The following is a 108963-nucleotide window of genomic DNA, read 5'->3' on the forward strand; positions in this document are numbered from 1 at the left end:
CGTCGGACTGTGCGCCTTGCTTCCGGCCCAAATCGGCTCAAACGCGATCCACTCACCAAACGTCAACAGCCCCTAGCATTGAAAAATATCAGCCAGCAGCGGAACATGCCGATCCGAGCCTGGAAAGCGGCCCTAACTCGCTTTGCCATCCAGTTCGAGTAACGCTTACCTTATCTAAACCCCGGTTACACAAGAATGCGGACAGTCTCGGGTGCCTTCATCAAGCCGATATTGTTGTCTTGCGGGTTCAAGATTCGCGCTAGCCCAATAAGATCGCTCTGAAATCATTGACATTGGTGTGCGTCGGTCCGGTGACTAGCAGATCGTTCAGCGCGGAGAAAAAACCATAGCTTTCATGATCGGCCAGGCAGCCTTCGGCCTTGAGGCCTAGCGCAAGGGCGCGGGCCAGCGTATCTGGCGTGATCAGCGCGCCGGCATTGTCCTCGCTGCCGTCTATGCCGTCGGTGTCCGCCGCCAGGGCATAGACGCCGGGCAGGCCGTTCAGCGCCACGGCGAGGGCGAGCAGGAACTCGCTGTTGCGGCCGCCGCGGCCTTGGCCTTTCAGCGTGACCGTGGTTTCTCCGCCGGACAGGATGAGGGCGGGCCGCGCCACCGGCAGGTCATGCGCCGCGATCTGACGGGCGACGCCGGCGTGGACTTTCGCCACCTCGCGCGCTTCGCCCTGTATGCTGTCGCCCAGCAACAGCACGTCGTAACCGAGCCGCCGCGCCTCGGCCTCCGCCGCCCGCAAGGCGATTTGCGGGGTGGCGATCAGCCGGTACTCGGCATGGGCCAGCCTCGTGTCGCCGGGCTTGGGCGTCTCGTCGGGTTCCGCGTCCAACAGGCCTTGCGCCGCCGGCGGCAAATTCAGGCCGTATTTGGCGACTACGGCGCGCGCATCGGCATAAGTGCTGGGATCGGCCACCGTCGGTCCCGACGCGATCACGGCCGGATCGTCGCCCACCACATCGGAAATCGCCAAGGTCACCAGCCGCGCCGGGGCGCAGGCCAGCGCCAGCCGTCCGCCCTTGATGGCCGACAGGTGCTTGCGCACGGCGTTCATTTCGTCGATGCCGGCGCCGCAGGCCAGCAACTGCCGGTTGACCTGCTGTTTGTCTTCCAGGCTGATGCCCTCGGCCGGCAGCGACAGCAACGCCGAACCGCCGCCGGACAGCAGACAGATCACCAGGTCGTCCGCCGTCAGCCCGCGCACCGCGTCCATAACCCGCTGCGCGGCAATGCAAGCGGCCGCGTCAGGCACCGGATGGGACGCCTCCAGCACCGTGATCCGCGAAGTGGGCAGCGCATGGCCATAACGCGTCACCACCACGCCGGACAATGGGCCTGGCCAGGCCTGCTCCAGCACGCGCGCCATCGCGGCGGCGGCCTTGCCGGCGCCGATCACCACCGTACGGCCCGCTGGCGGAGGCGGCAGATGATCCAGCAGCCGTTCCGGCTTGACGCTGGCGACGGCGACATCGAACAGGCGGCGCAAGACTTGCTGCGGCGACAGGCGGGACATGGCTTTTCTCCTTATGGTTGTCGGAACATTGTGCCGCAAGCCGCCCTGGCTGACACCCCCGCCGCCGCGCGCTAAAATGTCGCCAACTTCGACGCCCCGCCTTTCCGGGGCGTCGCGCATTTATCCAGACCGACCAAGAGCAGAGCCCGACACCCGATGAGCACGCCCCAGCACACCCCGATGATGCAGCAGTATCTAGCCCTGAAACGCGAGCACGCAGACAAGCTGCTGTTCTACCGCATGGGCGACTTCTACGAGCTGTTCTACGAGGATGCGGAAAAGGCGTCGCGGCTGTTGGACATCACGCTGACCGCGCGCGGCGCCAGCGCCGGCACGCCGATCAAGATGGCCGGCATTCCTTATCATGCCGCCGAGGGCTATCTGGCGCGGCTGGTGAAGATGGGAGAATCCGTGGCCATCGCCGAACAGATCGGCGATCCGGCCCTGGCCAAAGGGCCAGTGGAACGCAAGGTGGTGCGCATCGTCACGCCGGGCACGCTGACCGATGCCGCGCTCTTGGACGACAAGCGCGACAACCTGGTGCTGGCGGTCAATATGGTCAAGGGCGTGCTGGGCCTGGCCTGGCTGTCCCTCGCCAGCGGCGAGTTCAAGATCATGCAGGCTGGCGTCGAGGACCTGTCTAGCGAGCTGGAGCGCCTGAAGCCGGCCGAGCTGGTGATCCCGGACGACACCGGCCTGGCGGCGTTCGAGCAGATTGCCATCCCCAGGAAGAAGCTGCCGCCATGGCAGTTCGACATCGAATCGTCCAAGCTGGCGCTGACCCGCCATTTCGGCACCCGCGATCTGGCCGGCTTCGGCGCGGACACGCTGCCGGTGGCTGTCGGGGCAGCGGGGGCCTTGCTGGAATACGTGAAGTCCACCCAGGGCGTGAATCCGGCCCACATCTCCGCGCTGTCGGTGGAAGACGCCGGCGAGCTGATCCGCATGGACGCCGCCACCCGCCGCAACCTGGAGCTGACCGAAACCATACGCGGCGAGGCCTCGCCGACGCTGGCTTCCTTGCTCGACACCTGCGCCACCAGCATGGGCAGCCGCCTGCTCGGCCACTGGCTGCATCATCCGATGCGCAATCACCAGAAGCTGGCGCGCCGCCACGGCGCGGTGCGCGCGCTGCTGGCGCGGCATCAGGACGTTCATGCCGAGCTGGACCAGGTATCCGACATCGAGCGCATCACCGCCCGCGTGGCGCTGCGCTCAGCGCGGCCGCGCGACTTGTCGGCATTGCGCGACTCGCTGAGGGCGCTGGCAGGCATCAAGGCGCTGGCCGCCAGCCTGGATGCGCCCTTGCTGCGCGAACTGGCCGCCGTGTTGCCGGACCACTCGCCAGTGGAAACCATGCTCTCCGCCGCCATCCTGCCGGAGCCGGCCACCTTCCTGCGCGACGGCGGCGTCATCAACAACGGTTTCAGCCCGACGCTGGACGAGCTGCGCGCCATTCAAACCGACTGCGGTGACTTCCTGTTGCAACTGGAAGCGCGCGAAAAGGAACGCACCGGCATCACCACGCTGAAAGTCGAATTCAACCGCGTGCACGGCTTCTACATCGAAGTGTCCAAGGCCCAATCGGACAAGGTGCCGGACGACTACCGCCGCCGCCAGACGCTGAAGAACGCCGAGCGCTACATCACGCCGGAGTTGAAGGAATTCGAAGACAAGGCGCTGACCGCGCAAGACCGTTCGCTGGCGCTGGAAAAACAATTGTACGAGGCGCTGCTGGACGAGCTGGCGCCGCACATCGCCGAGTTGAAGCTGATCGCCCAGGCCGTGGCGGCGCTGGATGTGCTGGCTGCGTTCGCTCAGCGGGCCAGCATAGGCAATTACGCCGAGCCGCAGTTCGTGCCGGAACCTAGGCTCGACATCGTCGCCGGCCGCCATCCGGTGGTGGAGGCTGAGGTGGAGCGCTTCATCGCCAACGACACCAAGTTATCGGCTGAGCGCAAGCTGTTGCTGATCACCGGCCCGAATATGGGCGGTAAGTCCACTTATATGCGGCAAAACGCGCTGATCACGCTGCTGGCCCACGTCGGCAGCTTCGTGCCGGCCGACTCCGCCATCATCGGCCCGATCGACCGCATCTTCACCCGCATCGGCGCGTCCGACGACTTGGCCGGCGGCCGCTCCACCTTCATGGTGGAAATGACCGAAACCGCCAACATCCTCAACAACGCCAGCGAGCACTCTCTGGTGCTGATGGACGAGGTCGGCCGCGGGACGTCCACTTTCGACGGCTTGGCCCTGGCCTGGGCCATCGCCCGCGCGCTGATCGAGAAGAACCGCGCCTATACGCTGTTCGCCACCCATTATTTCGAGCTGACCACGCTGGCCGGGGAATACCCGGCCGTCGCCAATGTCCATCTGTCGGCGGTGGAGCATAAGGACCGCATCGTGTTCCTGCACCATGTGGAGGACGGCCCGGCCAGCCAGAGCTATGGCCTGGCTGTGGCGCAGCTGGCCGGCGTGCCGGGCAAGGTGATACGCGACGCGCGCCGCCACCTGGCGGAGCTGGAGAACCAGTCGGCGGCACGGGTGCAGCCGGACCTGTTCGCCGCCCCGGCGCCTGCGGCGGAACCCGAGCCGCATCCGGCGCTGGAGCGGCTGGCGGAGCTGGATCCGAATGAGTTCAGCCCCAGGCAAGCGCTGGAAATTTTGTTCGAACTGAAAAAACTGACCTATTGATCAGCTACTGTCGGAATCTTTACCTATTATTACTAAATGGTAACGTCCAACAGAGGAGTAACATGATGTCGCTTGAGACCGCCTCCGCCGCACCCAGCATCAGCCAACTGCTTGGCAAGCTGGCTGACGACGGGTCCATCGCTCTTTCCGAAATCCGGGAAAAGGCGAATCACGAACTGTCCAGCTTCGCCGAGCTGGCGCAAAAGGAGCTGAACCAGTTCGACATCAGCATGCCGCCCGCCATCAGCCTGATCAGCGGCGATGGATTCCAGTTGAAGCTGGAAAACGCGCATCCGCATGAAGCCGAAATCCAAAACTGGTTGCAGGGCAATCTGATTCTGGCCCGCAAGTTCAAGGAAGTCGAGGTGCTGTTCGAGTTCGTGCGCGCCGCGGAAAGCGCGGGCGAAGTCTTCCCGGAAAGCTCCCATTTCCATATCGGCCTGACCAGCGCTGGCCCGATCGCTTATTTCGAGGACAATCACAGCTATTAAGGCAGACCCTCCGTGACCCAAGATTGGCGCCATCAAGCGCCTCCACCCCGCGGGGAAGCCAAGGCTTCCCCGCTTTGCTTTTCAGCGCCGCGCATTCAAACCGAGCAGCGAATTTTCATCAGGATTAGGCGGTGAGCGAGCGGAGCCGTGGCCTGGAGCGAACAGCCCCTAGTCCTTCCGGTTGCGGGCAAAGCGGAACGTAGGGGCCTTGCCGCCCTTGGCCGCCGGTGCCTGCGAGCGGTCCGGCGCGCGCGCGCCAGGCTTGCGGCCGGCAGCGCCTGACCGCGGCAAATCTTGAAGACTCACCTCCAGCTGCCGCATCTCGCCGGGCTGCAGGCTATCCAGCCGCCACGGGCCGATCGCCACCCGCACCAAGCGCAGCGTGGGCAGGCCGGCCTTGGCTGTCATCCGCCGCACCTGGCGGTTCTTGCCTTCGCTGATGATGATTTCCAGCCAGCAGTCCGGCACCGTCTTGCGGAAACGCACCGGCGGATTGCGCGGCCACAGTTCCGGCGTTTCGATGCGGCGAACCTGGGCCGGCTGAGTAATGAAATCGCCCAGGTCTACGCCCGCGCGCAACATCTCCAGCTGCTCTTCCTTGGGTTCGCCCTCCACCTGTACCCAATAGGTCTTGGGCAGCTTCCAGCGCGGATCGGCGATGCGGTGTTGCAGCGTGCCATCTCCGGTCAACAGCAAGAGGCCCTCGCTGTCGGTGTCCAGCCGGCCTGCTGGGTAGACGCCGGGAAGGGGCACGCAGGACTTCAGCGTCGGATGCGTGGGATGGTCGGAAAACTGGCAAATCACGCCATACGGTTTGTTGAGCAGAATCAGCTGGGGCATGCGGAAAACACAGCGAAATAAAGTAGGCGAATGATAGCAAGGCCTGGCCCCCGCGTGAGCGATATCGTGTGTCGCGTTTGGGGACCGGCGGCTAAGCTGGTGTTCGAACAAGCGTTTTATTCGCATTCGAACGTCATCTGGCCAATTATCAGGCATAAAAGTTTCAGTTGCGTCGCCAACCAAGACGATGAGAAGGGGTATAATTCGCTTTTGAAAATTGCCAAAGAGCGGCGTGACGCCCGCGTCCGCCCAGCCAATATCTCCGGCCTTCCCCGGAATGCCGTCCGAGCCATGACCTCTTCGCGCAATCGTTCTGTCGTCACAAGATCAACATGGAGATAGAGTAATGCCAGCAGAACAATCGAAAATCATCTACACCCTGACTGACGAAGCGCCGGCGCTGGCCACCAGCGCCTTCCTGCCTGTGGTCCAGGCCTTTGCCGCTTCCGCCGGCATCCAGGTGGAAACCGCCGACATCTCCGTGGCCGCCCGCGTGCTGGCGGAGTTCCCCGACCATCTGACCGACGAACAGAAAGTGCCGAACACGCTGGCGGAACTGGGCAAGCTGACTCAGCACCCGGACACCAACATCATCAAGCTCCCCAATATCAGCGCCTCCGTGGCGCAGTTGATAGCCTGCGTCAAGGAATTGCAGGCCAAGGGCTATAACATTCCCGACTACCCGGAAAACCCGACGACAGACGCAGAAAAGGCGATCCGCGACCGCTACGCCAAGTGCCTAGGCTCGGCGGTGAACCCGGTGCTGCGCGAAGGCAATTCCGACCGCCGCGCGCCATTGGCGGTGAAAAACTACGCCAAGAAGCATCCGCATTCGATGGGCGAATGGAAGCAGTGGTCGCAGACTCACGTTTCCCACATGCACCACGGCGATTTCTACCACGGCGAAAAGTCGATGACGCTGGACAAGGCGCGCGACGTCAAGATGGAACTGGTGACCAAGAGCGGCCAGGCCATCGTGCTGAAACCCAAGGTGGCGCTGCAGGCCGGCGAGATCATCGACTCGATGTTCATGAGCAAGAAGGCGCTGTGCGACTTCTACGAGCGCGAGATGGAAGACTGCCGCGAAGCCGGCATCCTGTTCTCCCTGCACGTGAAGGCCACCATGATGAAGGTGTCCCACCCCATCGTGTTCGGCCACTGCGTCAAGATTTACTACAAGGACGCGTTCGAGAAGCACGGCAAGCTGTTCGAGGAACTGGGCGTCAACGTCAACAACGGCATGGCTACCCTGTACGAGAAGATCGAAACGCTGCCGGCCTCCAAGCGCGAAGAAATCATCCGCGACCTGCACGCCTGCCAGGAGCACCGTCCGCGCCTGGCCATGGTGGACTCGGCCAAGGGCATCACCAACTTCCACTCGCCGAACGACATCATCGTCGACGCCTCGATGCCGGCGATGATCCGCGCCGGCGGCAAGATGTGGGGCGCCGACGGCAAACCTTACGACTGCAAGGCCGTGATGCCGGAATCGACCTTCGCCCGCATCTACCAGGAGATGATCAACTTCTGCAAATGGCATGGCAACTTCGATCCGCGCACCATGGGCACCGTGCCCAATGTCGGCCTGATGGCGCAGAAGGCCGAAGAGTACGGCTCGCACGACAAGACTTTTGAAATCCAGGAAGACGGCGTCGCCAATATCGTCGATCTGGCCACCGGCGAAGTGCTGCTGTCGCAGAACGTCGAGCAGGGCGACATCTGGCGCATGTGCCAGGTCAAGGACGCGCCGATCCGCGACTGGGTCAAGCTGGCCGTGACCCGCGCGCGCAACTCCGGCATGCCGGCCGTGTTCTGGCTGGACCCGTACCGCCCGCATGAAAACGAGCTGATCAAGAAGGTGCAGACCTACCTGAAGGATTACGACACCACGGGCCTGGACATCCACATCATGTCGCAAGTGCGCGCGATGCGTTACACGCTGGAGCGCGTGGCGCGCGGCCTGGACACCATCTCGGTCACCGGCAACATCCTTCGCGACTACCTGACGGACCTGTTCCCCATCATGGAGCTGGGCACCTCGGCCAAGATGCTGTCCATCGTGCCGCTGATGGCCGGCGGCGGCATGTACGAAACCGGCGCTGGCGGCTCTGCGCCCAAGCATGTTCAGCAACTGCTGGAAGAGAACCACCTGCGTTGGGACAGCCTGGGCGAGTTCCTGGCGCTGGCGGTCAGCCTGGAAGAACTGGGCATCAAGACCGGCAATGAAAAGGCCAAGATCCTGGCCAAGACGCTGGATGCCGCCACCGGCAAGCTGCTGGACGAGAACAAGTCCCCGTCGCGCCGCACCGGCGAGCTGGACAACCGCGGCAGCCAGTTCTACCTGTCCATGTACTGGGCCCAGGCGCTGGCCGCGCAGTCCGACGACAAGGAACTGCAAGCCCGTTTCGCGCCCATCGCCAAGCAATTGGCCGACAACGAGCAGAAGATCCTGGCCGAGCTGAAGGCCGTGCAGGGCAAGCCGGCGGATATCGGCGGCTACTACCTGCCGGATGCCGCCAAGTGCAGCGCGGTGATGCGTCCGAGCGCCACCTTCAACGCCGCCATCGCCGCTGTGCTGGCCTAAGCGGGACGGACAAGCGGCTGATGCCGGGCGCGCCGCCTGGCATCAGCCGTTTTTTTGAACGCCAAACCATCGCGGCCATCCAGGCCAAGCTCAACAGCCTCCGGGGTTTCCCGGAGGCTTTTTTCATGCCATGGCCTGAGCGCGGAACTGCGGCAAGACGGTCTGTCGCGCCGAGCAAGGTCAGTCTGTGTCTTGACTCTATCCCGCTGGACAACCTATGATCCATATCAAACTTTCAGAAATTACTGAAAATTGGAAAAATCATGAACCTCCCCCCTCTGGTGCAGTCCTTTGTGTTGCACTTTGGCGAGATGGGCAGCCGCTGGGGCATCAATCGCACCGTCGGCCAGATCTATGCCTTGCTGTACGTATCGGAAAAACCGCTTAACGCCGATGAGATCGGCGAAGCGATAGGTTGTTCCCGCTCCAATGTCAGCATGGGGCTGAAAGAGCTGCAGTCGTGGCGTTTAGTCAAGCTGCAGCATTTTCCCAGCGACCGCCGCGAGTATTTCTCCACGCCGGAAGACGTGTGGCAGATATTCAAGACCCTGGCCGAGGAGCGCAAGAAGCGCGAGGTGGAGCCGACGCTGACCATGCTGCGCGGCGCCATCATGGACAGCCCGGCCAGCGAGGCGGAGCGGCACGCGCAGGAAAGAATGAAAGAGATGTACCAGCTGATCGAGCTGGTCACCACCTGGTTTTCCGATATCCAGCACATGGACGTGGAGACGCTGCAGCGATTGATGAAGCTGGGCTCTCAGGTGCAGAAAGTGCTGCAGTTCACGCAATCGCTGTCGCGGCTCGGCCACCGCGAAGAAGAAAAGGAGTAAGCCATGGAGCTCGATCCCGTCACGCTGGCGCGCATCCAGTTCGCCACCAATATCAGTTTTCACATCCTGTTTCCCACCATCAACATCGCGATGGCCTGGGTGCTGCTGTTCTTCAAGATGCGCTTCCGCCAGACCGGCGACCAGGGCTGGATGGACGCCTACGGCTTCTGGGTGAAGATCTTCGCGCTGTCCTTCGCGCTGGGCGTGGTGTCCGGCGTGACGATGAGTTTCCAGTTCGGCACCAACTGGCCGGGCTATATGCAGACGGTGGGCAATATCGCCGGCCCGCTGCTGGCCTATGAAATCCTGACGGCGTTTTTCCTGGAGGCGGGCTTCCTCGGCATCATGCTGTTCGGGCGCAGCAAGGTGTCCGAGGGCGTGCACACCTTGGCGACCTTCCTGGTGGCCTTCGGCAACACCGTGTCGGCGTTCTGGATTCTGGCGCTGAACTCCTGGATGCAGACGCCCACCGGCTTCGTGATGCGAGACGGCCGCGCCCATGTCGTCAGCTGGCTGGAGGTGATCTTCAACCCGACCTTGCCGTACCAGCTAACCCATATGCTGCTGGCTTCCGGCCTGACCGTGGCGTTCCTGATCGCCGGCCTGTCCGCCTACCGCTACCTGCGCGGCGAGCGCGGCCGCGGCGTCATGGTGGCCTTGAAGAGCGGCGTGTTCCTGGCGGCGCTGCTGATCCCTTTGCAAATGTTCGTGGGCGACATGTCCGGTTTGAACACGCTGAAGCATCAGCCGGCCAAGCTGGCAGCGATCGAAGGCATCTGGCACACCGAGAAGGATGTGCCGCTGCTCTTGTTCGCGCTGCCGAATGCCGAAACCCGCAGCAATGACTATGCGCTGGGCGTGCCGCAGCTGGGCAGCCTGATCCTGACCCACACCTGGGGCGGCGAGATCAAGGGCTTGAACGAGTTCGAGCATCATCCGCCGGTGGCCAAGGTGTTCTGGAGTTTCCGCGTGATGGTGGGCATGGGCATGCTGATGCTGCTGGTTTCCTGGCTGGCCGCCTGGCTGCTGAAGAAGCGGGGCGAGCTGCCGCAGGCATTGGCGCGGGTGCTGGTGGGCATGACGTTTGCCGGCTGGATCGCCACCCTGGCCGGATGGTTTGTCACCGAGATAGGGCGCCAGCCATGGCTGGTGACGGGCGTGCTGACCACCGCCCAGGCGGCCGGGCATGCGACGGCGCCGATGCTGTTCACTTCCTTGAGCACGTATCTGACGCTGTACGCGCTGCTGCTGACCGCTTATATCTCGGTGCTTTTTTACCTGGCGCGCAAGGCCGGCGCGCATGAGCTGGCGCACGAACCGCAACTGAAGGAGAAACTGGCATGAGCGAGGCATTCTACCTGCCGGCGATCTTCGCCGGACTGATGGCGTTGGCGATGCTGGTGTACGTGATTCTGGACGGCTTCGATCTGGGCGTCGGCATTCTGCTGCCGCTGGCGACCGATGACGAGAAGGATGTGATGGTGGGCTCGATCGGCCCGTTCTGGGACGCCAACGAGACCTGGCTGGTGCTGGGCGCGGGCCTGTTGCTGGTGGCGTTTCCGGTAGCGCACGGCGTGGTGTTCGGCGCCTTGTATCTGCCGGTGCTGGCCATGCTGGTGGGGCTGATCCTGCGCGGCGTGGCTTTCGACTTCCGCGTCAAGGCGCAGGACCCGCACAAGCCTTGGTGGAATGCGGCCTTTGCCGGCGGCTCTCTGCTGGCGGCGCTGGCGCAGGGCGTGATGCTGGGCCGTTTCCTGACCGGCTTTGCCGAGGGCGCTACCGCCTGGCTGTTCGCGCTGGTGGTCGGCGCGGGACTGGCGCTGGCCTACGCCTTGCTCGGCGCCTGCTGGCTGGTGATGAAGACGCAAGGCAAGCTGCAGGCCAAGGCGATTGTCTGGGCCGAGTACGCCCTGTACGGTGCCGGCTTGGCCGTGCTGGCGGTATCGGTGGTGACGCCGCTGGCCAATCCCGGCATCGCCGCCAAATGGTTCGCGCTTCCGCAGTTCCTGTTGCTGCTGCCTTTGCCGCTGGGCTCGCTGGCGCTGTTCATCCTGCTTTGGCTCAGCCTGCCCAGGCTGGCGCGGCGCCAGGCAGCCGGCAACGACGCCTTCTGCTGGCTGCCGTTTGCCGCCAGCGTCGGCATCGTGCTGTTGTCGTTCTGGGGGCTGGCTTATAGCGTGTTCCCGCAGATGGTGATCGGACGGATGACAATCTGGCAAGCGGCGGCCGATCCGGAGGCGCTGTGGGTGATTCTGTGGGGCGCTGTGGTGGTGCTGCCATGCATCATCGGCTACACCGCTTTTGCTTACCGGGTGTTCTGGGGCAAGGCCGATAAGCTGAGTTACCAGTAAAAGCGCGCGGATGCGTTTGTAAAAGGGCACGCCTTGCGTGCCCTTTTTGCATGGATGTCATGAGCAAATTTGTAAATGAGCGCTTGTTGAAATTCTGATGACATATTACTGTAACGATATTGTCATTTTGTCCGGCCACAATCCGCCGCTTGACGACTTGCCCGCCCACGACATCTGGAGATCACGATGAAGTTTGCTCTGTCCCGCCGCGCCGGCGCGCTGGCGCCCCTGCTGCTGACGCTGTCTGTTTCCGCCCAGGCCGCCACCGAAATCCAGTTCTGGCATTCCATGGATGGCGCGCTGGGCGACCGCGTCAACGCCATCGCTGCCCAGTTCAACGCCAGCCAAAAGGATTACAAGGTGGTGCCGGTGTACAAGGGGCAGTACGACGAATCTCTGGCCGCCGCCATCGCCGCCTACCGCAGCGGCAACGCGCCGGCCATCGTGCAGGTGTTCGAGGTGGGCACCGCCACCATGATCCAGGCCAAGAAAGCCATCAAGCCTGTTTACCAAGTGATGGCCGATGCCGGGGAAAAACTGGACGAGAAAGCCTTCATTCCGGCCGTGGCCAGCTACTACTCCGACGCCAAGACCGGCCACCTGCTGTCCTTGCCGTTCAATAGCTCCACCCCGGTGCTGTACTACAACAAGGATGCCTTCAAGAAGGCCGGCCTGCCGGACGCGCCGCCCAAAACCTGGCCGGAGCTGGCCGCCGCCGCCGCCAAGTTGAAAGCCTCCGGCATGCGCTGCGGTTACAGCACCGGCTGGCAAGGCTGGGTGCAGCTGGAGAACTACAGCGCCTGGCACAATCTGCCGGTCGCCAGCCAGGACAATGGCTTTGGCGGCACCAACGCCGTGCTGCAGTTCAACGGCCCGACCCAGGTCAAGCACATCGAGATGCTGGCCAAGATGGCCAAGGATGGCAGCTTCAGCTATGCCGGCCGCAAGGACGAGGCCACGCTGAAGTTCTATAGCGGCGAGTGCGGCATCATGACCGGCAGTTCCGGCTCCTTGGCCAATATCCGCAAGAACGCCAAGTTCGCTTTCGGCATGGGCATTATGCCGTACGACCCGGCGGTGAAGGGCGCGCCGCAAAACGCCTTGATCGGCGGCGCCAGCCTGTGGGTGATGGCCGGCAAATCCCCGGCCGAATACAAGGGCGTGGCCAAGTTCTTCAAGCTGCTGACTTCGCCGGCGGTCATGGCCAAATGGCATCAGGACACCGGCTACCTGCCGGTGGTGAGCGCCGCCTATGAGCTGAGCCGCAAGGATGGCTACTATCAACAGAACCCCGGCGCCGACATCCCAACCCTGCAGATGCAGAACAAGCCGCCCAAGTCCTATACCCGCGGCCTGCGCCTGGGTTATATGCCGCAGATCCGCAGCGTGGTGGACGAGGAGCTGGAGGAGGTGTGGACCGGCAAGAAGAGCGCCAAGGACGCGCTGGACAACGCGGTGCTGCGCGGCAATGAGCTATTGCGCCGCTTCGAGAAGACCGCCGGCTGATTTCTCGTCCCATGAGCGGGCAGCCGGATGGCTGTCCGCTGTGTCCTGGTGTCCTCATGCAAAACCGTACTTATTTTCCCAACCGCTGGCTCGGTTTGGCGCTCCTGGCGCCGCAGCTGGCGATCACGCTGGTGTTTTTCCTGTGGCCGGCGCTGGAGGCGCTGTGGCAATCGGCGCATATGCAGGACCCGTTCGGGCTGGACAGCCAGTTCGTCGGCCTGGCCAATTTCAGCCAGCTGTTCCATGACCCGCTGTACCTCGGCACCATCCAGACCACGCTGCTGTTCAGCGCGCTGGTGACGATTCTGGGCACCGGCAGCGCGCTGATCCTGGCGGTGATGGCCAATCAGATCGTCCGCGGCAAGCGCGTCTACCAGACGGTGCTGATCGCGCCATACGCCATCGCGCCTTCGGTGGTGGCCGTGCTGTGGCTGTTCCTGTTCAACCCCAGCCTGGGTTGGATCAGCTATCTGCTGCGCGGCATGGGGTATGAATGGAACCACGCGCTCAATGGCGGCCAGGCGCTGCTGCTGGTGGTGCTGGCCTCGGCCTGGAAGCAGATCAGCTACAACTTCCTGTTCTTCTACGCCGGCCTGCAGGCGATACCGGCGTCGCTGCTCGAGGCCGCCGCGATAGACGGCGCCGGCCCCCTGCGCCGTTTCCGCGACCTGGTGTTCCCGCTGCTGTCGCCGACCAGCTTCTTCCTGCTGGTGGTCAACCTGGTGTACGCCTTCTTCGATACCTTCGCGGTGATAGACGCGGCCACCGGCGGCGGGCCGGGCAAGTCCACCGAAACCATGATCCTCAAGGTGTACCTGGAGGGCTTCAAGGGCTTGGACCTGGGCAGCTCGGCCGCGCAATCGGTGGTGCTGATGATCGTGGTCGGCATCCTGACGCTGATCCAGTTCCGTTACGTGGAAAGAAAGGTGCAGTACTGATGGTGGAAAACCGCAAAGGGCTGGACCTGTTCTGCCACGCGATGTTGATCGCCGGCGCGCTGGTCGTGGCATTCCCCTTGTATCTGATGTTCGTCGCGGCGAGCCAGAGCGCCGATCAGGTGACGCGGGTGCCGCTGTCGCTGCTGCCGGGCGGCGAGCTGTGGACGAATCTTTCCACCGTGTTGTGGAACGGCAGCGGCGGCCTGGCGGTGCCGCTGGCGCGCACGCTGTGGAATAGCCTGGTGATGGCGCTCTTGATCGCCATCGGCAAGATTTTCATCTCCTTCCTGTCGGCCTATGCCATCGTCTATTTCCGCTTTCCGTTCAGAAAAACCGGCTTCGCGCTGATCTTCGCCACGCTGATGCTGCCGGTGGAAGTGCGGATTTTCCCGACCGTGGAGGTGGTGACCCAGATGGGGCTGATCAACAGCTATACCGGCCTGACCCTGCCCTTGATCGCGTCCGCCACCGCCACCTTCCTGCTGCGCCAGTTCTTCATGACCCTGCCCAAGGAGCTGATGGAGGCGTCGCGGGTGGATGGCGCGGGGCCGATCCGCTTCATGGTGGACGTGGTGCTGCCCTTGTCGCGCACCAATATCGCGGCCCTGTTCGTCATCACCTTCATCTATGGCTGGAACCAGTACCTGTGGCCGCTCCTGGTCACGCATGATCCGGCCATGTCCACGGCGGTGATCGCGATCAAGGGCATGCTGGGCGAGGGCGCGGTGCAATGGCATCTGGTGATGGCGTCGGCGCTGTTGACGCTGCTGCCGCCGCTGGCCGTGGTGATCTTCATGCAGCGCTGGTTCGTCAAGGGCCTGGTCGACAACGAAAAATGAGAAGGCGCGCCATATGGCAAAACTGAGTCTGAAGAATATCGCCAAGCGCTATCCCGGCGCCGAGCGCAAGGTGCTGGAAGACATCTCGGTCGAGATCGGCGACGGCGAGTTCGTGGTCATCGTCGGCCCGTCCGGCTGCGGCAAGTCCACGCTGCTGCGCATGGTGGCCGGCCTGGAAAGCACCGAGGACGGCGAGATCCGCATCGGCGAGCGCCTGGTCAACCAGCTGGAGCCCAAGGACCGCGACATCGCCATGGTGTTCCAGAATTACGCCCTGTATCCGCACATGACGGTGGCGCAGAACATGGGCTACGCGCTCAAGCTCAAGGGCATGGCCAAGACCGCCATCATGGAGCGGGTGCTGGCCGTGGCCAAGGTGCTGGAGCTGGAGCAGCTGCTGTCGCGCAGGCCGCGCGAGCTGTCCGGCGGCCAGCGCCAGCGCGTGGCCATGGGCCGCGCCATCGTGCGCGAGCCGGCGGTGTTTCTGTTCGACGAGCCGCTGTCCAATCTGGACGCCAAGCTGCGCGGCCAGATGCGGCTGGAGATCCAGCAACTGCACCGCCGTCTGTCCACCACCAGCCTGTATGTCACCCACGACCAGGTGGAAGCGATGACGCTGGCCGACCGCGTCATCGTGTTGAACAAGGGCCATATCGAGCAGATCGGCGCGCCGGACGAAATCTACGACCGGCCGGCCTCCACTTTTGTCGCCAGCTTTATCGGCTCGCCGGGCATGAACCTGCTGGACGCCGAGGCCGACCCGCGCGGCGAGCGCCTGCTGCTGGGCGATGGCTCGGCCTTGACCTTGCCGCAGCCCTGGAGCGAGCTGGCGGGGCGCAAGTTGAGCGTCGGCATCCGGCCCGAACACCTGCGCCTGGGCGGCGAGCCGGGCTTGAGTCTGAGCCTGCGGGTGGACAGCATCGAGATGCTGGGCGCCGATAATTACGTCTACGGCTTGATGGCCGGGCAAAACGCGGTGGCGCGGCTGGCCCACGGCCAGCGCCCTCAGCCGGGCAGCCGGCTGGAACTGACGGTGCGGCCGGAGGCGCTGCACCTGTTTGACGCCCAAACACAACGGAGAATCGAGCATGTCGCAGCAACTGAAGCAGTCCTGGCCGTATCCTGAGCTTGTCGCCCACCGCGGCGGCGGCACGCTGGCGCCGGAGAACACCCTGGCCGGCTTCCGCGAAGGCATTCGTTACGGCTACCGCGCGGCGGAGTGCGACGTGAAGCTGTCGGCCGACAAGGTCTGCTTCCTGCTGCATGACGACACCGTGGACCGCACCAGCAACGGCCAGGGCGAGGCCAAGCTCAAGACCATGGCCGAGCTGTCGATGCTGGACGCCGGCGGCTGGAAGGGCGCGGCCTTCGCCGGCGAGGCGCTGCCGACGCTGGCCAATGTGGCGGCTTACTGCCGCGCCCAGGGCATGCTGCTGAACATCGAGATCAAGCCGTGTCCGGGCCGCTTCGAAGAAACCGGCCGCTTGGTGGCGCAAGAAGCCGCGCGGCTGTGGGCCGGCGCGGCGGTGCCGCCCTTGTTGTCCTCGTTCGAGATCGACGCCTTGAGCGCGGCGCAGGCGGCCGAACCGGCGCTGCCGCGCGCGTTTCTGTGCGAGGACATCCCCGCCAACTGGCGCGAGATTTTGCGGGAGCTGGACTGCGTGGCGCTGCACTGCGACCACCATGCGCTGACCGCGGAACTGGCGCGCGACATCAAGCAGGCCGGCTACCAGCTGCTGTGCTACACGGTGAACGATACGGCGGACGCCGGGCGGCTGCTGGCCTGGGGCGTGGACAGCCTGTGTACCGACAGGCTGGACCTGCTGCCGGCGCGCCGCTAGGGGCTGTTGACGTTTGGTGAGTGGATCGCGTTTGAGCCGATTTGGGCCGGAAGCAAGGCGCACAGTCCGCCGCATAGTCATTCTATGCAAGGGCTGGGCAACGTGGCTTCCGGCCCAAAGCGGCCAAACCCGCAGGGCCGGGTGCCTTTCGCGCCGACTCTTCGTTGTTCCGCGCTGGCAGAGAATAACTATGCGGCGCGCGAAACGCCTCGATTCGGCGCAAAACGCATCCCGGCGCGACCGCCCACCAAACGTCAACAGCCCCTAGCGCCGTTCAGGGCGACCAGCGTTGCTGGATGGCTTGCAGCTGGCCGTTCTGCTGTAATTTTCTCAGCGCGGTCTCGAACTGCCGCGCGCGCGGGTCGCCTTTGGCGAAGGCCACGTAGCGGGGCATTTCCACCAAGGGTTTGGACAGCACCCGCACCTGGTTTTCCGCCTGCAGCTGCTGGATGAAGTACAGCAGCTGCGTCTTGTCGCCGACGATCACATCCACCCGTCCCGCCAACAGCATCGCCACCAGCTGGCGCGGCGTGGTGGCGTGCAGGTCGCGTTCGAGGTCCGCCTTGTCGAAGTCGGTTTCGTAGCTGTAACCGTGTACTTGGCCTATCAGATAAGGCTTGAGATCGTCCAGGCTGCGCCAGTAGCGCAGGCGGTTCTGCGTCAGCGTGATGAATACGGTTTGTCCGGTGCGCAGCGGTCCCACCAGCTCATATTGGGCGCGGCGCTCGGCCGTGCCGGTGAAGACGAATCCGGCGTCGGCTTCCTTCTGCGCCAGCTGCAGCTTCACTCTTTCCCAGGGCAACAGGCTGATGCGGAATGGCGTGCCGGCTTCCCGCATCACCGCGCTCACCAGCTCCACGTCCAGCCCCTGCGGGCTGCTGCCGTCCCGGCCCAGGTAGCTGTACGGTTCAAAGTTGGCGTCGGCGACCAATCGCCACGGCGGTTCGCCCGCCAGACAGGCGAGGCACCACAGCGCCATTACCCAATAGCCTATCGCTTTCATGCTGCTTGCCGCTCCGATTGCCCGCCACGCGCGCATTTTCAGATTAGCATCTATCTATTTCAGGCTGAATAATTGATCTGCTTGAAAATGATTGGCAAAAGCCCATGCAGATCAGGCGCGGCCCTATGGCTGTTGCAGGATGGCTTCACTTTGCCAATTGCATGCCGCGTCCGGCCGTCTCCTCGCAGCAATGGTCTTGCCGCTTCTTATATAGCGATTTGCCGTTGCAATGAATTCAACGCATGTCGGCTTGGAAAATTGTTTTATTGCCATTTGTCCGGGTCTTTTGCTAGATTCGCCCACTTTGCCGCCAGCGCTGCGGCAAGCCAATCGGCTGGGGCTGACGCCGAATCCGCTTTCTGTTCTCAAGGTGCTTATCCCGGCGCCAGATCGGGATTCATCCAACCTTCGATCCCCGCGGCGACGCATATTGCGGGGAGGTTTACGCTCAGAACGCCAAGGAGAACCATGGAGTTGTTTCATTCACTGATCAATGCCGTCAACGATGTGTTGTGGGGCAAGATTCTGATCGCGCTGTTGATCGCGGTCGGCCTGTATTTCACATTGCGTTCCGGCCTGCTGCAACTGCGCCTGTTCCGGCGCGGTTGGCAGGAGATGACGGGCGGCCGCGGCGGCCACCGCAGCAAGAACGATATTTCGCCGTTCCAGGCCTTCGCCACCGGGCTGGCCAGCCGCGTGGGCACCGGCAATATCGCCGGCGTAGCCATCGCCATCGCCGTCGGCGGGCCGGGCGCGGTGTTCTGGATGTGGCTGACCGCCTTGCTCGGCATGTCCAGCGCTTTCGTCGAATCGACGCTGGCGCAGCTGTTCAAGACCAATCACCATGACGAAACCTTCCGCGGCGGCCCGGCCTACTACATCCAGCGAGGCCTGGGTCAGCGCTGGCTGGGCGTGGTGTTCGCGCTGTGCCTGATCCTGGCTTTTGGCCTGGTGTTCAACGCGGTGCAGGCCAACTCCATCGTCGCCGCCACCGCCGGTGCCTGGGGCTGGCATCCGATGTTCGTCGGCGTGGCGCTGACGGCGATGACCGCTCCCATCATCTTCGGCGGCATCCGCTCCGTGGCGCGGGTGGCCGAGTGGCTGGTGCCGGTGATGGCGCTGATTTACCTGGCGATGGCCTTCTACGTGCTGGCCATCCATGCGGCGGAACTGCCCGGCCTGGTGGTGCTCATCGTCAAGAGCGCGCTGGGCCTGGAGCAGGCGGCCGGCGGCGCGGCAGGCTACGCGGTGAGCCAGGCGATGATGCTGGGCATCAAGCGCGGCTTGTTCTCCAATGAGGCGGGCATGGGCTCCGCGCCCAATGCCGCCGCTACGGCGGCGTCGCGCCACCCGGCCAGCCAGGGCGCGATCCAGATGTTCGGCGTGTTCATCGATACCATGGTGATCTGCACCGCCACCGCGGCCATCATTCTGCTGTCCGGCGTGCATGACCAGGGCCTGAGCGGCGTGGCGCTGACCCAGAAGGCCATCGAATCGCAATTCGGCCCGCTGGGCGTATCGTTCCTGGCGGTGGCGATGTTCTTGTTCGCCTTCACGTCCATCCTGGGCAATTACGCCTACGCCGAAGGCAATGTCGAGTTCATTCTCAACAGCAAGCGCGGCCTGCTGGCCTTCCGCTTGCTGGTGCTGGCGATGGTGCTGTTCGGCGCGCTGGCCAGCCTGCCGCTGGTGTGGGACATGGCCGACCTGGCGATGGGCTTGATGGCGCTGATCAATCTGGCCGCCATCTTGTTGTTGTCGCGCTATTTCTTCATCGTGCTCGGCGATTACCAACGCCAGCTGAAGGCCGGCGTGGCCGTGCCGGAGTTCAAGGCGGAGCGCTACCCCGAGTTGGCCGACAAGGTGGAGAAGGGCATCTGGTAAGCCAGAGCCCGCGGGCTTTTCGATTTGACGCGGCTACACGGTGAAGCGGCCGGCCACGCCGAGCAGCCGCGCCGAAACCGCCTGCAGCTCGCCGGCGGTTTCGGCGCTGGCCTTGACCGCCATTGCGTTCTGCTCCGACATCTTTGAGACCTGCTCCACATTCTGTGCCAGCGTCTGGCTGGCGTGGCTTTGTTCGCGCAGCGAGTCGGTGATCTGATGGATGCTGGCCAGCACGTCGGTGATGTGGAGACGTATTTCATTCATGCTGTTGCCGGCCGCGCGCGCGCGCTGCTGGCCGTCCATGATGGCGCGCATGCCCACCTGCATGTTCTGCGTGCCGCGTTGCGCCGTGCTCTGGATCTGGCTGACGATGTTGCTGATTTCGGTGGTGGACAGCGCGGTGCGTTCGGCCAGCTTGCGCACCTCGTCCGCCACCACGGCAAAGCCGCGTCCCATTTCGCCGGCTCGCGCCGCCTCGATCGCCGCATTCAGCGCCAATAGATTGGTCTGCTCCGCCACGTCGCGGATCACATCGACGATGCCGACGATGGATTCGGACTGTTTCCCCAGCTCGCCTATCGTGTCCGACACCGTGGACACGTCGCGCACAATGCCGTCCATGCTGCTGCTGGTGGCGGCGATCACCTTGTCTCCCTCGCCGGACTCGTGGACGGCGTCGGTGGAGAGCCGATCCGCTTGTTCCGATTGTTCCGCGCAAACCGACAAACTGGTGCTCAGCTGCTCTATCGCGGCAGCCATGCTGGCGGCGGCCTCGTTTTGCTGGCAGCTGCTGGAGGTGATGCTTTGCGCGCTCTGCGCCATCAGGGATGCCGCGCCGTTGACTTCATTGGCGGTGGAGATCAGTTGGGATACGGTTTCCCGCAACTGATTGCGCATGCTGCGGATGGTGGCGAGCAGGCTGGATTCGTCCTTGTCGCGCAACTGGATGCGGGTATCCAGCCGGCCGGAGGCGATCTGCTCGACGACTTCCTGCACGTAGAATGGCTCGCCGCCCAGTTGCAGCGTGATCGACAGATACAGTTGCTGGAACAGGAAGATGGCCAGCAGCATGGCGGCGAAGCTGATGCCGATATAGGTGTCGCGCTGCAGGGCGGTGCGGTCTATCCGGGCTTGCAATAGATCGTTCAGCCTAGCCAGCCCGCTGGAGATGTAGGCCGAGATGGCCTGGACGTTTTCGGCGGTATGGCCGGCAATCTTCAGCCCGCTGGCGCCGGTCTTGCCGGCGACGGCGTCGTCTATGCCCTGGCCCTGGTGTTTCAGGATGGCGGCCAGCTTGTCGCCCATGGGCGCAAGATCGGCTTTCAGTACCGCGTTGTAGGCGAAAGCCTTGCCGACGTCGCTGACCAGGCCGTCGCTGGCTTCTCCGATCAGCGGGCGCAGTTCGACCAGCCTGTCCCGTTGCCCGGATTCCAGCGGATGATTGGCCTCCGCCAGCGCGGCGACGGCATGCGCTTCGCCCAGGTGGATCAGCAAGGTGGGCAGCTTGGAGGTTGAGGCATCCATCAGATAGTAGGTATCGATGTCCGGGTCCAGCGTCAGGTTGGAATTGTCGCTGATGGCGCCGATCAGGTTGTTCAGCTTGTCGTTGAAGGCGGCGTAGGCGGCAATCTGCTGCGCAGGCGCGGCATTGCCGGCGGCCTGCAAAGCGTTCCAGCCGGCAAGCGTGTCTTTCCAGGCGCTGTCGCTGTTCAGTGTGCCGCCAATCTGATCGTTGACCGTTTTCAAGGCCTGCCATTTGGTCTGCAGTTGCTGAGTCGCATCGCTCAGGCCGCTGCGGGCCTGGCTGTCGCCCAGCGCGGCGCGCACCGCCAGTTCTTGCTGCAGCTGCGCGGCGGCAAGGCAGGCGGTCAGCGGCTGCATATAAACGACGCCGATTTTTTCCTTGTTGGTGGACTCGATGTTGTCCTGATTGGTTCGATACAGGGCGTAGACCAAGTAGAGCAGCGCTAAGGCGAACAGCAGTCCGATGACGGCAAAACGCTTGGGATAGCTGAGGCCTTGCATCAGCCGGACGATGGGGGTGGTCATGGCGATACTCCTTCCGTATTGCCCGCGCAGGAACGCTGGAGGGCAAAACGTGGCGGAATGAAGTTCCCTATCCTTCAACTGTATAAGTGGAATTGCTTAATGCAAGTCTAAATCATAGTGATTTACAGACGGGCCGCTATCGCGCGGGAGACAGTATCGGGCGGCGCTGGCCGTGGAAGAGGAGGCGACTGGATGGGGCCGGCTGCGCGCGCCTTGCCGCTTGTGTCCGGGCAAGGCGCGCAGGCATGAAATCTCGCGCCAGAGGCGCGAGGGGGGGTGGATCAGATGGTTTTGGAATAACGGGCGTGGGTTTGCCGTTCGCGCAGGTGCCGGTCAAAGATCATTGCGATATTGCGGATCAGGAAACGGCCCTTGGGCTCCACCATCAGGAAGTCGCCGTCGAAGGACAACAGGCCCTGCTGCTGGAAAACCCGGATCTGCGGCATTTCTTCGGTGAAGTATTGGGCGAAATTAATGCCGTAGATTTCCTCGATGGCCTCCACGGACAGCGAGAAGCGGCACATCAGGCCCTGGATGATGGTGCGGCGCAGCACATCGTCGTTGTCCAGCGTCAGGCCGCGCACCACCGGCAGCTTTTTCTGATCCAGCGCGGCGTAATACCCTTCCAGCGTCTTGTCGTTCTGCGTGTAACAGGCGCCGATCTTGCCGATGGATGACACGCCGAAGCCCAGCATGTCGCAGTCGGCGTGGGTGGAATAGCCCTGGAAGTTGCGTTGCAGCCGGCCCTGGCGCAAGGCGACGGCCAACTCGTCGTCCGGCTTGGCGAAATGATCCATGCCGATGAATACATAGCCGGCATCGGTCAGCATCTTCACCGCGTCCTGCAGGATGTCCAGCTTGACGCCGGCAGGCGGCAGGTCGGCCTCATGGATGCGGCGCTGCGGCATGAATACCGTCGGCAGGTGGGCGTAGTTGTACAGCGCCAGCCGGTCCGGGTCGAGCGCCAGCGCGGTTTCCAGCGTGCGCAGCATCGATTCGCGCGTCTGCAGCGGCAGGCCGTAGATCAGGTCCAGGCTGACCGACTGGATGCCGGCCGAGCGTCCGGCTTCGATCACGGCGCGGGTTTCCTCTTCGCTTTGAACGCGGTTGACCGCCTTCTGCACCGCCGGCTCGAAGTCCTGCACGCCGACGCTGATGCGATTGAAGCCATATTTCGCCAGTTTTTGCATCGTTTCGCGCGAAACCTTGCGCGGATCTATCTCTATGGAATATTCTCCATCTGGCATGAATTCAAAATGGGTGGAGAGCATGCCCATCAATCGTTCAAGCTGGGCATCGGACAGGAAAGTGGGCGTGCCGCCGCCAAAGTGCAGCTGGATGACTTTTTCGCGGCAGCCAAGCTGCTCGGCCACCAGGCGGATTTCCTTTTCCAGATAGTCCAGATAGATGTCGGCCTTGCTCTTGTCCTTGGTGATGATCTTGTTGCAAGCGCAGTAGAAACAGACCGTGTTGCAAAACGGTATGTGCACGTAAAGCGATAAAGGCTTGCGGTTGGCGCCGATGCGGCGCTGCTTCAAGCGGAGCAGATAGTCGCTTTCGGAAAAATTGGATGTAAAGCGATCCGCGGTCGGGTACGATGTGTACCGCGGCCCTGAGCCATCCAGTCGTTCGATCAGCTCGCGATCAAACTCAAAATGAGCGGGAGAATAAGGATGGGTGGTTTTCATGTCGTTTTCTGATGGAAAAACTTCTGGTGTACTGGTAAATTTGCGGAAAACCCGTGAACTCAGTATTGATAAGGGTCAACCTTTACCGGCTTGCAGCCCATACAGCATGTCAGAACACAACCACATACCCCTGCATAGTTTGAAAGTCTCTTGCTCCAGCTGTAGTTTGCGCGAGCTGTGTCTCCCGGTTGGCCTCAATCGCGAGGAGATGAGCCAGCTCGATACGGTGATTCGGCAGAGCCGCCGTCTGAAGCGAGGCGAGTACCTGTTCCATAGCGGCGAGTCTTTCAAGTCGCTGTTCGCCGTGCGCACCGGCTTCTTCAAAACCTGCGTCGCCAGCCAGGACGGCCGCGAACAAGTCACCGGTTTCCAGATGTCCGGCGAACTGATGGGCTTGGACGGCATTTCCACCGGCAACCACAGCTGCGACGCCATCGCGCTGGAGGACAGCGAGGTGTGCGAGCTGCCGTTTGGCCGCATGGAGACGCTGAGCCGCGACATCCCCAGCCTGCAGCATCATTTCTACCGGCTGATGAGCCGCGAAATCGTGCGCGACCAGAACGTCATGCTGCTGCTTGGCAACATGAAGGCGGAGGAGCGCATTGCCGCCTTCCTGCTGAATCTGTCGCAGCGCCTGTCTACCCGCGGCTTCGCCGCCAACGACTTCATCCTGCGCATGAGCCGCGAGGAGATCGGCAGCTTCCTCGGCCTGAAGCTGGAGACCGTCAGCCGCACGCTGTCCAAGTTCCAGCAGCAGGGCTGGATCGCCGTCGATCACAAGCATATCCAGCTGGTGAAAGTGGACGATCTGAAGAACCTGATCTCCGGCTGTTCTCACGCCAACGGGCACTGATTCCGGCTTGATGGAAAAGCGAAAGGCAGGTCATTGACCTGCCTTTTTCATGCCCGTGGATGATGGCCGCCGCCAGGGCTTACCGGATGATGCCGCCGCCCAGGCAGATGTCGCCGTGGTACAGCACAGCCGATTGGCCTGGGGTGACGGCCCATTGCTTCTCCTGGAAACGCAGGCTGGCCTGGCCGTCCACGATGGGCGACAGCGAGCAGGCGGCATCGGCCATGCGATAGCGGTTCTTGGCGCTGTAGTCGCCTGGCGCCGGCGCGTCCGGCAGCGTCCAGCTCAGATCGGCCATGGACAGCGTCGGCTTCAGCAGCAGCGGGTGGTCGTGGCCTTGCACCACGATCAGCTTGTTGTCCGGGATGTCCTTGCCGGCGACGAACCACGGCTCGCCGTTGCCGTCCTTGCTGCCGCCAATCGTCAAACCCTTGCGCTGGCCCAGCGTGTAGTACATCAGGCCGATGTGCTCGCCCACGACTTTGCCGTCCGGCGTCACCATCTGGCCGGGGGAGGTGGGCAGATAGCGCTGCAGGAACTCGCGGAACGGCCGCTCGCCTATGAAGCAGATGCCGGTGGAGTCCTTCTTGGCAGCGGTGGGCAGGCCGGCTTGCTCGGCCAGCTGGCGCACTTCGGTCTTCTTGATGTCGCCCAGCGGGAAGATGGCTTTTGCCAGCTGATGCTGCTGCAAGCGGTACAGGAAGTAGCTTTGGTCCTTGGTGTGGTCCACCGCCTTCATCAGGTAATGGACGCCGTCCTGTTCCATCTTGCGCGCGTAGTGGCCGGTGGCGATGCAGTCGGCGCCGAGTTCCATCGCGTAGTCGAGGAAGGCCTTGAACTTGATCTCGGCATTGCACAGCACGTCCGGATTCGGCGTGCGGCCGGCCGAGTATTCCTTGAGGAAGTACGAGAACACGCGGTCCTTGTATTCCTTGGCGAAGTTGACGATTTCCATGTCGATGCCGACGATGTCGGCCACGCTCATCGCGTCCAGCGCGTCCTGCTTGATGGAGCAGTATTCGTCGTCGTTGTCGTCTTCCCAGTTTTGCATGAACACGCCGATCACTTCATGGCCCTGCTGCTTCAAGAGCCAGGCCGTTACCGACGAATCCACGCCGCCGGACATGCCGACGACGATGCGTTTCTTACCCGTCACGGGGTGCTTCCTTCCTTGCTGTTGCTTGCCTGTTTGACAGGCTCGGGTACGGCCGGTGGCTCGTAACCCGTCATCCAAACTGAAAGGGGAACCACCACGGGCGGTTCCCCGAAATCCTTGAACCAAGTGTCCACCGCCCAGTCCTGATTGGCGGTGTTGTCGTGCAGCACGCCGGTGTAGTGCAAGTCCAGGATATGCGGCGCGCGCCATTCAGGTGGCGCCGCATGGTGGAATTTCAACCAGCCCTGGCTATCCAGGTAGCGCAGAAAGGTGGTGACGTTGCTGCTGTGGTCCACGCAATCCATCCGGCCTTCGGCCGGGCCGTCATGGAAATTGCCGCCCTTGTCCTGCCAGATCGGCATATCGCGCGCGGCGATGAAGTACAGGGTCTGAACCGCGTCTGCTGCCGCCTCGCGCTCGTTTTGCGCCGTATCGGCTTGGGATAGCCGCGCCGCCAGCCAATCACGCTCCTCTGCGGATAGTTCGAAGGAGGCATGCCTGGAACATCGGTAATGATAACAGATGTTTAGCGCATCGGCGAAGGCCTGGGGCAGGGCGAAAAAGAGCAATAAGGCCAGCAGGGCTTTGATCATAGGCGGTATCCGGTGGGGGCTCAGCGCAGGTCGCGTATCAATTCCAGCGGATGCAGTATGCCATTAAGATAGTCGTCGATGCATTGCATCACCACCGGGCTGCGCAGCCGCTGGGACTGGGCGGCGATCTCCTCGCGCGTCAGCCAGTGCACGGCGACGATGCCCTCATCCAGTGCCACGGCGCTTTCGGGTGCGGCGGCGTCGCCGGCGAAGGCGAAACGCAGATAGGTGATGTCGCTGCCGGCGCGGTCCGCCAGGTAAACGCCGACCAAGCCGCGCGGGGTGAAATGCCAGCCGCTTTCCTCGCGCGTTTCGCGGATGGCCGCCTGCAGAAGGGTTTCGCCGCGCTCCAGATGACCGGCCGGCTGATTGAGGCGCAGCCCGTCCGCTGTTTCCTCCTCGATCATCAAAAAACGCCCATCGCGCTCAATGACGGCGGCGACTGTTGTATTTGGTTTCCATTCTCTTTCGATGTTATTGACAATCATTCTTGTTTGTCTCTATGATGATAACTATTCTTGATTGTAAGCCAGAGGGGGCTTCCATGTACGTCTGCCTGTGCAACGCCGTGACCGATAGCCAGATCCGCCAAGCGGTGCATGGCGGCGCCACGCGCATGTGCGACCTGCGCCGCGAGCTCGGCATCGCTTCCGATTGCGGCAAGTGCGCCTGCATGGCCAATCAGATCCGCAAGGACGCCCAGATCGAACTGTCGTCTTGCTCGGTGGCGCGCAGCGCCGCCTGATTTCCTCCCGCCGCCGGCATTTCCGCTGGTCACCCCGCTATTGCGGCTTGAGATGAAGCCTTGCTGTGCCATAATGCCTGGATGATTTCCCAGGAGGATAGGACATGCAAGGCGACAAGAAGGTCATCAAATACCTGAACCAGATTCTCAAGAACGAACTCACCGCCATCAATCAATATTTTCTGCATGCCCGCATGTACAAGAACTGGGGCCTGAAGAAACTCAACGAACACGAATACGAAGAATCCATCGACGAGATGAAGCACGCCGACAAGCTGATTGAGCGCGTGCTGTTTCTGGAAGGGCTGCCGAATCTGCAGGACCTGGGCAAGCTGCACATCGGCGAAAACCCGAAGGAAATGCTGGAGTGCGACCTGAAGCTGGAAATGGATGCGCTGCCGCTGCTGCGCGAAGCCATCGCCTACTGTGAGACCTCCCAGGACTACGTCAGCCGCGATCTGCTGGAGGACATCCTGGAGAGCGAGGAAGAGCATGTGGACTGGCTGGAGACCCAGCTCGGCCTGATCGAGAAGGTGGGCTTGCAGAACTACCTGCAAAGCCAGATGGAAGACGCGTCCTGACCGATTGCGCGTAGAGATGAAAAAAGGGGCTGTCGCGAGACAGCCCCTTTTGCATGGATGGCGCCCTTAATTTTTGACCTGGGTCTCGGCCGCCGGCGCCGAAGCGTCGGCAGGCTCATCCTGCCAGGGCAGCGGCACTTTCTTCTGATGGATGGTCAGGCCCTGCGCGTTGTAGCTCAGATCGGTGGAGATCTGCCCCCTGTCCTCAACCAGGTAGCCGTCGTTCTTCCATTGCGACAACTGGCTGTCCAACAGGCTGCGCGCCAGGTCTTCCACTTCCTTCATATTCGGCTGCTCTTCCGCCGTGTGGTCAACCGTGAACAGATTGCGGGCCTGGGTCAGCACCAGGTCTTCCAGGGTCTGCCGCGGCAGGCTCAGCTTGGCTTCCGCCTCGATGCGCTTGGCCAGCAGCGTGATGTCGTTCAGGTCCGCCGGGGTCAGCCCGTTGATGCCCAGGCTGCCTTGCAGCTTGGCCTCGCCGGTCGGCATCTTCAGGTAGAACTCGTTGATCAGCAGCTTGGGATTGTTTTCCAGGAGCGGCACCGCGTTCTTCTTGATGGTGTCGACGTATTGCTTGCGCAGCACTGCCGGGTCCACGCCTTCAAACGGAATCGCGCTGATCGCCTTGTCCAGCTTGACCAGCGTCGGGCCATGCAGATGGTTGGCCGACACGTCGAGGCGCATCGGGCCATAGCGATGATCGCTGATGCTCAGCTCGGCAAAGTTGACCTTGCCGCGCGTATTGACGAAGTCGTCCTGCTCGCTGGTGACGATCTGGTAACTGAAATTCTTCAACACCACCGACGACGGCTTGAACTCGCCGGACGGGTTGACGAACTCGCCGACGCGGACGCGCGTCATCAGGTAGATCAGCTCGTTCAGCTTGATGCTGTAGGGCACGCTCTCGTGAGAGGTCAGCTGCACATTGCCTATGGTCAGCTCGCTGGTGCCCAGTTTGACGCCGGTGCCGCCCAGGCGCATGTCGGAGGCGTAATGCACGCCGTCGAACGACACGCCGCCCTTGCTGGACGCCTCCAGCAGGAAGCCCGGCGACAGCGCCTCAGTCTTGTAGTCCTGGTAGTTATGCGAATAGTCGACCTTGAGGTCGAAGCCTTTCCATTTCATCTTCACGCCGGACAGCGCTTCTTCGTAGTCGAAGGCCGGCACGCTGACGTCAAGCAGGCCGCCGCCGCCAAAACCGATGCGGTTGACGATGGTGATCGGCTCCTTGTCGCCGAAGAAGGTCTTCAGCGTCTTGCGGGTGGCGTCGCTCATCGCGAACTCGGTGCGCACCAGCGCCCGCCCCGGGCGGAAGTCGAACGAACCCAAGCCTGGCAGCGGACCATGCTGGATATGGTTGGTGAACTTGATCGTGGCGTTCAGCAACGGCTTCATATTGTCCGGCAGCATGTTTTCGTAAGGGCCGGACAGATGGCGGTTGAACACCAGTTCGGTGGTCTCGCTGGACGAGAACCAGCCGCGTTCGTAACTGTGCGATTTGACCTTGAACAGGGGCAGCCCGGCAAGCATCCGGTATTGCTCCTGCAAGGTGTCTTCGGCCTTGACGCCGGCCCAATAGCTGGAACCCGCGTACAGGACAAACAGGCCGCCGATGGCGGCGCCGGCAATGATCAGCTGACGTTTTGGCAACACTAGTATTTTTCTGAACTAGGGTGAAATGAGGCTCTATGGTACACCAACAGCGGTTTGGATGGTGTGTTCGGCGGCGCGTGCGGGAAAAACGCTCTGACAGCGGCGCCGGCTGTGCTATAGAATAGAGCTTTACCTCTAAGTAATTGGATTGATTCAAGACATGAACTGGCTCAACGGTCTGATGGACCTTCCGTGGTGGGGCTATATCGTTGCCGCCCTGATTCTGACCCACATCACGATTGCCTCCGTCACCATTTTCCTGCATCGCCACCAGGCGCACCGCGCATTGGATCTGCATCCCATCGCCAGCCATTTTTTCCGCTTCTGGCTGTGGCTGACCACCGGCATGGTCACCAAGCAATGGGCCGCGATCCATCGCAAGCATCACGCCCGCTGCGAAACGCTGGAAGACCCGCATAGTCCGCAGGTGCTGGGCATCAAGAAAGTGCTGTGGGAAGGCGCCGAGCTGTACCGCGCCGCCTGCAAGGATCAGTCCATCATGGACAAGTTCGGCCACGGCACGCCGGATGACTGGCTGGAGCGCAACGTCTACAGCCGCCACAACGCCAAGGGCATCGTGCTGATGCTGATCATCGACCTGATCCTGTTCGGGCCGCTGGGTCTGACCATCTGGGCGGTGCAGATGGTGTGGATCCCGTTCTGGGCCGCAGGCGTCATCAACGGCCTGGGCCACTTCTGGGGCTATCGCAATTTCGAGAATGAAGACGCGTCCACCAATCTGGTGCCCTGGGGCATCCTGGTCGGCGGCGAAGAGCTGCACAATAACCACCATACCTTCGGCACCTCGGCCAAGCTGTCGTACAAGTGGTACGAGTTCGACATCGGCTGGATGTATATCCGCATCCTGGCGAGTTTGAAGCTGGCCACGGTGCGCAAGGTGGCCCCGCAGCTGGCGCGAGACCCGTCGCGGCCGCAGCTGGATCTGGAGCATCTGCAGGCCATCATCGCCAACCGCTACGCCATCGCCTCCCGCTACGCGCGCGAGCTGAGGGCGGAATACCGCGCGGAGCTGGCCAAGCTGAGCCTGCCGGAGCTGCCGCAGGTCAACTTGAAGCGCAAGATGAAGGTATGGCTGAAACAGGACGAGAAGGACATTCCGGAAGCCGAGCGCGCGCAATTGGCCAAGGTTCTGGAGCAAAGCCAGGTATTGGCCACCATCTACACGATGCGGCAGGAGCTGACGCGTCTGTGGGAGCGCTCCAGCCTGAGCCGCGAACAATTGCTGCAGGAGTTGCAGGACTGGTGCAGCCGCGCCGAGGCCTCCGGCATCGCCGCGCTGCAGCGCTTCTCGCAGAACCTGAGGCAGACGGCGCTGGCCTGATCCAGACGGCCGCCACGATCAAACCCGCATCGAGCCGATGCGGGTTTTTTCTTGCCTGCGCGCGGTTAGAGTTTTTTTCTATATTCAAATTTCAAATAGAATTTGTTTTCTAAATAGCCTTTGGAAATATAATGTAGACCTGTTGCTTATCCGAGCGAGGTCATCGATGAGTGCATTGCAATTGGCGGAAGCGCCGCAGGATCAGCCGTATATCCATGGCTTTTCCGCTACTGAACAGGCGCGGCTGGTGCGCCAGGCCCGATTTTTCGAGTCCATGGTGTACCGCGACGTCGACTTTTCCAGCGGCGGCCGGCTGCTGGAGGTTGGCTGCGGCGTCGGTGCGCAAACTGAAATCCTGCTGCGTCGTTTCCCGGACCTGAATATCACCGGCATCGACTTCAGCCAACGCCAGCTGGCGGTGGCGCGGCAAAGGCTGCAGGGCAGTCCGTACCAGGAACGCGCCACGTTGCTGCATATGGACGCGGAAGACATGGATTTCGCCCCGGCCAGCTTCGACGGCGCTTTCCTGTGCTGGATTCTGGAGCACGTGCATGCGCCGGAGCGGGTATTGGCCGAAGCGCGGCGCGTGCTCAAGCCCGGCGCCCGCTTGTACGCCACCGAGGCGATGAACGCCACTTTCTTCATGGCGCCGTATTCGGCGCGCCTGCAGCAATACTGGCTGGCCTTCAACGACCATCAGCTGGTAGTCGGCGGCGATCCCTTCGTCGGCGCCAAGCTGGGCAATATGTTGTTGCGGTTGGGCTTCCGCGAGGTGGAAACGCGGGTCAAGACCTGGCATCTGGACAGCCGCGAGCCGCACCGCCGCCAGTTGGTGCTGGATTATTGGACCGAACTGCTGTTGTCGGCGGCGGATCAACTGATCGAATCGGGCCGAGTGGACGCGCAGCTGGTCGATGAAATGACGCGCGAACTGCGTCAACTGCGCAGCGATCCTGAGCTGGTGTTTTTCTACAGTTTCATGCAAGCCAGCGCGGTGGTGTAAAGCCTTGCTATACCTGGGTAGCAAGATGGCGAAGAAGTAGAAAATTTTTTGCTTTTTATATAACTAAAAATTACTGAAAGTAATTTTAAAATAGCCTGGAGTGTTGAGATGAAAGATATGTCGGTTTTGTCGCTGATCGGCAATACCCCATTGGTGAAGGTAAGCCATCTGGATACCGGCCCCTGCGAGTTGTACCTGAAGCTGGAAAGCCAGAATCCGGGCGGTTCCATCAAGGACCGCATCGCGCTGACGATGATAGAGGCCGCAGAGCGCGACGGTCTGCTTAAGCCGGGCGGCGCCATCATCGAGGCCACCGCAGGCAACACCGGGCTGGGTTTGGCCCTGGTGGCGGCGCAGAAGGGTTATCCCTTGACGCTGGTGGTGCCGGACAAGATGAGCCGCGAGAAAATTCTGCACCTGCAGGCGCTGGGCGCCCAGGTGGTGCTGACCCGCTCCGATGTGGGCAAGGGCCATCCTGAGTACTACCAGGACCTGGCGGCGCGCATCGCCAGCGAAACCCCCGGCGCCTACTACATCGATCAATTCAACAATCCGGCCAACCCGCTGGCGCACGAAACCACGACCGGCCCGGAGATCTGGCGCCAGATGGACGGCAAGGTGGATGCGGTGGTGGTGGGCGTAGGCTCCAGCGGCACGCTGACGGGCTTGAGCCGCTTCTTCCGCGCCCACTCGCCCGATACCGCATTCGTGTTGGCCGATCCGGTGGGCTCGGTGCTGGCGGACTATGTCGAAACCGGCAGCTACGGCCAGGCCGGCAGCTGGCTGATCGAAGGCATAGGCGAAGACTTCATCCCGCCGCAGACCGACCTCTCCCTGGTGCGGCGCGCTTTCCGCATCAGCGATCAGGAAAGCTTCGACACCGCTCAGCACCTGCTGCGGGCAGAGGGCATCCTGGCCGGCTCTTCCTCTGGCGCCTTGCTGGCGGCGGCGTTGCGCTACTGCCGCGAGCAAACCCGGCCCAAGCGGGTGGTGACGCTGGTGTGCGACAGCGGCAACAAGTACCTGTCCAAGATGTATAACCGCGATTGGCTGGTGGACCAGGGCATGCTGCGCTTGCCGCAGCTGGGCGGCCTGACCGATCTGATCGTCCGCCGCCATCAGGACGGCAGCACCGTGTCGTGCCATCCGGACGAGCCGCTGAATGTGGCCTACCAGCGCATGCGCCTGCACGATGTATCGCAGATGCCGGTGCTGGAGGACGACCGGGTGGTCGGCGTGCTGGACGAGTGGGACCTGCTGCTGTCGGTGAACGGCGAGCCGGAAAACTTCCGCCAGACCGTGCGCAGCGCGATGAGCGGCCATGTGCAGACCTTGTCGCCGCATGCCACGCTGCAGAATCTGCTGCAGGTGTTCAACGATGGCCATATCGCCTTGATCGTGGACAACGGCCGCTATCTGGGCCTGATCACCCAAGCCGACCTGCTGTCTTTCTGGCGGCGGCAGCCGCGCGCGGCCTGAGCCTCGTCCCAATCACACGGCCCGCAGCGGGGCCGCAACCCTTGCCGAAAATCGCATCGAGAGGATAGAACATGACCGATTTCCACACCCTGGCCGTGACCGCCGGCGCGCATGAAGACGCCTTCGGCGCCGTGATGCCGCCTATCTACGCCACCTCCACCTATCGCCAGAGCGCGCCGGGCGAGCACACCGGCTATGAATACTCGCGTTCGCAGAACCCGACGCGCGAGGCGCTGGAGCGCGCCGTGGCCGAGCTGGAAGGCGGCCTGCGCGGCTACGCCTTCGGCTCCGGCCTGGCGGCGATCTCCACCGTGCTGGAGCTGCTGCCGGCCGGCAGCCACCTGATCGCGGTCAACGACCTGTATGGCGGCACCTACCGCCTGTTCGAGCGGGTGCGCAAGCTCAGCGCCAATCTGGAAGTGACTTACGTCGCCTCGGCCGACAGCGCCGCGCTGCGGGCCGCCATTCGCCCGAATACCAAGATGATCTGGGTGGAAACGCCGTCCAATCCGCTGAACCAACTGGTGGATTTGCATGCGGTGGCCACCATCGCGCGCGATCGTGGGCTGATCGGGGTGGTCGACAATACCTTCGCCTCGCCGGTCAATCAGCGGCCGCTGGATTTCGGCTTCGACATCGTGGTCCATTCCGCCACCAAATACCTGAACGGCCATTCCGACGTGGTGGCCGGCGTGGCGGTGGTCAGCCGTCACCAGCCGGAGCTGGCCGAGCAGCTGGCCTTCCTGCACAACGCAGTCGGCGCCATCCTGGACGCCTTCCCCAGCTTCCTGGTGCTGCGCGGCCTGCGCACGCTGGCCCTGCGGGTGGAGCAGCACAACCGCAATGCGCTGGCCATCGCGCGCTGGCTGGAGGCGCAGCCGTGGGTGGACGGCGTGCTGTATCCGGGGCTGGAGAGCCATCCGCAGCATGAGCTGGCGCGCAGTCAGATGCAAGGTTACGGCGGCATCGTGTCGTTCTACCTGAAGGGCGACGTCAATGCCTTCCTGTCCAAACTCAAGTTGTTCACGCTGGCGGAAAGCCTGGGCGGGATAGAGAGCCTGGTGTGCTTGCCGGCCGCGATGACGCACGCGTCCATCCCGGCCGAGCGCCGCGCGGCGTTGGGCATCCACGACAACCTGATCCGGCTGTCGGTGGGCGTGGAGGGCGAGGCGGCGCTGATCGAGGATTTGGCGCAGGCCCAGCGGGACAGCTGAGCGCTTTGTCGCTAGAATCGACGGCGATAACCCACCGCATATGGAGAACGATATGAGCATCTACCGTCACAAGCAGGGCGCCCGTTTGGCCGAGGCCGTGGTCAGCAATGGCCTGATCTTCCTGGCTGGCCAAGTGCCGGAAAACACCGAGGCCGACGCCCGCGCCCAGACCGAAAACGTGCTGGCTCAGATCGACGCCCTGCTGGCGGAACTGGACTCCGACAAGACCAAGATCGTCGACGTCACCATTTTCCTGGCCAGCCTGGCCGACTACGAAGCGATGAACGCCGCCTGGGATGCCTGGGTGCCGGCTGGCCACGTGCCGGCCCGCGCCACGGTGGAGGCCAAGCTGGCCAATCCGGCATGGAAAGTTGAAATCAAGCTGGTCGCCGCGCGCTGATCGCGCCCGATTGGGACCAAGCCCGCCGCCGCAAGGCCGCGGGTTTTTTTGCGCGCTGGGCATGCCGATGCGGATGGGTGCCTTGCATCGCGTGGCGGCACGGCGGCCTGTCATTGGGCGGGCAGGGCGGCAATGCGGGCTTGCAAATCGGCCAGGCGGTCTGGATCGGGCCAGCCGGCCGGCGTGACGAAGCCGCGCGCCACTTCGCGCCAGCTGCCGTCCGCCGCCGCTTGCAGCTCCGCCACCAGCTGCGGCGCCGGATAGGGCTGCAGCCGCGCGCGCAGATCGCTTTCGTCATGCGTGTCATGCGCGCCCAGCCTGGCCGGCGCCAGCCACGACAAGCGCGGCAGCCAGGCCCAGCGCGAGTCGGCATGGCGGCGCGGCCAGGGCTGCGCCAAGGGCGCGTGCCAGCCGCGCAGCTGATCCGCGGCCAGCGGCGCCGATGGCGCCTGGTCCGCCGCATAGAAGAACCAGCCGCTCAGGCGCGCGCCGACGCGACAGCCGGCAAAGCCGTCCGGCAGGCGGGCGGCGGCGGCGGGATGGCGGCTCAGCGCCAGTTGGCTGGTGAGTTTGCTGGCTTTCAAACGCCAGGCGTCGCGCAGTCCGGGGCCAATCAGTCCGTCCGGGCCTGGGCCCAGTTGCAAGTAGAATTTGCTGGTAGTTTCTAGATGCCAGGGTTCGCCATCCAGCCAAAGCAGGAAGTCGAATTCGCCCAGCGTGCGCCGCTCATCGTTGCAGACGGTCAGGTTTTCGGCGGCAAGGCGGATGTGCGGCGCATGGCGGAACCAGAAGGAAAACAGCCTTTCGGCATAATGGCCCAGCCGCCTGCCGGTGAAGGCCGCCAGCCAGTTCTGCAGCGGCGCGGGGTCCCGCTCCAGCGCCGCCAGCTGCGCCGCGCCCTCGGCGCCCAGCAGGCGCGCTGGCGGTAGGTCCGCGCCGCAGCGCCAGGGAGAAGGCGAGGTCAGCAGGAAGGCCAGGTCGCGCACCGCCGGGTGCGCGTACGGCAGATCGTAGGCAGGCTCAGTCGCCATGGCCGGAAGCTTTGCCGGCGACGCGCTGCACTTGTTTGTAGAAGCCGCGCAAGATGTCGATTTCTTCGCGCAGCAGGCCGGCGCGGTGGAACATGGTGCGCATGCGGCGCATCAGCCGTTCGCTGTTGCGGCGCTGGAAGTAGCCGATTTCGTCCATCGCCTGCCCCAGATGGCCGCACATGCCGTCCACTTCGCCCTGGGTGGCGGTTTCGCCGTCGGCGCGCAGATATTCCACGTCGACGCCGGTGTGGCTGAACAGCTCGTAGGTCATCACTTGCACCGCCATCGCCAGATTCAGCGAGAAATAGTCAGGGTTGCCGGGGATGGTCACCAGCCGGTTGCACTGTTCCACTTCCTCGATGGAGAGGCCGAAGGTTTCGTTGCCGAATACCAGCGCCACCTGTTCGCCGTCCCGCGCGCGGGCGATCAGCTCCGGCGTGGTCTGGCGCGGCGTGGACAGCGGAGTGGTCAGCTCGCGGCGGCGGCTGGTCAGCGCGCAGGCGACGGTGGCATCGGCCAGGGCTTCGGCCAGCGACGATACCACGGTGGCGCGCTCCAGCAGATCGACCGCGCCGGAGGCCAGGGTATTGGCCTCGTCGCTGGGGAAAACTTTGGGTTCGACCAGGTAGAGCCGGCTCAAACCCATGGTTTTCATCGCGCGGGCGGCGGAGCCGATGTTGCCTGGATGGTTGGGCCTGGCCAGCACGACGCGGATGTTTTTCAGAAAATCAGGTACTTGGGGTTTATTCATTGGCGTTTTCACATTAAAATAGCGGGCAAATACCAAAAGCCCGCGCCCACGCGTCGGGTTTTTTTGTTCCTTAACCCAGATTGTTACCGGCGGGTGTCGCGTCATAGACGGGCATCCGCCCATTGTTCAAGTGTAGAGGCCGTCAATGCATCCGATGCTCAATGTCGCGGTTAAAGCCGCTCGCCGCGCTGGCAGTGTTATCCAGCGCGCGTCGCTTAATCTCGATACCATCCGCGTAGAGAAGAAAAAGCACAATGACTTTGTGACCGAGGTGGATCGCGCTGCCGAAGAAGCGATCATCCAAACCATTCTCGAAGCTTATCCGAAGCACGCGATTCTAGCAGAAGAGTCCGGCGCCAAAGGCGTGGGTTCTTCTGAATACGAATGGATCATCGACCCGATCGACGGCACCACCAATTTCCTGCACGGCCATCAGCAATACGGCATCTCGATCGCGCTGGCGCACAAGGGCCAGATTCAGCAGGCCGTGGTCTACGACCCGAGCCGCAATGATCTGTTCACCGCCTCGCGCGGCGTCGGCGCCTTCCTCAACGATCGCCGCATCCGCGTTTCCAAGCGTTTCATGATGAACGAGTGCGTGATTTCCACCGGCTTCCCGGTGGCCGATCAGAGCTATCTCGACCAGTACCTGGGCATGCTGAAGGACGTGATCGGCAAGACCGCCGGCGTGCGCCGCGAAGGCGCGGCCGCGCTGGACCTGTGCAATGTGGCCTGCGGCCGCGTCGAGGGCTTCTTCGAGCTGAACCTGAAGCCGTGGGACATCGCGGCCGGCAGCCTGATCGTGCAAGAGGCGGGCGGCATCGTCACCGACTTCACCGGCGAACAAGGTTGGCTGGAGTCCGGCGACATCGTGGCCGGCAGTCCGAAAGTCCTGGCCCAGTTGCTGCAACTGCTGACGCCGCACGTCGCCAAGTAAGCAAGCATCTCTCCCAAAAACGGCAAGCTCAGGCTTGCCGTTTTTTTTATGCTTGCGCGGCCATGGCGCGGAACCGCTGGCATCGTTGGCGCTCTATGTGCAATATACCTATGTGGGGTATCAAAGGGAGCGAATGATGCAACGTCGTCGGTTGATGCAATGGGGCGCCTCGCTGGCGCTGTCGCCATGGATGATCCGCTCCGCGCGGGCCGATACGGCTCAAGCGGCGCATGGCGGGGAGCAGGCAGAGGCTGTCATGCCTGGCGCCCAGGCTCTGGGCATGCCGAGCGGCGGCCCGCTGCCGGAGGGGCTGCGTTTGCCGTTGGAGCGCAAGGACGGCGTCTTGCACGGGTGTTTGACCGCGGCGCCGCTGAACCTGCCCTTGCTGCCGGGAGGAAAGCCAACGGCTTTCTGGGCCTATAACGACAGTGTGCCGGGGCCGGCCATCGAGTTGCTTGAAGGCGAGACGCTGGCGTTGCGCTTCGAAAACCGTCTGCCTCAGCCGACCACCGTGCATTGGCACGGCCTGCCGATTCCGGCCGACCAGGATGGCAATCCGCATGACGCGGTGCCGTCCGGGCAGGCGCGCGAATACCGTTTCACGCTGCCGCCAGGCAGCGCCGGCACGTATTGGTACCACCCTCATCCGCATGGCCATACCGCGGAACAGGTGTATCGCGGCCTGGCGGGGGTGTTCGTGGTGAGAAGCCGCAATGATCCCTTGGCTCACCTGCCGGAGCGCTGGCTGGTGTTGTCCGATCTGAAGCTGGATGGCGATGGGCAGATCGCCGCCAATAGCGAAGCGGACCGGATGGATGGCCGCGAAGGACAATTCGTGCTGGTCAACGGCGCTTGGCAGCCCAGGCTGACGCTGGGGATGGGCGAGCGCCAGCGCTGGCGAGTGTGGAACGCCACCAGCGCGCGGGTGCTGAAACTGGCGCTGCCGGCGCATGAAGTCTGGCTGGTCGGCACCGATGGCGGCCTGATCGAACGTCCGCGACGCATGGCATATGTATTGCTGCCGCCCGGCGCGCGGGTGGAGCTGGCGGTGACCGGCCGTTTCGCGTCGGGCAAACCATCCGGATTGCTGGCGTTGCCGTACGCCCGCGGCAAGATGATGGGGCCGGAGCAGGACAAGCCCCTGCCGCTGCTGGGCATCGAGGCGGGCGCGGCCGTGGCCACCGCCGCGTTGCCGCGCCGCCTCTGCACGGTGGCGGCTTTGCCCAAACCAACGGTCAGGCGGCGCGTGGTGTTCAGCGAGGATATGGCCAATCCGGCGGCCATGTTCCTGATCAATGGCCAGACCTTTGACATGGACCGCGTGGATTTCATCGGCAAGGTGGGCGAGGTGGAAGAATGGGAGATTGATAATCAGGCCGATATGGATCACCCCTTCCACCTGCATGGCACCCAGTTCCAGGTGACCGAGCGGCACGATGGCAAGGGGTGGAAAAAGGAGCCGTATCTGGCCTGGCGCGACGTCGTCAATGTGCCGCCGGAGCAGAAAGTGCGACTGCGCTTCCGCCAGGACTTGCCTGGCCCGAGGATGTTTCACTGCCATATCCTGGAACACGAGGACGCCGGCATGATGGGCGTGCTCGATGCGCGCGCCTGATGCCGGGCGGCATGAGAATCGGCGATAATGCCGCATTGACTGATCGGGACCGATGATGACCGACTCCACCCATACAAAAGATGATTGCTGCCACGAACACGCGCCGGCCGAACGCACGGTGGTTCAGCCGGGCAAGGCTGCCTTGTTGAAGCGGCTGGCGCGCATAGAGGGACAGGTGCGCGGCATCAGCGGCATGATCGAATCCGATCGCTACTGCGTGGACGTGCTGACCCAGGTGGCGGCGGTGAAGTCCGCGCTGGACGCGGTGGCGCTGCAGTTGCTGGAAAACCATATGAAGGGCTGCGTCTCCCGCGCCATGCAGCAGGGCGACGCCACCGGCATGGTGACCGAGCTGATAGACGTGGTGAAAAAAATCCGCTGAGGCGGGAGGGAAGAATGAAAAAACTGTTATGGCTGGCCGTTCTGCTGGCCGGCGCCGCCCAGGCCGCGCCGATTCCGTTTGCGACTTATATCCGGCTGCACAACGGCATGCAGGAAGCGGAGCTGATTTCCAAGGCCGGCGCGCCGGATTACGCCAGCGACGGTCCGCAGACTAAAAGCTTGAGCGGCAATGGCACGGTGACGGTGGACAGCACGCGCGTCCTCACCTGGCTGGCTAACGACCAGTTGCCTTACACCACCACGGTCACCGTGAAAAACGGCGTGGTGACCGAGATCAGCCGCAGCAAAAAGTTGTAAATCCGCATCGGCCTCGGCGCAGGCTGGGCACATATCCGCAAAATCCACCGACAGATGTTTGCCTAGCTGCGGCAAAGTGCGTAGAATGCTGCGGTTTACTACCTTGCCTTTTGCAACCGCATGGCAAAAGGCTACGAATAGCCAAAAGGAGTTCGCATGCGTCACTACGAAATCGTGTTCATCGTGCACCCGGACCAGTCCGAACAGGTTCCGGCCATGATCGAGCGCTACAAGGGCATGGTTCTGGCCGCTGAAGGCAAGATCCACCGTCTGGAAGACTGGGGCCGCCGTCAACTGGCTTACCCGATCCAAAAGCTGCACAAAGCTCACTACGTTCTGATGAACGTTGAGTGCCAGTCGGAAACCCTGGCCGAGATCGAGCACGCCTTCAAGTTCAACGACGCCGTTCTGCGTCACCTCAGCATCAAGCTGGACCGTGCGATCACCGACGCGTCCCCGATGATGAAGGACGAAAAGGCGAAGAACCTGCTGGACGCCCAGCCGGCCGCCGAGACTGAAGCTTCTGCCTGATAGGCAGAGGTAACGGTCTTGCAGAACCGTCTGCTACTGACCGTCACGGTTGAGCGCGAAGATGCGCTGAGATACACCCCCGCCGGCTTGCCGGTGTTGGAGATGTGGCTCAAGCATCAGTCCCGGCAAAGCGCCGGGGGCTTCGAGCGTGATGTGGCCTGCGATATACAGGCCGTATGGATAGGCGAAGACGCCCGGAAACATGCCGGGAAGCTGGCGGGACAGGTGATGAATGTCACCGGATTCCTGGGCCAGCGCAGTCTGCGCAATCCGCGGTTGGTACTCAATATCGAATATGTTGAATTTGTAAAAGGTTAGTCAAAATGGCTCGTCAACTCTTCAAGCGCAAGAAGTTCTGCCGCTTCACGGCAGAAGGCATCAAGGAAATCGACTACAAGTCCGTTGATCTCCTGAAGGATTTCATCGCCGAAAACGGCAAAATCATCCCGGCTCGCATCACCGGCACCAAGGCCCGCTACCAGCGTCAGCTGACCACCGCTATCAAGCGTGCTCGCTTCCTGGCCTTCCTGCCGTACACCGACCAGCACTAAGACCGGGAAAGGAACTTAAGAGATGCAAATCATTCTGCTCGAAAAAGTTGCCAACCTGGGTCAACTGGGTGATGTGGTGAATGTGAAGAACGGCTTCGCCCGTAACTTCCTGATCCCGCAAGGCAAAGCCAAGCGCGCTACCGAATCGAACCTGAAAGAGTTCGAAGCTCGTCGCGCCGATCTGGAAGCCAAGCAAGCCGCTATCCTGGCCGACGCCAAGGTACGCGCCGAGAAGCTGAACGAAGCCGTGATCACCATCGCCCAGAAGGCTGGTGTGGACGGTCGTCTGTTCGGCTCCGTGACCAACGTCGACGTTGCTGAAGCGGTTACCGCTTTCGGCGTCGAAATCAAGCGTCACGAAGTTCGCCTGCCGAACGGCCCGTTCAAGGCCATCGGCGAATACGACATCGAGATCGCCCTGCACCACGACGTGGTTGCTCCGATCAAGGTGGTTGTGGTCGGCGAAGCTTAATTCCTGTTTCAGGAAGCTTAGCGAAAAGCCCGCTTCGGCGGGCTTTTTCACGTTCATCGATAATTTGGTTGCGCAATGCAACTAAATGCCCTTATGGTTGCGATATGCAACTATTAGGGTGGAGTCATGGATGAGCGTGAATTGCGCGGTCTGTCGCGCGATATCGTCAGGGAGCTGGGCATGCTGGCCGGGCGTTGCGGCGACGTCGAGCTGAGTCCGGTGGAGGCGCATCTGTTGATAGAGCTGGAGGCCGGACCGGCCAGCAATCAGCAGCTGGCGGACCGGCTGCGCGTGGACAAGTCCAATAGCAGCCGGCCGCTGCAGCGCTTGGCGGAGCGCGGCCTGATCGCCTGGCGCGATTGCCCGGCTGATGGCCGCAGCAAGCTGGCCGACTTGACCGATGCCGGCCGCGACTGGCTGCGGCGGCTGCACGCGGCGATGGATGCCGACATGGCGCGGGTGCTGCAGCAACTGGACGAGGCGGAGCGGGCAAGGCTGGAAGAGGTGCTGCGGCTGTACCGGCGCGCCTTGCTGCATGCCGGCAGGCAGCAGGGCTATGCCATCCGGCCGCTGTCGGCGGCCGATAATGGCGCGCTGGCGGCGCTGATTCGGCAGGTGTCGGCCGAATACGGGCTGGGCCAAGGGTGCGGCTTCATGGATCCGCAGCTGGACGCGCTGTTTTCCGTGTATAACCGCGTCGATTCGCGCTATCTGGTGATTGTCGGGCCGGATGGCCGGCTGCTGGGCGGCGGCGGCATCGCGCCGCTGGCAGGCGGAGAGAAAGGCGTGTGCGAACTGCAGAAAATGTACTTCGACGCCGCGCTGCGCGGGCGCGGCTTGGGCCGGCGCCTGCTGCGGCAGCTGTTGGCCAAGGCCAGGGCGCTGGGTTATCGCCAGTGTTATCTGGAAACCACGGCGGCGCTGGCCGAGGCGGTTTGCCTGTATGAGGCCGAGGGCTTTGTCCGGCTGCCGGCGCATTGGGGCGCGACTGGCCATGATGCCGGTTGCGAGATCGCGATGGCGCGCGCCTTGTGAGCGGCATATAAGCCAGCCCTGATCCTGGACAAGCCGCCGTTCCGGTTATCTTGCGACAATCGGGTTCTGTGATAAGGGGAGCGGCATCATGGTTTACCTGCAACTGCTAGTCGTGCTCGGGGCGATTTTCCTTGGCGTGAGGATGGGCGGCATCGGCCTGGGGGTGACCGGCGGCGCCGGCCTGTTCATCCTGACTTTCGTCTTCGGTCTCAAGCCGGGGCACGCGCCGATAGACGTCATTCTGATCATCATCTCGGTCATTACCGCGTCGGCGGCGTTGCAGTCGGCCAAGGGGCTGGACTACATGGTGGAGGTGGCTGCGCGCTTCCTCAGGCGCAATCCGCGCCATATCGTGCTGCTGGCGCCGCTGGTGGGCTGGCTGTCCACTTTTCTAGCCGGCACCGGCTTCATCGCCTTGGCGCTGATGCCCATCGTGGTGGAAGTGGCGGAGAAGACCGGCATCCGGCCGGAGCGGCCGCTGGCCGGGCTGACCGTGGCCTCGCAGAACGCCATTGTCGCCTGCCCGGTGTCGGCCGCCACTGTGGCGCTGGCCACGGTGCTGGCGCCGCATGGCGTTGCCCTGACCGACATCATCATGATCAGCATTCCGGCGACGCTGCTGGGCGCCTTGGCCGGCGGCCTGGCGATGCTGCGCTATGGCTGCGAGCTGGCAGATGATCCGGTGTACCGGCAACGGCTGGCTGCCGGCATGATCGCGCGGCCGCAAAGCGCCGATGCGGCCGACCTGCCGCGCGGCGCGGCCTGGTCGGTGTACGGCTTCCTGCTTACCGTGGCGCTGATCGTGTTGCTGGCGGCCATGCCGCAGCTGCGGCCGGCCTGGCCCGGCGCCAAGGGCATGGAGCCGGTGGCGATGGTGGATGTGATCCAGATGTGCATGCTGACTTACTCCGCGCTGGCGGTGTTGCTGTGCAAGGCTGATTTGCAGGCCATGGTGTCCGGCAGCATGTTCCGTTCCGGCGCGGTGGCGGCGGTGACCATCCTGGGCGCGGCGTGGATGAGCGATACCTTCATCCAGGGCAATCTGCCGCTGTTCAAGCACAATATCGTCAGCATCATCGAAGCCGCGCCGTGGCTGTTCGCCTTCGCCGTGTTCACCATGGCGGTGATCCTGTTCAGCCAGGGCGCCACCACCAAGGTGATGATGCCGCTGGGCGTATCGCTGGGCATCGCCGCGCCGGTGCTGATCGCCATCTATCCGGCGGTGGTGGGCGTGTATGTGTTGCCCAGCTATCCCAGCCTGATCGCGGCGGTGGAAATGGATTACACCGGCACCGCGCGCATCGGCCGCTGGGTATTCAACCACAGCTTCATCGTGCCGGGGCTGGTCAGCACCACGGTTTCGATTGCGGCGGGTTTTGCGTTGATGGCGCTGCGTTGATTCAGTCTTCCGCTTTCAGCACCACGCGGGCGCGCACGCCCGGCGCGCCGTGTTCGGCAATGGCCAGCAGGCGGTCGATATTCGGATGGCTGCCGGGTTGGCTGCGCGCGGCGGCGGTATGCTCGGCGAACAATTCCAGCCCTTCGCGCGCCGCCTTGCGGTCGATATGGCCGTGGCGCTTCACCAGCGCATGGTAGACGCGCAGGGAGCCCGCGGTGCCGGGGCGGTTTTCCAGCCGGTGCAGCGCCTCGCCTTCCGGGCTGAGCAATACGATGGCGTCGATGCCGTCGGTGGCGGGCAGGGTTTGCAGCAGATCCTGGAACGAAGTCATGAGCATTCTCCTTGTTATGTGTGCTTTGCTTTTCCAGTTTAGGATAAGGGCGAAAGATGACAGTTCCAGTGCGGACGTGTCAGCTATCTGACAGGAACGATTAATTTCTGTTTCATTTTGGTGCCATGTCATGAATCTTTGCACCATTCAGGTGCTTGTTCGTCGTGAGATGGCGTAATGCGTCCGTCAAAACCGCGATTTTGAGCATGCAAAAGCTGGCACGCTGTTTGCTAAGTGTTGGGCAAGCTAGTGAGCAGGACCGCAAGGTCCGCGCGCCGGTCTGCAAAGGGGAGGATGAGAGCGGCAAAGCCGCCATTGGACGGGGTTGTCGAAGAGGTAAGCTTCGACAACCCCGATTCATTTTCAGGGCTGCTCGCCCACCAGATAGCGTTGGCTCATCTGCTTGAAATGCTCGCTGCCGGATTTCTCCAGCAGTTCGAACAGCACCATTTCGCGGCTGACGATCACCGCGCCGGCCGCGCGCATCCGGCCGACCGCCAGCTCGATGTCGGATGGTTTGCGGCTGGAGACGGCATCGGCCACCACGAACACTTGCTTGCCGATAGCCAGCAACTGCAACACCGTCTGCAGCACGCAAACATGCGCTTCCATGCCGCATACGATGATCTGCTGCTTTTCCATCAGCGCGGGCGGCAGACACTCTGCCGCCACGCAGGAGAAGTGCAGCTTATCCACTACCTGCGCTTGCGGCGCGGCTTCGCGCAGCGCCGCCAGCGTGCCGCCCAGGCCGCGCGGGTATTGCTCGGAAAACACGATGGGCAGGCCGTGGTCGCGCGCCACGGCGATCAGCCAGCGGCTGCGGGCCAGCAGTCCATCCGCATCGTGCACCGCCGGCAGCAGCTTGTCCTGGATATCCACCACCAGCAGGCCGGCGTTCTGTTTTTGCATCAGCATGATCCACTCCAGTCGATTTGAAGCGACAGCTTAACGCCAAAGCCGCCGGCTGTGGGCTGCGGCGGCTGGAGAATGCTTTTATGCGTTGACGGCCTGTTTGTTCAGCCAGTCGCGCGCCAACTCTCCTACCAGGCGGCGCCCGGGATTGTCGCCGCGCATCCATTCCTGCGGCGGGAACAGATCGAACAGGCCCACTTTGAACAAGGTCGGCACCGCCAGCGCCAATTGGTGTTCCACCTCGCCGCGCTGGCCCTGGTTGTAGGCGGCAAGATTGACCAGCATGGTTGCAACGGTGCCGGTTTGCACCAGGCTGCCGTCGCGCAGTTTCACCGCGGGCAGCGTTTCCCCATCGGCGACGACTTTGCGGTTGATCGAGGAAAGTTCTTCGGTGTGTGCGATACGGTTCATGTCTAGCTCCTTGGGTGGAATGAGCCCTCAGTATCGCGCTGGCGCGAATGGCCTGCTTTAAATATAGTGCCAATATCTATTCAAAAAGAGCCAATATGGAGCCAGCCATACTGTCCGGACTGAGCATGACTGAATTGCGGCATGGCGTCGGCGATCGCACCGAGCGCCATGCCCACGCCGCGGGGCAATTGACCTGGGTGCGCGAGGGCGCGCTGGAATTGGAGGCGGAAACGGAACGCATCCTGCTGGCCGCGGACTGCGTCGGCTGGCTTCCGCCGGGGATGCCGCATGGCGCGCATTACCATGGCGCCTTGCGCGGCTGGAGCCTGCAATTGGATGCGGCGTGGCTGCCATCCGCGCCATCCGGTTTGCGGGTATGGCAGGCGACGCCGTTGTTGCAAGGGCTCTTCCTGCGCTTGGGCGATTGGCCGCGGCAGGCCGACGATGAGGCGGCCCGCCGTTTGCTTGGCGTGCTGGCGGACGAGCTGGCCTGGGCTGAGCCATACCCGGCGGCGCTGGCCTGGCCGCGCCATCCGGCGCTGCGCAAATTGGCGCAGGCTTTGCAGAGCGACCCGGCGCTGGACTGGGATTTGCAGCGCTGGGCCGAGCATATCGGCATGTCGCGCCGCAGCCTGATCCGCCATTTTCGCGCCGAAACCGGCATGGGCGTGGCCGAGTGGCGCGAGCGGCTGCGCATGTTGCGGGCGCAGACGCTGCTGGCGGAGGGGCGATCGGTCAGTTACTGCGCGCTGGAACTGGGTTATGCCGGCAGCAGCGCCTTCATCGTCGCCTTTCGCCGCTGTTTCGGCCAGACGCCGGGGCGGTTCTTGTCCGCATAAAAATTATATTGCAATGCACAATAGTTATTTGGCATGATGGTCTGCCGGGCCTGGCGGCGATCCCGCCAATGCCCATCAACTCAGGAGACCACCATGTCCCAAGCCCATTCCTATTCCATCCGCGCCAGCGAGCCTTCCGACGCGGCCGCCATCCACCGCATCAAGACCCAGCCCGGCGTCTATCCCGGCACCTTGCAGCAGCCCTACCAGCCGCTATCCGCCACGGAAAAACAGCTACTGGAACAGCCTGCGCATATCCATGCGCTGGTCGCCTGCAACGAGGCGGGCGCAGTGGTGGGCTGGGGCGGCCTGGTCGGCAATGACAGGCCGCGCACCCGTCACGCCGCCAGCCTGTTCATGCTGGTGGACCAGGACTGGCAGGGCAGGGGCGTGGGCTCGGCCCTGATGCGGGCGGTGCTGGATCTGGCCGACAACTGGCTGGGCCTGATCCGCATTGAGCTGAAAGTCGTGCACGACAACGCGCCCGCCATCGCGCTGTACGAAAAATTCGGCTTCGAATATGAAGGGCGGCTCAAGCGCGAAACGCTGCGCGCCGGCAAGCTGGAGGACGTGCTGTTGATGTCGCGGCTGCACTGGCCGAGGAGGGCGGAGTCATGAATGGCATCACCTTGCGCCACTTGGAACCTTCGGATGCTGAGGCGATACACCGCATGGTGAGCGACGCGCGCACTTTCGGCACCATGCTGGGTTTGCCTTACCCCTCTTTGCATGCGCGGCGGCAACGCCTGGTCAGCAGCAGCGGTGGACCTGTCTGCGTGTCCGCCTTTTCGTCAGAGGGCGAACTGGTCGGCTGGGTGACATTGGCGCCACATGACAAACCCAGGCTGGCCGGCGCGGCGGAGTTGGGCATCGGCGTGGCTGCCGGCTGGCAGGGCCAGGGCATCGGCAAGCTGCTGATGCAAGAGGCGATGGCGCTGGCGGACAACTGGCTGGGTTTGCGCCGCATCGAACTGACGGTGTTCGCCGACAACGCGCGCGCGCAGGCATTGTACCGCCGCTTCGGTTTTGAGCGCGAAGCCAGGCTGCGCGCCTACGCGCTGCGCGACGGGGCATATCACGACGTGCTGGCGATGGCGCGGCTGAGGGAGGCTTGTATATGAGCGACTATCGAATTCGCCATGCCGAGCTGGACGACGCGCCCGCCTTGCGCGAGCTGATGACGGACGCCAGCGTGGTGCGCAACACGCTGCAGCTGCCGCATCCCTCGCTGAGCCATTGGCAGAAGAACATTCAGCGCCTGCTGGGCGAGGGCCGTTATCAGTTGGTGTGCGTGGATGCGGCCGGCAAGCTGTTGGGCCATGGCGGCTTGTGGCGCTTGGAGGGGGCGCGGCAAAGCCATGGCGCTGGCTTGGGCATCTCGGTGCGCCGGGAATGGCAAGGCAAGGGCGTAGGCAGCGCTTTGATGGCGGCGATGCTGGATTTGGCGGACAACTGGCTGGGCCTGCAACGCATCGAGCTGGGCGTATATCCGGACAATGCCGCCGCCATCGCGCTGTACCGCAAATTCGGCTTCGAGACCGAGGCCAGGCTGCGCGCCCATTCGCTGCGCGAAGGCGAGTATTGGGACACCCTGATCATGGCGCGGAGGGTGGGATTATGATGGCGGGCCGCATCCGCTATCTGTCGCCCGACGATGCGGCCGCGCTGCACGCCATCATCGTCGATGAGAGCGTGTATCGCGACACCCTGCTGCTGCCTTACCCCTCGCTGGCGAGGCTGCGGGACAATCTGCCCAAGCTGTTGCAAGCCAACGATTGCCACTTGGTTTTCGAATCAGGGAGCGGCCAAGTATTGGCGCGCGCCGGCTTGAGCGTTGGCGTCAAGCCGGCGCATGGGGACCGGGCCGAGTTGTCCATCATCGTGCACCCGGATTGGCAGGGCCGCGGCATCGGCGGCAGGCTGTTGGCTGAGCTGATGGACGTGGCGGACAACTGGATGGGGCTGCGCAGGATCGCCCTGATCGCGTACGCCGACAACCATCGTGCCATCGCGCTTTACCGCAAGTTCGGTTTTATCGAAGAGGCGCGTTTGCGGGCGGCATCGTTTCGCGGTGGCGCGTATTGCGATGAGTTGATCATGGCGAGGGTCAGAGCGGTTTAAGCTTGAATTGTTCTGCGCTGCCTTAGGCTGGCTAGGCCCCAGGCATTGGGCGCTGGTAGGTAATGAAAAAGCCGCGCGTTCCTCATGGAGCGCGCGGCTTTTCTTGTCTCAATCAGGCGCTTACTTTTGCGCCGGCGCCTGGACTTGGCTGGTCTGCGCAGTTTGGCTGTTCATGCGGTCGCGCATGGATTTCATATTGTCGTAGCCGTCGCTGCCGGCTACGGCGGCGCCGGACAGCAGGATCAGGGACAGGGCGGCGATGGCGGTTTGCTTCAGCATGGTGGTTTCCTTTTTGATGTGTGTCCAGCAAACGGTTATGCATCAAAATTACTGATGCTGATTCTGTGGTTTTGCTGGTGTGCTTTTGACGGAATTCATTCTATGGTCAAGATGACTGCGATAAAATCGGAAAGAATCGAAGCAGGTTGTCAAAATTATTGAATGAAGTGCACAGATGAAACTGACATTGGAAGCGTTGCAGGTGCTGGATGCGATCGAACAGCACGGCAGTTTCGCCGCTGCGGCGGAGGCCTTGTTCAAGGTGCCGTCAGCCTTGACTTATACCGTGCAGAAGCTGGAGCAGGGCCTGGGCGTAGCCATCTACGACCGCAGCGGGCATCGCGCCAAGCTGACGCCGGCCGGCGAGCGCTTGCTGAAAGACGGCCGCCACCTGCTGGACGCGGCGCGGCAGCTGGAGTTGCGCGTCAGCAAGCAGGCGCAGGGTTGGGAGGATACCTTGCGCATCGTGGTGGGCGATCTGGTCGATTTCTCGAACCTGCTGCCGGCCATCGCCGACTTCGACAAACTGGAGTCGGCTACCCGCTTGTATTTCATCCGCGAGAGCTTTGGCGGCATCTGGGACGCGCTGTATGACGACCGCGCCGATCTGGTGATAGGCGCGCCGAATCAGCCGCCTCCGGGCGACTACTTCACCCGCAATATTGGCGACTACGTCTTTGTCCTGGTGGTGGCGAAGGATCATCCCCTGGCCCGTGCGCCGGAGCCAGTGCCGCCGCATGTGCTGCGGCGCCACCGCGCGGTGGCCGTTGGCGATACTTCACGCCGCTTGCCGGCCCGCACCGGCGGTTTGCTGGAAGGGCTGCCGGTATTGACGGTGCATGGCAGCCAGGCCAAGCTGCAGGCCATTTTGGCCGGGCTGGGCAGCGGCCATCTGCCGCGCTCGCATGTGCAGGCTTATCTGGAAAGCGGCCAACTGGTGGAAAAGGCCGAAGAGGAGAGCGGCAGTTTCCCGCCGATGTGCTTCGCCTGGAAACAGGAACAGCCGGGGCGCGCCTTGCAGTGGTTTATCCAGCGGCTGGAGCGGGCGGTGGCGCAAGGTGAGCTGCGCGTCTAGGGCCAGCTGGCAAGGCGCGGATGCGGCGGCGTTGTTGGCTTTGCCGCGTTTCGAGGCGCGGGCGGCAGGGCGGAATTGACGCCTGCCAGAGCTGAGGCAGGCGTCCAGGCATGCTCAGCTATTGGATGACATGGAGTTGACTTGCGGGATCATTGGCGCCGCTTGGCCGTGCAACTTGGCGTTCATCCTGCCGCGCATCGCCCACATATTGGAGAACCCTTCGCTGCCGGCCATGGCTTGGCCGGATAGCATGAGCAGGGTGAGCGCGCTGATGAAGAGGGTTTTCAACATGGCTTTTTCCTTATTGCTTGAGTGGAATCCGGCCGTGTCAAGCCGCTGTGGGCAGGTGATGCTTGGTTGGGCAGCAGTTTGGCTCCGGTCAACTGCGCCGCGGCCACCGTGTAGCTGCGGCGCTGATTGACAGTGTAGATCGCGTCATGTCATTTGACATGGAATAGTTGTAAATGATTCTGAAAATCAGATACTTACTTGCTTATATGTCCTGCCCCTCGACGATGCCGTCATGCGCAGCGGCTTTGCGCGGCAGAACCAGGTTCAGAATGATGGCGAGCAAGGAGCACAGGCCCACGCCGGCCAGGGCGAAGTCGCCCAGCTTCAGCGTCAGGCCGCCGATGCCGGCGGTCAGCACCACCGAGATGATCACCAGATTGCGCGGCTCCATCAGGTCCACCTTGGCTTCGATCAGCGTCTTCAGGCCGATGGAGGCGATGGTGCCGAACAGCAGCACCATGATGCCGCCCATCACCGGCATCGGGATCGATTGCAGCAGCGCGTTGAACTTGCCGAAGAAGGCCATGCAGATGGCGAAGATGGCGGCCCAGGTCATGGTCACCGGGTTGAAGTTGCGGGTGATCATCACCGCGCCGGTCACTTCGGCATAGGTGGTCACCGGCGGGCCGCCGATCAGGCCGGCCACGCACACGCCCAGGCCGTCGCCGGCCAGCGTGCGGTGCAGGCCCGGCGTTTTGATGTAGTCCTTGCCGGTGACGCCGCCGATGGCCATCACGCCGCCGATGTGCTCGATGGCCGGGGCGATGGCCACCGGCAGCATGAAGGCGGCCGCGGCCCAGTTGACTTCCGGGCTGTGGAAGGTGGGCATGGCGAACCACGGCGCGGCGGCCAGCTTGGCGAAGTCCACCGCGCCCATGAAGCCGGCGGCGATGTAGCCGACGGTGACGCCGGCCAGAATCGGCACCAGCTTGAACATACCGCGCGCGTAGATGGAGACGACGATGGTGGTGGCCAGCGAAATCGCCGCCAGGATCAGCGAGGTCTCATACGGCAGCACCTGCTTGCCGCCGGCCTGGCCCATGGCCATGCCGGAAGCGGCGGTGGCGACCGACAGGCCGATGATCATGATCACCGGGCCGATCACCACCGGCGGCAGCAGCTTGTTGACCAGCGCCATGCCGCGCCAGCGCACGATGGCGGCGAACACGAAGTACATGAAGCCGGCGGCGAACAGGCCGAACATGGTCGCGCCCGGTCCCCAGGTGTGCATGGAGTAGATGATGGGGCCGATGAAGGCGAAAGAGGAGCCGAGGAAGATCGGCACCTGGCGCCCCGTGCAGGCCTGGAACAGCAGGGTGCCGAGGCCGGCGCCCAACAGCGCCATGGCCGGATTCAGGCCGGTGAGCAGCGGCACCAGCACCAGCGCGCCGAAGGCGACGAACAGGATCTGGGCGCCGGACACCGCCAGCTTGAGTTGTTGAAGCATCATTCTTCCTTATTGTCGTTTTGTGATTTTGAAACGCTCAGACGGTGCAATACATCACCGCCTGCGCCAGGGTGTTGTCCACGTCGGCGGCCACCGAGCTGTGGCGGCGGAAGTCCAGCACCATCTGCCGCACCGCCTCGTAGCATTCATGGTTCGGCCTGGACTGGTAATGGATGTCCGCGCCCAGCCGCGCCGCCACTTTCTTGATGGTGGTCGGCTTGACGCAGACGTGGCGTTGCGGATCGAAGCAGGCCAGGAAACAGCTGACGATGGGCCATTTGGCGGCGTTGGCTTTCGGGTCCATCCGCGCCATCGCCAGCGTGTCGACATAGGTTTCAAAGCTGGCCGGACCGAAGTCGTGCAGCACATCGCGCAGCGCCTGCACAAAGGGCAGGTTCAAGTCGCGCTGGTCCATGTAGTTGCGGAAGGCGATCTTCTCGAAAGTGCTGACGGTGGTGGCCAGCGAGATGATCTGGCGGCAGGCCTGGGTGGCGTCGGCCAGTTTGCCGCTGGCCAGCGCGGCGTCCAGCTTGTCGCGGGTCAGCTCGCGCTGGCATAGCGCTTCGGCCTTGGCGTAGCTTTTATGTTTGCGCGCCAGGGCGATCCAGTCCGGGTCCTGGAAACCGCCTGGAAAGCGGACGAGGAAGTCGGCGTCGATTGCGGCGTAGCGATCCATGGTCTTCATCCTTGCAGGCTTGCAAAAAAGCCGCCGGCTGCGGAGGCAACGGGCGGCTTGGGACATGGCATGGCGATCAGGCTTGCTTGGTGCCGAAGATCTTGTCGCCGGCGTCGCCCAGGCCCGGAATGATGTAGCCGTGCTCGTTCAGGTGGCTGTCGAGCGAAGCGGCGTAGATCTGCACGTCGGGATGCGCGTCGTTGACGGTCTTGACGCCTTCCGGCGCGGCCACCATCACCACGGCCTTGATGTGCTTGCAGCCATTGCGCTTCAAGAGGTCGATGGTGGCGACCAGCGAGCCGCCGGTGGCCAGCATCGGGTCGATGATCAGCGCGATGCGCTCGTCCAGATTGCCGACGAATTTCTCGAAGTAGGACACCGGCTCCAGCGTTTCTTCATTGCGGGCCAGACCCACCACGCTGATCTTGGCCGACGGCACCAGGTCCAACACGCCGTCCAGCATGCCGATGCCGGCGCGCAGAATCGGCACCACGGTGACTTTCTTGCCCTTGATCTGCTTGACGTCTATCTTGCCGCACCAGCCGTCTATGGTGACGCTTTCCAGTTCGAAATCGCGGGTGGCTTCATAGGCGAGCAGCCGCGCCAGTTCCTGGGTCAGCTGGCGGAACTTCATGGTGCTGGTGTCGGCTTCGCGCAGCAGGCCCAGCTTGTGCTGAACCAGCGGATGATCAACGATGGTGATATTCAATTTCGGCTCCCTACCTTGGCAAAAAGCTGCTTGCCGCTAACGGCAAACAGCTTTCGGAATATATGACAGCGGCAGCCGCAGGGCTGCCGTGGGGGTATGGGTGCGTATTGTAGCGCGCCTAGCCGCTCGAAATCCACTCGGAAAATTCGGAAGGCGACATCGGCGCAGCAAACAGATAGCCCTGCGCCGCGTCGCAACCGAGCGCAGCCAGCGCCGCGCACTCGCTCTCGTTCTCCACGCCTATGGCGACCACGGCGGCGTCGCGGCGGCGGGCCTGGCTCACGATGGCGGACAGCGCCGAGCGCGCTTGGCGATGGCTCGCCAGGTTTTGCGCGCAGCCGCGCGCCAGTTTCAGCACGCTGGCTGCGGGCGGCAGCCAGCCGTCGTCGGCGCTGAAATCATCGGCCGCCACGCCGAAGCCCGCCGCGCGCAGCGCCGGCAGCATGAGCTCCGCCGCGGCCTGGTGGCTGCGCAGCATGCGGCAGTTGAACTCCAGAATCAGGCAGGAGGCCGGCAAGTTCAGAATGCGCAATTGTTGCAGCAGGCGCGAGGGCAGATCCGGATCGAGCAGCGATTCCGCGCCCAGATTGACCGAGACGGGCAGGTCGAATCCCTGGCGGCGCCAGTCCAGACAGGAATACAGCGATTTTTCCAGCATCAGTTCAGTCAATTGGCGCAGCATGCCGCGCGCTTCCAGCGCCGGGACGAAGCTGGCCGGCGGCAGGATGCCGAGCGCCGGGTGGCGCCAGCGGGCCAGCGCCTCCGCCGCGACGACGCGGCGGCTGGGCAGTTCGACTATCGCTTGGAACCAGGGCAGTAGTTGATCGTTGGCCAGCGCGCGCCAGATGTCTTCTAGCGATGGGGTTTGCGCGGGCTGCCGCTCCAGGGCTGGCGTGCAATTCATGGTGGGGTGGTCGCGGCGGTCCGCGTTGTCATGTGTTGGTAAATATCGGGATATTCTAAGGTAGCCGTCTGCTGGCGGAAATGGCCATTCAGCCAGGGCAAAAAACTTGCCATAAATAACAAAACCCGGCAGGCGCCGGGTTGTCGTCTGGATCGAAAAGCGAATTACAGGTCTTTCAGCAATTCCTGCAGCTCGCCGTTCTGGTACATCTCGTACATGATGTCCGAACCGCCGATGAATTCGCCTTTGACGTACAGCTGCGGGATGGTCGGCCAGTTGGAGTAGTCCTTGATGCCCTGGCGGATGTCCGGGTCGCGCAGCACGTCCACGGTCAGGAAGTTGTCCACGCCACAGGCTTTCAGGATATGCACCGCGCGCGAGGAGAAGCCGCACTGCGGAAACTGGGCGGAGCCCTTCATGAACAGCACCACCGGGTTGTCGGTGACGGTCTGCTGGATATCTTGTTGAATCGACATGTTTTGCAATCCTTGCTTGGGGGCGGTCAGGGGCCGCCGGAAATACCCGATCTTTTCAATCAGTTATTCTACGTGCGGGCCGGGGGCTGGTCAATTTGCCCAGCCTTGGCATGCCACTGCGGCAGGAACAACCGCACCTGGCCTTCGTACAGCGCGCGCCGCGTCAGCAGCCGCGACACCGATGCCGCCAGCAGCGCGGTGGCCATCAACGGAATCAGCATGTCGGAGCTGTCGGTCATTTCCATCACGATGACGAAGCCGGTCATCGGCGCCCGCGTCATGCCGGCGAAGAAGCCCACCATGCCCAGCAGCACCACCATGGCCTGCGGCAAGAAGGGCAGCAGTTGGGACATATTCAGGCCGAAGCCGGCACCGACGGCCAGCGACGGCGCGAACATGCCGCCGGGCACCGCGCTGATATGGCTGATGAACATGGAGATCAGCTTCAGGATGCCATAGTCCTGCAGCCCGGCGCCGTGGCCTTCGATGATGTCGCGGGCGCGGAAGTAGCCGGTGCCGAAGGTGCTGCCGTGGCTGGCGATGCCGATGACGGCCAGCGCCAGGCCGCAGCCGGCGGCGAACAGGATCGGTTGCTTGGCGCGCCAGCCATGCAAGGGCCCGGGCAGACGCTGAGACAGCGCCAGCAGCACGCGACAGGCCAGGCCGCCGATGATGCCGCCCAGCACGCCGCATAAGGGCACCGCCAACCAGGCCTGCTTGCTCTCCATCGCCACGTGAACGATGCCGAAATAGCTGTAATTGCCGTTGATGGCGAAGGTGGTGAGACCGGCGACGATCACCGACAGCAGGATGGTGGAGCCGGCGCGCATGTCGAAAATGCGGCCCATCTCCTCGATGGCGAACATGATGCCGGCCAGCGGCGCGTTGAAGGCGGCCGCCACGCCGGCGGCGGCGCCAGCCAGGATGAAGCTGCGCGCGGCGCCTTCATGGCGCTGCGCCGCCTTGCGGTTCAAGGAATACTTGATCGCCGCGCCCACCTGGACGATGGGGCCTTCGTAGCCGAATGTCGCGCCGGAGCTGATGCCCAGCAAGGTCAGCACCACTTTGCCGAAGGCCGCGCGCAGCGTGAAGCAGTATTCGCGCAATTTTTCCATGCCCGGCTCCAGCGCCGCGATGGATTGCGGGATGCCGCCGCCGGCCGAACCGGGAAAGAAGCGATGCATGACCCAGATCGCCAGCGCCAGCCCGGCCGGGGTGATCAGCAGGCTCCAATACGGCGAGGCGTCGTAAGCTTTGAAGAACAGATCGTGGGACAGGTGGCTGCCGAGGGCGAACACATAGGCCACCAGGCCGATCAGGATGGCCGCGATCCACACCGGCACCTGGCGCCGCCACTGCGCGGCGGACAGGTAAAGATAACGCAGACGACGCTGCATCTGCTGTCGTTTGGTGCGGCGTGGAAGATAATCCTGCATCGGATGGCGGCTCCAGGCATAAAACAAACCCGGCGGCTGCCGGGTTTTAATCATAAACTGCTAATATACTCCTAAGCGGCCGCGCTTGCGAGCTTGTTTTCTCGCGCCAAAGCCGAGCCAACTACCCGCATGGCGGCGTCAAGCCTGGGTCGGCGCGCGCTGCAGTACGGCGGCGAAGAAGCCGTCGGTGTTATGCAAATGCGGTTTCAGCTCCAGATAGTCGCCGCATTGCAGCGGGATTTTCTGTTCCGCCAGCACATCATCCATCTTCACCAAGCTGAAATCCGGATGCTCGGCCAGGAAGGCTTCGACGATGCGCTGGTTTTCCTGCGGCAGCAGGCTGCAGGTGGCGTAGACCAGGCGGCCGCCTTCCTTCACCAGCCGCGAGGCGGAGGCGAGGATGGACGCCTGCTTGGCGTTCAGCTCGGCCACGCTGTCCGGGCTTTGGCGGAATTTCAGGTCCGGATTGCGGCGCAAGGTCCCGAGGCCGGAGCAGGGCGCGTCCACCAGCACGCGGTCGGCTTTGCCGGCCAGCCGCTTCACCTTGGCGTCGTTTTCGTGCGCCAGCAGTTGCGGATGCACGTTGGACAGGCCGGAGCGAGCCTGGCGCGGCTTGAAGTTGGCAAGGCGCTTTTCAGATACATCAAACGCATACAGGCGGCCGCTGGATGACATCTGTGCGCCCAGGAGCAGCGTTTTGCCGCCGGCGCCGGCGCAGAAGTCCACCACCATCTCGCCGCGGCGGGCGCCGGTGATCAGGCCCAGGAGCTGGCTGCCTTCGTCCTGCACTTCAAACGCGCCGGCCTTGAACAGCTCGTGCTTGGACAGCGCCGGCTTGTCTTTCAGGCGGATGCCAAGCGGCGAGTACGGCGTGGCTTCGCAGTGGATGCCTTCGGCGTTGAGGCGGTTCAGCAGTTCCTCGCGTTTCATTTTCAGCGTGTTGACGCGCAAGTCCAGTGGCGCCATGGACATCAGGCCCTGGCCCAAGGCTTCCACAGCCGCCGGTTCCTGCTCGCCCAGGCGTTCGATCAACCATTGCGGCAGTTCGGCGCGGATTTCCAAGCTGTCTTCCAGCGTCTTGCCCTTGACCGTGCCCAGCCATTCGCGCTCGCCGGCGCTGGTGGCTTCGGACAACTCCTTGACGTTCAGCTTGTTGAACTTCATCAGGGCCACCAGCGCCAGGCGGCGCGGCGTGGCTTTGTCCGGCGCGATCAGCGCGCGCAGCTGGATCAGTCGGCGCAAGGCGCCGAAGGCCGTTTCGGCGATCAGATGGCGGTCGGCGCTGCCCAGCTTGTTGTGCTCGCGGAAGTACGCGGACAGCACGGCGTCCGCCGGGCGGTCGAAGCGGGTCATCTGGCCGATGACGGTTTCCAGGTGTTTCAGTTGACTATGGCTAATGTGCATTCTTGTTCCGTATCGTCGGTTGCGGCGGCAGTTCCCACTGCCGCTTGCCGTTCACTTCTATGCGGATCGCTTTAAGCTCGATCCGTTTGTCTTTGTCGGCGCGCAGGATGCGCACCGGCAGATTGGCGAAATCCGGCGCCAGCCAGAACTCGGTGACGTCGCCGTCACCCTCCGCCCTGAACACGATGACGCGCATCTTGCCGTCGCCAGTGTCGTAATCGAAGGCGCCGGCAGGCGCCATCGGATATTCGTAAACCTTTTTGGCCGTGGTGATCTGAATGGGCGCGCGGCCCAGATCACCGCCCTTCAGCGCCAGCTGGAAGGCCAGGCTGAACGCGTCCTGCGCGCCGTTTTTCAGCGCCAGCTGCTTGCCCGCGCTGTCGCCGTAGCGCAGCAGCCCGGCATCGTAGTCAAAGCGGGCGCTGTCCTTCAGCTGCCCGCCGCGGAAAGCCTGCAGGGTGTCCGGCCGCAGGCCGTGGCTGTCTATCTGCCCCTGTGAAAGATAGCGCAGCTTGGGGCCGATGAAAGGATTGACTGAGATGTCCAGCTGGTAGCGGCCATCTCCCTGCAGCCATTCCAGATCGCCAAAGCCGACCATTGCCTGGCCCCAGAAGCCTTGGTAGCGAATCCGCGCCGCTACCGGGAATTTGCGCATCGCGGTATCGGGATGGATGAAGCCGGCGGTGGGCGAGGTGTCGGACTGCGCCACGCGCGCCGGCTGGCTGGCCGGCTCGCTCGCCGCCTGGTGGCGGATGGGATGCTCGGCGGGCGGCCGTTCGGCAACCGGCTCCGAGCTGGCTTGCGCGGCCAGGGTTTCCTGGGCCGGCGCGGAGGCATCCATCGCGGTTTCCTCGGCCGCTTGCGAGGCCTGGGGTTTCTTGCGCCGCTTCGGCGCGGGTTTCTCTGCCGGCTTGGGCGGCGTCTTCGCCGCCGCGGGACGCAGTTGGACGCCGGCATGGCTCGGTTTCAGCGGCGCCGGCGTGTCCAGCTGCATCGCCTGCATCTTGATGTCTATTTTTTCCAGCTTCGGCGTTTCTTCCGGCTGCAGACTGAGCGCGGGCAGCAAGTCCGAGCCTAGCAGCATCAGATGCAGCAGCAGGGACAGGACCAGAGCGAACAGCAGCAGGCGGAAACGAGTCATTTAGACCTTGGCATTGGGTGCGGGCGATAGCAGGCTGGCGGCGGCGCTCGGGCCGCTGGCCACCTTGCCGCCCTCGATGGCGATGTCGCCGGCGACGAAGCGGCGCACCGCTTCCGGGTACAGCTGGTGCTCCAGCTTCAGCACGCGGGCGGCCAGGCTGTCCGGGGTGTCGTCGTCCAGCACGTTGACGACGCCCTGCGACACGATGGGGCCGTGGTCCAGCTCGGCAGTGACGAAGTGTACCGTGCATCCGGCCAGTTTGCAGCCCATTTCCAGCGCGCGCTCATGGGTGTGCAGGCCGGGAAAGGCCGGCAGCAGCGAGGGATGGATGTTCAGCATGCGGCCTTCGTAGCGGCGGGTGAAGCCTGCGGTCAGGATGCGCATGAAGCCTGCCAGCACCACCAGATCGGGCGCGTGGACGTCGATGGCTTCGGCCAGCGCGGCGTCGAAGGCCTCGCGGCTGGGGTAGGCTTTGTGGTCCAGCGCCACGGCGGCGATGCCGCGTTCGGCGGCCCAGGCCAGGCCGGCCGCGTCCGGGCGGTTGGCGATCACCGCCGCCACGCGGGCGCCGGGAATGGCGGCGTTGACGATGGCCTGCATATTGGAGCCGCGGCCGGAAATCAGGATGACGATGTTTTTCATATGCCGTTGGGTATCGGTGTTCGGTTGGGCATCCGCCAAATGACAAGCGCCGCCGGCGGGGCCAGCGGCGCGTTAAGCGTGCTGCGGCTTAGCCTTAGGCGATCTGGGTCTGGTGCTCGTCGCCGACGCGGGTGCGCACCTGGCCGATGCGGTACACGGTTTCGCCGGCCTCGCGCAGCAGCGCGGCGGCCTGTTCGGCGTGCTGCGGCGCCACTACCACCACCATGCCGATGCCGCAGTTGAAGGTGCGGTACATCTCCTGGATGTCCACATTGCCTTCGCGCTGCAGCCACTGGAACAGCTTGGGCAACGGCCAGCTGGCGGCGTCGATCTGCGCCACGGTGTTGTCCGGCAGCACGCGCGGGGTGTTCTCGGTGATGCCGCCGCCGGTGATGTGGGCCATGCCCTTGACCGGCAGCGCCTCCATCAGCTTGAGCAGCGGCTTGACGTAGATGCGGGTCGGGGCGATGACGGCGTCGCGCAGCGTCTTGCCGTCTTCGAACGGCGCGTCGAGATCCGGCTGCGCGCGGTCGATGATCTTGCGCACCAGGCTGTAGCCGTTGGAGTGCACGCCGTTGGAGGCCAGTCCCAGCACCACGTCGCCGGGCGCGATGTCGCGGCCGGAAATCACCTTGCTCTTTTCCACCACGCCGACGGCGAAACCGGCCAGGTCGTATTCGCCGGCCGGGTACATGCCCGGCATTTCGGCGGTTTCGCCGCCGGTCAGCGCGCAGCCGGCCTGTTCGCAACCGGCGGCGATGCCTTTGATCACCTCGGTGGCCTGCGCCACGTCCAGCTTGCCGCAGGCGAAATAGTCCAGGAAGAACAGCGGCTCGGCGCCCTGCACCAGGATGTCGTTGACGCTCATGGCGACCAGGTCGATGCCCACGGTGTCGTGGCGGTTCCAGTCGAACGCCAGTTTGAGCTTGGTGCCGACGCCGTCAGTGCCGGAAACCAGCACCGGCTCTTTATACTTCTTGGAGATTTCCACCAGTGCGCCGAAACCGCCGATGCCGCCGAGTACCTCCGGGCGCATGGTGCGCTTGGCAAAAGGCTTGATGTTTTCGACCAGCGCGTCGCCTGCGTCGATGTCAACGCCGGCATCACGGTAACTGAGGGACGTGGTATTCAAGATAATCTCGCTTTCTGCAAACTTGAAATATTTTTACATCAAGCTTTCGCCGGTGCGAAAGCACTGTATTTTAACTGAAAATTGGCAAAAAGGCTGGCAAACAGACAGCAATATGGACGGATTCGCCGGATTTGAATTTGTCATGAATTTTGCCGGATAAAATGGCGGTTCCACCGATGGGCCGTATCGTCGTAAAATCGACCTTATTGATGTCAGCACGCAACGCCGCACCGTAAACTTGGACCAGCTCGTACTCGATCTCACGCCTACGCCGCTGCCGGCCTTCGACAATTTCCTGGCCGAGCGCAACCGCGAGGTGATCACCGCCCTGACCGCCACCGAAGGCGAACGCTTCATCTATTTATGGGGCGAGCCCGGTTGCGGCAAAACGCATCTGTTGCAGGCCTGGATTGCCCACGCCGAGCGGCTGGGGCGAGCCGCCATCTATCTGGACGGCAAGGGCGACCATCTGCCGGACTTCGCGCGCGAGGCCAGCTTCATCGCCGTGGACCATGTGGAAGATCTGGCGCCGGACGACCAGATCATGCTGTTCTCCTTCTACAACTCCTTGAAGGAGGGCGGCGAGGGCCGGCTGCTGATGGCCGGGCGCAAGCCGCCGCTGGCGCTGTCGGTGCGCGACGATCTGCGCACCCGCCTCGGCTGGGGCCTGGTGCTGGAAGTGAAGGCCTTGTCCGACGACGACAAGCTGGCCGCCCTGCGCAGCCACGCCGCCAACCGGCAGCTGTCGATTCCGGACGACGTCTACCGTTATCTGCTTACCCATTGGCGGCGCGACCTGACCAGCCTGATCGCGATGATAGACATGCTGGACCGCTACTCGCTGGCGCTGCGGCGTCCGATCACCGTGCCGTTGGTGAAAAACGTTTTGCAAACCGCTACCCCGGAATCATGACCACTTCCACCGCCAAACGCAGGCTTGCCCTGTTCGACCTCGACCACACCCTGATCGCCGGAGACTCCGACTTCGAATGGCCGCGCTTCCTGATCAAGCGCGGCATTCTGGACGCCGCCGAGTACGACGAGCGCAACAGCTATTTCTACCGCCAATACCAGAACGGCACGCTGGACATGAACGAGTATCTGGCGTTCATCCTGGCGCCGCTGACTCGTTTTTCGCGGCCGCAGCTGGACGAGCTGCACGCCGACTATCTAGAAAACCACATCAAGCCGCTGATCCCGAACAAGGCGCGCGAGCGCCTGGCCGCCCACCGCGCCGAGGGCGACCAGATCGTCATCATCACCGCCACCAACCGCTTCATCACCGGCCCGATCGCGCGCGAATTGGGCGTGGAGCACCTGATCGCTATCGAGCTGGAAGAAGACGCGGCCGGCAACTTCACCGGCCGGCCGACCGGCGTGCTGAGCTTCAAGGAAGGCAAGATCACCCGCATCGAGCAGTGGCTGGCCGAGCGCGGCGAGGGCTGGGACAGCTATGGCGAAAGCTTTTTCTACAGCGACTCGCACAATGACCTGCCGCTGATGAAGCTGGTGGACCACCCGGTGGCGGTGGACGCCGACGACAAGCTCAAGGCCTATGCCGAAGCGCATGGCTGGCCGGTGATCTCTTTACGCGATTGATTTGGGCGCGGCGGACAAAGCGCCCGATGCGGCGTTTTGCCGCCTTGCCGTACGATGTGTACTGTCTTCGGCGGCGCGCCTTGCCTCGAACGCCTTGTCCGCCGCTTAGGATCTGCATGATAGCCTGTGTTTTGCCGCAGGCTGTTTTGCTATCTGGAAAGGAAGACATGATGGACGCCCTGCAGGATTTCTTGCGCCGCGCCGAAGCGGTGCTGGCCAGGCTGGAGCCGATGCTGCCGCCGCCGCGGCGCGAGCCGGACTGGAGCGCGTGGGCCTTCCGCTGGCACCGGCAGGGGCTGGCTGGTTGGCTGGAGGCGGTGCATGAGCCGCATGCGGTGGCGCTGGACCGGCTGGCCAGCGTCGACGCGCAGCGCGAGCAGCTGCTGGCCAATACCCGCCAGTTCGTCGCTGGCTTGCCGGCCAATAATGCGCTGTTGACCGGCGCGCGCGGCACCGGCAAGTCGTCGTTGGTGAAGTCCTTGTTGCCGCTGTTCGGCAAGCAAGGCTTGCGGCTGATCGAAATCGACCGCGAGCATCTGGCCGATCTGCCGCAACTGGTGGAGCTGCTGGCTGGGCGGCCGGAACGCTTCATCCTGTATTGCGACGACCTGTCCTTCGAGCAGGGCGATGCCGGCTACAAGGCCTTGAAGAGCGCGCTGGACGGCGGCTTGGCGCGGCGTTGCGACAATCTGCTGGTGTACGCCACCTCCAACCGACGTCATCTGTTGCCGGAAGCGATGAGCGAAAACCGCGAAGGCTGGCTGAAGGATGGCGAGATCCATCCCGGCGAGGCGATAGAAGAGAAAGTCTCGCTATCCGACCGTTTCGGCCTGTGGCTGTCATTCTACCCGTTTGATCAGGACGCATATCTGGCGGCGGTCAAGTCGTGGCTTGGGCATTTCGGCCTGAAATACGGCAACAAGGCCGAACGCGCGGCCTTGCAGTGGAGCCTGACGCGAGGCAGCCGCTCCGGCCGTGTGGCCTGGCAGTTCGCTTGCCATTGGGCGGGCAGCGAGGGGCTGGCGAAGGGCGCGGCAAAAGGGAAAAGTAAGAATTGACGGGGTTTGAGCAGATGGCTGGCCGCAAAATGGCCAAGCTGCTATGTTGGCGGCCTCGGCACGTTAAAGCAGGATGGCATGAGCAATAAGATAATCGACGTGGTGGCCGGCGCGCTGATGCGGCCGGACGGCAGTTTCATGCTGGGCAGTCGCCCGGAGGGCAAGCCCTACGCCGGCTACTGGGAGTTTCCCGGCGGCAAGGTGGAGCCGGGCGAGGGGCATTTCGAGGCGTTGCGGCGGGAGTTCGCCGAGGAAATGGGCATCGAGGTCACGTCCGCCACGCCATGGCTGACCAAGATCCACCATTACGAACACGCCTCGGTCTATCTGCGTTTCTTCCGCATTTGGAGCTGGACAGGCGAGCCGCAGCCGCGCGAGGGCCAGGCCTTCGCCTGGCAGACGCCGGGACAACTGACGGTGGCGCCGATGCTGCCGGCCAATGGGCCCATCCTGAAATCGCTGCAGCTGCCGGACGCTTACGCCATCACCTGCGCGCATGAGATGGGCGTGGAGGCGCAACTGGCTGGACTTGCGGCAAAGCGCTGGGGCTGGGTGCAGGTGCGCGAGCCGCTGATGAGCCGCGATGAACTGGCTGACTTCGTCGCCCGCGCCGCCGCCATCGTCCATGGTTATGGCGGCCGGCTGGTGGTCAATGCCGATCCGGCCTGGTGCGCGGATTGGCCGGTGGACGGCGTGCATCTGAACGGCGCGCGCTTGCATGGCTTGCGCGCGAGGCCGGATTTCAGCTGGGTGGGAGCGTCGCTGCACAATCGCGACGATCTGGCCAAGGCCGGCGAGCTGGGCCTCGACTACGCCCTGCTGGGCCATGTGGCGGCTACCGCCAGCCATCCGGACCAGGCGCCGCTGGGTTGGGATGGTTTCGCCGCCTGTCTGGCGGGCGAGGTGCCGCTGCCGGTCTACGCCTTGGGCGGCCTGTCGCTGGGCGACCTGGAGGCGGCGCGAAAGCACGGCGCGCATGGCGTGGCCTTGATGCGGGGAGCGTGGCGATGACGGCCAGACAGCGCAAGCTGCTGATTCTGGGTGTGGCGCTGATTGCGTTCGGCGCCATCAAGGCTGGCCTGATTTTCTGGTATTTGAACCACAAGCCGGCGACGCAGGCGGCGCAGCGTTTATCTTGTGATCCCTCGCGCGGCAGCTGCGCCCTGCCGGACGGAGGCGGTTTGCGCTTCGACAGCGCGCCGGAACACGGCAAGCCGTTTGTGGTCAGGCTGCAGGGCGCGTCGGCGGCCACGCCGCCGACGGCGGACTTCACCATGCCGGACATGGACATGGGATTCAACCGCTATACCTTCGTCCGCGACGGCGCCGATTGGAAGGCGACGGTGACGCTGCCGATGTGCGTCAGCGGCAGCCGCGCCTGGCTGGTGGAAGTGAGGCCGGGGCAGGGCGCTTATCAGCTGCCATTCCAGGTGGTGCGTTAGGCGTCTGCCTATGCCGGCAAGCGCCGGCGCAATCCATCTTTCAGCCATAAAAAATGCCGTTCACTCCAACAAGTGAACGGCATGGCCGCCTTGGCAGCGGCGTCGCGGAGCGCAAAGCGCGCTTAGTGGCGCTTCAATTCGCCTTCCCACTTGGCGACCACGGCGGTGGCGATGGAGTTGCCCACCACGTTGGTGGCGGAGCGGCCCATGTCCAGGAAGTGGTCGATGCCCAACAGCAGCAAGAGGCCCGCTTCCGGGATGTTGAACTGCGCCAGCGTGGCGGCGATCACCACCAGCGAGGCGCGCGGCACGCCGGCCATGCCCTTGGAGGTCAGCATCAGGATCAGCAGCATGGAGATTTCCTGCGCCAGCGTCAGGTCGATGCCGTAAGCCTGGGCGATGAAGATGACCGCGAAGGTGCAGTACATCATTGAGCCGTCCAGATTGAACGAGTAGCCCATCGGCAGCACGAAGCTGGCGATCTTGTTGGACACGCCGAAGCGCTCCAGCTGTTCCAGGGTTTTCGGATACGCGGCTTCGGAGCTGGCGGTGGTGAACGACAGCAGCAGCGGCTCCTTGATCATGCCCATCAGGTGCAAGAGGCGCGGGCCGACGATCAGCACGCCGACGGCGATCAACAGCGCCCACAGGATGCCGATGGACATATAGAACTGGGCCATGAACTTGCCGTAGGTGCCGAGGATGGACAGGCCTTCCTTGGCCACGGTGGCGGCGATGGCGCCGAACACCGCCAGCGGGGCGAAGTTCATCACATAGCTGGTGACCTTCAGCATCACGTGGGCGACGACGTCGATGACGTCGATCAGCGCCTTGGCGCGATCGCCCAGCGCGGCCATCGCGCTGCCGAAGAAGACCGAGAAGATCACGATCTGCAGGATTTCGTTGTTGGCCATCGCCTCGAACACGCTCTTGGGAATGGCGTGGGTGACGAAGTCCTTCAGCGAAAGGGCGCCGGCCTTGATGCCGGAGTCGGCGTGCAGGTCCGGCAGCGGCAGGTTCAGCGCCACGCCCGGCTTCAGGATGTTCACCATGATCAGGCCCAGGGTCAGCGACACCAGCGAGGCGCCGATGAACCAGCCCATGGTTTTGCCGCCGATGCGGCCCACCGATTTGGCGTCGCCCATTTTGGCGATGCCGACCACCAGGGTGGAGATTACCAGCGGGGCGATGATCATTTTGATCAGCCGCAGGAAGATATCGGTGAGGATGGACATGCCGTCGACGAAGGATTTGATCGCGGCGGCGTCATCGCCGGCATGCTGACGGAAGAGATAGCCCACCAGGATGCCCAGCAGCATCCCGACCAGGATCAAGGCCGTGAGTTTTTTTGACTTCATTGAGTTGTTCCTGCCTGTTTGAGACGATTCAAAACGAGCGTAGCGTTTTCGTAACATGACATTCGTGTGGCGGGGTAGTTACGAATGCGCGCCGGAGGGTAGGCTTGCCAAGCCATGTTCGGCCGGGTTTTTTATTGTTTTAGCCCGGATCGTGGGGTTGACGCCTGTTTTGTCAGACAGGCGGGGCCGGCCGAAGGGAGACGATTATAGTGCGTTAGCTGGAGCTTGTCTTGGCAGGATTTCAGTAATTGCTTTTCACATTCGAATGTGGTTTGCGTTTTTAATGCCCTGGGATTTTTATGGCTTGCCATAAAATGATTTTTGGGTTTTTTGGCGTCTTTTGCGCAATAAAAAGGGCAGCGCGAGCTGCCTGTGTAGTGTGCCGACAACATCGCCGACGCTCAGTGGTGGATGTCCAGCGTAATGTCCCCCCGTTCTTCCGCCACGGTTTCCAGGATTTCCAGAATGGTGGCGTAGGTGTCGGCGCCTAGAGCCTTTTGCGCCTCGGCCGTATCGCGCCAAACCAGCTCGAACGGTCCGGCCACGTCGTTGGCCAGGCTGTCGTACAAGGCGTCCAGATTGCGGCCGAAATGGCCTGGCAGCTTCAGTTGTCGGCTGAGTTCGTCGAACAATTGATCCAGGCTGCGGATGTGATGCAGTTCGCACACGGTTAGCGGCATGGCGCCACCTCGATGAAGTTGTTGTAGTGATCGACGCTGACATAGCGCAGGCCTTGCTTGCTGAATACCAGGCGGTAGGCGCCGCGCTTGCCTCCTTTATAGTTCAGGTCGGCCTCCTGCCACTTGCCGGCTGGCAACCGCTTTTCGTAATTGCCGAAGCGGTCGCCGCCGATGGACTTGCCCTTCAGCGCCGGCACGCTCCACAGGCTGCGCCCGGGCTTCCAGCCAGCGTCTTGGGCTTGGCGCTTGGTGACGAATTTATCCGGCAGGCGGCCGTCGCGGTTCAGGCTGAGCAGGGCGTCGCTGAGTTCCGCCGTATCGAGCTTGTTGCCGCTTTGGCGATTGGCCTGGGCGGCGGCGTCGGTGCAGGACGGTTGGGCCAGCGCCGGCAGGCTGAGGGCCGCCAGCAAGAGCAATAGAGAGGTGGTTTTCACGATGATGTCCGGTGGCGAAGGAAAACGGCATGATTCTAGCCTGCTGCCTGTAGCTTGGGCAGAACTCAATCAGGCCAGCGGCACCGATTCCACCGGGAAGGGCTGGCCTATCAGCTGCGGCAGGCGCAAGGCCATTTCGCCGGCGTCCTCCGCCGTGGTGATGAAGCGGCAGTAGCCATCGGCCTGGCTGTCGAAGCCATGCTGCTGGATCAGGTCCGCCACGCGGCGTGCGATGGCCTCGGCCGGATCGTACAACCGGATCGCATCGCCGGTCACTTCGCGGATCAGCGGTTCCAGAAAAGGATAGTGGGTGCAGCCCAGGGCGATATGGTCGATGTTTTCGTCCAGCAGCGGCTCCACCACGCGGCGCACCAGCGCGCGGGTGCGCTCGCCGGACAGCTCGCCGGCTTCGACTTGCTCCACCCAGCCGTGGCCGGCGCGGCGCAGCACGTCCACGTCGCCGGCATGCGCGTCCAGCAGCGTTTTGACGCGGTCGCTGGCCAGCGTGTACTCGGTGGCCAGCACGGCGATGCGGCCGGTGCGGCTCATCGCCGCCGCCGGTTTGATCGCCGGTTCGATGCCGACGATGGGCAGCGTGAACTCCTCGCGCAGCGCGCTGATGGCGGCGGTGGTGGCGGTATTGCAGGCCACCACCAGGATGGTGGCGCCCTGGCTGATCAGGTAGCGGCCCACGGTCAGCGCGCGGTCTATGATTTCCTCGCGGCTGCGCGGGCCATACGGGCAATAGGCCTGGTCGGCCAGATAGGTGATCGGCCAGGCGGGCAGGGCGGCGCGCACCGCGCGCCATACCGACAGCCCGCCCAGGCCGGAGTCGTACATCGCAATCATATTGCCGCTCAGTTGTTCTGGATGACGATCTTGGGGAACTTGCCGGAGAAATCCTGAGCCTTTTCGCCCACCTTCACCGCCACGCGGCGCGCGATGGCGCGGTACAGCTCGGCCGGCTTGCCGTCAGGGTCGGCCGCCACGCTGGGCTTGCCTTCGTCCGCCGCCAGGCGGATGGCCAGGTCCAGCGGCAGCGAGCCCAAGAGCTCCACGCCGAAGTCCTGCGCCATTTTCGCCGCGCCGCCTTCGCCGAAGATGTGCTCGGCGTGGCCGCAGTTCGAGCAGATGTGGATGGCCATGTTTTCCACCAGGCCCAGAATCGGCACGCCCACCTTCTGGAACATGGTGACGCCCTTGCGCGCGTCCAGCAGGGCGATGTCCTGCGGCGTGGTGACGATCAGCGCGCCGGTGACCGGCACTTTTTGCGACACCGTCAGCTGGATGTCGCCGGTGCCCGGCGGCATGTCGATGACCAGATAGTCCAGATCGTCCCAGCGGGTGTCGTTGAGCAGCTGCTGCAGCGCCTGGCTGACCATCGGGCCGCGCCACACCATGGCTTGGTCCGGGTCCACCAGGTAGCCGATGGACATGGTTTGCACGCCGTGATTGGACAGCGGGATCAGTTTGCCGTCCACCGCTTCCGGCTTTTGGCCTTGCAGGCCCATCATCAACGGTTGCGACGGGCCATAGATGTCGGCGTCCAGGAGGCCGACGCGCGCGCCCTCGGCGGACAGCGCCAGCGCCAGGTTGGCCGCGGTGGTGGACTTGCCGACGCCGCCCTTGCCGGAGGCGACGGCGATCACGTTTTTCACGCCGGGCAGCAGCGGCACGCCGCGCTGGGCGGAGTGGCTGACAATCTGGCTGGAGACCGTGACTGTGACGGCACGGCCCGCGGCCAGCGGCGCCAGCGCCTGTTCAAACTGCTGGCGGACCCGGTCGAACTGGCTCTTGGCCGGGTAGCCCAGCACCACGTCCAGGCTGATTTCGGCGTCGCCGCATTGCAGGTTTTTGACATTCTTGGCCGCGATATAGCTCTTGCCGGTGTTGGCGTCGAGCAAGGGCTTCAGGGTTTCCAGGATCTGAGTTTCGAGCTGTGCCATGGTTTCGTTCTGCTTGGCCGCGTCGGCTTGGCCGCCGAATAGCCGGGTGAGTTTGGAGAACATGCTGGGTACGCGATGGATGTTTGCGCGTATTTTACGCCGGATTGCGGCGCCGTGCGCGCGGTATCGCGCCAGCGCGCCTCGTTTGTCAGGGGGCGAAACGGAAGGATGCCGCTCGGAAGCAGCTGATGTCTATCAGTTTTTTTTGATATAAACCGGCTGCTGGCGTAAAATGGCCGGTTTTCCCGGCGCGGTGCTAGCGCCTCCAAGGCTCGGCCCCGTCAGGCCGCGGGCCCTGTTCTTTGTCAAAGAAAGGCATTTCCCGCTTTATGCAGTCCAAACACGCCAAACTCACCTGGTCCAACCTGCTGTTCCCGCTGGCCCTGGTCCTGTTCGAATTCGCTGTCTACATCTGCAACGATATGGTGCAGCCCGCCATGCTGTCGGTCACCCGCGAGTTTCTGGTGGACGCCTCCTGGGCGCCGTCCTCGATGACCGCCTTCCTGGCCGGCGGCGCGCTGCTGGCCTGGCTGACCGGTCCGCTGTCCGACCGCATCGGCCGCCGTCCGGTGCTGCTGTTCGGCGTGGCTTACTTCACCGTGATGTGCCTGGCCACTTATCTGGTCAGCTCCATCGAAGCCTTCATCGCGCTGCGCCTGCTGCAGGGCATAGGCCTGTGCTTCATCAATGCCGTCGGCTATGCCTCGCTGCAGGAGTCGTTCGAGGAGACCGCCGCCGTGCGCGTGACGGCGCTGATGGCCAATGTGGCGCTGATCGCGCCGCTGGTCGGCCCGCTGGCCGGCGCGGCCCTGATCGAGCTGGCGCCGTGGCGCAGCGGCTTCCTGTTCATCGCGGCGCTGTCGCTGCTGGCTTTGCTGGGCCTGTTTTTCCGCATGCCGGAAACCGTTCAGCCCAGCCATGAAAAGCTGCCGCTGTCCCGCATGGGCCGCGACTATATGAAAGTGTTCAGCCATGGCCGCTTTGTGCTGTCCGCGCTGTGCATCCCCCTGCTGGCGCTGCCGCTGATGGGCTGGATCGCGCTGTCGCCGGTGCTGCTGGTGCGCGATCTGGGCATGAGCACGGTGGAGTACGGTCTGATGCAGATCCCGGTGTTCGGCGGCCTGATCGCCGGCAACCTGGCCTTGGCCGTGATCGCCGACCGCTGGCCGCTGGGCCGCTCCGCGCTGGTGGGCATGTGGCCCATCGTCGGCGGCCTGGCGCTGATGGCTGCCGGCGTGGCGTTCTCGTCCGTGCCGCAATATTGGATGGTGGCCGGCATGAGCCTGATGGCCTTCGGCGAGGGCATGGCCTTCGGCGTGCTGTACCGCTTTGCGCTGATGTCGTGCGACGCGGCCGGCCGCGGCACGATTTCCGCCAGCATGAGCATGCTGTCGATGGCAGGCTACGCGGTGGGCATCGAGCTGTTCCGCCAGGTTTACCAGGCGACAGGCTTGGGCGGCTATACCGCGCTGGCGCTATGCTTCTCGCTGCTTTATGTGATGCTGGGCCGCAAGATGGTCGGCGTCGCCATGGCCGAGCGCGCTGCGCCGACCGAGCCGCAGGGCGTGCTGGCCAGCCAAGGCGCCTGATCTTCATCATCGCCATGTTCGCAAGCCCGGCCGCCCAGCGTTCCGGGCTTGCGCTTTTGATGGGGTGCGTCGGCGTTGGCCGCCCGCCCGTTCTGTCTCTATAATCGATCGCTTGAGATTGCCAATCAGGGAATGATCCGAATGACCAAACGCAAGATTCTGGTGACCAGCGCGCTGCCTTATGCCAACGCGGGGCTGCACCTGGGCCACATGCTGGAGCAGATTCAGACCGATATCTGGGTGCGCTTCCAGAAGATGCGCGGACACGAGTGCTACTACGTGTGCGCCGACGATACCCACGGCGCGCCCATCATGCTGGCCGCCGAGAAGCGCGGCATCACTCCCGAGCAGCTGGTAAACGAGGTGCGCGAGCTGCACCTTGCCGATTCGCAGGGTTTCCTGATCGGCCACGACAACTACTACAGCACCAACAGCCCGGAAAACAAGGCGCTGGCGGAGCAGGTCTACCTGGCACTGAAGGCCGACGACAAGATCGCCTGCCGCACCATCGAGCAGCTGTTCGATCCGGAAAAGCAGATGTTCCTGCCGGACCGTTTCGTCAAGGGCGAGTGCCCGAAGTGTTCCGCCAAGGATCAGTACGGCGACAACTGCGAAGTGTGCGGCGCCACCTACGCGCCGACCGAGCTGAAGAATCCGTACTCGGCGGTGTCCGGCGCCAAGCCGGTGCTGAAGACTTCCGAGCATTATTTCTTCCGTCTGGGCGAGTGCGCCGACTTCCTCAAAGCCTGGACCAGCGGCAGCAGCAAGCGCAGCGACGGCGTGGAGCAGCCGCATCTGCAGCCGGAATCGCTGAACAAGATGAACGAATGGATAGGCGGCGGCCTGCAGGACTGGGACATCAGCCGCGACGCGCCTTACTTCGGCTTCGAGATTCCGGGCGCGCCGGGCAAGTATTTCTATGTGTGGCTGGACGCGCCGATCGGCTACATGGCCAGCTTCAAGAATCTGTGCGAGCGCCTGAACCTGAACTTCGACGAGTGGTTCGCCAAGGACAGCCAGACCGAGATGTACCACTTCATCGGCAAGGACATCCTGTACTTCCACGCCCTGTTCTGGCCGGCGATGCTGAACTACTCCGGCCTGCGCGCGCCGACCGGCGTGTTCGCCCACGGCTTCCTGACCGTGGACGGCCAGAAGATGTCCAAGTCGCGCGGCACCTTCATTCAGGCCAAGAGCTACCTGGACTGCGGCCTGAATCCGGAGTGGATGCGCTACTACATCGCCGCCAAGCTGAACGGCCGCATCGAGGACATCGACCTCAACCTGAACGACTTCGTGGCGCGGGTCAACTCCGACCTGGTGGGCAAGTTCGTCAACATCGCCAGCCGCTCCGCTGGCTTCATCGCCAAACGCTTTGATGGCCAACTGGCCGCCAGCGTGGCGGACATGGACATCCTGGCCAAGCTGCAAGCCGCCTCCGACGAGTTGGCCGCCGCCTTCGAGGCGCGCGAATACGCCAAGGCGCTGCGCGACGTGATGGCGCTGGCCGATCTAGTCAACGGCTACGTGGATGCCAACAAGCCGTGGGAACTGGCCAAGCAGGAAGGCCAGGACGCGCGCCTGCAGGAAGTCTGCACCGTGCTGATCAACGCCTTCCGTCTGCTGACCATCTACCTGAAGCCGGTATTGCCCAAGCTGGCCGAAGGCGTGGAAGCCTTCCTGGACGTAGCGCCGTTGTCCTGGAGCGATGCGCAAACCCTGCTGCTGGGCAAGAAGATCCAAACCTACCAGCACCTGATGCAGCGCATCGACCCGGCGCTGATCGACAAACTGATAGAAGCGAACAAACAGAATATGCAAGCTACCCAAGATACCCCGGCAGCGGCCGCGCATGAGCCGCTGGCCGAAACCATCAAGATCGACGACTTCGCCAAGCTGGACCTGCGCGTCGGCAAGGTGCTGGAATGCAATTTCGTCGAAGGCTCGGACAAGCTGCTGCAGTTCACCGTCGATCTGGGCTTCGAGAAGCGCAACATCTTCTCCGGCATCCGCAAGGCGTATCAGGAGCCGGAAAAACTGGTGGGCCGCCATGTGATCGTGGTCGCCAATCTGGCAGAACGCAAAATGCGTTTCGGCGTGTCGCAGGGCATGATCGTCTGCGCGTCCGGCGTGGACGACAGCGAGGGCCTGTTCCTGCTGGACGCGGATGCGGGCGTCAAGCCCGGCATGCGCGTCGGCTGATCAATTTCAGCTAGCGTTTTTGATCTGGATCATGGTAAATAAGTAGTATTACCAGTTAAGTTAATTCCACTTGGTTAACGCGGCCCCAGCGACCATATTGGTAGCTGGGGCTTTGCTTTCCGGCAAGCAGAGTCCCCGCGCTGCTTGAAACCGCCAATGCCTGCCTCCCGCTGTCTCTGCGCTCCGGCGCGCTGCAGTCAAAGGCATGCGGGATGCCGGCGCGGCGGGCAGGGCCTTAACGGTGCTGTCATCGTGGCCTGCTACTGTCGGTCTGTGCCGGCAAGTTGTCGGTGCGGGAACTTTCCTCAGCCGACAGCGACTAAAAAACTTATATGCGCTTGTTTTGTTTAAAAAAAGAATAAGGAAACCATAATGAAGATTTCGCAGCTGAAACCCGGCTACAAGGTGTTCGAATACAAAGACAGCGGCGGCGTTGTCCACTACGAAGTGGTCAGCATCCGCCAGGTCGGCAAGATGTTCGAAGTGACGTTCCGGTCTGCGCTGGGCATGGCCAGCGCGATGTATCCCGCCAATGGGTTCATCCAGGCCGCAGCCTGATACCGTGTTCGGCCCCGCGTGGGCAAAAGAAAAACCAGCCCCGCTCGCGCGGGGCTTCGCTTTTGTTGACGCCGGCATGGAAAAACGGCAGTTTGACAGTTTTAGCCGAAGGGGTTGCCATGGCGCGCCGAAGCCGATTGCTGCTGGAGTTGATCGTCAATTTCCTGCTGCCCTGGTTGTGTTATCGCTGGGGCAAGCCGCACTGGGGCGAAATGGGCGGCTTATTGCTGTCCGCCGTTCCGCCCTTGCTGTGGAGCGGCTGGGAGCTGTGGCGCGACCGTCGGGTCGACGCGCTGAGCATGATGGTCCTGCTGGGCATCGTATTGTCTCTGGCGGCCATGGCGCTGGGCGGGAGCGAGAAAATGCTGTTGCTGCGCGAGTCGCTGCTGTCCGGTTTGTTTGGCGTGGCTTTTCTGCTGTCGCTGCTATTGCCCAGGCCGCTGGTGTTTTACCTGGCGCGCGCCACGATTGAGCGTCAGCATGAGGAGGGGCGGGCGCATTGCGAACGGCTGTGGCAACAGGCGCAGTTCCGGCGCGGCATGCGCGCGATGACGGCTTTGTGGGGATGCGGACTGGTATTGGAGATGCTGCTGCGCAGCTGGCTGGCCTGGCGTTGGCCGGTTGAGCGTTCGATTCTGGTGTTGCCGTGGATCAGTTATGCCGTGTATGGCGGCCTGATGGCGGTGACTTGGTTGCTGCGCCGTCGCATGGGGGATCGCCAAGCGGCATGGGCGGCATAGCGGGCAGGCTTGGCACTGCATATCCAATACGGGTATACTGGCTGCCTTCTCTTAAGTGACTAGACAAAAAAAGAGGGCCGCACAAAGCGGCCCGAAGTTCCGTGATGAACACTTAGGAGAACAGGCATCGCCGTTCTGCCCACGCTGGCAGTCGCGAACAGATTGCAACACCCGTCAAAATGCACAAGGTCGTTTCGCACGCTCGGTCAAATGGCAGTTCAACCAAGAGGCAGAGCAGAGTCGCTTTCGCTATGCTGCCGACCACGATGTCAATGTAGCGCGCTTTTGTTGATGGCTTATGTGTTTGGGGTCGGCATCTGTTAAAGAGTATGAATGGGCGGTTGGGCGGTCGTTTAAAATTCTTTAGTTGAAAGTATTGACGCGCCGGATGGATTGGCTTATAGTTCACTCCTCTGCACGAAACACAGCGCAGAACAGATTTCAGACGCGGGGTGGAGCAGTCTGGTAGCTCGTCGGGCTCATAACCCGAAGGTCGTAGGTTCGAATCCTGCCCCCGCAACCAAAAAACAAAAAACCGAAGCCTAAGCTTCGGTTTTTTGCATTTCTGCCGCGCTTCACGCGTCCTGACCATCCAGCTGAAAATGCGCAGCCATGCGGCTGAGGCGCTGCGCCCGGCGGTTGAAGTCGGACACGGTGCCATGCGCGTTGTCGATGTGGCGATGTGTGGCTTCCAGCTGTTGGACGATGTCCTGCATTTGTCCCGTCAACTGGCTGGCGGTAGCCGACTGCTGGCTATTGGTGGCGGCGATATCCTGCATCATGGCGCTGACGCGGTGGGCCGCAGCCAGAATGTCTTCCAACCGGGCATGGGTTTCCTGCTGCGCCGTGCTGCCGGCGTGGGTCTCATTGCACACCTTGTGCATCGCTTCCACGCTGGCGTCGGATGCCTGGCGCACCCGCGCCACCAGTTGCTTGATTTCTCCGGTGCTGATGCTGGTGCGTTCCGCCAGTTTGCGCACCTCGTCCGCCACCACGGCGAAGCCGCGGCCGGTTTCGCCGGCGCGGGCGGCTTCGATGGCGGCATTCAATGCCAGCAGGTTGGTTTGCTCGGCGATCTCGTGAATGGCCTGCGCGACCTGGTTGATGCTGCCTATCGATCCGGTCAGCGACTGGATCGAGTCCTGCGCGCGGTTGACGGTGTCGACGGTGGCGGCGCTGAGTTCGCTGGCCAGGGCCATCTGACCGGCGCTGTGGCTCAGCGTGGCGCTGGATGACTGGCTCAGCTTGGCGGTATCGCCGGCATGGCTGGCCACTTGCTCGATGGAGCCGGACAGTTGTTCGATGGCCGCGCACATGCTATCCATATTGCCTGCGCCTGCCGCCACGCGCTCAACCACGCCATGCAGCGTGCCATTCAATTGCCGCGCGTCTTGTTCCAGCTCGCGCGCGGTCATCTGCAGTTCGTCTATCACCACCTTCAAATGCACCTGCATGCAGGCCAGCGCGCTTTCCAGCCTGCCGCTTTCGCCACGCCCGTTGATGGACAAGGGCTGGTCGAGGCGGCCTTCCGCGATGTTTTCACAGGCCAGCAGCAATTGGCGCTGGCGCCGGCCGCGCCATAGCTCGAAACCCTGCCACAGCGCGACCGCCAGCGCGCCCAGGCCGCCGGCCAGCCAGGCTGCGGCATTGCCAGCGAGCGCGGCCTGGCTGAGCAGGGCGAGGAATAAGGCGGCGGCGAAGAGGCGGCGCATCACGTTTTCTTCCACGCCATGACGTTGGCGCCGCGGCAGGCTGGCGCCTTGCAGCAATTGCGGGTAGAAGCGCTCCGCTTGGGCGATGGCCTCGCGCCGGGCCGGCGAGCGGACCGACATATAGCCGGTCAATTGTCCTGCCTCCCTGACCGGCACCACCAGCGCGTCCACCCAGTAGTGGTCGCCGTTTTTGCAGCGGTTCTTGACCAGGCCCCGCCAGGGCGATTGCCGCTGCAAGGTGCGCCAGAGGTCTTCAAACAGGATGGGTGGCATGTCCGGATGGCGGACGATGTTGTGGCTGCTGCTCAAGAGTTCTTCCCGGCTGAAGCCGGAGATTTCGATAAAGGCGTCGTTGACGTGGGTGACGATGCCTTTGAGGTCGGTCTTGGAGACGATCAGCCCGCTTTCAAAACGCCGCTCCATTCCCGTGACCGGGAAATTCTTTTTCATTCAACGACTCCCGCCTATCGCTTGCAATCGGAACAATCGATTGTAGGGAGAAGGAAATTCGTTTGGCATGCGTTTAGTCAAAGTTAGGCATGCTGTAACCGATTTTCATCGCGCAGAAGTGTGAACAAATGTAGCGTGGCGGATCAAAGGCTTGCTTCGGCGAAAGCGCGCAGCACTTCGCCGTCAATCCGGTAGTAAATTTTGTCCTCGACAATGCGTGCGCCGATGTGATGATAAAAGTCCACAGCGTCCTGATTGCCCCGTTCTGCAGTCCAATCCAGCCGCTGGCAGCCGTGGTGGACGGCCGTCTGGGCCAGCGCGAGCAGCAGCCCCTTGCCGGCGCCGCTGCCACGGGCTTCCTCAAGCGTGAACAGGTCTTTCATATACAGCTGGCCGCTGTATTCCGGCGCCGGATACAGCAGGGAGAAGGTGGCGAGGCCTATGGCCTGGCCGTCTCGCTCCGCCAGCATGACCTGTACCCCGCAGTGCGGCTGGAAAAGATTGCGCGCCGCATAGCGGGCAGAGGCTTCGCGATTGGCGCGCTCGGGGCCGAAATAGTGCAGGTCGATCCGGTAGAACAACTCGGCCAGCGCCGCGGTGTCGACCGGTGTGGCAAGGCGGGTGGAGATCATGCTTTTGTTCTTTCGAATAAAAGCATGATCATAATGATGATGTTTGGATTCGCCTAATCAGGCATGATCGCGTCGGAATACCCAGGTGAGTTCGCCTGAGGCCGCGGCATCGAAGGCGTAGCCCTCGCTATCGAAGCCGCGCAGTTGCTGCGGATCGGTCACGCCACGTTCCGCCGCCCAGCGCGCCATCAGTCCGCGCGCGCGTTTGGCGTAGAAGCTGATGATCTTGTACTGGCCATTTTTCTTGTCCTGGAACACCGGGGTGACGATGGCGGCGTTCAAGGCCTTGGGTTTGACCGACTTGAAATACTCGTCGGAAGCCAGGTTGACCAGGGTGCGCTGGCCCAGGGTTTCCAATTGTTCGTTGAGCTTGCCGGTGACGATTTCACCCCAGAACTCATACAGATTCTTGCCGCGGCTGTTGGCCAGCCGGGTGCCCATTTCCAGGCGGTAGGCCTGCATCAGGTCCAGCGGACGCAAGACGCCGTACAGGCCGGACAGGATGCGCAGATGCGCTTGCAGATAATCGATTGATGTCTCGTTCAGCGAGGCGGCGTCCAATCCCTCGTAGACATCGCCCATGAAGGCGTAGATCGCCTGCTTGGCGTTGGCCGGCGTGAACGAGGGCTGCCAGTCGGCGTAACGGCCGACATTCAAGGTGGCCAGCGCATCGCTGATGTCCATCAGTTTGGCGATGTCCAGCGGGCTTTTCTGCCGCAGCACCCGGACCAGCTCGGCGCTATGGTCGAGCAGATCCGGCTGGCTGTAGCGGTTCACGGCGGGTGGCGTTTGGTAGTCCAGCGTTTTGGCCGGAGAAATCAGCATCAACATGCAGCTAATCCTTGGCGAGTGGGACGGCTATTGTACCGGAAGCCGGGCGAGTCGCGTCCTCCGCGGCGGATTTGGATAGAATGGAAGCGATCAATCAATCATGGAAAAGTTGGCATGCGGGTATTGGTGCAGAGAGTGAGCCGCGCCGCGGTGACGGTGGATGGCAGAACCACGGGCGAGATCGGCGGCGGTTTGCTGCTCCTGGTGGGTGTGGAGGAGGCCGATGGCGCCGCCGATATCGAGTGGCTGGTGCGCAAGATCAGCCAATTGCGCGTGTTCAACGACGAAGCGGGCGTGATGAACCGCAGCCTGCAGGATTGCGGCGGCGAGGCTTTGGCGGTCAGCCAGTTCACCTTGTATGCCAGCGTGAAAAAGGGTAATCGCCCATCGTATTCGCGCGCGGCGCGCGGCGAAATTTCGCAGCCGATGTTCGAGCGCTTCGTCGCGGCGTTGTCGGCTGCGCTCGGCAAGCCGGTGCCGACGGGCGTGTTTGGCGCCGACATGCAAGTCAGCCTGGTCAATGATGGCCCGGTGACGATCTGGCTGGACAGCCGCAATCCGGAGTAGCGCGATGAACCGATGGCAACATCCTTGGCGGGTGCTGGTGGTGCCGTACTACCTGAACCGTTACGCGCGCCAGGTGCATGTGCTGCGCGTGTTGCTGGCTTTCCTGCTGGGTCTGGCGCTGGTGATTTTCAGCGGCATCCCGCACGGCGGCTGGATGCTGGTGACGATATTGATCGTGCTGGGCGGCGTGCCGCATTGGGGCGGGGTGCGGCGCAAGGCGCTGGAGCGGATGGGCGGTTCGCTGCTGGGCGCGCTGGCTGGCCTGATCGCCATCCTGCTGCATGGCGTCTCGCCATGGCTGTGTTATGGCTGGATGTTGCTGGTGATTGCCCTGAGCAGTTGGCATGCCCAGGGCAAAGGAGGCTATCTGGCGCTGCTGACCGGCATCACGCTGGTGATCGTCGGCGGCTTGGGCGACGAATCGATCAACGAGGCGCTATGGCGCAGCTGCAATGTGCTGATTGGCTCGCTGATCGGCATGGCGGCGGCCGCCACGCTGCCGCTGCGCGCGATAGACAGCTGGCGTTTCCTGCTGGCCGACAATCTGCGTGAGGCGGCCTTGCTTTATAACCGCATCGCGCGCCGTTTGCCGGTGGAGGGCGATGCGGCGCTGGATCAGTTCAACTCGCGCTTGATCCGCATGCGCGGCTTGCTGGCAGCGGTGACGCAGGAGGCGGCCATGACGCATCGCCAGCTGGATCAGGTGCAGCGCTGCCAGCGCGGCGTCTGGACGCTGCTGGACCGGATGGACGAGGTGGCCGCCACCACGCCGGCGCTGGCCGAGGATCGCTCGCCGCGGCGGGCAATTGTCCGCACGCTGTTGCGCGCCGCGCATGCCTTGCGGTTCAATCAGCCGCAGCTGCTGGCCGATCCGCTGCCGGCGGCGGACAATCCTGCGCGCATGCGCCAGCCCACGCATTGCCACTGGCTGGTGGCGGAGTTGTCGTTGACGGTGGAGGCGTTGCGATGCCAGTTGCAGGAGATTCTGCCGCGGCTGATCGAGGCGCCGCCGCCTGCGCGAAGCTTGGTGCGGCGGCTGAGCGGATCGCGCCGGCGTTAAGAGCCGATCGCTGGTGTACTGTCTTTGCTGAGCGGCGCTGCGAGGCGCGGCTGGCGTCGCTAAATGTAAAAAGCAAATGGCCCGGAAACTCCGGGCCATTTTTTCTCGATAGCGATTACAGGCCGACGATCTTGACCTTTTGCCCCGGCTGCAGATGGCTAGTCTGGCGGCTGCCGTTCAGGCGGTGGATATCATAGTGGCTGACGCCGAAGCGGCGGGCGATGCTGTACAGGGTGTCGCCGCGCTGGACCACGTATTCGGTGCTGTGCGCAGACGCTGGCGAGCGATTGTCGCTGACCTTGATCAGCGCCGGGTCGGAGCCTGCGCTGCTAGCATTGCTCGCCAGTTGGAAGTCCGTGGATGCGGGATTTTTCAGCCGCAATTGCTGGCCCACCTGCACCAGATTGCCATCCAGCTGGTTCAAGGCTTTCAGCTCGTCCACGCTCAGGTTGCTGCGGCGGGCGATGCTGTATAGCGTGTCGCCGCTGGCTACGGTGTAGCTGTCCAGGCTGCGCGTGGTCAACGAACGGGCTGGCGCGGCATCATCGTTTGTCGCGCTGGCGATCATGACAGTCTGGCGAGCGGCTTTGCTGGCGTCGATCTCGACCGCAGGGGTGACGGCCGGTTCGGCGGGCTGGGCAGCTTGTGCGATCAAGGCGTTCTGTTGTGCCGGCACCGCAGCGGCGACTTGGATAGGCGCGGCGGACATGTCATCTGCCTTGGCCAGCATGGTTTGGCCTGCCGATGTGTCCGGCAGCGGCGTATCCACCGACTCCAGCGACTGGCCGTCATTCAGGCGCGGGTTCATCGCCACCAATACCGGCTGCCCGGCCTTCAGCGTGTTGCCGCCGATGCGGTTGGCCGCCAATAGCTGGCTGGTGCTCATGCCGTGCTGGCTGGCGATGGCCGTCGGGCTTTCATCGCCCTTGGGCAGATACACTTCCCAAGTCAGCAGGGGCTTGTCCCATTTATCCAGATTGGCCTGGAATTTGTCGATCTTGGTGGCGGGCAGCAGCATCTGGCGGCCGGCTTTGTACGCGAACACCGGCAGGTTGAAGGCCGGATTCAGCTCTTTGAATTCGGCCACGGAAATCCCCGCCAGCTTGGCGGCGATGTCGATGTTCATGTGCTTGCCGGTGGAAACGGCGACGAAGTACGGCTTGTTGGGGAATTTATCCAGATGGACGCCGTACTTTTCCGGGTTGGCCAGAATATTGCGCACCGCCAGCAGCTTGGGCACGTAGTTGCGCGTCTCATTCGGCATGCGGACGTTTTCGTAGGTCGGGGTCTGACCTGTGGCCTGCACCCTGGCCATGGAACGGGCCAGATTGCCTTCGCCCCAGTTGTAGGCCGCCAGCGCCATGTTCCAGTCGCCAAACTGCGCGTACAGGATCTGCAGATAGTCCAAGGCGGCGCGCGTGGCGTCCATCACGTCGCGGCGGCCGTCATACCACCAGGTCTGTTCCAGTCCGTAGTGGCGGCCCGTGGCCGGCATGAACTGCCACAGGCCGGCGGCGCCGACGCGTGAGCTGGCAGTGGGCACAAAGGCGCTTTCCACCATGGGCAGCAGCGCGATTTCGGTCGGCATGCCGCGGCGCTCCACCTCGTTCATGATGTGGAACAGGTATTTGCGGCTGCGGTCCAGCGTGCGTTTGAAATATTCCGGGCGGCTGGCGTAGAAGCGTTCCTGGCGGCGTATCACGTCGGCGTTGACTTCATCCAGCTGGAAGCCTTCGCGCACCCGTTTCCATACGTCGTCGCCATTGCGCAGCAGGCTGGAGTTCATCAGCATCATGTCCAGGCCGGCAGCCTGCGCTTCGTCCACTGGCGAAGCCGGTGGCTGATCGACCGCGGCGGCCTTGGCCGGCGATGCGAACAGCAATGCGAGAGACACGCTAAGTGCCAATGGAGTGAAGCGTTTCATGCAGACGAGCCCGTAATTCAGATTTCGGCTGATGCTAAACATGCGCATGGGGGGTGTCAATTCAAAAAACCAAATAATTTCATGCGCTTTCATTGTTAATAGACTATCCGGCCCGTCTGTAAAGGAAGTCGTGGCCAAGACTAGTGAAGTTACTTATTTCGCATGCGGTTCATGGGCGAAAAACATCCTTCCAGGCGCGCAGCCGGGCGAAAGCGGCCGTCTCGTCGTCGCCGGCCTGCGCGCCTTGTGCCAGCAGGCTTTGGCGGATGCCGGCGGTGTTGCAGCGCAAAAACGGGTTGCTGGCTGTTTCCAGCGCGATGGTGCTCGGCAGGGTCGGCTGGCCGCGATCGCGCAGCGCCTGATCACGGCTCAGACGCATGGCCAGCACGGGATTGGCGGGGTCCGCGGCCAGCGCGAAGCGCAAATTCGACAAGGTATATTCGTGCGCTGGATAAACTTTGGTTTGCGGCGGCAGCTCGGCCAGTTTTTTCAGCGAAGACAGCATCTGCGCAGCTGTGCCTTCAAACAGCCTGCCGCAGCCAGCCGCGAATAGCGTGTCGCCGCAAAACAGCGCATCGTCAAACCGATATGCCAGGTGGTCCAGGGTGTGGCCGGGCACGGCCAACACACAGGCCTCGCCCATGCTCAGCGACACGGTGTCGCCTTCCATCAGCGGGATGTCGACGCCAGCGATGCCGGCTGGGCCATAGACAATCGCATCCGGCCATGCCTGCTTCAGTTCCGCCAGCCCGCCGCAATGATCGGCGTGGTGGTGGGTGACCAGGATGGCTTCGAGCTGCAGGCCGTGCGACCGCAGATGGCCCAGCAGCGGCGCGGCTTCGCCGGGGTCCACCGCGACGGCGCGCGCGCCTTGCTGCAAAAGCCAGATATAATTGTCTGAGAAAGCCCCGATCGGGGTGATGCTAAATGTGGCTGCCATAAGGCCTTCCTCAATGAAAAATTCGTTTGGCGGCTGGCTGACCGGCACCGAACTGGGCCGTTATCTGCTGGCGCGCGAGCAGGAATACTTCGAGCGGGCGGTGGCCGACGCCTTCGGCTACCATGCGGTGCAGGTGGGCGTGCCGGAGATGGACTGTCTGCGCGGCAATCGCATTCCCTGGCAGTGCCGGGTGGCTGGCCATGGCGAGGTGGACGTGCGTTGCGACCCGGCCTTCCTGCCGTTTGAGACCCGCAGCCTGGATTTGCTGGTCATGCCTCATGTTCTGGATTTTACCACCCTGCCGCACCAGGTGCTGCGCGAGGCCGACCGCGTGCTGATGCCGGAGGGCCGGCTGATTCTGACCGGTTTCAATCCGCTGTCCTTGTGGGGCGTGCGTCGGCTGATCCAGGGCAAGGAATCTGCGCCGTGGAACGGCAACTTTTTTACCCAGTTGCGGATCAAGGACTGGTTGGCTTTGCTGGATTTGGAGCTGGAAGAGGCGGCCTTTCTGGCTTACGCGCCGCCGTTCTCGCGTCAGGACTGGCTGTCGCGCTGCGATTTTCTGGAAGATGTCGGCGAGCGCTGGTGGCCGCTGGCGGCCGGGGTATACGGCATCGAGGCGGTCAAGCGCCAGCGCGGCATGCGCTTGATTACGCCGGCCTGGAAACAGGCGGTCAAGAACAAGGGCGCTTTGGGGGTGGTGGCGGGCAATGAACGCCAGCACACGCACAAGGCACCGGAAACAAACGAGCGGGACGGCGCATCGTCCTGCCATTGAACGAGACAGCATGACGACTGACGACAAGGTTGAGATTTATACCGACGGCGCCTGCAAGGGCAATCCCGGCCCCGGCGGCTGGGGGGCGCTGTTGCGCTTCAAGGGCAAGGAAAAAGAGCTGTTCGGCGGCGAGCGCGGCACCACGAACAACCGGATGGAAATCATGGCAGTGATCCGCGGCCTGGCCGCGTTGAACCGGCCGTGCCGAGTGGTGGTCTATACCGACTCGCAATACGTGCAGAAGGGCATTTCCGAGTGGATACACGGCTGGAAGGCGCGCGGCTGGAAGACCGCGTCCAAGGAGCCGGTGAAGAACGCCGATCTGTGGCAGCAACTGGATGCCGAGCGCAATCGCCACCTGGAAGTGGAGTGGCGCTGGGTCAAGGGCCATTCCGGCCACGAATTCAATGAAAGAGCCGACCAGCTCGCCAATAAGGGCGTTACTTCGGTCTGAGCCAGCAACAAGCAGCCGCCGCGCCTTGGCGCGGCGGCCGGGAAGCAGCATGAGACAGATTATCCTCGATACCGAAACCACCGGTCTCGACCCGAATCAGGGCCACCGCATCATCGAATTCGCCGGTCTGGAAATGGTTGGCCGCAAGCTCACCGGCAAGCATCTGCATCTTTACATCCACCCGGAGCGTCCGATCGATCCCGAGGCCCAGCGCGTGCACGGCATTTCGCTGGAGTTCCTCGAAGGCAAGCCGGTGTATGCCAAAGTGGCGGCGGAAATTGCGGATTTCCTGCGCGACGCCGAGCTGATCATCCACAACGCGCCGTTCGACGTCGGCTTTCTGAATGCCGAATTCGCCAAGCTCGGCATGGAACCGATCGACAAGCTGTGCGCCAACGTCATCGATACGCTGGCCGAAGCGCGCGACATGTTCCCCGGCAAGCGCAACAGCCTGGATGCCTTGTGCGACCGTTTCGAGATCGACCGCTCCAACCGGACCTTGCACGGCGCGCTGGTGGACTGTGAGCTGCTGTCGGAAGTCTATCTATGGATGACCCGCGGCCAGGAAAGCCTGGCGATGGACATCGAGGTAGAGGTGCCGGGCGGGCATGCCGGCCACGACCTGACTTTCGAGCGCAAGCCCTTGACAGTGCGGGCCGCCAATGAGGCCGAGCTGGCCGAGCACCAAGCCTATCTGGACGTGCTGGACAAGACGGTCAAGGGCAGCTGCGTCTGGCGCGCGCTGGAAAACCCGGCGCCGGCGGAGGCTTGAGCCATGGCCCAAATGATTGCGCTGGTGCCGGCCGCAGGATCGGGCAGCCGTTTCGGCGCGCCCAGCCCCAAGCAGTATCTGCAATTGAACGGCAGGCCGCTGATGTGGCACGCGCTGGCCACGCTGGCGGCGGTGCCGGCGATAGACAAGGTGGCGGTGGTGATTTCGCCGCAAGACGAATGGTTTGATGATTTCGATTGGCGTCTGCCCAAGCTGGAGGTGCACCGCGTCGGCGGCGCCAGCCGTGCCCTGAGCGTGGCCAACGGCTTGGCGGCATTGATGCCGGCCGAGGACGACTGGGTGCTGGTGCACGATGCGGCGCGCTGCTGTCTGTCGGTGGCGGCGGTGGAGCGGTTGATCGCCGCCTTGGCGGGCCATCCGGTGGGCGGCCTGCTGGCCTTGCCGGTGCCGGACACCGTCAAGCGGGCGGACGCTGACAGCCATGTCGCCGCCACCGTGCCGCGCAATGCCCTGTGGCTGGCGCAAACGCCGCAGATGTTCCGCGCCGGTCTGCTGGCGCGGGCGCTGGGAGAGGGCGCGGTGGACGACATCACCGATGAGGCTTCCGCGGTGGAGCGGCAGGGATTGAAGCCGCTGCTGGTGGAGGGAGATGCGCAAAACTTCAAGGTGACCTATCCGCGCGATCTGGCCCTGGCCAAGGCCATTCTGGCCGCGCGCGGAGAACAATAGCGCAGAATTGAAATATTAAGGGAAGAGTATGTTTCGTATCGGGCAGGGTTACGATGTGCATCAACTGGCGGCAGGCAGGCCGCTGATTCTGGGCGGGGTGGAAATTCCGCATGAGAAAGGCCTCTTGGGCCATTCCGACGCCGACGCCTTGCTGCACGCCATCACCGACGCCTTGCTGGGCGCGGCGGCGCTGGGCGACATCGGCCGCCATTTCCCGGATACGGCGGTGGAATTCAAGGGCGCGGACAGCCGCGTCTTGTTGCGCGAGGCCGCCGCGCGCGTGCGCGCCGCCGGCTGGCGGCCGATCAATGTGGACAGCACCCTGATCGCGCAACAGCCGAAGCTGGCGCCGCACATCGACGCCATGCGCGCCAATATCGCGGCCGATCTGGGGCTCGATGTCGGCGCGGTCAACGTCAAGGGCAAGACCAACGAGAAGCTGGGCTATCTTGGCCGCTGCGAGGCGATCGAGGCCCAGGCCGTCTGCCTGCTGATCCCGGTTTAGCCCCGCCGCCGGCTGTCATGACAGCCTGCTTGTGGGATAATTGGACATCATCGCTCATGCCGGGCGCCGACTCGGCCGGCACAACAACATGCCAGGAGGCTACATTATGCTGACCCAGGATCAACTCAAACTCGCCGTTGCCAAGAAAGCGCTGGAATTCGTGCCGGAAGACGCCATTATCGGCGTGGGCACCGGCAGCACCGTCAATCTGTTCATCGAGGAACTGGCCGGCATCAAGGACCGGATCAAGGGCGCGGTGTCCAGCTCCGATGCCTCCACCGCTCGCTTGAAGGCGCACCACATCCCGGTATTCGATCTGAACGAAGTCGACAATCTGCCGGTGTACATTGACGGCGCCGACGAGATCAACCATCACCTGCACATGATCAAGGGTGGCGGCGCGGCGTTGACCCGCGAGAAGATCGTGGCCGGCGTGGCCGAAGAGTTCATCTGCATCGCCGACGAGAAGAAGTACGTCACCATGCTGGGCGCTTTTCCGCTGCCGATCGAAGTCATCCCGATGGCGCGCAGCTATGTGGCGCGCGAACTGGTGCGCCTGGGCGGCCATCCGGAACTGCGCCAGGGCGTCACCACCGACAACGGCAATGTGATCCTGGACGTGCACGGCCTGCAGATCATGAAGCCGGTGGAGCTGGAAGAAACCATCAACCATATCGCCGGAGTGGTCACCTGCGGCTTGTTTGCCCGCCGCCGCGCCGATGTGCTGCTGCTGGGCAAGCAGGACGGCGTAGCCGTGCTGCGCTGAGCGCGCGCGCCGGCCAAGCCGATGCCGGACGCCTGCCTGGCCGATCTTTTGTGTCGATTGGGCGGCGCGTCTTGCCTCGGCGTCTGGCCGCGCTAAGCTGATTTAATTGGTAAGGGCATCGCCTTGCCGACGCGTAGAGAAGACATGTCACGGCACTGTCATCTTGCCGCCTTACCATTTTCTTTTTACTTGCAAGATCCTTGAGGCAGACATGGCAGAGCATATTTCCAAGCAGTTCGATCTGGAACTGGAAACCATCCGTACCCGCGTGCTGCAAATGGGCGGCCTGGTGGAGCAACAGATCCTGTCCGCTGTCGATGCCTTGATGTCCGGCGATATCGCCCGTCTGGACAAGGTGGCGGCCGAGGACGCCCTGGTCAATGCGATGGAAGTCGGCATCGACGATGACTGTCTGCACATCATCGCCCGCCGCCAGCCGGCGGCCAGCGATCTGCGCATCGTGTTCACCGTGATCAAGATCATCACCGATCTGGAGCGCATCGGCGACGAAGCGGCCAAGATCGCGCGCATGGGCAAGACCATCCATCAGTCCGAGCGCTACCAGATGCCGCGCTTCCGCGAGATCGAAAAGATGGCCGAGGTGGCGCTGGCCATGCTGCGCCGCGCGCTGGACGCCTTTGCCCGGCTGGATCCGTCCGCCGCCTTGGAGCTAGCGGAGGAAGACATGCGGCTGGACGAGAACTTCGCCTCCGAGCTGCGCCAGCTGATCACCTTCATGATGGAAGATCCGCGCACCATCAGCATGTCCATCGACACGTTGTTCATGTCCAAGGCCATCGAGCGCATCGGCGACCACGCCAAGAACATCTCCGAGTACGTGGTCTATCTGGTGAAGGGCAAGGACATCCGCCACACCACGCTGGAAGCCATCAAGCGCGAGACGCTCGGCCGCTGAGGCGGGCGCTTGCCTGACATGACGCGGGAGGCAAAATGGCGGTAACATTTCACGGTTACCGCCATTTTGTTGCCAAGGCGAGGCACCGGGTTTTTGCGCCGCGCGCGCCGGGCAGAAACCATCGAACAAGAAAAGGGGTGTCTTTGACACACACCACGCCCCCCCACACCGTATTGGCCACCGTAGACCTGGGGTCCAACAGCTTCCGCCTGCAGGTTTCCCGCGTAGTGGACGACCAGCTGTACGCGCTGGACGTGATGAAAGAAACCGTTCGTCTGGGCGCCGGCCTGACTGCCGAAAAAAATCTGGATGAAGACACTCAGCAGCGCGCGCTGGCTTGCCTGGCCCGTTTCGGCGAGCGCTTGCGCGGTTTCGTGTCGGGCCAGGTGCGCATCGTCGGCACCAATACGCTGCGCGTCGCCAAGAATGCGGCGGCCTTCATTGAAGAGGCCGAACAGAAGCTGGGTTTCCCCATCGAGGTGATCGCCGGCCGCGAAGAGGCGCGGCTGATTTACCTGGGCGCGGCCCACTCGCTGCCGGACACCAAGGAGCGACGCATGGTGGTGGATATCGGCGGCGGTTCCACCGAATTCATCATCGGCAGCCACTACAAGGCCCTGGTGACCGAAAGCCTGCCGCTGGGCTGCGTCAGCTACACGCTGCGCTTCTTCCCCGGCGGCAAGCTCACGCGCAGCAATTTCCGCGACGCGACCCTCGCCGCGCGCAACGAGATCCAACGCATCCGCCATGAGTACCGGCCCAGCGAATGGCAGCTCGCCGTCGGCACCTCCGGCACCGCGCGCTCCTTGCGCGACGTGCTGGAGATCAACGACTGGAGCCGCTCCGACATCACGCTGGACGGCATGGAGCAATTGCGCGAGCTGCTGATCAAGCAGGGCAGCATAGACGCCATCAAGATCAACGGCCTGAAGGCCGACCGCGCGCCGGTGCTGGCCGGCGGGCTGGCCATCATGATCGCGGTGTTCGAGGAGCTGCAGGTCGAGAAGATGATCGTCACCGAAGGCGCGCTGCGCGACGGCGTGTTGTACGACCTCTTGGGCCGCCAGCGCGAGAAGGACATGCGCGACAGCACGGTGGGGCTGTTCAAGCGGCGTTATCACGTGGACGCGCAGCAGGCCGAGCGGGTCAATCAGCTGGCCGAGCGGCTGTACCGCATGCTGGCCGGCGAGGACGTGGACCAGGACATGCTGAAGCTGCTGTCCTGGGCGGCCAAGCTGCACGAAATCGGCCTGACCATCGCCCACACCGCCTATCACAAGCATTCCACCTATATCCTGCAGAACGCCGACATGCCGGGCTTCTCCAAGCGCGAACAAGCGGCGCTGGCCACGATCGTGCTGGGCCACCGCGGCGACATGGGCAAGATGGCGCAATACATCAGCCAGCCGGCGTTGTGGCAGGCCGTTGTCGCGCTGCGCATCGCCGTGCTGTTCCATCGCCGCCGCCAGCCGCTGGCGTTGCCGGAGGTGCTGGATCTGAAGCAGAACGCCAACGGTTTTGAGCTGAAAGTCAGCCAATCCTGGCTGCAGGACAATCCGCTGACCGCCAGTAGTTTCCGTCAGGAAGTGAACCAATGGAAGACTATCGGGTTCAAACTGGACATCGTCCAGGAATAAGCCGACGCTGATATAGCGGCGACGCGGCCCGGGCTGTCCCGGGCCTTTTCATTGCGCGCCGGCGCCTGGAACATCCTCTCCATCATGTCCAAGGAGCCGCATGCGCCATCCTGTCCTGAAACGCCAGATCCCGTCGCTGGGCGAAGCGCCTGGCGCGCTGATTCCCGTCGGCGAGCCCCAATCCGGTGAAGCCAGCCTGAGCTGGATCGAATACGACGCCGATGCCTTGCGTGAAACCGTTTGCCGCGATGTCGAGGCAGCGCTGGCCCATTCTCCGTCAGGCAAGGTGCGCTGGCTCAATGTGTACGGCCTGCGCGACCCCGAGGCGCTCAAGCGCCTGGGCAGCCATTTTGGGCTGCATCCGCTGGTGCTGGAGGATATCCTCAACGCCGGCCAGCGGCCCAAGGTGGAAGACTACGGCGATTATCTGTTCATCGTCAGCCGGGTGTTCGATTATCCGCTGGATGGCAGCCGGCTGGTGTCCGACCAGGTTTACATGGTGTTGGGCGAGGGGTTTGTGCTGACTTTCCAGGCGCGCCCCATCGGCGTGTTCGATGCGGTGCGCGACCGGCTGCGCCGCCAGCGCGGCCAGGTCCGCCGCAAAGGCGCCGACTATCTGGCTTATTCTTTGCTGGATGCGGTGATAGACGATTACCTGGCGGTGCATACCCGGTTCAATGAGCGCATGGAGCAGGTCGATGGCCGCCTGTTGTCCGGCAACGATCATGGCCTGCTGCGCCAGGTGCAGCGCCTGAAGCGCGACTGCCTCAAGCTGCGCCGCGCCCTGTTGCCGCTGCGCGAAGTGCTGTTGACGCTGAATCGCGGCGAAGATGGCTTGTTCGCGCCGGAAACCCAGCTGTATCTGCGCGACGCTTATGACCATACCATCCAGTTGCTGGAGTCGCTGGAAATGAGCCGGGAGATGGTCAGCGACATGCTGGACCTATACCTGTCCACCCAGTCCAACCGGCTCAATCTGCAGATGCGCAAGTTGACCGTGCTGACCATGATCTTCATGCCGCTGACGCTGATCGCCGGCATCTACGGCATGAACTTCGAGCACATGCCGGAGCTGAAGTGGCGCTATGGCTATCATGCGGTGTTGGGCGCGATGTCGGTGCTCACCAGCGGCCTGGCGTGGGCGTTCTGGAAGCGGAAGTGGATTTGAGCTTAACGGTTTCAGATACGCCGATCAGCTCGTATTGTTTGGGCTGATCGTTTTTTACACCTCATCCGATCTCACCCGCTTCACACCCGCCTGCCGCATTGTCATCCAGGCATCGGCCAGCGAACCGTCGATGTCTATCGCGCGGCAGGCGTCCTCCACCACGAAGGTTTCAAAACCGGCGGCGCGGGCGTCGATGGCGCTCCAGGCCACGCAGAAGTCGGTGGCCAAACCAGCCAGCCACACTTTCTTGACCCCCAGCGTATTCAGATAGCCGACCAGGCCGGTCGGCGTGGTCCGGTCCGCCTCGACGAAAGCGGAATAGCTGTCCACCGCGGCATGGATGCCCTTGCGCACGATGAGCCGGGCGTGTTCGGTTTCCAGCTCGGCATGGAAGGCCGCGCCGTGGCTGCCGGCCACGCAATGGTCCGGCCACAGCGTCTGCGCGCCGTAGGGCAGGTCTATGTTCTGAAAGGGCTGCTTGCCGGGATGGCTGCTGGCGAAGGAGATGTGGCCGCGCGGATGCCAGTCCTGGGTCAGCACCACGTTTTCGAACAGCAGCGACAGGTGGTTGATCAGCGGCACCACTTCGTCGCCGCCGGGCACGGCCAGCTCGCCGCCGGGACAGAAGCTGTTCTGCACGTCCACTACCAGCAATGCGCAGTCGGCGCCATAACGTTTCAGGGGCATGGGCAACACCTTATTGTTGTGTTCAGGTGTATTTGTTAACACGCTGGCGGCCATGGGTAAAGTCCATGCACGCTTTCTCGCTTGTCTTTAATACCCTTGGGGGGTATATAATGGGCGGAAGGAGGTCGTCATGACGCAATCGCTTACCCTGCCGGTTTCCGGCATGAGCTGCGCGGCCTGCGCCGCCCGCATCGAAAAGCAGTTGAACCGCTTGCCCGGCGTCGACGCCGCGGTCAGCTTCGCCAGCGAGAGCGCGCAGCTGCGTTACGACCCGGCGCAGGCCAATCCGCAGCAACTGGTGGCAGCCATAGAGCGCTGCGGCTTCGCCGTGCCGCGGCAGTCGATGCGCCTCGGCATCGCCGGCATGAGCTGCGCCGCTTGCGCCACCCGCTTGGAAAAAGTCTTGGGCAAGCTGCCTGGCGTCAGCGCCAGCGTCAGCTTCGCCGGGGAGTCGGCGCAGCTGGCATGGCTGCCTGGCCTGACGGATCAGGAAGCCGTGCTGGCGGCGGTGCGCCGCGCCGGCTTCGAACCCTTGCTGCCTGAGACCGAGGACAAAGCCGCAGACGCCTCCGCCGCCCGCTATCGACGCGAATTGGCCTGGTTCGCCGCGTCGGCCGCGCTGACCCTGCCTTTCCTGGTCGAGATGATCGCCATGTTCGCCGGCAGCCATCATGGCTGGCTGCCGCGGCTGTGGCAGCTGGCGCTGGCCACTCCCGTGCAGTTCGTCATCGGCTGGCGTTTCTACCGCGGCGCCTGGCAGGCCTTGCGCGGCGGCGTCGCCAATATGGACGTGCTGGTGGCGCTGGGCACCAGCATGGCCTGGCTGCTGTCCGCCGCGGTTACGCTGCTCAATCTGCCGGAGCAACATGTGTATTTCGAAGCCAGCGCGATGGTGATCACGCTGGTGTTATTGGGCAAGCTGCTGGAGGCGCGCGCCAAGGGCAAGGCCTCGGCGGCCATCGCCGCCTTGATGAAGCTGGCGCCCAAGACGGCGCGGGTGGAGCAGGGAGGGGAATTGATCGATGTGCCGGTGGATAGACTCAAGCATGGCGATATCGTGGTGGTGCGCCATGGAGACAGCCTGCCGGTGGATGGCGAGGTGGTGTCGGGCGAGGCCTGGCTGGACGAGAGCATGCTGACCGGAGAAAGCCGGCCAGTGGCCAAACGCGCCGGGGACAAGGTCTACGCCGCCACGCGCAATCAGGACGGCATGCTGAAGGTGCGGGCGCAAAGTGTGGGCAGCGAAACGCAACTGGCGGAGATTGTGCGCATGGTGGCTGCTGCCCAGGGCAGCAAGGCGCCGATCCAGCGGCTGGCCGATCATCTCTCCGCCGTGTTCGTGCCGGCAGTCAGCGCCGTCGCGCTGCTGACGTTTCTATTGACGGGCTGGCTGCTGGGCAGCTGGAGCGCGGCCTTGATCCACGCGGTGGCGGTGCTGGTGATCGCCTGCCCCTGCGCGCTCGGCCTGGCGACGCCGACCGCCATCATGGTGGGCGTGGGCAATGGCGCGCGGCGCGGCATCTTGTTCCGCAATGCCGAGGCGCTGGAGCGCGCCGGCAAGGTGGATGTGCTGCTGGTGGACAAGACCGGCACGTTGACCGAGGGGCGGCCGGTATTGCGCCACGCGCTGGCGCTGAGCGGCGATGAGGATGCGCTGATCCAGCTGGCCGCCAGCGCGGAGGCCGGTTCCGAGCATCCCTTGGCGCGCGCCTTGCTGCAAAAAGCGCAGGAGCGGGGACTGCCGCTGCTGACTTGCGCCGATTTCCGAGCGGAGGTGGGGCGCGGCATCGCGGCGCAGGTGGCAGGGCGCGGCCTGGCGCGGGTCGGCACGCCGGCTTGGTTGGACATGGCCATGCCCGACGAGGTGCGCGCTTGGCAGGACGCAGGCGCCACCGTGGTGGCGGTCAGTCTGGATAAGCAGGCGCTGGGCTGGCTGGCACTGGCCGATCCTCTGCGCGCCAGCTCGGCCGAGGCGCTGCGCCAAGCGCGCAGCCTGGGCGTGCGGGTGATGATGCTGACCGGCGACGACGCGGCCACCGCGCGCAGCATCGCCGCCGAGGCCGGCGTCGAGGAATGGCGCGCCGGCATGCGGCCGCAGGACAAAGCCGCCGCGGTGCGCGAGCTGCAGGCTGCCGGCCGCAAGGTGGCGATGCTGGGCGATGGCGTCAACGACGCGCCGGCCTTGGCGGCGGCCGATGTCAGCTTGGCCATGGGGTCTGGTTCCGACGTGGCGATTTCCGCCGCCGACATCACCCTGATGCGCGGGGACTTGCGCCACGCAGTGGACGCCATCCGGCTGTCGCGCCGCACGCTGGTCAAGATTCGGCAGAACCTGGCGTTTGCTTTCGTGTATAACGTGCTGGGCATCCCGCTGGCGGCGCTGGGGCTGCTCAGTCCGGTGATTGCCGGCGCGGCGATGGCCGCCAGCTCGGTATCGGTGGTATCCAATTCTTTATTGTTGCGCCGCTGGCGCTGATATTTTCTGAGTCGCCCTCACTTTATAAATTCAAGCAATGGAGACAAACATGGCAGAACTGATCCTCAACATCGACGGCATGACTTGCGGCGGCTGCGTCAACAGCGTGCAGGGCGTGCTGAATACCATGGCCGGCGTCAGCGACGCGGCGGTCAGCCTGCAGGCCAAGCAGGCCCAGATCAATTACGATCCGGCCATCGTATCGCCGGAAGAGTTGGCTGCCGCGGTGGCCGATGCGGGCTTCGAGGTAAGCTTCTGACGCGTCCTGAGCGAAAGATCAGTTTCGCCTGAACTGAAGGCGAGGTCTCCTATGGCCTACCCCATGTCGCCGCCTTGTCGGCGGCACCGTCCGGCGGTTGGGCATGGGACGAACGTAGGAGACCTGGCATGTGCACGCATTTTCAATTGCAGGCGAAGGACAGGAATCATGTGGTGGGCCGCTCTATGGAGTTCGCCCGTTCGCTTGATCCGGCGTTCTATATCCAGCGGCGCGGCGAGTCCTTCCAGCAGCCGGTTTGGGCCGGCGCGGATTTCCAGAAAATGGCCAATGCGCCGACGTGGTCGGTTCGCTATGGCTATGTCGGCATCAGCTCCACCAATCTGCCCTTGCCTGGAATCACCCAGCGCATCGTCTCCGACGGCTTGAACGAGGCCGGCCTCAGCGTCAGCCTGTTGTGGCTGCCGGGCACCCGGTATCAGGATTTTGCCCGCGTCGAGACTACGGTGCTGGCGCCGCTATTCGCCGACTGGGTGCTGGCGCATTGCGGCAGCGTGTCGGATGTGCGCGAGCTCCTGCCGACGCGCCAATTCTGGCTGCCGGACTGGCTGGCCAAACAGCTGCCGTTGCATGCCGCCATTGTCGACAAGGACGGCCGTTCGCTGGTGGTGGAATTCCAGGATGGCCAGCAAAAGATCTACCATAACCCGGTAGGCGTCTGTACCAACGCGCCGTGGTTCCCCTGGCATCTGGACAATCTGGGCAATTACTTGAATCTGACGCCAGAGGATCCGCAGCTGCGAGAGATCGGCACCTTGCCGGTCACCCCGCCAGGGCATGGCGGCGGCATGGCCGGCTTGCCCGGCAACGCCACGCCGCCGGCGCGCTTCGTCCGCACCGTTTATATGAAACAGTTCGCCAATCCGCCCGATGATTTGCGTCAGGCCTATGCGCTGGCTACCCATCTGCTCAATGCGGTCGATATTCCGCGCGGCACGGTGCGCGACGGCCAGGACCAGGATTACACGCAATGGGCGGTGGTGAAAGGGCTGAACAGCGGCGAGATTGCCCTGCGCACCTATGACTGCATGCAGTATTGCGGACTGCGGCTAAACGATATCGATTTCGCCAGCGTGGCCAGCCAGGTGATTCCGCTACCCAAGCTCGACGATATCACTTTCATCCGGCCTGCCGGCTAACCTCGGGCCCGTTTCCGCGCCGGCGTGCCGGCGCGGCTTCAGTCCTCTCCCAGCATGCCGTATTCGACGGGCATTTTGACGTAGAACACCTTGACGCCTTCCTCGCGCAGCCGGTCCAGCAACAAGTCGGCTTCCGCCGCGTTCAGCGCCATCGTCACCTCTTCCGGTTGGTCGGACAGCTCGAAGAAGCGCGCGGCATGGATGCGGCGGCCAGCGCCGAATCCTTCGCTGGCCGCGAACAGCGTGGCGCCGCTGATGCCCAGGCGGCGCGCTTCCTGCAGAATCCACTCTGCCAGCGGCACGCCATGATGGCGATGCCCTTGCTGGGTGAAGAACGACAGCTGGTAGCCTTGCATCGCATCCTTCCTCCATCGCGGCTCAAAGTTCGATCAGCGTACCCTCTTTCAGCAGGCAGATGTGCATGCCTGGCGGGCAGAGGTTCAGCATCTGCTGCATCACCGCCTCGCGGCAACTGGGGTCGATATGGGTCAGCCACAGATGGACGTTGGCGGGCAGCTGCGGCAGCAGGCTGCCCAACAGCGCCGGCGCCATGTGGCCTTGCTGTTGCGCGTCGTGTAGTCGCTCGTCGCTGTAGGTGACTTCGCAGATCACATCGGTCAACGCTGGCGTGCCGGCTAGGCGCTGCCAAAAAGCCGGGCAAGGGGCGGAGTCGCCGCTGAAGGCCAGGGCGCGCCACGGGCCTTCGATCAGCCAGCCCAGCGCCGGGATGCTGTGCTCGGCCGGCAAGGCGGTGGCCAAGCCATCTTCCAGCGTCACGGCGTCGCCGACATCTACCGGCTTCAGCCGCAGCCTGGGCGCGTCGGGCGCCGGCTGGCGGGTGTAATCCGGCCAGATGCAGCCATTGAATACGTGTTCGCGCAGCGCGTCCAGGGTGGCCTCATGCGCATAGACATCCAGGCCGGGGCCGTGCAGGCAGGCATGCACGTCGGCCAGCAGCGGCAGCAGGCCGCAGTGGTCGATGTGGCTATGGGTCAGCAGCACGCGGCGCAGACGCAGCATCTCTTCCGCCGCCAGGCTGCCGCAGCCGGTGCCGCAATCCAGCAGGGTGTCCTGGCCCAGCAGCAGACAAGTGGTCAACCCGGGCTGGCCGATGCAGGCCGCGGTGCCGAGGATGCGGATATCCATGGCTTTCTCCGATCTCCGCGGGAACGCTTTGCTTCGATTGTAGTCAGGCAGCAGGGTGTCGGCGCTTTTTCCTTGCGAAATGCTTTTGGCATGTTGTGGGTAAGGACGGCCGGGGCTATGATCTTTGGGCGTCTCTTCAAGCCAGACGATCCGCATTCGACGGAGCGCCGGCGAGGACGCTATGGAAATCAGAGGATGAAAATGAAACAAACCATCATGACCGCGCTGGCGGCTTCGCTGCTGTCCGGATCGGTATGGGCGGCGGATATCCCGCTGCGCGACTTTTTCCGCAACCCGGAACAAACCAATTTCACCGTCTCTCCCGATGGCAAGAGCGTGGCCTTCCTCTCGCCGTGGGAGTCGCGCCGCAATATCGTGGTGCGCCGTCCCGGTCAGCCGGACAAGCGCGTAACGGCAGTGAAGGACCGCGATCTGGCAGGGTATTTCTGGAAGGGCAGCGACCGACTGGTCTACGTCAAGGACAATGGCGGCGACGAAAACTTCCACCTGTTCAGCGTGGACCTGAAAACCGGCAAGACGCGCGACCTGACCCCGTTTCCCGGCGTGCGCGCGGAAATCGTGGATGGTTTGATCGACAAGGACGACCAGCTGCTGATCAGCCTGAACAAGCGCAATCGCGAAGTTTTCGACGTGTACCGGGTGGACTTGAAAACCGGAAAGCTGACGCTGGAAGCGGAAAATCCGGGCAAGGTGACCAGCTGGGGCACGGACCACAAGGGCAATATCCGCATCGCCATCGAGACCGACGGCGTCAACAATACCGTGCTGTACCGCGACGAGCCGGGCGGCAAGTTCCGCAAGCTGCTCTCCACCACCTTCCGCGAGAGCTTTGCGCCGCTGTTCTTCACCTTCGACAACCAGCGTTTCTACGCCGCCAGCAACCTGGGCCGCGACAAGACCGCCATCGTCGAGTACGACCCGAAGACCGGCAAGGAAGTGAAGGAAATCTATTCCCGCCAGGATGTCGATGTCAGCGATCTGGCCTACTCGCGCAAACGTAAAGTCATCACTTGCGCCAGCTTTGAGACCGACAAGCTGGACCGCGAGTGTTTCGATCCGCAGGCGCGCGAGCTTTACGCCAAGTTGCAGGCGCATTTTCCAGGCAACTTGGTTGAAATCCAATCTGCGGATCGCGCCGAAGACCGCTTCATCGTGGCGGCTTGGAACGACAAGACCCAGGGCAAGCGCTATCTGTACGACACGAAATCCGACAAGCTGACGCTGTTGGCCAATATCACCCCGTGGCTGCCCGAAGACAAGATGGCCTCCATCAAGCCCATTCAGTACCAGAGCCGCGACGGGCTGACCATTCACGGCTATCTGACGTTGCCCAAGGGCAAGGAAGACGCCAAGGGCCTGCCGGTGATCGTCAATCCGCATGGCGGGCCGTGGCATCGCGATAGCTGGGGCTTCAATCCGGAAGTGCAATTCTTCGCCAACCGCGGCTGGGCAGTGCTGCAGATGAACTTCCGCGGCTCCACCGGCTATGGCCGTCAGTTCTGGGAGGCTTCGTTCAAGGAGTGGGGCGGCAAGATGCAGGATGACGTCACCGACGGCGTCAACTGGCTGGTGCAGCAAGGCATCGCCGATCCGAAAAAAGTGTGCATTTACGGCGGCAGCTATGGCGGCTACGCCACGCTGGCCGGCATCACCAAGACGCCGGAGCTGTACCGCTGCGCCGTCGATTACGTCGGCGTGTCCAATCTGTTCACCTTCATGACCACCATTCCGCCGTACTGGAAGCCGTTCCTGGATTCGATGTACGAGATGGTGGGCCACCCGGAAAAGGACAAGGACCTGCTGCGCGAACGCTCGCCGGTATTCCATGTGGACCGCATCCAGACCCCGCTCCTGGTGCTGCAAGGCGCCAAGGACCCGCGCGTCAACATCAACGAATCGAACCAGATCGTCGATGCGCTGAAGAAGCGCGGCGTGGAAGTGGAATACATCGTCAAGGACAACGAGGGCCACGGCTTCCATAACGAGGAAAACCGTTTCGCCGCCTATGGCGCGATGGAAAAGTTCTTCAAGAAATATCTGGACTGATCGCGAAAGCCTTTGCCGAGAGCCCGCCGCCTGGCGGGCTTTTTCTTGTTCCTGGTCAAGCCGGCGGGTGAACTTGGCGGCGCCGGCGGGGACCAACAGCCCATCATCGATCATTCATCTAGACCGGAGCACGCCATGCATCATGCCCGCCTCAAGCCTTTCCCCGACGACTTCCTGTGGGGCGCCGCTTCCGCCGCCTACCAGGTGGAGGGCGCCTTCGATACCGACGGCAAGGGCTTGTCGGTATGGGATGTTTTCGTGCGCGAGCCGGGGCGGACTTTTGAGGGCAGCAATGGCGACGTGGCGGTGGACCACTACCACCGCATGGCGGAGGACGTGGCGCTGATGGCCGAGATGGGGCTGACCGCCTACCGTTTCTCCGTCAGTTGGCCGCGCGTGCTGCCGCAAGGCCGCGGCGCAGCCAACGAGGCTGGCCTGTCATTCTACGACCGCCTGATCGATGCCTTGCTGGCGCATGGCATCGAGCCGGTGCTGACGCTATACCACTGGGACATGCCGCAGGCGCTGCAGGATGAGTACGGCGGCTGGGAGGACCGGCGCGTCATCGACGACTTCGGCGACTACTGCGCCTTGCTGTTCCGCCGCTATGGCGACCGGGTCAAGACCTGGGTGTCGCTGAACGAGCAGAACTACAACCTCAGCAATGCCTACCTGCTGGCGACGCACCCGCCGGCGCTGGCCGACCGCAAGCGCTTCTACGCTGCCAACCACATCGCCTTTCTCGCCAACGCGCGCGCCATCCAGCTGTTCCGCCAACTGGTGCCGGATGGCCGCATCGGGCCCAGCTTCGCTTATTCTCCGGCCTATCCGGCGTCCTGCGCGCCGGCGGACCTGCTGGCTTTCGACAATGCCGAGGAACTCACCAACCACTGGTGGCTGGATACGTATTGCTACGGCCGCTATCCGCAAGTGGCGCTGGCCTGGCTGCGGGAGCAAGGCGAAGCGCCGGACATCCTGCCCGGCGACATGGCGGCGCTGGCGGCGGCCAAGCCGGATTTCATCGGCCTCAACTACTATTACACGCTGACCTATACCGACAACCCGCCGGACGGGGTTGGGCTGCAGCGCATCAACACCACTGGGCAGAAGGGCAGCACGCCGGCCAGCGGCGTGCCCGGCCTGTACCGCACCACGCCGAATCCGCAACTGGAGACGTCCAACTGGGACTGGGCGATAGACCCGACCGGCCTGCGCATCGCCTTGCGCCGCCTGACCAGCCGCTACGCGCTGCCGGTGCTGATCACGGAGAACGGCCTGGGCGAGTTCGACCGGCTGGAGGACGGCGACCAGGTCCATGACGCCTACCGCATCGATTACCTGCGCCGCCATCTAGCGGCCTGCCAGGAAGCGATCAGCGACGGCGTGGCGCTGCTGGGCTTCTGCGCCTGGTCGTTCACCGACATCCTCAGCTGGCTCAACGGCTACCAGAAGCGTTACGGCTTCGTCTACGTCAACCGCGACGAGACCGACGCCCGCGACCTGCGCCGCGTGCGCAAGGACAGCTTCTTCTGGTATCAGCGGGTGATCGCCAGCCGCGGGCGCGAGCTGTGATCATACGGCCCGGCGCCAGCGCCGCTGGGCCATATGCCCGCCCAGCTGCAGCAAGGCGCATAGCGTAAGGTAGCCGACGGCGATGGCGCTGAAGATCTCCAGCGGATACACCTGCTCGCGGTTATTGACCTGGGTGGCGACGAAGGTGAACTCAGCCACGCCGACGATATAGGCCAGCGAGCTGTCTTTCAGCAGCGACACCCACTGGTTGATGAAGGAAGGCAGCATGATGCGCAGCGCCTGCGGCAGGATCAGACAGCGCAGCGTTTGCCAGCGCGAAAAGCCCAACGCCAGGCCGGCCTGCCATTGGCCGCGGCCGACCGCATTGAGCCCGGCCTGCACGGCCTGGCCCAGATACGCCGCGTGGATCAGCGCCAGCGCCAGAATCACGGTGATGAGGCCCGGAATGTCGATGCCGAACAATAGCGGCAGCAGGAAGTAGCACCAGAAGATCAGCATCAGCACCGGGATGGCGCGCAGCACGGCGGTGACGGCCATCAGGGCGCGCCGCAGCGCAGCGCCGCCCATTAACTGGGCGATGCCCAGCGCCAAGCCCAGACCGCTGGCCAGCAAGGCGGCGGCCAGGCTCAGCAGCGCGGTCAGCAGCAGGCCGCCCGCTTCGCCATTAGCCAGATTGCCCCACAGCAGGTAGTCGAGATTGTCGTGAATCACGGCCGGGATCATCGCAGCGTCCTCCATGCCGGCTCCGGGCGCTGGGCCAGCAGCTGGGTGATCAGCACCAGGATCAGATACAGCGCGGTGGCGACAGCGAAAGCCTGGAAGGCCAGCAGCGTTTCGGTTTCCACCTGGCGCGAGGCGTAGGACAACTCTGCCAGGCCGATGGCCATGGTCAGCGAGGTGTTCTTGACGATGGCCGTGTATTGGCCCACCAGCGGCCGCTTCACCAGTTGCCAGGCCTGCGGCAGCACCACCAGGCTCAATACCTGCCAGCCGCTCATGCCCAACGCTCGCGCCGCCAGCCGCTGGCCTTTGGGCACGGCGTTGAGGCCGGACTGCAGCTCGCCGCTGATGAACGCCGCGCTGTACAGCGTCAATGCGGTGAAGGCGGCCAGGAATTCGAATGATGGCCAGGGCAAGGCCAGGTCAAAGGGCAGCGCCAAGGCGCGCGGCGTGTTCAGCCAGATTTTCGCCTCGTCCGGCAATAGGCCGGACACGCCAAAATACCACAGCAGCAGTTGCACCATCAGCGGCGTGTTGCGGTGCAGACTCAGCCAAAGTTGCGCGGCAAGCCGCAGCGGTTTCCATGGCTGGTCGAGCAGGGCGGTCAATGCGATGCCAAGGAGGCTGGCCGCCAGCATCACCAGCAGCGACAGCCCGCCGGTGAGCAGGGCGCCCTTGGCCAGCCAGGCCAGATAGTGGGGCTCCAGCCAGTTGTGGCCGAGCCAGGCGGGTGGGGTCATGCATACTCTTTCTACAGCGTGAAACGGCAAAACCGCCGGCGAGGCGGCGGTTGTGGACTGCGGAACCGTCAGGGTCAGGTCGCGTCGCCGATCTTGAAGTCGCGCGGCAGCGGGGCCTTGGTCTTGGGGCCGAACCAGTGGTCGTAGATCTTGGCCGCTTCGCCGCTCTTTTCCAGCTGCTGCAGCGTGTCGTTCACCACCTTGGCCAGGCGCGCTTCGCCCTTGGGAAGGCCGATGGCTTGGTATTCGCGGGTCAGCGTGAACGGCGCCAGCTCGTACTTGGCCTTGTCCGGCGCGTTGGCCAGCAGAGCGGCCAGCTTGGAGCCGTCCTGGGTGATGGCCTGGACGTTGCCGTTGCGCAGGGCGGTGAAGGCCAGCGGGGTGTCGTCATAGGCGACGACGGTGGTCTTCGGGTATTTGTCGCGCAGGTAGACTTCCTGCGTCGTGCCCTTGTCCACGCCCACGCGCAGGCCGGCCAGCTGTTCCGGCTTCTGCAGCGCGCCCTTGCGCGCGATGAACTGCTGGCCGGAGGCGAAATAGGGCAGGCTGAAGTCCACTTGCTTCTTGCGCTCGTCGGTCACGGTGAAGTTGGCGGCCACGATGTCGGCCTTGCCGGAAACCAACAGCGGCACGCGGTTGGCCGGATTGGTCGGCACCAGTTGCAGCTTCACGCCCAGTTGCTTGGCGATGTGCTGAGCCACATCGACATCGAGGCCGACGATCTGGCGGCTCTTGGCGTCGAGGAAGCCAAACGGCGGATTGCTGTCGAAAGCGGCGGCGCGCAGCACGCCGGCTTTCTTGATGTCGTCCAGGCGGTCGGCCAGGGCGGCGGTGGAGGTCAGGGCGACGGCGAGTGCGAGGGCAATGGTTTTTTTCATGGCGAGCCTTGTAAAGTGCTAATGATGCGGGATCGATTGGCGCCATCTTACCCTGCTTGATTAATTCCAATAAATTCTAAAAAATTAGTTGCATATTCCTATTCTTGTTTTTGGCGTGGCGAGCATGAAAAAGCCGGGCTATCCCGGCTTTTCTAATCGCGCGATGCGCGGCTCAGGCTGGTTTGCGTCTGCCGAAGAACACAAACAGCGCCACGCCGATGACGATCATCGGCAGGCTCAGCCACTGGCCCATGCTGATCACGTCGGACTTGCCGAAGATGCCGGCATCGGGATTGCGGAAGTATTCGCTGATGAAGCGGGCCAGGCCGTAGCCGATCAGGAATACCGCCGACACCTGGCCGCGCGCGCGCGGCTTGGCGCTGTACAGCCACAGCGCGCCGAACAGCACGATGCCTTCCAGCGCGAACTCATACAATTGCGACGGGTGGCGCGTGAGGCCGCCGTAATGCATCAGCATGTTCATCAGGTCCGACGACTGCTGCGCCTCGGCGATGTCGTCCATCCGGGCCTGCGGGAACAGCATGGCCCATGGGAGATCCGGGCTGGCCACGCGGCCCCACAACTCGCCGTTGATGAAGTTGCCGACGCGGCCGGCAGCCAGGCCCAGCGGCACCAGCGGGGCGATGAAGTCCGTCAGTTGCCAGAAGCCCCGGCCTATCTTGCGGCCGTACAGCGCCACGGCCACCAGCACGCCTATGAAGCCGCCATGGAAGGACATGCCGCCTTTCCATACCATGAAGATTTCCAGCGGATGGCTGAAATAGAAGCCGGGCTGGTAGAACAGCACTTCGCCGAGGCGGCCGCCGACCACCACGCCGACTGCGCCGTACATCAGCATGTCGTCCAGCTGCGGCACGGTCAGCACGTCGTTGCCCTTTTTCAGGCGGTATTTGCCCAGGGTGAGAAACAGGGCGAAGCCCAGCAGGTACATCAGGCCGTACCAGTGCACGGCGAGCGGGCCGAGATGAACGGCGACCGGGTCGAACTGAGGATGAATCAGCATTTGTCAGGGATGTGCGTTTGCGGTAAAAGAAATGGTTGACGAGATTATACGGAAAGCGTTCCCCGCCGTCGCGCCGCTCATCCGCGGCGCCTAGGCAAAAGGCTGGCCCACCCGGCACCCGCGGGCCTGTCGCCGCAAGCTTACCCTGCCTGCGTGACGGAATGACGACCGGCTTTGAACCTATTAAAGGAAGCATCATGCCCCAATACCGCTCCCGCACTTCCACCGCCGGCCGCAATATGGCGGGTGCCCGCGCGCTGTGGCGCGCCACCGGGATGACCGACGCCGACTTCGGCAAGCCCATCATCGCCATCGCCAACTCCTTCACCCAGTTCGTGCCCGGCCACGTCCATCTGCAGAATATGGGCCAGCTGGTGGCGCGCGAAATCGAGAAAGCCGGCGGCGTGGCCAAGGAATTCAACACCATCGCCATCGATGACGGCATCGCCATGGGCCACGGCGGCATGCTGTACAGCCTGCCTTCGCGCGACCTGATCGCCGACAGCGTCGAGTACATGGTCAACGCGCACTGCGCCGACGCGCTGGTGTGCATCTCCAATTGCGACAAGATCACCCCCGGCATGTTGATGGCGGCGATGCGGCTCAACATCCCGGTGGTGTTCGTCTCCGGCGGGCCGATGGAGGCCGGCAAGGTGCAGTGGGGCAATGAGGTGCGCAAGCTGGACCTGGTGGACGCCATGGTGGAGGCCGCCAACAGCGCGGTGTCGGATGAGGACGTCGACCGCGTCGAGCGTTCTGCCTGTCCGACCTGCGGTTCCTGCTCCGGCATGTTCACCGCCAACTCGATGAACTGTCTGACCGAGGCGCTGGGCCTCAGCTTGCCCGGCAACGGCAGCCTGGTGGCGACTCACGCCGACCGCAAGGAGTTGTTCCTGAAAGCCGGACGCCTGATCGTTGAGCTGGCCAAGCGCCATTACGAGGGCGAAGACTATTCCGTTTTGCCGCGCAGCATCGCCACCAAGCAGGCTTTCGAGAACGCGATGAGCCTGGATGTGGCGATGGGCGGCTCCACCAATACCGTGCTGCACCTGCTGGCCGCCGCCAGCGAGGCCGGGGTCGATTTCAAGATGGCCGACATCGACCGCATCAGCCGCGGCGTGCCGTGTCTGTCCAAGGTGGCGCCGGCCACGCAGAAGTACCATATGGAAGACGTGCATCGCGCCGGCGGCGTGATCGGCATCCTGGCCGAGCTGGACCGCGCCGGGCTGATCCGCCGCGATGTGCCCACCGTGCACAGTCCCACGCTGGGCGCAGCCATCGAGCAATGGGACGTGATGCGCCATGGCGAGGGCAGCGAGCCGCACCGCTTTTACCGCGCCGCGCCGGGCGGGGTGGCCACCACCATCGCCTTCTCGCAAAGCATGCGCTACCCGACGTTGGATAATGACCGCGCCGACGGCTGCATCCGCGACAAGGCGCACGCCTATTCGCAGGACGGCGGCCTGGCGGTGCTGTACGGCAATATCGCCGAGCGCGGCTGCATCGTGAAGACGGCGGGCGTCGACGAATCGATACTGAAATTCACCGGACGCGCGCGCATCTTTGAAAGCCAGGACGCGGCTGTGGAGGCCATTCTGGCCGACCGCATCGTTGCCGGCGATATCGTCATCATCCGCTACGAGGGTCCGAAAGGCGGGCCGGGCATGCAGGAGATGCTGTATCCCACCTCGTACCTGAAATCCAAGGGGCTGGGCAAAGCCTGCGCCTTGCTGACCGATGGCCGCTTCTCCGGCGGCACGTCCGGGCTCAGCATCGGCCATGTTTCCCCGGAAGCGGCCGAGGGCGGCGCGATTGGCTTGGCGGAAGAGGACGATACGGTGGAAATCGACATCCCCAACCGTCGAATCCATTTGGCCGTGTCGGCTGAGGAGCTGGCCAAGCGCCGCGCGGCGATGGAGGCGAAAGGCCGCGACGCCTGGAAACCGCTTGGCCGCGATCGAGTCGTCAGCCCGGCCCTGCGCGCTTACGCGGCGATGACCACCAGCGCGGACACCGGCGCCGTGCGCGACGTGTCGCAAGTGGAGCGTAAATAATCCGCGGTAGGGTGCCGTCATCCCGCAGGGGCGACGCACCGGACATGATCGGATAGAGAAAGGGGAGGCCAAGCGCCTCCCCTTTTTGTTCCAGGCGGGCCTGAAAATTTCGCCGCGGTCCCGCTCGGGACGGTGGAATTTTCGGGCCTGGCTGTTTTAGACGGTGGACAGCGTCACCACCGCTGCCGCGACGATGCCGATGCCGGCCCAGCCTATCGGCTTCAGTTTCTGTTTGTACAGCAGGCGGCCGCCGATGGCGGTGCCAAGAATCCCGATGGAACCCCACAAGGCGTAGGCGATGGCCAAGTCCATGCCTTTTACGGCCTGTCCCAGCAGCGCAAAGGCTATCCATACCAGCAGGATGGCGCCGATGCCCCATAGTTTGCGGCGGAAGCCGTCAGATTTTTCCAGCATCAGATTGGCGCCCACTTCTATCAGCGCCGAGGCCAGCACAAACAATAAATATAGGGTTTTCATGCTGCGGCCTCCTCGTCATGAGGTTCGCCCAGCGTCACGCAAGTCAGGCCCAGCAAGGCCAGCGCCAGTCCCATTAGTTCTTGCGGCACCAGCTTTTCGCCGAACAGCCAGACGCTGACGATGGTGAGTCCAATCAGACCCAGCCCTTCCCACACGGCGTAGGCCACGCCGACCGAGATGCCGCGCAGGGCCAGAGACAACAGGTAATAAGACAAGGCCAGCGCGCCCGCCATCCAGATATAACCCAGATAGCCGCCGTTGCGAGCCGCTAGGGCCATGAAGGAGGTGCCGATAATTTCACAGACAATGGCCGCGAGCAACAAGGCCCAGGCCAGTAATAATGGGGAGCATAATTTTCTATACATAGTGTTGAATAAAATAAACAAGACAGAGCTCAGACCCAAGCTGGCTTCGCAGAGTTCCCCGCAGCTTCGGACTATAAAATCGGCATATCGGCGAAAATAAAGAAAAATACGATCAAAAGACGTAAAAAAACCGCCTGGCGGCGGCTGGGGATAAATTGCTTCAGTGGTCGTCGTGCAGCAGGGTTTCGCCGTCCTGCAGGGCGAGCGGAAACAGCTTCAGCGGACGATGACGGCGGATCAGTTCGGCCAGATGCGGCGAGTGGCTGGTGACCCAGATCTGGCTGTAGCGGCTGGCTTCCGCTATCAACCTCGCCAGTGACGGCAGCAGCGCCGGATGCAGGCTGTTTTCCGGTTCGTTCAGCGCCATGAAGGCAGGCGGACGCGGGCTGAGCAGGGCGACTGTCAGGCACAGGAAGCGCAGCGTGCCATCGGACAGCTCGGCGGCCTCCAAGGGCCGCAGCAGGCCCTCGCGCTGCATCAGCATCTGGAAACGGCCCTGGGCGGCGTCCACCAGGAAGTGGCTGTCGGGAAAGGCCTCGGCCAATACGCTGCGCAGCAAGTCGCGGTCGCCTATCTCGACAATGGTCTGGTAAGCTGCGGCCAGGTTGGCGCCGTCGTGCGCCAGCACGGGCGAGCGTATGCCCACCTGCGGCGCGCGCAGCGGCGAACCGGGCCAGACGGCGAATTCATGATAGAAGCGCCAGCGACGCAAGGTTTCCCGCAGTTGCGACAGCTCCGGGTAGCGATGCGGTTCGGCCAGTTGGCCGAAGATGGACTCCTCCGCCCGCAGGCTGGCCGGATAGGTGTTGCGTTCACCATCCACGCCGCATAGGAAGGCCGCCTGATTGCGGCGCTCCAGCAGCAGCGTCGAAGGCCTGCGGCCATGGCTGGCCAGCCACAGGCTTTCCTCTTTCACCAGCGGGTCAAGAGAGAACAGGCTCATGCTGGGTTCGGGATAACCGAGTTGCAGCTCGTAGTCGTAGTCATCCAGTCTGGCCGACAGAATCATTCGCTTCGGCCCGCGGGCCTTGTCGCTCCGGCGCGGCCCGCCTGCCCACATCGCTTTCTGGATGCCGCCTTCCTCGGCCAGCGCTGCGGCCAGCCGGCCCTCGGCTGAGGCGTGCAATAGATGGATAGCCTTGTACAAATTGGATTTGCCGCAGCCGTTGGCGCCGGCGACGACGTTGAGGGCCTCCAGCTCCAGCGTCAGTTTGCGGATGGAGCGGAAGCCGGCCAGGCTGATGCTGTGGATGGGCATGGTGGATGTAGGGTGGCAGAAGGGATTGTGACCGGCGGCGGCGGGGCTGGTTCCGCTTTTGGCTATCTTGCTAGGTATTGATCATTGTCATAATTCTGGAAGGCAAAGGTGCTATTATGGCGCTGTCCTTGTAGGACAATTGGGAACTTGCAGCCTTGCCTGCAGTCCATCCAGACCCATTCCGCGCTGTTTCTTCGTGTTCAGTTATCGTCAAATCGAACAATTCTTCCTGCTACTTATTCGTTTTGTTTCGGAAATGAAATATTTCTTAAAGTACAATGGGATAATGTAAGGTATTTTTTTACATTTTCAGCATGGCTATTGTGGCTTTCCCGTATGACCGCATGATCGCCTATCTTGTTTTAGATAGTATTCGCTTGCTGTTTGGCGTTGGGTTGTGCCGGGTGCAATTATGAAGAAGCTGTGCGTATTGCAATGATTTTTAAGAGTTTTGCCAAGAGTTGGCGATAGGGCGGGCAAAAAAAATGCGCGGTGCCTTACGGCCCGCGCCAAGTCTACAAAGGAGAAATAGAGGAGAAACTATCAAGAAGCAATTGCTGCATCTCAACGAGAACGGATTATCCGGATAGCGCTACCAGGTGTCAACATGTGCGTTTCCGAAAATGTCGAGAAATATAACTTTTTGTCGCGCCTAAATACATTTATTGTTTGTGGGCGCAATTCTGACAAGGGTTTACGTTTTTGTCATGTTGCGATCGTGGCCGAGCAAGCGCGTGGCGGCTGTGCCACAATACGTTTTTTTCGACTGTTGCAGGATGCCCGCCCATGGACGCTGTCCGTCACCTTCTTCCCGATCCGCGTCAATATCACCCGCAAGTTTCCCTGACCAACCGACTGATCCATCATGCCCAGTCCGTGCTGGACGCGCCGGATGCCGGCGAGCGCGAGATGTGGCGCCAGGCCCTGGTGGGCGCGATCGACGAGATGTTGCAGCGTGGCGAGGTATTGTCGATCTCCGTGGCCTTGGCCATGGTGCCGACGCAGGCCTGCTATCAGATCGTCTGGGACGCTTTGCGCCAGGCTGTAGAAGAGACCGGCGGCGCTCGCGCGTTGGTGTTTGCCTTGCCGCTGGTGCTGGTGGCCGGCAGCCGCGAGCAGGCCGAGCTGCCCGGCGCGATCGCCGATGTCGAGGGCTTGAACGCGCTGCTGCGCCAGCATGGCGTGCTCGCCGCCGATGGCGACGCTGCCTTGTCCGGCGTCTTGCTGCATCCGGACAGCCTGGTGGGGCTGGATGCGCTGACCTTATATAGGATGGCCCGGCAAGGCGAGGCAGCCCGCGACGGCTTGCCGGCGCAGGCTGCGCCGGTCACCGTGAAGGAAGAGGGCGTATTCCTGCGCTACCTGATAGGCGTGGCCGTGCAGCGCGAAGGTGAGGCTGTCCCGGCCAAGCTCGGCGGTTCGGTCGGCGCCTGGGGCATGCCGCTGATGAAATTCCTGGGCGAGCAGCTGAGGACCGATGGCGTGACGCTGTTCCCGATTGCCCGGCCGCCGCTGCCGGCGATGCAGGCGCTGGTGGCCGGCAACCATGCCCGCTTCGAGGTGGCGCTGCAAGTGTTCGCCAGCAGCCAGATCCGCCGTCTGCGCGAACTGGACAAGGAGCCGGTGGCCATCGTTTCCGCGCATGAGAACGGCGAGCTGCACTTCACCGTTTCCGCCAAGGGAGACGAACGCAACTGGGAAGGCTTCGTCTGGCCGCTGGCTTCGCTGGACAACCTCAAGCTGATCGAAGAAAACTTCCGCGAATTGATGAGCGAGTGCCGCGTGCGCGAAGTGCATGTGCTGCCGGAGCTGCAGCCGGAAAGCCGCGACGGCGTGCCGCTGTTTTTCACGGCGGATGATTTGTAAGTTGCCTGGAGCAAGGGGCCCCGGCATCGCGCGGGGCCTTCTGCTTGGCGGCTCTTGCCGGGGCGCGGGCGCTTGCTTCACGTTAAGGTTTCAGTTTGGGCATTTCGTGTAGAATGGCCCGATCGTTAACCTATTGATGGAAGAGCCAGACGATGTTTGCTGCCGACCAGACGATTGCCAAATTCGACCCCGAACTCGCCGCCGCTATTGCCGCCGAGTGCCAGCGCCAGGAAGATCACATCGAGCTGATCGCCTCGGAGAACTACACCAGCCCGGCAGTGATGGAAGCCCAGGGCTCCCAACTGACCAACAAGTACGCCGAAGGCTACCCGGGCAAGCGCTTCTATGGCGGTTGCGAGCATGTGGACATCGTTGAGCAGCTGGCCATCGACCGCGTCAAGCAACTGTTCGGCGCCGAGTACGCCAACGTGCAGCCGCACTCCGGCTCGCAAGCCAACCAGGCGGTGTACTTCTCCATCCTGAAGCCGGGCGACACCGTGATGGGCATGAACCTGGGGCACGGCGGCCACCTGACCCACGGCTCTCCGGCCAACCTGTCCGGCAAGATGTTCAACATCGTCGCCTACGGGCTGAATGACAAGGAAGAAATCGACTACGACGACATGGAGCGCGTGGCGATGGAAACCAAGCCGAAGCTGATCATCGGCGGCGCGTCCGCTTATGCCTTGCGCTTCGACTTCGAGCGCATGGGCCAGATCGCCAAGAAAGTCGGCGCTTACTTCATGGTGGACATGGCGCACTACGCCGGCCTGATCGCCGCCGGCCTGTATCCGAACCCGGTGCCGCATGCCGATTTCGTCACCTCCACCACTCACAAGACCCTGCGCGGCCCGCGCGGCGGCATCATCTTGGCCCGCGCAGAATTCGAGAAGAGCATCAACAGCAATGTGTTCCCGACGCTGCAAGGCGGCCCGCTGGAGCATGTGATCGCCGCCAAGGCCGTGGCGTTCAAGGAAGCGCTGCAGCCCGAGTTCAAGATCTATCAGGAACAGGTGCTGAAGAACGCTTCCATCATGGCCAAGACCCTGGCCGAGCGCGGCGTGCGCATCGTGTCCGGCCGCACCGAGAGCCATGTGTTCCTGGTGGACCTGCGCGCCAAGGGCCTGACCGGCAAGGCGGCCGACGCGCTGCTGGGCCGCGCCCACATCACCGTCAACAAGAACGCCATTCCGAACGATCCGGAAACTCCGTTCGTGACGTCCGGCATCCGCATCGGCTCCCCGGCCATCACCACCCGCGGCTTCAAGGAAGCCGAGGCCATCCTGGTGGCGAATATGGTGGCTGACGTGCTGGACAATCCGAACGACGACGCGCTGATCGCCCGCGTGGCCGAACAAGCCACCGCGCTGTGCCATCGCTTCCCGGTTTACGCCAAGTAAATCGGTTTCGCGCTGTGAAGAAGCCGCCCCTAGCCGGGCGGTTTTTTTATGGCTATGTCCCAATTGTAAGTTGGTAGCCTCGCCCCACCGCTTCCTGCAAACAATGCACAGGTTGTATC

The 108963-nt window shown here is 63.3% G+C and carries 110 protein-coding genes, 1 tRNA gene and 1 pseudogene; 66 read left to right on the forward strand and 46 right to left on the reverse strand.

The window, feature by feature from the left end; all coding sequences use genetic code 11:
* Positions 1-259 precede the first annotated feature (259 nt).
* Complete coding sequence (locus tag QUG01_RS09360; RefSeq protein WP_500829895.1) at positions 260-1522, reverse strand: glycerate kinase type-2 family protein; 1263 nt, start codon at positions 1520-1522, stop codon at positions 260-262.
* Positions 1523-1678: 156 nt separating this feature from the next.
* Here QUG01_RS09360 and mutS point away from each other — a divergent pair, with 156 nt between their 5' ends.
* The gene (mutS, locus tag QUG01_RS09365; protein WP_500829896.1) at positions 1679-4219 is read left to right on the forward strand and encodes a DNA mismatch repair protein MutS; all 2541 of its coding nucleotides are present in this window, start codon (positions 1679-1681) and stop codon (positions 4217-4219) included.
* A 62-nt stretch (positions 4220-4281) separates the two neighbouring features.
* Positions 4282-4710 (forward strand): hypothetical protein, encoded by a 429-nt coding sequence (locus tag QUG01_RS09370; RefSeq protein WP_500829897.1) that lies wholly within the window; start codon positions 4282-4284, stop codon positions 4708-4710.
* Positions 4711-5031: 321 nt separating this feature from the next.
* On the opposite strand, the pseudogene QUG01_RS09375 reads toward QUG01_RS09370, so the two are convergent.
* A pseudogene (locus QUG01_RS09375) lies at positions 5032-5550 on the reverse strand (pseudouridine synthase); the annotation flags it as partial.
* A 346-nt stretch (positions 5551-5896) separates the two neighbouring features.
* Between QUG01_RS09375 and QUG01_RS09380 the strand changes: the two are divergent.
* The 9 genes from QUG01_RS09380 (at position 5897) to ugpQ (ending at position 16439) form a co-directional block, all read left to right on the forward strand.
* Positions 5897-8134: an NADP-dependent isocitrate dehydrogenase gene (locus QUG01_RS09380; RefSeq protein ID WP_500829898.1), complete on the forward strand. Its 2238-nt coding sequence runs from the start codon at positions 5897-5899 to the stop codon at positions 8132-8134.
* Between the two features lie 263 nt (positions 8135-8397).
* Positions 8398-8964, forward strand: coding sequence for a GbsR/MarR family transcriptional regulator (locus tag QUG01_RS09385; protein WP_043624364.1), 567 nt, complete (start codon positions 8398-8400; stop codon positions 8962-8964).
* A gap of 3 nt (positions 8965-8967) precedes the next feature.
* Positions 8968-10308, forward strand: coding sequence for a cytochrome ubiquinol oxidase subunit I (locus QUG01_RS09390; protein ID WP_500829899.1), 1341 nt, complete (start codon positions 8968-8970; stop codon positions 10306-10308).
* Positions 10305-11315, forward strand: coding sequence for a cytochrome d ubiquinol oxidase subunit II (locus tag QUG01_RS09395; protein ID WP_500829900.1), 1011 nt, complete (start codon positions 10305-10307; stop codon positions 11313-11315). Before QUG01_RS09390 ends, QUG01_RS09395 begins: the two co-directional genes overlap by 4 nt.
* 186 nt (positions 11316-11501) lie before the next feature.
* Complete coding sequence (gene ugpB, locus QUG01_RS09400; RefSeq protein ID WP_500829901.1) at positions 11502-12821, forward strand: sn-glycerol-3-phosphate ABC transporter substrate-binding protein UgpB; 1320 nt, start codon at positions 11502-11504, stop codon at positions 12819-12821.
* Between the two features lie 56 nt (positions 12822-12877).
* Positions 12878-13759 (forward strand): sn-glycerol-3-phosphate ABC transporter permease UgpA, encoded by an 882-nt coding sequence (gene ugpA, locus QUG01_RS09405; protein WP_500829902.1) that lies wholly within the window; start codon positions 12878-12880, stop codon positions 13757-13759.
* Positions 13759-14598, forward strand: coding sequence for a sn-glycerol-3-phosphate ABC transporter permease UgpE (gene ugpE / locus QUG01_RS09410; RefSeq protein ID WP_500829903.1), 840 nt, complete (start codon positions 13759-13761; stop codon positions 14596-14598). The genes ugpA and ugpE overlap by 1 nt, the downstream gene beginning before the upstream one ends.
* A gap of 13 nt (positions 14599-14611) precedes the next feature.
* The gene (locus tag QUG01_RS09415; RefSeq protein WP_500829904.1) at positions 14612-15724 is read left to right on the forward strand and encodes a sn-glycerol-3-phosphate import ATP-binding protein UgpC; all 1113 of its coding nucleotides are present in this window, start codon (positions 14612-14614) and stop codon (positions 15722-15724) included.
* The gene (gene ugpQ, locus QUG01_RS09420; RefSeq protein WP_500829905.1) at positions 15687-16439 is read left to right on the forward strand and encodes a glycerophosphodiester phosphodiesterase; all 753 of its coding nucleotides are present in this window, start codon (positions 15687-15689) and stop codon (positions 16437-16439) included. Before QUG01_RS09415 ends, ugpQ begins: the two co-directional genes overlap by 38 nt.
* 274 nt (positions 16440-16713) lie before the next feature.
* On the opposite strand, the gene QUG01_RS09425 is transcribed toward ugpQ, so the two are convergent.
* On the reverse strand, positions 16714-17442 hold the full coding sequence (locus tag QUG01_RS09425; RefSeq protein ID WP_500829906.1) for a substrate-binding periplasmic protein: 729 nt from the start codon (positions 17440-17442) through the stop codon (positions 16714-16716).
* 468 nt (positions 17443-17910) lie between these two features.
* Between QUG01_RS09425 and QUG01_RS09430 the strand changes: the two genes are divergently transcribed.
* Positions 17911-19326, forward strand: coding sequence for an alanine/glycine:cation symporter family protein (locus tag QUG01_RS09430; RefSeq protein WP_500829907.1), 1416 nt, complete (start codon positions 17911-17913; stop codon positions 19324-19326).
* Positions 19327-19359: 33 nt separating this feature from the next.
* On the opposite strand, the gene QUG01_RS09435 is transcribed toward QUG01_RS09430, so the two are convergent.
* Both QUG01_RS09435 and hemN read right to left on the reverse strand, forming a co-directional pair.
* Complete coding sequence (locus tag QUG01_RS09435; RefSeq protein ID WP_500829908.1) at positions 19360-21375, reverse strand: methyl-accepting chemotaxis protein; 2016 nt, start codon at positions 21373-21375, stop codon at positions 19360-19362.
* 281 nt (positions 21376-21656) lie between these two features.
* Positions 21657-23063 (reverse strand): oxygen-independent coproporphyrinogen III oxidase, encoded by a 1407-nt coding sequence (hemN, locus tag QUG01_RS09440; protein ID WP_500829909.1) that lies wholly within the window; start codon positions 23061-23063, stop codon positions 21657-21659.
* Positions 23064-23169: 106 nt separating this feature from the next.
* Between hemN and fnr the strand changes: the two genes are divergently transcribed.
* Positions 23170-23916 (forward strand): fumarate/nitrate reduction transcriptional regulator Fnr, encoded by a 747-nt coding sequence (fnr, locus tag QUG01_RS09445; protein WP_043624341.1) that lies wholly within the window; start codon positions 23170-23172, stop codon positions 23914-23916.
* 79 nt (positions 23917-23995) lie between these two features.
* On the opposite strand, the gene mnmA is transcribed toward fnr, so the two are convergent.
* From mnmA to QUG01_RS09460, 3 genes are read right to left on the reverse strand one after another with little or no spacing between them, the layout of a single operon-like run.
* Positions 23996-25072, reverse strand: a complete 1077-nt coding sequence (mnmA, locus tag QUG01_RS09450) for a tRNA 2-thiouridine(34) synthase MnmA (RefSeq protein WP_500829910.1) — start codon at positions 25070-25072, stop codon at positions 23996-23998.
* Complete coding sequence (locus tag QUG01_RS09455; protein WP_500829911.1) at positions 25069-25665, reverse strand: hypothetical protein; 597 nt, start codon at positions 25663-25665, stop codon at positions 25069-25071. The genes mnmA and QUG01_RS09455 overlap by 4 nt, the downstream gene beginning before the upstream one ends.
* Positions 25666-25685: 20 nt before the next feature.
* Positions 25686-26153: an NUDIX hydrolase gene (locus tag QUG01_RS09460; protein ID WP_500829912.1), complete on the reverse strand. Its 468-nt coding sequence runs from the start codon at positions 26151-26153 to the stop codon at positions 25686-25688.
* 56 nt (positions 26154-26209) lie between these two features.
* Between QUG01_RS09460 and QUG01_RS09465 the strand changes: the two genes are divergently transcribed.
* Both QUG01_RS09465 and bfr read left to right on the forward strand, forming a co-directional pair.
* Positions 26210-26410 carry a (2Fe-2S)-binding protein gene (locus QUG01_RS09465; RefSeq protein WP_500829913.1) on the forward strand — a complete coding sequence of 67 codons (201 nt, stop codon included), beginning with the start codon at positions 26210-26212 and terminating at the stop codon, positions 26408-26410.
* A gap of 104 nt (positions 26411-26514) precedes the next feature.
* Entirely contained in the window at positions 26515-26991 is a 477-nt protein-coding gene (gene bfr / locus QUG01_RS09470; protein WP_043624334.1) for a bacterioferritin, read from the forward strand.
* A gap of 66 nt (positions 26992-27057) precedes the next feature.
* Here bfr and QUG01_RS09475 read toward each other — a convergent pair whose 3' ends face one another.
* A complete protein-coding gene (locus tag QUG01_RS09475; protein WP_500829914.1) occupies positions 27058-28644 on the reverse strand; it encodes a YdgA family protein in 1587 nt (528 codons plus the stop codon).
* A gap of 160 nt (positions 28645-28804) precedes the next feature.
* Here QUG01_RS09475 and QUG01_RS09480 point away from each other — a divergent pair, with 160 nt between their 5' ends.
* The 5 genes from QUG01_RS09480 to QUG01_RS09500 all read left to right on the forward strand — a co-directional run bounded on the left by QUG01_RS09480 (position 28805) and on the right by QUG01_RS09500 (position 34082).
* Positions 28805-29986 carry a DesA family fatty acid desaturase gene (locus QUG01_RS09480; RefSeq protein WP_500829915.1) on the forward strand — a complete coding sequence of 394 codons (1182 nt, stop codon included), beginning with the start codon at positions 28805-28807 and terminating at the stop codon, positions 29984-29986.
* Positions 29987-30152: 166 nt separating this feature from the next.
* Positions 30153-30989 carry a methyltransferase domain-containing protein gene (locus QUG01_RS09485; protein ID WP_500829916.1) on the forward strand — a complete coding sequence of 279 codons (837 nt, stop codon included), beginning with the start codon at positions 30153-30155 and terminating at the stop codon, positions 30987-30989.
* A 108-nt stretch (positions 30990-31097) separates the two neighbouring features.
* Positions 31098-32468, forward strand: coding sequence for a pyridoxal-phosphate dependent enzyme (locus QUG01_RS09490; RefSeq protein WP_500829917.1), 1371 nt, complete (start codon positions 31098-31100; stop codon positions 32466-32468).
* Between the two features lie 71 nt (positions 32469-32539).
* Positions 32540-33682: a trans-sulfuration enzyme family protein gene (locus QUG01_RS09495; protein ID WP_500829918.1), complete on the forward strand. Its 1143-nt coding sequence runs from the start codon at positions 32540-32542 to the stop codon at positions 33680-33682.
* A gap of 52 nt (positions 33683-33734) precedes the next feature.
* On the forward strand, positions 33735-34082 hold the full coding sequence (locus tag QUG01_RS09500; protein WP_103320852.1) for a RidA family protein: 348 nt from the start codon (positions 33735-33737) through the stop codon (positions 34080-34082).
* A 110-nt stretch (positions 34083-34192) separates the two neighbouring features.
* Here QUG01_RS09500 and QUG01_RS09505 read toward each other — a convergent pair whose 3' ends face one another.
* Both QUG01_RS09505 and QUG01_RS09510 read right to left on the reverse strand, forming a co-directional pair.
* Positions 34193-35113 (reverse strand): DUF1853 family protein, encoded by a 921-nt coding sequence (locus QUG01_RS09505; protein WP_500829919.1) that lies wholly within the window; start codon positions 35111-35113, stop codon positions 34193-34195.
* On the reverse strand, positions 35103-35864 hold the full coding sequence (locus QUG01_RS09510) for an RNA methyltransferase (protein WP_500829920.1): 762 nt from the start codon (positions 35862-35864) through the stop codon (positions 35103-35105). Before QUG01_RS09510 ends, QUG01_RS09505 begins: the two co-directional genes overlap by 11 nt.
* A gap of 145 nt (positions 35865-36009) precedes the next feature.
* Here QUG01_RS09510 and QUG01_RS09515 point away from each other — a divergent pair, with 145 nt between their 5' ends.
* The 10 genes from QUG01_RS09515 to QUG01_RS09560 all read left to right on the forward strand — a co-directional run bounded on the left by QUG01_RS09515 (position 36010) and on the right by QUG01_RS09560 (position 43103).
* Positions 36010-36801, forward strand: a complete 792-nt coding sequence (locus tag QUG01_RS09515; RefSeq protein WP_500829921.1) for an inositol monophosphatase family protein — start codon at positions 36010-36012, stop codon at positions 36799-36801.
* 133 nt (positions 36802-36934) lie between these two features.
* The gene (locus QUG01_RS09520; protein ID WP_500829922.1) at positions 36935-38416 is read left to right on the forward strand and encodes a multicopper oxidase family protein; all 1482 of its coding nucleotides are present in this window, start codon (positions 36935-36937) and stop codon (positions 38414-38416) included.
* A 55-nt stretch (positions 38417-38471) separates the two neighbouring features.
* Complete coding sequence (locus QUG01_RS09525; protein ID WP_103321006.1) at positions 38472-38798, forward strand: metal-sensitive transcriptional regulator; 327 nt, start codon at positions 38472-38474, stop codon at positions 38796-38798.
* A gap of 14 nt (positions 38799-38812) precedes the next feature.
* Complete coding sequence (locus QUG01_RS09530; RefSeq protein WP_500829923.1) at positions 38813-39115, forward strand: hypothetical protein; 303 nt, start codon at positions 38813-38815, stop codon at positions 39113-39115.
* Positions 39116-39271: 156 nt separating this feature from the next.
* The gene (gene rpsF, locus QUG01_RS09535) at positions 39272-39646 is read left to right on the forward strand and encodes a 30S ribosomal protein S6 (RefSeq protein WP_071109338.1); all 375 of its coding nucleotides are present in this window, start codon (positions 39272-39274) and stop codon (positions 39644-39646) included.
* 18 nt (positions 39647-39664) lie between these two features.
* Positions 39665-39964 (forward strand): primosomal replication protein N, encoded by a 300-nt coding sequence (gene priB, locus QUG01_RS09540; RefSeq protein ID WP_071109339.1) that lies wholly within the window; start codon positions 39665-39667, stop codon positions 39962-39964.
* Between the two features lie 5 nt (positions 39965-39969).
* The gene (gene rpsR / locus QUG01_RS09545) at positions 39970-40197 is read left to right on the forward strand and encodes a 30S ribosomal protein S18 (protein ID WP_011137185.1); all 228 of its coding nucleotides are present in this window, start codon (positions 39970-39972) and stop codon (positions 40195-40197) included.
* Between the two features lie 22 nt (positions 40198-40219).
* Positions 40220-40669 (forward strand): 50S ribosomal protein L9, encoded by a 450-nt coding sequence (gene rplI, locus QUG01_RS09550; RefSeq protein ID WP_043624291.1) that lies wholly within the window; start codon positions 40220-40222, stop codon positions 40667-40669.
* A 126-nt stretch (positions 40670-40795) separates the two neighbouring features.
* Entirely contained in the window at positions 40796-41704 is a 909-nt protein-coding gene (locus QUG01_RS09555) for a GNAT family N-acetyltransferase (RefSeq protein WP_500829924.1), read from the forward strand.
* A gap of 88 nt (positions 41705-41792) precedes the next feature.
* Positions 41793-43103, forward strand: coding sequence for an anaerobic C4-dicarboxylate transporter family protein (locus tag QUG01_RS09560; protein WP_500829925.1), 1311 nt, complete (start codon positions 41793-41795; stop codon positions 43101-43103).
* Between the two features lies 1 nt (position 43104).
* Here the strand turns inward: QUG01_RS09560 and QUG01_RS09565 are convergent, their stop codons facing one another.
* The 3 genes from QUG01_RS09565 to QUG01_RS09575 all read right to left on the reverse strand — a co-directional run bounded on the left by QUG01_RS09565 (position 43105) and on the right by QUG01_RS09575 (position 44757).
* Positions 43105-43434 carry a DUF2322 family protein gene (locus tag QUG01_RS09565; RefSeq protein ID WP_500829926.1) on the reverse strand — a complete coding sequence of 110 codons (330 nt, stop codon included), beginning with the start codon at positions 43432-43434 and terminating at the stop codon, positions 43105-43107.
* Between the two features lie 363 nt (positions 43435-43797).
* Positions 43798-44349 carry a hydrolase gene (locus tag QUG01_RS09570; RefSeq protein WP_500829927.1) on the reverse strand — a complete coding sequence of 184 codons (552 nt, stop codon included), beginning with the start codon at positions 44347-44349 and terminating at the stop codon, positions 43798-43800.
* A 78-nt stretch (positions 44350-44427) separates the two neighbouring features.
* On the reverse strand, positions 44428-44757 hold the full coding sequence (locus tag QUG01_RS09575) for a DUF7709 family protein (RefSeq protein WP_500829928.1): 330 nt from the start codon (positions 44755-44757) through the stop codon (positions 44428-44430).
* Between the two features lie 95 nt (positions 44758-44852).
* Here QUG01_RS09575 and QUG01_RS09580 point away from each other — a divergent pair, with 95 nt between their 5' ends.
* The 5 genes from QUG01_RS09580 to QUG01_RS09600 all read left to right on the forward strand — a co-directional run bounded on the left by QUG01_RS09580 (position 44853) and on the right by QUG01_RS09600 (position 47717).
* Positions 44853-45596 (forward strand): helix-turn-helix transcriptional regulator, encoded by a 744-nt coding sequence (locus QUG01_RS09580; RefSeq protein ID WP_500829929.1) that lies wholly within the window; start codon positions 44853-44855, stop codon positions 45594-45596.
* 93 nt (positions 45597-45689) lie between these two features.
* A complete protein-coding gene (locus QUG01_RS09585; RefSeq protein WP_500829930.1) occupies positions 45690-46214 on the forward strand; it encodes a GNAT family N-acetyltransferase in 525 nt (174 codons plus the stop codon).
* Complete coding sequence (locus QUG01_RS09590; protein WP_500829931.1) at positions 46211-46717, forward strand: GNAT family N-acetyltransferase; 507 nt, start codon at positions 46211-46213, stop codon at positions 46715-46717. The genes QUG01_RS09585 and QUG01_RS09590 overlap by 4 nt, the downstream gene beginning before the upstream one ends.
* On the forward strand, positions 46714-47217 hold the full coding sequence (locus QUG01_RS09595; RefSeq protein WP_500829932.1) for a GNAT family N-acetyltransferase: 504 nt from the start codon (positions 46714-46716) through the stop codon (positions 47215-47217). Before QUG01_RS09590 ends, QUG01_RS09595 begins: the two co-directional genes overlap by 4 nt.
* Positions 47214-47717, forward strand: coding sequence for a GNAT family N-acetyltransferase (locus tag QUG01_RS09600; protein WP_500829933.1), 504 nt, complete (start codon positions 47214-47216; stop codon positions 47715-47717). Before QUG01_RS09595 ends, QUG01_RS09600 begins: the two co-directional genes overlap by 4 nt.
* 120 nt (positions 47718-47837) lie before the next feature.
* Here the strand turns inward: QUG01_RS09600 and QUG01_RS09605 are convergent, their stop codons facing one another.
* Positions 47838-47996 carry a hypothetical protein gene (locus tag QUG01_RS09605; protein ID WP_500829934.1) on the reverse strand — a complete coding sequence of 53 codons (159 nt, stop codon included), beginning with the start codon at positions 47994-47996 and terminating at the stop codon, positions 47838-47840.
* Positions 47997-48171: 175 nt separating this feature from the next.
* On the opposite strand from QUG01_RS09605, the gene QUG01_RS09610 reads away from it, so the two are divergent.
* Positions 48172-49071: a LysR family transcriptional regulator gene (locus QUG01_RS09610; RefSeq protein ID WP_500829935.1), complete on the forward strand. Its 900-nt coding sequence runs from the start codon at positions 48172-48174 to the stop codon at positions 49069-49071.
* Between the two features lie 114 nt (positions 49072-49185).
* Here QUG01_RS09610 and QUG01_RS09615 read toward each other — a convergent pair whose 3' ends face one another.
* The 11 genes from QUG01_RS09615 to purM all read right to left on the reverse strand — a co-directional run bounded on the left by QUG01_RS09615 (position 49186) and on the right by purM (position 59329).
* Positions 49186-49362 (reverse strand): hypothetical protein, encoded by a 177-nt coding sequence (locus QUG01_RS09615; RefSeq protein WP_500829936.1) that lies wholly within the window; start codon positions 49360-49362, stop codon positions 49186-49188.
* A 202-nt stretch (positions 49363-49564) separates the two neighbouring features.
* Positions 49565-50809, reverse strand: a complete 1245-nt coding sequence (locus tag QUG01_RS09620; RefSeq protein ID WP_500829937.1) for a uracil-xanthine permease family protein — start codon at positions 50807-50809, stop codon at positions 49565-49567.
* Between the two features lie 37 nt (positions 50810-50846).
* Positions 50847-51485 (reverse strand): hypothetical protein, encoded by a 639-nt coding sequence (locus QUG01_RS09625; RefSeq protein ID WP_500829938.1) that lies wholly within the window; start codon positions 51483-51485, stop codon positions 50847-50849.
* A 76-nt stretch (positions 51486-51561) separates the two neighbouring features.
* Positions 51562-52194 carry a uracil phosphoribosyltransferase gene (gene upp / locus QUG01_RS09630; RefSeq protein WP_103320837.1) on the reverse strand — a complete coding sequence of 211 codons (633 nt, stop codon included), beginning with the start codon at positions 52192-52194 and terminating at the stop codon, positions 51562-51564.
* A 118-nt stretch (positions 52195-52312) separates the two neighbouring features.
* Positions 52313-53098 carry an EAL domain-containing protein gene (locus QUG01_RS09635; protein ID WP_500829939.1) on the reverse strand — a complete coding sequence of 262 codons (786 nt, stop codon included), beginning with the start codon at positions 53096-53098 and terminating at the stop codon, positions 52313-52315.
* 164 nt (positions 53099-53262) lie between these two features.
* Entirely contained in the window at positions 53263-53574 is a 312-nt protein-coding gene (grxD, locus tag QUG01_RS09640; protein WP_500829940.1) for a Grx4 family monothiol glutaredoxin, read from the reverse strand.
* Positions 53575-53642: 68 nt separating this feature from the next.
* On the reverse strand, positions 53643-55064 hold the full coding sequence (locus QUG01_RS09645) for a chloride channel protein (protein ID WP_500829941.1): 1422 nt from the start codon (positions 55062-55064) through the stop codon (positions 53643-53645).
* Between the two features lie 84 nt (positions 55065-55148).
* The gene (locus QUG01_RS09650; RefSeq protein WP_500829988.1) at positions 55149-56408 is read right to left on the reverse strand and encodes an RsmB/NOP family class I SAM-dependent RNA methyltransferase; all 1260 of its coding nucleotides are present in this window, start codon (positions 56406-56408) and stop codon (positions 55149-55151) included.
* On the reverse strand, positions 56404-57555 hold the full coding sequence (locus QUG01_RS09655; RefSeq protein WP_500829942.1) for a DUF3108 domain-containing protein: 1152 nt from the start codon (positions 57553-57555) through the stop codon (positions 56404-56406). The genes QUG01_RS09650 and QUG01_RS09655 overlap by 5 nt, the downstream gene beginning before the upstream one ends.
* Positions 57556-58197, reverse strand: a complete 642-nt coding sequence (gene purN, locus QUG01_RS09660; protein WP_500829943.1) for a phosphoribosylglycinamide formyltransferase — start codon at positions 58195-58197, stop codon at positions 57556-57558.
* Positions 58198-58291: 94 nt separating this feature from the next.
* Positions 58292-59329 (reverse strand): phosphoribosylformylglycinamidine cyclo-ligase, encoded by a 1038-nt coding sequence (purM, locus tag QUG01_RS09665; protein WP_500829944.1) that lies wholly within the window; start codon positions 59327-59329, stop codon positions 58292-58294.
* Positions 59330-59567: 238 nt separating this feature from the next.
* Between purM and hda the strand changes: the two genes are divergently transcribed.
* The 5 genes from hda (at position 59568) to QUG01_RS09690 (ending at position 63428) form a co-directional block, all read left to right on the forward strand.
* The gene (gene hda / locus QUG01_RS09670) at positions 59568-60242 is read left to right on the forward strand and encodes a DnaA regulatory inactivator Hda (protein ID WP_103320829.1); all 675 of its coding nucleotides are present in this window, start codon (positions 59568-59570) and stop codon (positions 60240-60242) included.
* On the forward strand, positions 60239-60928 hold the full coding sequence (locus QUG01_RS09675; RefSeq protein WP_500829945.1) for a histidinol-phosphatase: 690 nt from the start codon (positions 60239-60241) through the stop codon (positions 60926-60928). Before hda ends, QUG01_RS09675 begins: the two co-directional genes overlap by 4 nt.
* Positions 60929-61098: 170 nt before the next feature.
* Complete coding sequence (locus QUG01_RS09680) at positions 61099-61986, forward strand: ATP-binding protein (RefSeq protein ID WP_500829989.1); 888 nt, start codon at positions 61099-61101, stop codon at positions 61984-61986.
* Positions 61987-62064: 78 nt separating this feature from the next.
* The gene (locus QUG01_RS09685) at positions 62065-62997 is read left to right on the forward strand and encodes a Nudix family hydrolase (RefSeq protein ID WP_500829946.1); all 933 of its coding nucleotides are present in this window, start codon (positions 62065-62067) and stop codon (positions 62995-62997) included.
* On the forward strand, positions 62994-63428 hold the full coding sequence (locus tag QUG01_RS09690) for a hypothetical protein (RefSeq protein WP_500829947.1): 435 nt from the start codon (positions 62994-62996) through the stop codon (positions 63426-63428). The genes QUG01_RS09685 and QUG01_RS09690 overlap by 4 nt, the downstream gene beginning before the upstream one ends.
* A gap of 122 nt (positions 63429-63550) precedes the next feature.
* On the opposite strand, the gene QUG01_RS09695 is transcribed toward QUG01_RS09690, so the two are convergent.
* The 5 genes from QUG01_RS09695 to apbC form a co-directional block, all read right to left on the reverse strand.
* The gene (locus QUG01_RS09695; RefSeq protein ID WP_199153172.1) at positions 63551-64786 is read right to left on the reverse strand and encodes a dicarboxylate/amino acid:cation symporter; all 1236 of its coding nucleotides are present in this window, start codon (positions 64784-64786) and stop codon (positions 63551-63553) included.
* 401 nt (positions 64787-65187) lie between these two features.
* A complete protein-coding gene (locus QUG01_RS09700) occupies positions 65188-65466 on the reverse strand; it encodes a barstar family protein (protein WP_233163873.1) in 279 nt (92 codons plus the stop codon).
* The gene (locus QUG01_RS09705) at positions 65457-65900 is read right to left on the reverse strand and encodes a ribonuclease domain-containing protein (RefSeq protein ID WP_500829948.1); all 444 of its coding nucleotides are present in this window, start codon (positions 65898-65900) and stop codon (positions 65457-65459) included. Before QUG01_RS09705 ends, QUG01_RS09700 begins: the two co-directional genes overlap by 10 nt.
* A 69-nt stretch (positions 65901-65969) precedes the next feature.
* Positions 65970-66749 carry a glutamate racemase gene (gene murI, locus QUG01_RS09710; RefSeq protein WP_500829949.1) on the reverse strand — a complete coding sequence of 260 codons (780 nt, stop codon included), beginning with the start codon at positions 66747-66749 and terminating at the stop codon, positions 65970-65972.
* An 8-nt stretch (positions 66750-66757) separates the two neighbouring features.
* Positions 66758-67909 (reverse strand): iron-sulfur cluster carrier protein ApbC, encoded by a 1152-nt coding sequence (gene apbC, locus QUG01_RS09715; RefSeq protein WP_500829950.1) that lies wholly within the window; start codon positions 67907-67909, stop codon positions 66758-66760.
* Positions 67910-68175: 266 nt separating this feature from the next.
* Between apbC and QUG01_RS09720 the strand changes: the two genes are divergently transcribed.
* The 5 genes from QUG01_RS09720 to QUG01_RS09740 all read left to right on the forward strand — a co-directional run bounded on the left by QUG01_RS09720 (position 68176) and on the right by QUG01_RS09740 (position 73458).
* Positions 68176-69435, forward strand: a complete 1260-nt coding sequence (locus QUG01_RS09720; protein WP_500829951.1) for an MFS transporter — start codon at positions 68176-68178, stop codon at positions 69433-69435.
* Positions 69436-69576: 141 nt separating this feature from the next.
* Positions 69577-71637, forward strand: coding sequence for a methionine--tRNA ligase (gene metG / locus QUG01_RS09725; RefSeq protein WP_500829952.1), 2061 nt, complete (start codon positions 69577-69579; stop codon positions 71635-71637).
* Between the two features lie 372 nt (positions 71638-72009).
* Positions 72010-72195: a hypothetical protein gene (locus QUG01_RS09730; protein WP_043624213.1), complete on the forward strand. Its 186-nt coding sequence runs from the start codon at positions 72010-72012 to the stop codon at positions 72193-72195.
* Between the two features lie 119 nt (positions 72196-72314).
* Positions 72315-72935, forward strand: coding sequence for a VC0807 family protein (locus tag QUG01_RS09735; protein ID WP_500829953.1), 621 nt, complete (start codon positions 72315-72317; stop codon positions 72933-72935).
* Between the two features lie 446 nt (positions 72936-73381).
* Positions 73382-73458, forward strand: a tRNA-Met gene (locus QUG01_RS09740).
* Between the two features lie 52 nt (positions 73459-73510).
* Here the strand turns inward: QUG01_RS09740 and QUG01_RS09745 are convergent.
* The 3 genes from QUG01_RS09745 to yaaA form a co-directional block, all read right to left on the reverse strand.
* A complete protein-coding gene (locus QUG01_RS09745) occupies positions 73511-75097 on the reverse strand; it encodes a methyl-accepting chemotaxis protein (protein ID WP_500829954.1) in 1587 nt (528 codons plus the stop codon).
* 143 nt (positions 75098-75240) lie between these two features.
* Positions 75241-75729: a GNAT family N-acetyltransferase gene (locus QUG01_RS09750; RefSeq protein ID WP_500829955.1), complete on the reverse strand. Its 489-nt coding sequence runs from the start codon at positions 75727-75729 to the stop codon at positions 75241-75243.
* 57 nt (positions 75730-75786) lie between these two features.
* Positions 75787-76560, reverse strand: coding sequence for a peroxide stress protein YaaA (gene yaaA, locus QUG01_RS09755; protein WP_500829956.1), 774 nt, complete (start codon positions 76558-76560; stop codon positions 75787-75789).
* A gap of 114 nt (positions 76561-76674) precedes the next feature.
* On the opposite strand from yaaA, the gene dtd reads away from it, so the two are divergent.
* Both dtd and QUG01_RS09765 read left to right on the forward strand, forming a co-directional pair.
* Complete coding sequence (gene dtd / locus QUG01_RS09760) at positions 76675-77127, forward strand: D-aminoacyl-tRNA deacylase (protein WP_500829957.1); 453 nt, start codon at positions 76675-76677, stop codon at positions 77125-77127.
* Positions 77128-77131: 4 nt separating this feature from the next.
* Positions 77132-78187, forward strand: a complete 1056-nt coding sequence (locus tag QUG01_RS09765; protein ID WP_500829958.1) for an FUSC family protein — start codon at positions 77132-77134, stop codon at positions 78185-78187.
* Positions 78188-78302: 115 nt separating this feature from the next.
* On the opposite strand, the gene QUG01_RS09770 is transcribed toward QUG01_RS09765, so the two are convergent.
* Positions 78303-80081, reverse strand: a complete 1779-nt coding sequence (locus tag QUG01_RS09770; protein WP_500829959.1) for a lytic transglycosylase — start codon at positions 80079-80081, stop codon at positions 78303-78305.
* 199 nt (positions 80082-80280) lie between these two features.
* Positions 80281-81051, reverse strand: a complete 771-nt coding sequence (gene gloB, locus QUG01_RS09775; RefSeq protein ID WP_500829960.1) for a hydroxyacylglutathione hydrolase — start codon at positions 81049-81051, stop codon at positions 80281-80283.
* A gap of 13 nt (positions 81052-81064) precedes the next feature.
* Here gloB and QUG01_RS09780 point away from each other — a divergent pair, with 13 nt between their 5' ends.
* The 9 genes from QUG01_RS09780 (at position 81065) to corA (ending at position 88737) form a co-directional block, all read left to right on the forward strand.
* The gene (locus tag QUG01_RS09780; RefSeq protein ID WP_500829961.1) at positions 81065-81829 is read left to right on the forward strand and encodes a class I SAM-dependent methyltransferase; all 765 of its coding nucleotides are present in this window, start codon (positions 81065-81067) and stop codon (positions 81827-81829) included.
* A 10-nt stretch (positions 81830-81839) separates the two neighbouring features.
* The gene (gene rnhA, locus QUG01_RS09785; RefSeq protein ID WP_500829962.1) at positions 81840-82283 is read left to right on the forward strand and encodes a ribonuclease HI; all 444 of its coding nucleotides are present in this window, start codon (positions 81840-81842) and stop codon (positions 82281-82283) included.
* A gap of 49 nt (positions 82284-82332) precedes the next feature.
* The gene (gene dnaQ, locus QUG01_RS09790) at positions 82333-83055 is read left to right on the forward strand and encodes a DNA polymerase III subunit epsilon (RefSeq protein ID WP_500829963.1); all 723 of its coding nucleotides are present in this window, start codon (positions 82333-82335) and stop codon (positions 83053-83055) included.
* A 3-nt stretch (positions 83056-83058) separates the two neighbouring features.
* On the forward strand, positions 83059-83745 hold the full coding sequence (gene ispD / locus QUG01_RS09795) for a 2-C-methyl-D-erythritol 4-phosphate cytidylyltransferase (RefSeq protein WP_500829964.1): 687 nt from the start codon (positions 83059-83061) through the stop codon (positions 83743-83745).
* Positions 83746-83773: 28 nt separating this feature from the next.
* Complete coding sequence (gene ispF / locus QUG01_RS09800; protein WP_500829965.1) at positions 83774-84250, forward strand: 2-C-methyl-D-erythritol 2,4-cyclodiphosphate synthase; 477 nt, start codon at positions 83774-83776, stop codon at positions 84248-84250.
* 106 nt (positions 84251-84356) lie between these two features.
* Positions 84357-85016 (forward strand): ribose-5-phosphate isomerase RpiA, encoded by a 660-nt coding sequence (rpiA, locus tag QUG01_RS09805; RefSeq protein WP_500829966.1) that lies wholly within the window; start codon positions 84357-84359, stop codon positions 85014-85016.
* A gap of 211 nt (positions 85017-85227) precedes the next feature.
* Positions 85228-85932 (forward strand): phosphate signaling complex protein PhoU, encoded by a 705-nt coding sequence (gene phoU / locus QUG01_RS09810; protein WP_500829967.1) that lies wholly within the window; start codon positions 85228-85230, stop codon positions 85930-85932.
* A 143-nt stretch (positions 85933-86075) separates the two neighbouring features.
* The gene (gene ppx / locus QUG01_RS09815; protein WP_500829990.1) at positions 86076-87569 is read left to right on the forward strand and encodes an exopolyphosphatase; all 1494 of its coding nucleotides are present in this window, start codon (positions 86076-86078) and stop codon (positions 87567-87569) included.
* Between the two features lie 100 nt (positions 87570-87669).
* A complete protein-coding gene (corA, locus tag QUG01_RS09820; protein WP_500829968.1) occupies positions 87670-88737 on the forward strand; it encodes a magnesium/cobalt transporter CorA in 1068 nt (355 codons plus the stop codon).
* A 54-nt stretch (positions 88738-88791) separates the two neighbouring features.
* Here corA and pncA read toward each other — a convergent pair whose 3' ends face one another.
* Complete coding sequence (gene pncA / locus QUG01_RS09825; protein WP_500829969.1) at positions 88792-89424, reverse strand: bifunctional nicotinamidase/pyrazinamidase; 633 nt, start codon at positions 89422-89424, stop codon at positions 88792-88794.
* 130 nt (positions 89425-89554) lie between these two features.
* On the opposite strand from pncA, the gene QUG01_RS09830 reads away from it, so the two are divergent.
* From QUG01_RS09830 to QUG01_RS09840, 3 genes are all read left to right on the forward strand, one after another.
* Positions 89555-91900, forward strand: a complete 2346-nt coding sequence (locus tag QUG01_RS09830; protein WP_500829970.1) for a heavy metal translocating P-type ATPase — start codon at positions 89555-89557, stop codon at positions 91898-91900.
* Between the two features lie 49 nt (positions 91901-91949).
* Positions 91950-92159, forward strand: coding sequence for a heavy-metal-associated domain-containing protein (locus QUG01_RS09835; RefSeq protein ID WP_500829971.1), 210 nt, complete (start codon positions 91950-91952; stop codon positions 92157-92159).
* Positions 92160-92287: 128 nt separating this feature from the next.
* Positions 92288-93316, forward strand: a complete 1029-nt coding sequence (locus tag QUG01_RS09840) for a linear amide C-N hydrolase (RefSeq protein WP_500829972.1) — start codon at positions 92288-92290, stop codon at positions 93314-93316.
* A 38-nt stretch (positions 93317-93354) separates the two neighbouring features.
* On the opposite strand, the gene QUG01_RS09845 is transcribed toward QUG01_RS09840, so the two are convergent.
* Positions 93355-93672, reverse strand: coding sequence for a DUF190 domain-containing protein (locus tag QUG01_RS09845; protein ID WP_500829973.1), 318 nt, complete (start codon positions 93670-93672; stop codon positions 93355-93357).
* 22 nt (positions 93673-93694) lie between these two features.
* Positions 93695-94462, reverse strand: a complete 768-nt coding sequence (locus QUG01_RS09850) for a 3',5'-cyclic-nucleotide phosphodiesterase (protein ID WP_500829974.1) — start codon at positions 94460-94462, stop codon at positions 93695-93697.
* A gap of 195 nt (positions 94463-94657) precedes the next feature.
* Here QUG01_RS09850 and QUG01_RS09855 point away from each other — a divergent pair, with 195 nt between their 5' ends.
* Both QUG01_RS09855 and QUG01_RS09860 read left to right on the forward strand, forming a co-directional pair.
* Positions 94658-96529, forward strand: a complete 1872-nt coding sequence (locus QUG01_RS09855) for a S9 family peptidase (protein WP_500829975.1) — start codon at positions 94658-94660, stop codon at positions 96527-96529.
* A gap of 135 nt (positions 96530-96664) precedes the next feature.
* Positions 96665-98101 carry a glycoside hydrolase family 1 protein gene (locus QUG01_RS09860; RefSeq protein WP_500829976.1) on the forward strand — a complete coding sequence of 479 codons (1437 nt, stop codon included), beginning with the start codon at positions 96665-96667 and terminating at the stop codon, positions 98099-98101.
* On the opposite strand, the gene QUG01_RS09865 is transcribed toward QUG01_RS09860, so the two are convergent.
* From QUG01_RS09865 to lgt, 4 genes are all read right to left on the reverse strand, one after another.
* Positions 98102-98800 (reverse strand): amino acid ABC transporter permease, encoded by a 699-nt coding sequence (locus QUG01_RS09865; protein ID WP_500829977.1) that lies wholly within the window; start codon positions 98798-98800, stop codon positions 98102-98104.
* Complete coding sequence (locus tag QUG01_RS09870) at positions 98782-99522, reverse strand: amino acid ABC transporter permease (protein ID WP_500829978.1); 741 nt, start codon at positions 99520-99522, stop codon at positions 98782-98784. The genes QUG01_RS09865 and QUG01_RS09870 overlap by 19 nt, the downstream gene beginning before the upstream one ends.
* A 74-nt stretch (positions 99523-99596) precedes the next feature.
* On the reverse strand, positions 99597-100400 hold the full coding sequence (locus QUG01_RS09875; protein WP_500829979.1) for an ABC transporter substrate-binding protein: 804 nt from the start codon (positions 100398-100400) through the stop codon (positions 99597-99599).
* Between the two features lie 172 nt (positions 100401-100572).
* Positions 100573-101424 (reverse strand): prolipoprotein diacylglyceryl transferase, encoded by an 852-nt coding sequence (gene lgt / locus QUG01_RS09880; RefSeq protein WP_500829980.1) that lies wholly within the window; start codon positions 101422-101424, stop codon positions 100573-100575.
* 197 nt (positions 101425-101621) lie between these two features.
* Between lgt and ilvD the strand changes: the two genes are divergently transcribed.
* Positions 101622-103478: a dihydroxy-acid dehydratase gene (gene ilvD / locus QUG01_RS09885; protein ID WP_500829981.1), complete on the forward strand. Its 1857-nt coding sequence runs from the start codon at positions 101622-101624 to the stop codon at positions 103476-103478.
* 156 nt (positions 103479-103634) lie between these two features.
* Here the strand turns inward: ilvD and QUG01_RS09890 are convergent, their stop codons facing one another.
* The 3 genes from QUG01_RS09890 to QUG01_RS09900 all read right to left on the reverse strand — a co-directional run bounded on the left by QUG01_RS09890 (position 103635) and on the right by QUG01_RS09900 (position 105578).
* Positions 103635-103955, reverse strand: a complete 321-nt coding sequence (locus tag QUG01_RS09890) for an SMR family transporter (protein ID WP_500829982.1) — start codon at positions 103953-103955, stop codon at positions 103635-103637.
* Positions 103952-104320, reverse strand: a complete 369-nt coding sequence (locus QUG01_RS09895; RefSeq protein WP_500829983.1) for an SMR family transporter — start codon at positions 104318-104320, stop codon at positions 103952-103954. The genes QUG01_RS09890 and QUG01_RS09895 overlap by 4 nt, the downstream gene beginning before the upstream one ends.
* Before the next feature lie 160 nt (positions 104321-104480).
* Positions 104481-105578, reverse strand: coding sequence for an AAA family ATPase (locus tag QUG01_RS09900; RefSeq protein WP_500829984.1), 1098 nt, complete (start codon positions 105576-105578; stop codon positions 104481-104483).
* A 607-nt stretch (positions 105579-106185) separates the two neighbouring features.
* On the opposite strand from QUG01_RS09900, the gene QUG01_RS09905 reads away from it, so the two are divergent.
* The 3 genes from QUG01_RS09905 (at position 106186) to glyA (ending at position 108844) form a co-directional block, all read left to right on the forward strand.
* On the forward strand, positions 106186-106425 hold the full coding sequence (locus QUG01_RS09905; RefSeq protein ID WP_500829985.1) for a hypothetical protein: 240 nt from the start codon (positions 106186-106188) through the stop codon (positions 106423-106425).
* The gene (locus QUG01_RS09910) at positions 106365-107444 is read left to right on the forward strand and encodes a hypothetical protein (protein WP_500829986.1); all 1080 of its coding nucleotides are present in this window, start codon (positions 106365-106367) and stop codon (positions 107442-107444) included. The genes QUG01_RS09905 and QUG01_RS09910 overlap by 61 nt, the downstream gene beginning before the upstream one ends.
* Before the next feature lie 152 nt (positions 107445-107596).
* Positions 107597-108844, forward strand: coding sequence for a serine hydroxymethyltransferase (glyA, locus tag QUG01_RS09915; RefSeq protein WP_500829987.1), 1248 nt, complete (start codon positions 107597-107599; stop codon positions 108842-108844).
* Positions 108845-108963: the final 119 nt, after the last annotated feature.

Source organism: Chromobacterium sp. CCUG 76385 (assembly GCF_059916625.1).

What these genes read in the sequence shown, in the direction of transcription:
- QUG01_RS09635 (WP_500829939.1), bottom strand. Translation starts at nt 53,098, where the DNA reads ATGAATTGCACGCCAGCCCTGGAGCGGCAGCCCGCGCAAACCCCATCG.
- QUG01_RS09580 (WP_500829929.1), top strand. Translation starts at nt 44,853, where the DNA reads ATGGAGCCAGCCATACTGTCCGGACTGAGCATGACTGAATTGCGGCAT.
- QUG01_RS09395 (WP_500829900.1), top strand. Translation starts at nt 10,305, where the DNA reads ATGAGCGAGGCATTCTACCTGCCGGCGATCTTCGCCGGACTGATGGCG.
- QUG01_RS09585 (WP_500829930.1), top strand. Translation starts at nt 45,690, where the DNA reads ATGTCCCAAGCCCATTCCTATTCCATCCGCGCCAGCGAGCCTTCCGAC.
- rplI (WP_043624291.1), top strand. Translation starts at nt 40,220, where the DNA reads ATGCAAATCATTCTGCTCGAAAAAGTTGCCAACCTGGGTCAACTGGGT.
- hemN (WP_500829909.1), bottom strand. Translation starts at nt 23,063, where the DNA reads ATGAAAACCACCCATCCTTATTCTCCCGCTCATTTTGAGTTTGATCGC.
- QUG01_RS09485 (WP_500829916.1), top strand. Translation starts at nt 30,153, where the DNA reads ATGAGTGCATTGCAATTGGCGGAAGCGCCGCAGGATCAGCCGTATATC.
- QUG01_RS09620 (WP_500829937.1), bottom strand. Translation starts at nt 50,809, where the DNA reads ATGCTTCAACAACTCAAGCTGGCGGTGTCCGGCGCCCAGATCCTGTTC.
- ugpQ (WP_500829905.1), top strand. Translation starts at nt 15,687, where the DNA reads ATGTCGCAGCAACTGAAGCAGTCCTGGCCGTATCCTGAGCTTGTCGCC.
- QUG01_RS09700 (WP_233163873.1), bottom strand. Translation starts at nt 65,466, where the DNA reads ATGCCGCTAACCGTGTGCGAACTGCATCACATCCGCAGCCTGGATCAA.
- QUG01_RS09525 (WP_103321006.1), top strand. Translation starts at nt 38,472, where the DNA reads ATGACCGACTCCACCCATACAAAAGATGATTGCTGCCACGAACACGCG.
- QUG01_RS09595 (WP_500829932.1), top strand. Translation starts at nt 46,714, where the DNA reads ATGAGCGACTATCGAATTCGCCATGCCGAGCTGGACGACGCGCCCGCC.
- metG (WP_500829952.1), top strand. Translation starts at nt 69,577, where the DNA reads ATGACCAAACGCAAGATTCTGGTGACCAGCGCGCTGCCTTATGCCAAC.
- QUG01_RS09750 (WP_500829955.1), bottom strand. Translation starts at nt 75,729, where the DNA reads ATGATCTCCACCCGCCTTGCCACACCGGTCGACACCGCGGCGCTGGCC.
- QUG01_RS09370 (WP_500829897.1), top strand. Translation starts at nt 4,282, where the DNA reads ATGATGTCGCTTGAGACCGCCTCCGCCGCACCCAGCATCAGCCAACTG.
- QUG01_RS09430 (WP_500829907.1), top strand. Translation starts at nt 17,911, where the DNA reads ATGGAGTTGTTTCATTCACTGATCAATGCCGTCAACGATGTGTTGTGG.
- QUG01_RS09590 (WP_500829931.1), top strand. Translation starts at nt 46,211, where the DNA reads ATGAATGGCATCACCTTGCGCCACTTGGAACCTTCGGATGCTGAGGCG.
- QUG01_RS09490 (WP_500829917.1), top strand. Translation starts at nt 31,098, where the DNA reads ATGAAAGATATGTCGGTTTTGTCGCTGATCGGCAATACCCCATTGGTG.
- ugpE (WP_500829903.1), top strand. Translation starts at nt 13,759, where the DNA reads ATGGTGGAAAACCGCAAAGGGCTGGACCTGTTCTGCCACGCGATGTTG.
- ugpB (WP_500829901.1), top strand. Translation starts at nt 11,502, where the DNA reads ATGAAGTTTGCTCTGTCCCGCCGCGCCGGCGCGCTGGCGCCCCTGCTG.
- ispF (WP_500829965.1), top strand. Translation starts at nt 83,774, where the DNA reads ATGTTTCGTATCGGGCAGGGTTACGATGTGCATCAACTGGCGGCAGGC.
- mutS (WP_500829896.1), top strand. Translation starts at nt 1,679, where the DNA reads ATGAGCACGCCCCAGCACACCCCGATGATGCAGCAGTATCTAGCCCTG.
- QUG01_RS09695 (WP_199153172.1), bottom strand. Translation starts at nt 64,786, where the DNA reads ATGAAGTCAAAAAAACTCACGGCCTTGATCCTGGTCGGGATGCTGCTG.
- fnr (WP_043624341.1), top strand. Translation starts at nt 23,170, where the DNA reads ATGTCAGAACACAACCACATACCCCTGCATAGTTTGAAAGTCTCTTGC.
- pncA (WP_500829969.1), bottom strand. Translation starts at nt 89,424, where the DNA reads ATGCCCCTGAAACGTTATGGCGCCGACTGCGCATTGCTGGTAGTGGAC.
- QUG01_RS09480 (WP_500829915.1), top strand. Translation starts at nt 28,805, where the DNA reads ATGAACTGGCTCAACGGTCTGATGGACCTTCCGTGGTGGGGCTATATC.
- QUG01_RS09380 (WP_500829898.1), top strand. Translation starts at nt 5,897, where the DNA reads ATGCCAGCAGAACAATCGAAAATCATCTACACCCTGACTGACGAAGCG.
- gloB (WP_500829960.1), bottom strand. Translation starts at nt 81,051, where the DNA reads ATGGCAGCCACATTTAGCATCACCCCGATCGGGGCTTTCTCAGACAAT.
- QUG01_RS09905 (WP_500829985.1), top strand. Translation starts at nt 106,186, where the DNA reads ATGTGCGTTTCCGAAAATGTCGAGAAATATAACTTTTTGTCGCGCCTA.
- QUG01_RS09645 (WP_500829941.1), bottom strand. Translation starts at nt 55,064, where the DNA reads ATGATTAAAACCCGGCAGCCGCCGGGTTTGTTTTATGCCTGGAGCCGC.
- QUG01_RS09500 (WP_103320852.1), top strand. Translation starts at nt 33,735, where the DNA reads ATGAGCATCTACCGTCACAAGCAGGGCGCCCGTTTGGCCGAGGCCGTG.
- QUG01_RS09850 (WP_500829974.1), bottom strand. Translation starts at nt 94,462, where the DNA reads ATGGATATCCGCATCCTCGGCACCGCGGCCTGCATCGGCCAGCCCGGG.
- murI (WP_500829949.1), bottom strand. Translation starts at nt 66,749, where the DNA reads ATGATTGCGATGTACGACTCCGGCCTGGGCGGGCTGTCGGTATGGCGC.
- QUG01_RS09575 (WP_500829928.1), bottom strand. Translation starts at nt 44,757, where the DNA reads ATGAACCGTATCGCACACACCGAAGAACTTTCCTCGATCAACCGCAAA.
- QUG01_RS09680 (WP_500829989.1), top strand. Translation starts at nt 61,099, where the DNA reads ATGGACGCCCTGCAGGATTTCTTGCGCCGCGCCGAAGCGGTGCTGGCC.
- corA (WP_500829968.1), top strand. Translation starts at nt 87,670, where the DNA reads ATGCGCCATCCTGTCCTGAAACGCCAGATCCCGTCGCTGGGCGAAGCG.
- QUG01_RS09865 (WP_500829977.1), bottom strand. Translation starts at nt 98,800, where the DNA reads ATGGAGGACGCTGCGATGATCCCGGCCGTGATTCACGACAATCTCGAC.
- QUG01_RS09560 (WP_500829925.1), top strand. Translation starts at nt 41,793, where the DNA reads ATGGTTTACCTGCAACTGCTAGTCGTGCTCGGGGCGATTTTCCTTGGC.
- QUG01_RS09685 (WP_500829946.1), top strand. Translation starts at nt 62,065, where the DNA reads ATGAGCAATAAGATAATCGACGTGGTGGCCGGCGCGCTGATGCGGCCG.
- dtd (WP_500829957.1), top strand. Translation starts at nt 76,675, where the DNA reads ATGCGGGTATTGGTGCAGAGAGTGAGCCGCGCCGCGGTGACGGTGGAT.
- rpsF (WP_071109338.1), top strand. Translation starts at nt 39,272, where the DNA reads ATGCGTCACTACGAAATCGTGTTCATCGTGCACCCGGACCAGTCCGAA.
- ispD (WP_500829964.1), top strand. Translation starts at nt 83,059, where the DNA reads ATGGCCCAAATGATTGCGCTGGTGCCGGCCGCAGGATCGGGCAGCCGT.
- QUG01_RS09615 (WP_500829936.1), bottom strand. Translation starts at nt 49,362, where the DNA reads ATGTTGAAAACCCTCTTCATCAGCGCGCTCACCCTGCTCATGCTATCC.
- rpsR (WP_011137185.1), top strand. Translation starts at nt 39,970, where the DNA reads ATGGCTCGTCAACTCTTCAAGCGCAAGAAGTTCTGCCGCTTCACGGCA.
- QUG01_RS09735 (WP_500829953.1), top strand. Translation starts at nt 72,315, where the DNA reads ATGGCGCGCCGAAGCCGATTGCTGCTGGAGTTGATCGTCAATTTCCTG.
- QUG01_RS09875 (WP_500829979.1), bottom strand. Translation starts at nt 100,400, where the DNA reads ATGAAAAAAACCATTGCCCTCGCACTCGCCGTCGCCCTGACCTCCACC.
- purN (WP_500829943.1), bottom strand. Translation starts at nt 58,197, where the DNA reads ATGAAAAACATCGTCATCCTGATTTCCGGCCGCGGCTCCAATATGCAG.
- QUG01_RS09870 (WP_500829978.1), bottom strand. Translation starts at nt 99,522, where the DNA reads ATGACCCCACCCGCCTGGCTCGGCCACAACTGGCTGGAGCCCCACTAT.
- QUG01_RS09845 (WP_500829973.1), bottom strand. Translation starts at nt 93,672, where the DNA reads ATGCAAGGCTACCAGCTGTCGTTCTTCACCCAGCAAGGGCATCGCCAT.
- ugpA (WP_500829902.1), top strand. Translation starts at nt 12,878, where the DNA reads ATGCAAAACCGTACTTATTTTCCCAACCGCTGGCTCGGTTTGGCGCTC.
- QUG01_RS09435 (WP_500829908.1), bottom strand. Translation starts at nt 21,375, where the DNA reads ATGACCACCCCCATCGTCCGGCTGATGCAAGGCCTCAGCTATCCCAAG.
- QUG01_RS09515 (WP_500829921.1), top strand. Translation starts at nt 36,010, where the DNA reads ATGCATCCGATGCTCAATGTCGCGGTTAAAGCCGCTCGCCGCGCTGGC.
- bfr (WP_043624334.1), top strand. Translation starts at nt 26,515, where the DNA reads ATGCAAGGCGACAAGAAGGTCATCAAATACCTGAACCAGATTCTCAAG.
- QUG01_RS09890 (WP_500829982.1), bottom strand. Translation starts at nt 103,955, where the DNA reads ATGAAAACCCTATATTTATTGTTTGTGCTGGCCTCGGCGCTGATAGAA.
- yaaA (WP_500829956.1), bottom strand. Translation starts at nt 76,560, where the DNA reads ATGTTGATGCTGATTTCTCCGGCCAAAACGCTGGACTACCAAACGCCA.
- ilvD (WP_500829981.1), top strand. Translation starts at nt 101,622, where the DNA reads ATGCCCCAATACCGCTCCCGCACTTCCACCGCCGGCCGCAATATGGCG.
- QUG01_RS09600 (WP_500829933.1), top strand. Translation starts at nt 47,214, where the DNA reads ATGATGGCGGGCCGCATCCGCTATCTGTCGCCCGACGATGCGGCCGCG.
- grxD (WP_500829940.1), bottom strand. Translation starts at nt 53,574, where the DNA reads ATGTCGATTCAACAAGATATCCAGCAGACCGTCACCGACAACCCGGTG.
- QUG01_RS09855 (WP_500829975.1), top strand. Translation starts at nt 94,658, where the DNA reads ATGAAAATGAAACAAACCATCATGACCGCGCTGGCGGCTTCGCTGCTG.
- QUG01_RS09605 (WP_500829934.1), bottom strand. Translation starts at nt 47,996, where the DNA reads ATGCTGAAGCAAACCGCCATCGCCGCCCTGTCCCTGATCCTGCTGTCC.
- QUG01_RS09840 (WP_500829972.1), top strand. Translation starts at nt 92,288, where the DNA reads ATGTGCACGCATTTTCAATTGCAGGCGAAGGACAGGAATCATGTGGTG.
- QUG01_RS09835 (WP_500829971.1), top strand. Translation starts at nt 91,950, where the DNA reads ATGGCAGAACTGATCCTCAACATCGACGGCATGACTTGCGGCGGCTGC.
- QUG01_RS09505 (WP_500829919.1), bottom strand. Translation starts at nt 35,113, where the DNA reads ATGGCGACTGAGCCTGCCTACGATCTGCCGTACGCGCACCCGGCGGTG.
- QUG01_RS09625 (WP_500829938.1), bottom strand. Translation starts at nt 51,485, where the DNA reads ATGGATCGCTACGCCGCAATCGACGCCGACTTCCTCGTCCGCTTTCCA.
- QUG01_RS09495 (WP_500829918.1), top strand. Translation starts at nt 32,540, where the DNA reads ATGACCGATTTCCACACCCTGGCCGTGACCGCCGGCGCGCATGAAGAC.
- QUG01_RS09830 (WP_500829970.1), top strand. Translation starts at nt 89,555, where the DNA reads ATGACGCAATCGCTTACCCTGCCGGTTTCCGGCATGAGCTGCGCGGCC.
- rpiA (WP_500829966.1), top strand. Translation starts at nt 84,357, where the DNA reads ATGCTGACCCAGGATCAACTCAAACTCGCCGTTGCCAAGAAAGCGCTG.
- QUG01_RS09530 (WP_500829923.1), top strand. Translation starts at nt 38,813, where the DNA reads ATGAAAAAACTGTTATGGCTGGCCGTTCTGCTGGCCGGCGCCGCCCAG.
- QUG01_RS09555 (WP_500829924.1), top strand. Translation starts at nt 40,796, where the DNA reads ATGGATGAGCGTGAATTGCGCGGTCTGTCGCGCGATATCGTCAGGGAG.
- QUG01_RS09675 (WP_500829945.1), top strand. Translation starts at nt 60,239, where the DNA reads ATGACCACTTCCACCGCCAAACGCAGGCTTGCCCTGTTCGACCTCGAC.
- QUG01_RS09425 (WP_500829906.1), bottom strand. Translation starts at nt 17,442, where the DNA reads ATGAAAGCGATAGGCTATTGGGTAATGGCGCTGTGGTGCCTCGCCTGT.
- QUG01_RS09780 (WP_500829961.1), top strand. Translation starts at nt 81,065, where the DNA reads ATGAAAAATTCGTTTGGCGGCTGGCTGACCGGCACCGAACTGGGCCGT.
- QUG01_RS09565 (WP_500829926.1), bottom strand. Translation starts at nt 43,434, where the DNA reads ATGACTTCGTTCCAGGATCTGCTGCAAACCCTGCCCGCCACCGACGGC.
- QUG01_RS09510 (WP_500829920.1), bottom strand. Translation starts at nt 35,864, where the DNA reads ATGAATAAACCCCAAGTACCTGATTTTCTGAAAAACATCCGCGTCGTG.
- QUG01_RS09910 (WP_500829986.1), top strand. Translation starts at nt 106,365, where the DNA reads ATGGACGCTGTCCGTCACCTTCTTCCCGATCCGCGTCAATATCACCCG.
- QUG01_RS09765 (WP_500829958.1), top strand. Translation starts at nt 77,132, where the DNA reads ATGAACCGATGGCAACATCCTTGGCGGGTGCTGGTGGTGCCGTACTAC.
- QUG01_RS09385 (WP_043624364.1), top strand. Translation starts at nt 8,398, where the DNA reads ATGAACCTCCCCCCTCTGGTGCAGTCCTTTGTGTTGCACTTTGGCGAG.
- lgt (WP_500829980.1), bottom strand. Translation starts at nt 101,424, where the DNA reads ATGCTGATTCATCCTCAGTTCGACCCGGTCGCCGTTCATCTCGGCCCG.
- QUG01_RS09460 (WP_500829912.1), bottom strand. Translation starts at nt 26,153, where the DNA reads ATGATTGTCAATAACATCGAAAGAGAATGGAAACCAAATACAACAGTC.
- QUG01_RS09465 (WP_500829913.1), top strand. Translation starts at nt 26,210, where the DNA reads ATGTACGTCTGCCTGTGCAACGCCGTGACCGATAGCCAGATCCGCCAA.
- QUG01_RS09570 (WP_500829927.1), bottom strand. Translation starts at nt 44,349, where the DNA reads ATGCTGATGCAAAAACAGAACGCCGGCCTGCTGGTGGTGGATATCCAG.
- rnhA (WP_500829962.1), top strand. Translation starts at nt 81,840, where the DNA reads ATGACGACTGACGACAAGGTTGAGATTTATACCGACGGCGCCTGCAAG.
- QUG01_RS09520 (WP_500829922.1), top strand. Translation starts at nt 36,935, where the DNA reads ATGATGCAACGTCGTCGGTTGATGCAATGGGGCGCCTCGCTGGCGCTG.
- QUG01_RS09415 (WP_500829904.1), top strand. Translation starts at nt 14,612, where the DNA reads ATGGCAAAACTGAGTCTGAAGAATATCGCCAAGCGCTATCCCGGCGCC.
- QUG01_RS09455 (WP_500829911.1), bottom strand. Translation starts at nt 25,665, where the DNA reads ATGATCAAAGCCCTGCTGGCCTTATTGCTCTTTTTCGCCCTGCCCCAG.
- QUG01_RS09730 (WP_043624213.1), top strand. Translation starts at nt 72,010, where the DNA reads ATGAAGATTTCGCAGCTGAAACCCGGCTACAAGGTGTTCGAATACAAA.
- phoU (WP_500829967.1), top strand. Translation starts at nt 85,228, where the DNA reads ATGGCAGAGCATATTTCCAAGCAGTTCGATCTGGAACTGGAAACCATC.
- QUG01_RS09655 (WP_500829942.1), bottom strand. Translation starts at nt 57,555, where the DNA reads ATGACTCGTTTCCGCCTGCTGCTGTTCGCTCTGGTCCTGTCCCTGCTG.
- QUG01_RS09610 (WP_500829935.1), top strand. Translation starts at nt 48,172, where the DNA reads ATGAAACTGACATTGGAAGCGTTGCAGGTGCTGGATGCGATCGAACAG.
- QUG01_RS09690 (WP_500829947.1), top strand. Translation starts at nt 62,994, where the DNA reads ATGACGGCCAGACAGCGCAAGCTGCTGATTCTGGGTGTGGCGCTGATT.
- QUG01_RS09390 (WP_500829899.1), top strand. Translation starts at nt 8,968, where the DNA reads ATGGAGCTCGATCCCGTCACGCTGGCGCGCATCCAGTTCGCCACCAAT.
- QUG01_RS09720 (WP_500829951.1), top strand. Translation starts at nt 68,176, where the DNA reads ATGCAGTCCAAACACGCCAAACTCACCTGGTCCAACCTGCTGTTCCCG.
- glyA (WP_500829987.1), top strand. Translation starts at nt 107,597, where the DNA reads ATGTTTGCTGCCGACCAGACGATTGCCAAATTCGACCCCGAACTCGCC.
- dnaQ (WP_500829963.1), top strand. Translation starts at nt 82,333, where the DNA reads ATGAGACAGATTATCCTCGATACCGAAACCACCGGTCTCGACCCGAAT.
- QUG01_RS09860 (WP_500829976.1), top strand. Translation starts at nt 96,665, where the DNA reads ATGCATCATGCCCGCCTCAAGCCTTTCCCCGACGACTTCCTGTGGGGC.
- QUG01_RS09895 (WP_500829983.1), bottom strand. Translation starts at nt 104,320, where the DNA reads ATGTATAGAAAATTATGCTCCCCATTATTACTGGCCTGGGCCTTGTTG.
- apbC (WP_500829950.1), bottom strand. Translation starts at nt 67,909, where the DNA reads ATGTTCTCCAAACTCACCCGGCTATTCGGCGGCCAAGCCGACGCGGCC.
- QUG01_RS09360 (WP_500829895.1), bottom strand. Translation starts at nt 1,522, where the DNA reads ATGTCCCGCCTGTCGCCGCAGCAAGTCTTGCGCCGCCTGTTCGATGTC.
- QUG01_RS09745 (WP_500829954.1), bottom strand. Translation starts at nt 75,097, where the DNA reads ATGAAAAAGAATTTCCCGGTCACGGGAATGGAGCGGCGTTTTGAAAGC.
- QUG01_RS09900 (WP_500829984.1), bottom strand. Translation starts at nt 105,578, where the DNA reads ATGCCCATCCACAGCATCAGCCTGGCCGGCTTCCGCTCCATCCGCAAA.